This window comes from Pseudomonas sp. ABa2 (genome assembly GCF_056676075.1).
This window is the reverse complement of record NZ_CM155239.1, coordinates 2,613,415-2,724,979: the sequence shown is the minus strand read 5'-3', so window position 1 is coordinate 2,724,979 and position 111,565 is coordinate 2,613,415. Positions and strand designations below refer to the sequence as shown.

General features: G+C 66.3%; 99 protein-coding genes and 6 pseudogenes (2 of these 105 running past the window's edge). 62 read left to right on the top strand and 43 right to left on the bottom strand.

Annotation, left to right across the window (positions count from 1 at the left end):
- Positions 1 to 590, bottom strand: partial view of a patatin-like phospholipase domain-containing protein gene (locus AC1G9C_RS13260; RefSeq protein ID WP_480407793.1) — the 5' portion only. The gene continues 490 nt to the left of window position 1, outside the view; only the first 590 of its 1,080 coding nucleotides appear in the window; it begins with the start codon at positions 588 to 590; its stop codon lies off the left edge, out of view.
- A gap of 150 nt (positions 591 to 740) precedes the next feature.
- Between AC1G9C_RS13260 and AC1G9C_RS13255 the strand changes: the two genes are divergently transcribed.
- From AC1G9C_RS13255 to AC1G9C_RS13240, 4 genes are read left to right on the top strand one after another with little or no spacing between them, the layout of a single operon-like run.
- Positions 741 to 1,049, top strand: a complete 309-nt coding sequence (locus tag AC1G9C_RS13255) for a PepSY domain-containing protein (protein ID WP_021444056.1) — start codon at positions 741 to 743, stop codon at positions 1,047 to 1,049.
- On the top strand, positions 1,049 to 1,363 hold the full coding sequence (locus AC1G9C_RS13250) for a PepSY domain-containing protein (protein ID WP_122110239.1): 315 nt from the start codon (positions 1,049 to 1,051) through the stop codon (positions 1,361 to 1,363). The genes AC1G9C_RS13255 and AC1G9C_RS13250 overlap by 1 nt, the downstream gene beginning before the upstream one ends.
- Entirely contained in the window at positions 1,363 to 2,031 is a 669-nt protein-coding gene (locus AC1G9C_RS13245; RefSeq protein ID WP_021444054.1) for a response regulator transcription factor, read from the top strand. The genes AC1G9C_RS13250 and AC1G9C_RS13245 overlap by 1 nt, the downstream gene beginning before the upstream one ends.
- On the top strand, positions 2,028 to 3,341 hold the full coding sequence (locus AC1G9C_RS13240) for a sensor histidine kinase (protein ID WP_480407792.1): 1,314 nt from the start codon (positions 2,028 to 2,030) through the stop codon (positions 3,339 to 3,341). Before AC1G9C_RS13245 ends, AC1G9C_RS13240 begins: the two co-directional genes overlap by 4 nt.
- 24 nt (positions 3,342 to 3,365) lie before the next feature.
- On the opposite strand, the gene AC1G9C_RS13235 is transcribed toward AC1G9C_RS13240, so the two are convergent.
- From AC1G9C_RS13235 to AC1G9C_RS13225, 3 genes and pseudogenes are all read right to left on the bottom strand, one after another.
- A complete protein-coding gene (locus AC1G9C_RS13235) occupies positions 3,366 to 3,962 on the bottom strand; it encodes an NADPH-dependent FMN reductase (protein WP_480407791.1) in 597 nt (198 codons plus the stop codon).
- Between the two features lie 174 nt (positions 3,963 to 4,136).
- Positions 4,137 to 4,727 (bottom strand): annotated as a pseudogene (locus AC1G9C_RS13230) (methyl-accepting chemotaxis protein); the annotation flags it as partial.
- A 315-nt stretch (positions 4,728 to 5,042) separates the two neighbouring features.
- Positions 5,043 to 6,062 (bottom strand): annotated as a pseudogene (locus AC1G9C_RS13225) (methyl-accepting chemotaxis protein); the annotation flags it as partial.
- A gap of 426 nt (positions 6,063 to 6,488) precedes the next feature.
- On the opposite strand from AC1G9C_RS13225, the gene AC1G9C_RS13220 reads away from it, so the two are divergent.
- Entirely contained in the window at positions 6,489 to 7,808 is a 1,320-nt protein-coding gene (locus tag AC1G9C_RS13220) for a Na+/H+ antiporter family protein (protein ID WP_122110242.1), read from the top strand.
- Between the two features lie 124 nt (positions 7,809 to 7,932).
- Here the strand turns inward: AC1G9C_RS13220 and AC1G9C_RS13215 are convergent, their stop codons facing one another.
- Positions 7,933 to 8,835 carry a LysR substrate-binding domain-containing protein gene (locus tag AC1G9C_RS13215; protein WP_480407790.1) on the bottom strand — a complete coding sequence of 301 codons (903 nt, stop codon included), beginning with the start codon at positions 8,833 to 8,835 and terminating at the stop codon, positions 7,933 to 7,935.
- 117 nt (positions 8,836 to 8,952) lie between these two features.
- On the opposite strand from AC1G9C_RS13215, the gene AC1G9C_RS13210 reads away from it, so the two are divergent.
- Positions 8,953 to 9,561: an FMN-dependent NADH-azoreductase gene (locus AC1G9C_RS13210; protein WP_122110243.1), complete on the top strand. Its 609-nt coding sequence runs from the start codon at positions 8,953 to 8,955 to the stop codon at positions 9,559 to 9,561.
- 64 nt (positions 9,562 to 9,625) lie between these two features.
- Here the strand turns inward: AC1G9C_RS13210 and AC1G9C_RS13205 are convergent, their stop codons facing one another.
- The 5 genes from AC1G9C_RS13205 to acnB all read right to left on the bottom strand — a co-directional run bounded on the left by AC1G9C_RS13205 (position 9,626) and on the right by acnB (position 19,662).
- Positions 9,626 to 11,212 (bottom strand): ABC-F family ATPase, encoded by a 1,587-nt coding sequence (locus AC1G9C_RS13205; RefSeq protein ID WP_021445232.1) that lies wholly within the window; start codon positions 11,210 to 11,212, stop codon positions 9,626 to 9,628.
- 483 nt (positions 11,213 to 11,695) lie between these two features.
- Positions 11,696 to 14,776 carry an error-prone DNA polymerase gene (locus tag AC1G9C_RS13200; protein ID WP_480407789.1) on the bottom strand — a complete coding sequence of 1,027 codons (3,081 nt, stop codon included), beginning with the start codon at positions 14,774 to 14,776 and terminating at the stop codon, positions 11,696 to 11,698.
- On the bottom strand, positions 14,773 to 16,194 hold the full coding sequence (locus tag AC1G9C_RS13195) for a Y-family DNA polymerase (protein ID WP_480407788.1): 1,422 nt from the start codon (positions 16,192 to 16,194) through the stop codon (positions 14,773 to 14,775). Before AC1G9C_RS13195 ends, AC1G9C_RS13200 begins: the two co-directional genes overlap by 4 nt.
- Before the next feature lies 1 nt (position 16,195).
- Positions 16,196 to 16,813: a translesion DNA synthesis-associated protein ImuA gene (gene imuA, locus AC1G9C_RS13190; protein ID WP_480407787.1), complete on the bottom strand. Its 618-nt coding sequence runs from the start codon at positions 16,811 to 16,813 to the stop codon at positions 16,196 to 16,198.
- A gap of 239 nt (positions 16,814 to 17,052) precedes the next feature.
- Positions 17,053 to 19,662, bottom strand: a complete 2,610-nt coding sequence (acnB, locus tag AC1G9C_RS13185) for a bifunctional aconitate hydratase 2/2-methylisocitrate dehydratase (RefSeq protein WP_480407786.1) — start codon at positions 19,660 to 19,662, stop codon at positions 17,053 to 17,055.
- Between the two features lie 441 nt (positions 19,663 to 20,103).
- On the opposite strand from acnB, the gene AC1G9C_RS13180 reads away from it, so the two are divergent.
- The 19 genes from AC1G9C_RS13180 (at position 20,104) to AC1G9C_RS13090 (ending at position 41,289) form a co-directional block, all read left to right on the top strand.
- Positions 20,104 to 21,288 carry an acetyl-CoA C-acyltransferase family protein gene (locus tag AC1G9C_RS13180; RefSeq protein ID WP_122110282.1) on the top strand — a complete coding sequence of 395 codons (1,185 nt, stop codon included), beginning with the start codon at positions 20,104 to 20,106 and terminating at the stop codon, positions 21,286 to 21,288.
- 6 nt (positions 21,289 to 21,294) lie between these two features.
- Positions 21,295 to 21,918: a TetR/AcrR family transcriptional regulator gene (locus AC1G9C_RS13175; protein ID WP_480407785.1), complete on the top strand. Its 624-nt coding sequence runs from the start codon at positions 21,295 to 21,297 to the stop codon at positions 21,916 to 21,918.
- A 62-nt stretch (positions 21,919 to 21,980) separates the two neighbouring features.
- The gene (locus AC1G9C_RS13170; RefSeq protein ID WP_480407784.1) at positions 21,981 to 23,759 is read left to right on the top strand and encodes an acyl-CoA dehydrogenase C-terminal domain-containing protein; all 1,779 of its coding nucleotides are present in this window, start codon (positions 21,981 to 21,983) and stop codon (positions 23,757 to 23,759) included.
- Positions 23,760 to 24,267: 508 nt separating this feature from the next.
- On the top strand, positions 24,268 to 25,917 hold the full coding sequence (locus AC1G9C_RS13165; RefSeq protein ID WP_480407783.1) for a fatty acid--CoA ligase: 1,650 nt from the start codon (positions 24,268 to 24,270) through the stop codon (positions 25,915 to 25,917).
- Positions 25,918 to 26,123: 206 nt separating this feature from the next.
- Positions 26,124 to 26,945: a polyphosphate kinase 2 gene (gene ppk2 / locus AC1G9C_RS13160; protein ID WP_397497186.1), complete on the top strand. Its 822-nt coding sequence runs from the start codon at positions 26,124 to 26,126 to the stop codon at positions 26,943 to 26,945.
- A gap of 140 nt (positions 26,946 to 27,085) precedes the next feature.
- Positions 27,086 to 28,402, top strand: coding sequence for a DUF3300 domain-containing protein (locus tag AC1G9C_RS13155; protein WP_480407782.1), 1,317 nt, complete (start codon positions 27,086 to 27,088; stop codon positions 28,400 to 28,402).
- A gap of 14 nt (positions 28,403 to 28,416) precedes the next feature.
- On the top strand, positions 28,417 to 29,319 hold the full coding sequence (locus AC1G9C_RS13150) for a DUF2950 domain-containing protein (RefSeq protein ID WP_480407781.1): 903 nt from the start codon (positions 28,417 to 28,419) through the stop codon (positions 29,317 to 29,319).
- A gap of 165 nt (positions 29,320 to 29,484) precedes the next feature.
- Positions 29,485 to 30,465: a quinone oxidoreductase family protein gene (locus tag AC1G9C_RS13145; RefSeq protein ID WP_480407780.1), complete on the top strand. Its 981-nt coding sequence runs from the start codon at positions 29,485 to 29,487 to the stop codon at positions 30,463 to 30,465.
- Positions 30,466 to 30,476: 11 nt separating this feature from the next.
- On the top strand, positions 30,477 to 31,325 hold the full coding sequence (locus tag AC1G9C_RS13140) for a TauD/TfdA dioxygenase family protein (RefSeq protein WP_122109918.1): 849 nt from the start codon (positions 30,477 to 30,479) through the stop codon (positions 31,323 to 31,325).
- Between the two features lie 67 nt (positions 31,326 to 31,392).
- A complete protein-coding gene (locus AC1G9C_RS13135; protein ID WP_122109917.1) occupies positions 31,393 to 32,445 on the top strand; it encodes a beta-keto acid cleavage family enzyme in 1,053 nt (350 codons plus the stop codon).
- A gap of 274 nt (positions 32,446 to 32,719) precedes the next feature.
- On the top strand, positions 32,720 to 34,048 hold the full coding sequence (locus AC1G9C_RS13130; RefSeq protein WP_480407779.1) for an MFS transporter: 1,329 nt from the start codon (positions 32,720 to 32,722) through the stop codon (positions 34,046 to 34,048).
- Positions 34,045 to 34,704, top strand: coding sequence for a DsbA family oxidoreductase (locus AC1G9C_RS13125; RefSeq protein ID WP_021443146.1), 660 nt, complete (start codon positions 34,045 to 34,047; stop codon positions 34,702 to 34,704). Before AC1G9C_RS13130 ends, AC1G9C_RS13125 begins: the two co-directional genes overlap by 4 nt.
- Entirely contained in the window at positions 34,701 to 35,027 is a 327-nt protein-coding gene (locus AC1G9C_RS13120; RefSeq protein WP_480407778.1) for a Rieske (2Fe-2S) protein, read from the top strand. Before AC1G9C_RS13125 ends, AC1G9C_RS13120 begins: the two co-directional genes overlap by 4 nt.
- Positions 35,024 to 36,034 carry a YeiH family protein gene (locus AC1G9C_RS13115; RefSeq protein ID WP_021443148.1) on the top strand — a complete coding sequence of 337 codons (1,011 nt, stop codon included), beginning with the start codon at positions 35,024 to 35,026 and terminating at the stop codon, positions 36,032 to 36,034. Before AC1G9C_RS13120 ends, AC1G9C_RS13115 begins: the two co-directional genes overlap by 4 nt.
- A 34-nt stretch (positions 36,035 to 36,068) precedes the next feature.
- Positions 36,069 to 37,925, top strand: a complete 1,857-nt coding sequence (locus tag AC1G9C_RS13110; protein ID WP_480407777.1) for an alpha/beta fold hydrolase — start codon at positions 36,069 to 36,071, stop codon at positions 37,923 to 37,925.
- A gap of 25 nt (positions 37,926 to 37,950) precedes the next feature.
- Complete coding sequence (locus AC1G9C_RS13105; protein ID WP_480407776.1) at positions 37,951 to 38,661, top strand: CoA transferase subunit A; 711 nt, start codon at positions 37,951 to 37,953, stop codon at positions 38,659 to 38,661.
- A 2-nt stretch (positions 38,662 to 38,663) separates the two neighbouring features.
- Complete coding sequence (locus AC1G9C_RS13100) at positions 38,664 to 39,296, top strand: CoA transferase subunit B (protein ID WP_122109910.1); 633 nt, start codon at positions 38,664 to 38,666, stop codon at positions 39,294 to 39,296.
- Between the two features lie 358 nt (positions 39,297 to 39,654).
- A complete protein-coding gene (locus AC1G9C_RS13095; protein ID WP_480407775.1) occupies positions 39,655 to 40,404 on the top strand; it encodes a hypothetical protein in 750 nt (249 codons plus the stop codon).
- A gap of 39 nt (positions 40,405 to 40,443) precedes the next feature.
- The gene (locus AC1G9C_RS13090; protein ID WP_480407774.1) at positions 40,444 to 41,289 is read left to right on the top strand and encodes an SDR family oxidoreductase; all 846 of its coding nucleotides are present in this window, start codon (positions 40,444 to 40,446) and stop codon (positions 41,287 to 41,289) included.
- Positions 41,290 to 41,306: 17 nt separating this feature from the next.
- Here AC1G9C_RS13090 and AC1G9C_RS13085 read toward each other — a convergent pair whose 3' ends face one another.
- Positions 41,307 to 42,329, bottom strand: a complete 1,023-nt coding sequence (locus tag AC1G9C_RS13085) for an AraC family transcriptional regulator (RefSeq protein WP_480407773.1) — start codon at positions 42,327 to 42,329, stop codon at positions 41,307 to 41,309.
- A gap of 285 nt (positions 42,330 to 42,614) precedes the next feature.
- On the opposite strand from AC1G9C_RS13085, the gene AC1G9C_RS13080 reads away from it, so the two are divergent.
- The 7 genes from AC1G9C_RS13080 (at position 42,615) to AC1G9C_RS13050 (ending at position 53,823) form a co-directional block, all read left to right on the top strand.
- Complete coding sequence (locus AC1G9C_RS13080) at positions 42,615 to 44,180, top strand: methyl-accepting chemotaxis protein (protein WP_480407772.1); 1,566 nt, start codon at positions 42,615 to 42,617, stop codon at positions 44,178 to 44,180.
- 284 nt (positions 44,181 to 44,464) lie between these two features.
- Positions 44,465 to 45,031, top strand: a complete 567-nt coding sequence (locus AC1G9C_RS13075) for an RBBP9/YdeN family alpha/beta hydrolase (protein ID WP_480407771.1) — start codon at positions 44,465 to 44,467, stop codon at positions 45,029 to 45,031.
- A 137-nt stretch (positions 45,032 to 45,168) separates the two neighbouring features.
- Complete coding sequence (locus AC1G9C_RS13070) at positions 45,169 to 47,148, top strand: DUF1302 domain-containing protein (protein WP_031303076.1); 1,980 nt, start codon at positions 45,169 to 45,171, stop codon at positions 47,146 to 47,148.
- Positions 47,149 to 47,186: 38 nt separating this feature from the next.
- The gene (locus AC1G9C_RS13065; RefSeq protein ID WP_480407770.1) at positions 47,187 to 48,542 is read left to right on the top strand and encodes a DUF1329 domain-containing protein; all 1,356 of its coding nucleotides are present in this window, start codon (positions 47,187 to 47,189) and stop codon (positions 48,540 to 48,542) included.
- A 133-nt stretch (positions 48,543 to 48,675) separates the two neighbouring features.
- Complete coding sequence (locus tag AC1G9C_RS13060) at positions 48,676 to 49,743, top strand: WD40/YVTN/BNR-like repeat-containing protein (protein ID WP_480407769.1); 1,068 nt, start codon at positions 48,676 to 48,678, stop codon at positions 49,741 to 49,743.
- Between the two features lie 27 nt (positions 49,744 to 49,770).
- Positions 49,771 to 52,251 carry an efflux RND transporter permease subunit gene (locus AC1G9C_RS13055; RefSeq protein WP_480407768.1) on the top strand — a complete coding sequence of 827 codons (2,481 nt, stop codon included), beginning with the start codon at positions 49,771 to 49,773 and terminating at the stop codon, positions 52,249 to 52,251.
- Between the two features lie 594 nt (positions 52,252 to 52,845).
- Complete coding sequence (locus AC1G9C_RS13050; protein ID WP_021444136.1) at positions 52,846 to 53,823, top strand: GntR family transcriptional regulator; 978 nt, start codon at positions 52,846 to 52,848, stop codon at positions 53,821 to 53,823.
- A gap of 7 nt (positions 53,824 to 53,830) precedes the next feature.
- Here AC1G9C_RS13050 and AC1G9C_RS13045 read toward each other — a convergent pair whose 3' ends face one another.
- Positions 53,831 to 55,366 (bottom strand): UxaA family hydrolase, encoded by a 1,536-nt coding sequence (locus tag AC1G9C_RS13045; protein ID WP_480407767.1) that lies wholly within the window; start codon positions 55,364 to 55,366, stop codon positions 53,831 to 53,833.
- Between the two features lie 243 nt (positions 55,367 to 55,609).
- On the opposite strand from AC1G9C_RS13045, the gene AC1G9C_RS13040 reads away from it, so the two are divergent.
- The 6 genes from AC1G9C_RS13040 (at position 55,610) to AC1G9C_RS13015 (ending at position 61,669) form a co-directional block, all read left to right on the top strand.
- On the top strand, positions 55,610 to 56,113 hold the full coding sequence (locus tag AC1G9C_RS13040; protein WP_021444138.1) for a TRAP transporter small permease: 504 nt from the start codon (positions 55,610 to 55,612) through the stop codon (positions 56,111 to 56,113).
- 66 nt (positions 56,114 to 56,179) lie between these two features.
- Positions 56,180 to 57,460 carry a TRAP transporter large permease subunit gene (locus AC1G9C_RS13035; protein WP_480407766.1) on the top strand — a complete coding sequence of 427 codons (1,281 nt, stop codon included), beginning with the start codon at positions 56,180 to 56,182 and terminating at the stop codon, positions 57,458 to 57,460.
- A gap of 104 nt (positions 57,461 to 57,564) precedes the next feature.
- The gene (locus tag AC1G9C_RS13030; protein ID WP_480407765.1) at positions 57,565 to 58,587 is read left to right on the top strand and encodes a TRAP transporter substrate-binding protein; all 1,023 of its coding nucleotides are present in this window, start codon (positions 57,565 to 57,567) and stop codon (positions 58,585 to 58,587) included.
- Between the two features lie 62 nt (positions 58,588 to 58,649).
- On the top strand, positions 58,650 to 59,567 hold the full coding sequence (locus tag AC1G9C_RS13025; RefSeq protein WP_480407764.1) for an NAD(P)-dependent oxidoreductase: 918 nt from the start codon (positions 58,650 to 58,652) through the stop codon (positions 59,565 to 59,567).
- Positions 59,564 to 60,412: a fumarylacetoacetate hydrolase family protein gene (locus AC1G9C_RS13020; RefSeq protein ID WP_021444142.1), complete on the top strand. Its 849-nt coding sequence runs from the start codon at positions 59,564 to 59,566 to the stop codon at positions 60,410 to 60,412. The genes AC1G9C_RS13025 and AC1G9C_RS13020 overlap by 4 nt, the downstream gene beginning before the upstream one ends.
- Positions 60,413 to 60,463: 51 nt before the next feature.
- The gene (locus AC1G9C_RS13015) at positions 60,464 to 61,669 is read left to right on the top strand and encodes an alpha-hydroxy acid oxidase (RefSeq protein WP_031303147.1); all 1,206 of its coding nucleotides are present in this window, start codon (positions 60,464 to 60,466) and stop codon (positions 61,667 to 61,669) included.
- A 355-nt stretch (positions 61,670 to 62,024) separates the two neighbouring features.
- On the opposite strand, the gene AC1G9C_RS13010 is transcribed toward AC1G9C_RS13015, so the two are convergent.
- The 5 genes from AC1G9C_RS13010 to AC1G9C_RS12990 form a co-directional block, all read right to left on the bottom strand.
- Positions 62,025 to 63,071, bottom strand: a complete 1,047-nt coding sequence (locus tag AC1G9C_RS13010; protein WP_021444144.1) for an Ldh family oxidoreductase — start codon at positions 63,069 to 63,071, stop codon at positions 62,025 to 62,027.
- Entirely contained in the window at positions 63,068 to 64,597 is a 1,530-nt protein-coding gene (locus tag AC1G9C_RS13005; protein WP_021444145.1) for a tripartite tricarboxylate transporter permease, read from the bottom strand. The genes AC1G9C_RS13010 and AC1G9C_RS13005 overlap by 4 nt, the downstream gene beginning before the upstream one ends.
- 10 nt (positions 64,598 to 64,607) lie before the next feature.
- Positions 64,608 to 65,063 carry a tripartite tricarboxylate transporter TctB family protein gene (locus tag AC1G9C_RS13000; RefSeq protein ID WP_480407763.1) on the bottom strand — a complete coding sequence of 152 codons (456 nt, stop codon included), beginning with the start codon at positions 65,061 to 65,063 and terminating at the stop codon, positions 64,608 to 64,610.
- Positions 65,064 to 65,130: 67 nt separating this feature from the next.
- The gene (locus tag AC1G9C_RS12995) at positions 65,131 to 66,120 is read right to left on the bottom strand and encodes a tripartite tricarboxylate transporter substrate binding protein (protein WP_021444147.1); all 990 of its coding nucleotides are present in this window, start codon (positions 66,118 to 66,120) and stop codon (positions 65,131 to 65,133) included.
- 156 nt (positions 66,121 to 66,276) lie between these two features.
- Positions 66,277 to 67,215 (bottom strand): LysR family transcriptional regulator, encoded by a 939-nt coding sequence (locus tag AC1G9C_RS12990; protein WP_021444148.1) that lies wholly within the window; start codon positions 67,213 to 67,215, stop codon positions 66,277 to 66,279.
- A gap of 169 nt (positions 67,216 to 67,384) precedes the next feature.
- On the opposite strand from AC1G9C_RS12990, the gene AC1G9C_RS12985 reads away from it, so the two are divergent.
- Complete coding sequence (locus tag AC1G9C_RS12985; protein WP_480407762.1) at positions 67,385 to 68,566, top strand: fumarylacetoacetate hydrolase family protein; 1,182 nt, start codon at positions 67,385 to 67,387, stop codon at positions 68,564 to 68,566.
- Between the two features lie 63 nt (positions 68,567 to 68,629).
- Here the strand turns inward: AC1G9C_RS12985 and AC1G9C_RS12980 are convergent, their stop codons facing one another.
- A complete protein-coding gene (locus AC1G9C_RS12980; RefSeq protein ID WP_021444150.1) occupies positions 68,630 to 69,571 on the bottom strand; it encodes a LysR family transcriptional regulator in 942 nt (313 codons plus the stop codon).
- A gap of 121 nt (positions 69,572 to 69,692) precedes the next feature.
- Here AC1G9C_RS12980 and araD1 point away from each other — a divergent pair, with 121 nt between their 5' ends.
- The 3 genes from araD1 (at position 69,693) to AC1G9C_RS12965 (ending at position 73,827) form a co-directional block, all read left to right on the top strand.
- Positions 69,693 to 70,694, top strand: a complete 1,002-nt coding sequence (araD1, locus tag AC1G9C_RS12975) for an AraD1 family protein (RefSeq protein ID WP_021444151.1) — start codon at positions 69,693 to 69,695, stop codon at positions 70,692 to 70,694.
- A gap of 167 nt (positions 70,695 to 70,861) precedes the next feature.
- Entirely contained in the window at positions 70,862 to 72,445 is a 1,584-nt protein-coding gene (locus AC1G9C_RS12970) for an aldehyde dehydrogenase (NADP(+)) (RefSeq protein WP_480407761.1), read from the top strand.
- A 113-nt stretch (positions 72,446 to 72,558) separates the two neighbouring features.
- Positions 72,559 to 73,827, top strand: coding sequence for an OprD family porin (locus tag AC1G9C_RS12965; protein ID WP_480407760.1), 1,269 nt, complete (start codon positions 72,559 to 72,561; stop codon positions 73,825 to 73,827).
- Between the two features lie 144 nt (positions 73,828 to 73,971).
- Here the strand turns inward: AC1G9C_RS12965 and AC1G9C_RS12960 are convergent, their stop codons facing one another.
- Positions 73,972 to 74,766, bottom strand: coding sequence for a c-type cytochrome (locus tag AC1G9C_RS12960; protein WP_480407759.1), 795 nt, complete (start codon positions 74,764 to 74,766; stop codon positions 73,972 to 73,974).
- A gap of 110 nt (positions 74,767 to 74,876) precedes the next feature.
- On the opposite strand from AC1G9C_RS12960, the gene AC1G9C_RS12955 reads away from it, so the two are divergent.
- From AC1G9C_RS12955 to AC1G9C_RS12945, 3 genes are all read left to right on the top strand, one after another.
- Positions 74,877 to 75,764, top strand: coding sequence for an AEC family transporter (locus AC1G9C_RS12955; protein WP_021441968.1), 888 nt, complete (start codon positions 74,877 to 74,879; stop codon positions 75,762 to 75,764).
- 576 nt (positions 75,765 to 76,340) lie between these two features.
- The gene (locus AC1G9C_RS12950; protein WP_480407758.1) at positions 76,341 to 77,546 is read left to right on the top strand and encodes an acetyl-CoA C-acetyltransferase; all 1,206 of its coding nucleotides are present in this window, start codon (positions 76,341 to 76,343) and stop codon (positions 77,544 to 77,546) included.
- A 14-nt stretch (positions 77,547 to 77,560) separates the two neighbouring features.
- Positions 77,561 to 79,705 (top strand): 3-hydroxyacyl-CoA dehydrogenase NAD-binding domain-containing protein, encoded by a 2,145-nt coding sequence (locus AC1G9C_RS12945; RefSeq protein WP_480407757.1) that lies wholly within the window; start codon positions 77,561 to 77,563, stop codon positions 79,703 to 79,705.
- 54 nt (positions 79,706 to 79,759) lie between these two features.
- Here AC1G9C_RS12945 and AC1G9C_RS12940 read toward each other — a convergent pair whose 3' ends face one another.
- The 3 genes from AC1G9C_RS12940 to AC1G9C_RS12930 all read right to left on the bottom strand — a co-directional run bounded on the left by AC1G9C_RS12940 (position 79,760) and on the right by AC1G9C_RS12930 (position 81,223).
- On the bottom strand, positions 79,760 to 79,987 hold the full coding sequence (locus AC1G9C_RS12940) for a PepSY domain-containing protein (RefSeq protein ID WP_480410410.1): 228 nt from the start codon (positions 79,985 to 79,987) through the stop codon (positions 79,760 to 79,762).
- A 24-nt stretch (positions 79,988 to 80,011) separates the two neighbouring features.
- Complete coding sequence (gene ptrC, locus AC1G9C_RS12935; RefSeq protein ID WP_021441964.1) at positions 80,012 to 80,203, bottom strand: type III secretion system co-regulatory protein PtrC; 192 nt, start codon at positions 80,201 to 80,203, stop codon at positions 80,012 to 80,014.
- Positions 80,204 to 80,563: 360 nt separating this feature from the next.
- Complete coding sequence (locus AC1G9C_RS12930) at positions 80,564 to 81,223, bottom strand: hypothetical protein (RefSeq protein ID WP_480407756.1); 660 nt, start codon at positions 81,221 to 81,223, stop codon at positions 80,564 to 80,566.
- Positions 81,224 to 81,830: 607 nt separating this feature from the next.
- Here AC1G9C_RS12930 and AC1G9C_RS12925 point away from each other — a divergent pair.
- Positions 81,831 to 82,556 carry an amidotransferase gene (locus tag AC1G9C_RS12925; protein WP_021441961.1) on the top strand — a complete coding sequence of 242 codons (726 nt, stop codon included), beginning with the start codon at positions 81,831 to 81,833 and terminating at the stop codon, positions 82,554 to 82,556.
- Between the two features lie 45 nt (positions 82,557 to 82,601).
- Here AC1G9C_RS12925 and AC1G9C_RS12920 read toward each other — a convergent pair whose 3' ends face one another.
- The 3 genes from AC1G9C_RS12920 to AC1G9C_RS12910 form a co-directional block, all read right to left on the bottom strand.
- Complete coding sequence (locus AC1G9C_RS12920) at positions 82,602 to 82,847, bottom strand: hypothetical protein (RefSeq protein WP_021441960.1); 246 nt, start codon at positions 82,845 to 82,847, stop codon at positions 82,602 to 82,604.
- A 17-nt stretch (positions 82,848 to 82,864) separates the two neighbouring features.
- Positions 82,865 to 83,059 carry a hypothetical protein gene (locus AC1G9C_RS12915; protein WP_021441959.1) on the bottom strand — a complete coding sequence of 65 codons (195 nt, stop codon included), beginning with the start codon at positions 83,057 to 83,059 and terminating at the stop codon, positions 82,865 to 82,867.
- 112 nt (positions 83,060 to 83,171) lie between these two features.
- Positions 83,172 to 83,894 carry a 1-acylglycerol-3-phosphate O-acyltransferase gene (locus AC1G9C_RS12910; protein ID WP_457787138.1) on the bottom strand — a complete coding sequence of 241 codons (723 nt, stop codon included), beginning with the start codon at positions 83,892 to 83,894 and terminating at the stop codon, positions 83,172 to 83,174.
- A 254-nt stretch (positions 83,895 to 84,148) separates the two neighbouring features.
- Between AC1G9C_RS12910 and queF the strand changes: the two genes are divergently transcribed.
- Complete coding sequence (gene queF, locus AC1G9C_RS12905) at positions 84,149 to 84,979, top strand: NADPH-dependent 7-cyano-7-deazaguanine reductase QueF (RefSeq protein ID WP_480407755.1); 831 nt, start codon at positions 84,149 to 84,151, stop codon at positions 84,977 to 84,979.
- 170 nt (positions 84,980 to 85,149) lie between these two features.
- Here the strand turns inward: queF and AC1G9C_RS12900 are convergent, their stop codons facing one another.
- The 3 genes from AC1G9C_RS12900 to AC1G9C_RS12890 all read right to left on the bottom strand — a co-directional run bounded on the left by AC1G9C_RS12900 (position 85,150) and on the right by AC1G9C_RS12890 (position 86,739).
- Positions 85,150 to 85,416 carry a DUF4404 family protein gene (locus tag AC1G9C_RS12900; protein WP_021441956.1) on the bottom strand — a complete coding sequence of 89 codons (267 nt, stop codon included), beginning with the start codon at positions 85,414 to 85,416 and terminating at the stop codon, positions 85,150 to 85,152.
- A gap of 117 nt (positions 85,417 to 85,533) precedes the next feature.
- Positions 85,534 to 86,253 carry an HAD superfamily inactivated hydrolase PcrP gene (pcrP, locus tag AC1G9C_RS12895; RefSeq protein ID WP_480407754.1) on the bottom strand — a complete coding sequence of 240 codons (720 nt, stop codon included), beginning with the start codon at positions 86,251 to 86,253 and terminating at the stop codon, positions 85,534 to 85,536.
- Between the two features lie 75 nt (positions 86,254 to 86,328).
- Positions 86,329 to 86,739 (bottom strand): acyl-CoA thioesterase, encoded by a 411-nt coding sequence (locus tag AC1G9C_RS12890; protein WP_021443178.1) that lies wholly within the window; start codon positions 86,737 to 86,739, stop codon positions 86,329 to 86,331.
- A 105-nt stretch (positions 86,740 to 86,844) separates the two neighbouring features.
- Between AC1G9C_RS12890 and AC1G9C_RS12885 the strand changes: the two genes are divergently transcribed.
- Complete coding sequence (locus AC1G9C_RS12885; protein ID WP_021443177.1) at positions 86,845 to 87,549, top strand: MlaA family lipoprotein; 705 nt, start codon at positions 86,845 to 86,847, stop codon at positions 87,547 to 87,549.
- A 55-nt stretch (positions 87,550 to 87,604) separates the two neighbouring features.
- Here the strand turns inward: AC1G9C_RS12885 and AC1G9C_RS12880 are convergent, their stop codons facing one another.
- Positions 87,605 to 87,904: a PilZ domain-containing protein gene (locus AC1G9C_RS12880; protein ID WP_031302907.1), complete on the bottom strand. Its 300-nt coding sequence runs from the start codon at positions 87,902 to 87,904 to the stop codon at positions 87,605 to 87,607.
- 213 nt (positions 87,905 to 88,117) lie between these two features.
- Between AC1G9C_RS12880 and rssB the strand changes: the two genes are divergently transcribed.
- Positions 88,118 to 89,302 carry a two-component system response regulator RssB gene (gene rssB, locus AC1G9C_RS12875; protein ID WP_021443175.1) on the top strand — a complete coding sequence of 395 codons (1,185 nt, stop codon included), beginning with the start codon at positions 88,118 to 88,120 and terminating at the stop codon, positions 89,300 to 89,302.
- 8 nt (positions 89,303 to 89,310) lie between these two features.
- Positions 89,311 to 89,793: an anti-sigma factor antagonist RssC gene (gene rssC, locus AC1G9C_RS12870; protein ID WP_031302906.1), complete on the top strand. Its 483-nt coding sequence runs from the start codon at positions 89,311 to 89,313 to the stop codon at positions 89,791 to 89,793.
- 51 nt (positions 89,794 to 89,844) lie between these two features.
- Here the strand turns inward: rssC and tal are convergent, their stop codons facing one another.
- Positions 89,845 to 90,771: a transaldolase gene (tal, locus tag AC1G9C_RS12865; protein ID WP_457787135.1), complete on the bottom strand. Its 927-nt coding sequence runs from the start codon at positions 90,769 to 90,771 to the stop codon at positions 89,845 to 89,847.
- 114 nt (positions 90,772 to 90,885) lie between these two features.
- On the opposite strand from tal, the gene AC1G9C_RS12860 reads away from it, so the two are divergent.
- A complete protein-coding gene (locus AC1G9C_RS12860; protein WP_480407753.1) occupies positions 90,886 to 91,029 on the top strand; it encodes a hypothetical protein in 144 nt (47 codons plus the stop codon).
- On the opposite strand, the gene dusA is transcribed toward AC1G9C_RS12860, so the two are convergent.
- The gene (dusA, locus tag AC1G9C_RS12855) at positions 90,999 to 92,009 is read right to left on the bottom strand and encodes a tRNA dihydrouridine(20/20a) synthase DusA (RefSeq protein ID WP_480407752.1); all 1,011 of its coding nucleotides are present in this window, start codon (positions 92,007 to 92,009) and stop codon (positions 90,999 to 91,001) included. The genes AC1G9C_RS12860 and dusA overlap by 31 nt on opposite strands.
- A 175-nt stretch (positions 92,010 to 92,184) precedes the next feature.
- Here dusA and AC1G9C_RS12850 point away from each other — a divergent pair.
- Positions 92,185 to 93,034: pseudogene (locus AC1G9C_RS12850) on the top strand (IS3 family transposase).
- On the opposite strand, the gene AC1G9C_RS12845 reads toward AC1G9C_RS12850, so the two are convergent.
- Entirely contained in the window at positions 93,031 to 93,984 is a 954-nt protein-coding gene (locus tag AC1G9C_RS12845) for a GlxA family transcriptional regulator (protein ID WP_480407751.1), read from the bottom strand. The pseudogene AC1G9C_RS12850 and the gene AC1G9C_RS12845 sit on opposite strands and share 4 nt — an antisense overlap.
- Positions 93,985 to 94,156: 172 nt before the next feature.
- Here AC1G9C_RS12845 and AC1G9C_RS12840 point away from each other — a divergent pair, with 172 nt between their 5' ends.
- The 5 genes from AC1G9C_RS12840 (at position 94,157) to AC1G9C_RS12820 (ending at position 99,748) form a co-directional block, all read left to right on the top strand.
- A complete protein-coding gene (locus AC1G9C_RS12840; RefSeq protein WP_480407750.1) occupies positions 94,157 to 94,750 on the top strand; it encodes a TetR/AcrR family transcriptional regulator in 594 nt (197 codons plus the stop codon).
- Positions 94,751 to 94,809: 59 nt separating this feature from the next.
- On the top strand, positions 94,810 to 95,487 hold the full coding sequence (locus AC1G9C_RS12835; RefSeq protein WP_480407749.1) for a type 1 glutamine amidotransferase domain-containing protein: 678 nt from the start codon (positions 94,810 to 94,812) through the stop codon (positions 95,485 to 95,487).
- 208 nt (positions 95,488 to 95,695) lie between these two features.
- Positions 95,696 to 97,150 carry an aldehyde dehydrogenase family protein gene (locus AC1G9C_RS12830; protein ID WP_480407748.1) on the top strand — a complete coding sequence of 485 codons (1,455 nt, stop codon included), beginning with the start codon at positions 95,696 to 95,698 and terminating at the stop codon, positions 97,148 to 97,150.
- 127 nt (positions 97,151 to 97,277) lie between these two features.
- On the top strand, positions 97,278 to 98,402 hold the full coding sequence (locus AC1G9C_RS12825; RefSeq protein ID WP_480407747.1) for an alkene reductase: 1,125 nt from the start codon (positions 97,278 to 97,280) through the stop codon (positions 98,400 to 98,402).
- 83 nt (positions 98,403 to 98,485) lie between these two features.
- Positions 98,486 to 99,748, top strand: a complete 1,263-nt coding sequence (locus tag AC1G9C_RS12820) for an MFS transporter (RefSeq protein WP_480407746.1) — start codon at positions 98,486 to 98,488, stop codon at positions 99,746 to 99,748.
- Positions 99,749 to 99,962: 214 nt separating this feature from the next.
- Here AC1G9C_RS12820 and AC1G9C_RS12815 read toward each other — a convergent pair whose 3' ends face one another.
- Positions 99,963 to 100,169 carry a LysR substrate-binding domain-containing protein gene (locus AC1G9C_RS12815; protein ID WP_480407745.1) on the bottom strand — a complete coding sequence of 69 codons (207 nt, stop codon included), beginning with the start codon at positions 100,167 to 100,169 and terminating at the stop codon, positions 99,963 to 99,965.
- 161 nt (positions 100,170 to 100,330) lie between these two features.
- Here AC1G9C_RS12815 and bufA2 point away from each other — a divergent pair, with 161 nt between their 5' ends.
- The 3 genes from bufA2 to AC1G9C_RS12800 are packed head-to-tail and all read left to right on the top strand — an operon-like array spanning position 100,331 to position 102,269.
- Entirely contained in the window at positions 100,331 to 100,588 is a 258-nt protein-coding gene (gene bufA2, locus AC1G9C_RS12810) for a BufA2 family periplasmic bufferin-type metallophore (protein ID WP_457790820.1), read from the top strand.
- A 56-nt stretch (positions 100,589 to 100,644) separates the two neighbouring features.
- Positions 100,645 to 101,490 carry an MNIO family bufferin maturase gene (bufB, locus tag AC1G9C_RS12805; protein ID WP_480407744.1) on the top strand — a complete coding sequence of 282 codons (846 nt, stop codon included), beginning with the start codon at positions 100,645 to 100,647 and terminating at the stop codon, positions 101,488 to 101,490.
- Positions 101,481 to 102,269, top strand: a complete 789-nt coding sequence (locus AC1G9C_RS12800; RefSeq protein ID WP_480407743.1) for an HvfC/BufC N-terminal domain-containing protein — start codon at positions 101,481 to 101,483, stop codon at positions 102,267 to 102,269. The genes bufB and AC1G9C_RS12800 overlap by 10 nt, the downstream gene beginning before the upstream one ends.
- A gap of 189 nt (positions 102,270 to 102,458) precedes the next feature.
- Here AC1G9C_RS12800 and AC1G9C_RS12795 read toward each other — a convergent pair whose 3' ends face one another.
- The 5 genes and pseudogenes from AC1G9C_RS12795 to AC1G9C_RS12775 form a co-directional block, all read right to left on the bottom strand.
- Positions 102,459 to 103,475 carry an alpha/beta hydrolase gene (locus tag AC1G9C_RS12795; protein WP_480407742.1) on the bottom strand — a complete coding sequence of 339 codons (1,017 nt, stop codon included), beginning with the start codon at positions 103,473 to 103,475 and terminating at the stop codon, positions 102,459 to 102,461.
- A 32-nt stretch (positions 103,476 to 103,507) separates the two neighbouring features.
- A complete protein-coding gene (locus tag AC1G9C_RS12790) occupies positions 103,508 to 103,768 on the bottom strand; it encodes a DUF2790 domain-containing protein (RefSeq protein WP_480407741.1) in 261 nt (86 codons plus the stop codon).
- A gap of 58 nt (positions 103,769 to 103,826) precedes the next feature.
- On the bottom strand, positions 103,827 to 104,252 hold the full coding sequence (locus AC1G9C_RS12785; RefSeq protein ID WP_075747182.1) for an organic hydroperoxide resistance protein: 426 nt from the start codon (positions 104,250 to 104,252) through the stop codon (positions 103,827 to 103,829).
- A gap of 48 nt (positions 104,253 to 104,300) precedes the next feature.
- Complete coding sequence (locus tag AC1G9C_RS12780) at positions 104,301 to 104,426, bottom strand: hypothetical protein (RefSeq protein WP_457787099.1); 126 nt, start codon at positions 104,424 to 104,426, stop codon at positions 104,301 to 104,303.
- Positions 104,427 to 104,880: 454 nt separating this feature from the next.
- Positions 104,881 to 104,979 (bottom strand): annotated as a pseudogene (locus AC1G9C_RS12775) (JAB domain-containing protein); the annotation flags it as partial.
- Position 104,980: 1 nt separating this feature from the next.
- Between AC1G9C_RS12775 and AC1G9C_RS12770 the strand changes: the two are divergent.
- Positions 104,981 to 105,568, top strand: a pseudogene (locus tag AC1G9C_RS12770) (isocitrate lyase/PEP mutase family protein); the annotation flags it as partial.
- A 310-nt stretch (positions 105,569 to 105,878) separates the two neighbouring features.
- Here AC1G9C_RS12770 and AC1G9C_RS12765 read toward each other — a convergent pair.
- On the bottom strand, positions 105,879 to 106,157 hold the full coding sequence (locus tag AC1G9C_RS12765; protein ID WP_031302901.1) for a peptidylprolyl isomerase: 279 nt from the start codon (positions 106,155 to 106,157) through the stop codon (positions 105,879 to 105,881).
- A 149-nt stretch (positions 106,158 to 106,306) separates the two neighbouring features.
- On the opposite strand from AC1G9C_RS12765, the gene AC1G9C_RS12760 reads away from it, so the two are divergent.
- The gene (locus AC1G9C_RS12760; RefSeq protein WP_480407740.1) at positions 106,307 to 107,530 is read left to right on the top strand and encodes a PilT/PilU family type 4a pilus ATPase; all 1,224 of its coding nucleotides are present in this window, start codon (positions 106,307 to 106,309) and stop codon (positions 107,528 to 107,530) included.
- A gap of 1 nt (position 107,531) precedes the next feature.
- Here the strand turns inward: AC1G9C_RS12760 and AC1G9C_RS12755 are convergent.
- The 4 genes and pseudogenes from AC1G9C_RS12755 to AC1G9C_RS12740 form a co-directional block, all read right to left on the bottom strand.
- Positions 107,532 to 108,175: pseudogene (locus AC1G9C_RS12755) on the bottom strand (substrate-binding periplasmic protein).
- Positions 108,176 to 108,377: 202 nt separating this feature from the next.
- A complete protein-coding gene (locus AC1G9C_RS12750; RefSeq protein WP_122109939.1) occupies positions 108,378 to 109,349 on the bottom strand; it encodes a sensor domain-containing diguanylate cyclase in 972 nt (323 codons plus the stop codon).
- Positions 109,336 to 110,166 (bottom strand): alpha/beta fold hydrolase, encoded by an 831-nt coding sequence (locus AC1G9C_RS12745; protein ID WP_122109938.1) that lies wholly within the window; start codon positions 110,164 to 110,166, stop codon positions 109,336 to 109,338. Before AC1G9C_RS12745 ends, AC1G9C_RS12750 begins: the two co-directional genes overlap by 14 nt.
- A 201-nt stretch (positions 110,167 to 110,367) precedes the next feature.
- Positions 110,368 to 111,565, bottom strand: the 3' portion of a protein-coding gene (locus AC1G9C_RS12740; RefSeq protein WP_480407739.1) for an acetoacetate--CoA ligase. The gene runs 758 nt beyond the window's last position; the window shows 1,198 of its 1,956 coding nt (coding positions 759-1,956); its start codon lies off the right edge, out of view; the stop codon is at positions 110,368 to 110,370.

Sequence of the window (111,565 nt, the reverse complement as noted above, 5' to 3'; positions counted from 1 at the left end):
AGTTGCGCCAGTGGCGGCAACTGGCGGGCGTCGTGCAGGATCACCCGGTCGAAGTGACGCGCCAGACGTTGGCGCGCCAGCAGGTTGTTGCCGATCACCGAAGACAGCCCGAGGCTCAGCTTGCCGCGGTGGTCGTGCTGCAGCAGGCCGTGGCTCTTCACCACCACGATATGCAGGCGATGGTACGGGTTGGCGACTATGGCCGCGTCCTGGTCGGCGAGCAGCTCGTGCAGCATCTGGCGGCAACTGTCGGACACCTCGGCCATGCTCACGCCCTTGGCGAAGCGCTGGGCGGTGTAGAGTTCGCCGAGGCGGCGGATGCCGGCGGCGGCGTCCGGCAGGCAGGCGCTGGCGAAACGCCAGGAACCGATGGAGGCGCCGATCAACGCGCGTTCGCGCGGCGCGCGCGGCAGCCAGTCGCCGAACAGGGCCAGATCCAGGCCCTGGATGCCGAGGCCCTTGGGCCCGCCCGCGGCGCCGGGCAGGATGCCGACATCCGCCGGGCTCAGGCCGTGCTGGCGAATCCGCGTCAGGGCTCTGGGGCCTGCCCTGAGGGTCAGGGCAGGGGACTTGATATGGATCGCGCTCATCGCTGCCTCCGTCACGCAAGCAGGCGATTATAGGGCCATGGACGCGCAGGCCAAGTGACTTCAGCGGCTGAATGACGCCGGCAATTCAGCTTGAATTAAGTGCACGGGCCTAGAGTGGCAGGCATCGAATCACTTTCCGGAGGATGCTCCATGAACCTGTTGACCCGCCTGCTGGCCATCGCTGCACTTGCCAGTGCCAGCCTCATTGCCCATGCTCGCGACCTGGGCCCGGACGAAGCGCTGCGCTTGCGCGACGCCGGCACCATCAAATCCTTCGAGCTGCTCAACCAGGCCGCGTTGGCCCAGCACCCGGGCTCGCGCATCGAGGAGACCGAGCTGGAGGACGAATACGGTCGCTACATTTACCAGATCGAACTGCGCGATCCGCAAGGCGTGCAGTGGGATCTGGAACTGGATGCCAGCACCGGCGAAATTCTCAAGAACCATCAGGACGATTGATGAGCTTGCGCAGCACCACGGCATTTTTGTTGCTCCTGGCCGCCAGCCTCGCCGCCGCCCCGGGCGTGGCCCGCGATCTCGATCAGGACGAGGCCCTGCGCCTGCGTCGGGAAGGTGTGATCATGCCCTTCGAGCAGCTGATGCAGCGCCTGGAGCAGCAGTATCCGGGCGCCACCCTGCTGGAGGCGGAGCTGGAAGAGGAAGACGGCGTGCTGGTCTACGAGGTGGAAATCCTCACCACCCAGGGCGTGGTACGCGAGCTGGAGCTGGATGCCCGCGACGGCAACATTCTGAAGGACGAGGAAGACGACTGATGCGCCTGTTGCTGGTGGAAGATCATGTGCCGCTGGCCGACGAGCTGACGGCCAGCCTCAGTCGCCAGGGTTATGCCGTGGATTGGCTGGCCGACGGCCGCGACGCCGCCTACCAGGGCGCCAGCGAGCCCTACGACCTGATCATTCTCGACCTCGGTCTGCCGGGCAAACCGGGTCTGGAGGTGTTGCAGCAGTGGCGTGCCGGCGGCCTGGCCACGCCGGTGCTGGTACTGACTGCGCGCGGCTCCTGGGCCGAGCGCATCGAAGGCCTCAAGGCCGGTGCCGACGACTATCTGACTAAACCTTTTCATCCTGAGGAATTGGCCCTGCGTATCCAGGCGCTGCTGCGTCGTGCCCATGGCCTGGCCAACCAGCCGCAACTGGAGGCCGCCGGCCTGCAACTGGACGAGAGCCGCCAGTGCGTCACGGTCGGCGGCGAGGCCGTCGACTTGACCGCCGCCGAGTTCCGTCTGCTGCGTTACTTCATGCTGCATCCGGGGCAGATCCTGTCCAAGAGCCACCTGGCCGATCACCTGTATGACGGCGAGACCGAGCGCGATTCCAACGTCATCGAGGTGCACGTCAACCGCCTGCGCGGCAAGCTGGGGCGCAACGTGATCGAGACGCGCCGCGGCCAGGGCTACCGTTTCACTGGGGAGCAGGGTTGAGGTCGATCCAGCGCCGGCTCAGCCTCGGCCTGGCCGGCGCCCTGCTGCTGGTGGGCCTGGTGCTGGCTCAGGCCAGCCTCTGGGTGTTCGACCGTGGCTTGCGCGCCTACCTGGAGGAGGATCTGCGCGACGAGGCGCAGGGCCTGCTCGCCGCCCTGGTGCGTGGCCCGGCCGGCTTGCAACTGGACGAGCGGCGCCTCGATCCGTCGTTTCAGCGGCAGTTTTCCGGGCATTACTTTCGTATCGACTTTGCCGACCGCAGCTGGCGTTCGCGCTCGTTATGGGACCGCGAACTGCTCAAGCCGCAAGGCTCGGGCATGCAGGCCGAACTCGGCGACGGTCCGCAGGGCCAGCGCCTGCTGGTCTACCGCGCCGATTACCGGCGTTACGGCGAGGCGCTGTCGATCAGCGTGGCGCAGGACTACGAGCCGGTGCTGCAGAGCTTTCGGCGCATGCAGTGGCTGGGCCTGGGCATGGGCGGCGCGGCGCTGCTGCTGATCCTGATCGCCCAGCGCTACACTGTGCGCCGCGCGCTGCGCCCGCTGGAGCAGGTGCGCCGGCAGATCGCCCAGTTGCAGCAGGGCCAGCGCAGCGAGCTGGACGCCGAGGTGCCGGAGGAGCTGGAGCCGCTGGTGGCGCAGATCAACCACCTGCTGGCCCATACCGAAGACACCCTGAAACGCTCGCGCAACGCCCTGGGCAACCTCGGTCATGCGCTGAAGACGCCGCTGGCGGTGCTGATCAGCCTGGCCGGACGCGACGAACTGGCGGCGTACCCGGCGTTGCGCGCCAGCCTGCGCGAGCAACTGACGCAGATCGAACAACGCCTGAGCCGCGAGCTCGGCCGCGCCCGTCTGGCCGGCGAGGCGCTGCCGGGGGCGCGTTTCGACTGTGTGCAGGAGCTGCCTGGTTTGTTCGCTACCCTGGCGATGATCCACGACCGCGGCCTCGACCTGGATTGGCAGGCGCCCGCGGGGCTGGTGCTGCCGCGTGATCGCGAGGACCTGCTGGAGCTGCTCGGCAACCTGCTGGACAACGCCTGCAAATGGGCCGAACGGCGGGTACGGTTGTCGATCGAAGAGGGCGCCGCGGGCTATCTGCTGTGCGTCGACGACGACGGCCCGGGCATCGACGCCGAGCGGCGCGAGGCGGTGCTCGGCCGTGGCACCCGCCTGGACGAGCAGGTCGCCGGGCACGGCCTGGGCCTGGGCATAGTGCGCGACATAGTCGAGGCCTGGGATGGCCGCATCGAGCTGCAGGACAGCCCGCTGGGCGGGCTGCGGGTGGCGATCAGTCTGCCGCGGCGCTGAGCCCGCCTGCATTCAGTCAGAGCATCACATGCCGTTGGCAAAGACCGGGTTGTCGAAACCGATGGCCTCGCGTACCGGTTGCAGGGCGCGGGCGTAGCGCACCAGGACGTCGAGGGCGTAGTCGATGCGCGCGCGGATGCGCTCATCGGCCTCGTCCGCCGCCTGCGGGCCGTTCAACACCTTCTCCACCTGGCGCACGATCAGGTGCTCCGGCAGGTAGCACAGGCGGCAGTTCTTGTAGCTGGAGGCGCGCAGCTCACTGATCGGGTAGGCGCCGCCGACCCCGGAGGACACACCCACCAGCAGCCCCGGCTTGTGCGCCAGTTCGGCCTTGCTGGCGTAGATGAAGAAGTTCTTGATCGCCGGGCAGGCCATGCCGTTCCACTCCGGGGCGAGGATCACCACCGCGTCGGCGGCGGCCAGTTGTTGCCGGTACAGCTCCCAGGGGCCGCTGTCTTCAGCCGGCCACAACGGCAGCGGGGCCAGGCCCAGGTCGATGACGTTACTGCTCTCCGGCGTGGTCTGCTCCAGTTCGATCAAGCGCTGGCGCAGAAAGCGCGCGACCTTGCCCGACTGGCTGTTGTTGCGGCTGGAGCCGGCGACTAAGGCGATATTGAGCATGCTGTTTCCCCCTTGAGAAGCATGGATGAGGCGATGTACCGCGCGCGGCGCGAATAAATCCGCACCTGCAGGTGCGCACGATTGGCGGCGGCATAGCGCAAAAGAACGCGCAGGCTAGGCCATTGCCTGCCTGCGCAGCAAGGGAGCGGCCGCCAGAATGACGGCCGTTTCGCGTCACACGCGGAACTGGTCCATCAGGCCCTGCTGCTGGTTGGCCAGGCGATTGAGGTTCTGGCTGACCTGCGCCGATTCCGCGGCCTGGCTGCTGATGGCCTCGGTGACGTCGCGGATCGAGGCGACGTTGCGGTTGATCTCCTCGGCCACCGAGCTCTGCTCCTCGGCGGCGCTGGCGATCTGCAGGTTCATGTCGGTGATCAGGCCGACCGCCTGGCCGATGCGCTGCAGCGCCGCCACCGCCTGCTGCACCTGTTCGACGCTGCCCTGGGCCTGGCGATGGCTGCTGTGCATGGTGCTGACCACTTCGCGAGTGCCATTCTGCAGGCCCTCGATCACCTGGCGGATTTCCTCCACCGAGTCCTGGGTGCGCTTGGCCAGGTTGCGCACTTCGTCGGCGACCACGGCGAAACCGCGCCCGGCCTCGCCGGCGCGGGCGGCCTCGATGGCGGCGTTGAGCGCCAGCAGGTTGGTCTGCTCGGCGATGGAGCGGATCACCTCGAGCACCGAGCCGATCTGCTCGCTGCTGCTGGCCAGGCCTTCGACCTCCTGCATGGCCACGTTCATCTCGTTGGCCAGCAGCTCGATGGTGTTGGTGGTCTTGTCGATCACCTGCAGGCCCTCGCGGCTGGCCTGGTCGGCGTTACGCGCGGCCTCGGCGGCCTGGGCGGCGTTGTGCGCGACGTCCTGGGCGGTGGCGCTCATTTCCTGGAAGGCGGTGGCCACCTGATCCACCTCGCGGTATTGCTGCTGCATGCCGGCACTGGTCTGGCTGGCGATGGCGGCGGACTGGTCGGCGGTGCCGCGGGCGTCGAGCACGCTGCTTTTGACGTCGGCGATGATCGGCTGCAGCTTGTCGAGGAAGCGGTTGAACCAGCCGGCCAGCTCGCCCAGTTCGTCCTGCTTGGCATAGTGCAGGCGGCGGGTGAGGTCGCCTTCGCCGCTGGCGATGTCCTTGAGCATGGCGGCCACGCCGAGAATCGGTCGGGTCACGCCGCGGGCGGTCAGCCACATCAGCAGCAGGCCGGCGAGCACCGCCAGCAGGCCGAGCAGCAGCGCCTGCAGGCTGTCGCCGGCGCGGCGCTGGTCGAGCTGCTGGCCGAGCTCGATGGCGCGTGCCAGCAGCACCTGCTCCGGCACCTCCACCAGCACGCTCCAGGGCTTGGCCTCGGGGATCGGCTGGAACGGGCTGAGCACCCGCAACATCTCGCCGTGGTCCAGCTCCGCGGCGCTGCCGGCCTGGATCAGGCTGCGCAGCTCGCCGGCATGCTCGCCGTAGGCCTTGTCCACCGCCTGGCTGAGCAGCGCGCCGTCGCGGCTGTGGCCGGCGAGCAGGGCGGCGGGGCTGAAGATGCTGATGTGGCCCTGGCCATCGTAGAGCTCGCGATTGGCCTCCTGGCTGATCTGCTGCAGGCTGGCCAGGCTGATGTCGACGCCCATCACGCCGATCACCTTGCCGTCCAGCTCCAGCGGGAAGGCGATGCTGGTCATCAGCGTCTGCTGGCCGCCGACCTCGTCGTAGTAAGGCTCCAGCACGCAGGCCTGGCGAGTGTCGCGCGGGCAGGTGTACCAGGCGTTGTAGGGCACGCCGTTGGCGCCGGGCGTGGCGTCGGCGAGCATTTCCTCGGGCATCGACTCGGATTCCAGCGTGCCGGGGGTGGGCTGCGCCCAGTACAGCGAGAAGCGCCCGGCGTCGTTGCTGCCCAGTTCGGCCTGGTCGGCGAAGAGTTCGTCCTTGCCGTCCAGCGCGTTGGGCTCGAACACCAGGTACAGACCGAGCAGCGCGGGGTTGGCCTCCAGGCTGGTGCGCACCTGGCGGGTCAGGTCCTCGCGCAGATCGAAGGCATCGAGAAAGCGCTTTTCCGCCTGTTCGCGGAGGAACAGGATCTGCCGCGAGAAGCCCTTGCCGTACTGGTAGGCGTCCATGAAGTAGCGCTGAATGCGGATCGCCTGCAGCTCGCCGCGCGCCTGCAGGCGCAGCTTGGCGCTTTCCTCCAGCATGCCGTACGAGGCCTCGCGCACCAGGCCGGCGCTGCGGCTGGACTGGTACTGCGAGGCGCCCACCAGCAGGGTGACGATGGCGAGCAGACAGAGGCCGGCGAGCAGGGTGATCTTCCATTGGATCGAAAGACGGCTGAACAGCATGGGGCGTTCCTTTCTTCGATGGACTACGGCTGGTTATCGGTACGCCGGCGGCTTTCTTGATCGGCGCGCGTGCGGGATCGGGATTATGCACGTTTCGCTCGAAATTCTGAACGCCGGCGTTTTTGACAGCCGTGGCCGCATGCGGCAGAGTACGCGGCTTTTTTCGGCCCGGCGCCCGCGCCGGCATTTCTGTAGGTGGAGCGGTTTATGAACGCAGTAATAGCGGCGGTCGGCATCATGCTGATCCTCAGCCTGTGCCGGGTGCACGTGGTGGTGGCGCTGATCATCGGCGCGCTGGCCGGCGGCCTGCTCGGCGGCCTGGGCGTGGAGGGCACGCTGAGCGCCTTCAACCAGGGCCTCGGCGGCGGCGCCACGGTGGCGCTGTCCTATGCGCTGCTCGGCGCCTTCGCCGTGGCCATCGCCAAGTCCGGCCTGGCCCATGCCCTGGCGGACAAGGCGCTGGCGTTGGTCGGCCAGCAGGACGCGGCCGGTGGCGGCCTGCTCAAGTGGTTGCTGATCGCGCTGCTGCTGGCGGTGGCGATTTCCTCGCAGAACATCCTGCCGATCCATATCGCCTTCATCCCGCTGCTGGTGCCGCCGCTGCTCTACGTGCTGAGCAAGCTGCAGCTCGACCGCCGCCTGATCGCCTGCGTGCTGACCTTCGGCCTGATCACCCCCTACATGTTCCTGCCGGTGGGCTTCGGCGGCATCTTCCTCAACGACATCCTGCTGGCCAACGTGGCCAAGTCCGGGGTGGACGTCAGCGGCGTGAACATCACCCAGGCCATGGCCATTCCGGCGCTGGGCATGCTCTTCGGCCTTCTCGTGGCGGTGTTCTTCAGCTACCGCGGCAAGCGCGTCTACGACCTGGCGAAGATCGAGCAGGCCGAGCGCGTCGACGTGCAGTACAACCCGCTGAGCCTGCTGGTGGCCGGCGTGGCCATCGCCGCGGCGTTCGTCGTGCAGCTGTGGCTGGACTCGATGATCATCGGCGCCCTGGCCGGCTTCGTGATCTTCTCGGTGTCCGGCGTGGTGCGCTGGAAGGAGGCCGACGGGCTGTTCACCGAGGGCATGAAGATGATGGCGATGATCGGCTTCATCATGATCGCCGCCGCCGGTTTCGCCGAGGTGATGAAGGCCACCGGCGAGGTCAAGACCCTGGTCGACGGCGCCGCCGCGCTGATCGGCCACGACAAGGCGATCGGCGCGCTGCTGATGCTGCTGGTCGGCCTGCTGGTGACCATGGGCATCGGCTCGTCCTTCTCCACCATTCCGATCATCGCGGCGATCTTCGTGCCGCTGGGCGTGCAGCTGGGCTTCAGCCCGCTGGCCATCGTCTGCATCGTCGGCACCGCCGGCGCCCTCGGCGATGCCGGCTCGCCGGCCTCCGACTCGACCCTCGGCCCGACCGCCGGGCTCAACGTCGACGGTCAGCACAACCATATCTGGGACAGCGTGGTGCCCACCTTCCTGCATTACAACCTGCCGCTGCTGGCGTTCGGTTGGGCCGCCGCCATGCTGCTGTGACGAGTCCGCGCCGGCTCAAGTGTCCGGCGCCACGGGTCGCTTGATTCCTGCACGGGGCTGCCGGTACATCGGTAGCCCCGTTTTCGTTCAGGCCACCACCGCGGGCGTCGGTCGCATATCTGAGTCAGAGCGGAAAGTCCCAGTGTTTGATCGCCTCGCTCAGGTGCTCGATCCAGGCGCGCACCGCGGGCGACAGGCCGCGCCGGTGGCTGTAGGCCAGCTGCACGTGGCCCTGGGGCACGCTCCAGGCCGGCAGTAGCGCCAGCAGACGACCGTCGGCCAGCTCTTCGTGGCAGAAGGTGGTGGGCAGCAGGGTGATGCCCAGGCCGGCCAGGGCTGCCTGCTTGCGAACGGCGAAGTCGTCGATGCCCAGCCTGGCTTCCAGCGCGACTTCGTGGGCCTCCTGCGTGGTGTTGTGGTGAAAGCGCAGATGGATGCGCCGATCGGCGCCGAGGGCGCCGAGCGCCGGCAGGCGTTGCAGGTCTCTGGGGTGCTCGATGCGCGCGCCGCAGAGCAGATCGGGGCGCGCCACCACGTGGGCGCGTGCCGGCACCAGGCGGCGGGTGATCAGCCCCGGCTCCTCGTCGTCGAGGTTGCGTACCCGCAGCGCCACGTCCACGGCTTCATTGAACAGGTCGACGCGGCGGCTGGTCTGCAGGATTTCCAGCTGCACCTTGGGGTAGCGGATGAGGAAGTCGTTGATCAGCCCGGACAGCAGGGCCAGCCCGCTGGGGGTGGAAAAGCGCACTCGGCCGCGCGGTTCGCTGGTCAGGCTGGCTACCGTCTCCTCGGCCTGTTCGGCCTCCAGCAACATGGCCTGGCAGTGGCGCAGGTAACGTTCGCCGATATCGGTCAGCACCAGCTTGCGCGTGGTTCGTTGCAGCAAGCGGGCGCCCAGGCGGTTCTCCAGCTCGGCGATGCGCCGCGACAGACGCGACTTGGGAATGCCCAGGGCGCGGCCGGCCGCGGCGAAGCCACCGGCTTCCACCACCTTGGCGAAGTAGAACAGATCGTTGAGGTCTTGCATGGTCATCGTCCTATGAGTGGGACGAACTATCGCATTTTTTCGGTCTTATCCTGCATTGGTTCCATGAATAGCATCTCTGCCATCTCGTCGCGAACGCGCGCCCATTTGGAGAGCCCTATGAAACTGTTGCACCTCGATTCAAGCATCCTCGGTGAGTCCTCTGCCTCCCGCCAGCTCAGCCGAGCCGTGGTCGAGGCCTGGACGGCGGCGGTGCCTGGTACTCAGGTCAGCTACCGCGATCTGGCCAGCGACGCGCTCAGCCATCTGTCCGCCGCCAGCCTGGTGGCAGCCGGTACCCCGGCCGAGCTGCGTGACGCCGCCCAGCGCCACGAGACCGAACTGGCCGAGCGCACCCTGGAGGAGTTCCTCGCCGCCGACGCCATCGTCATCGGTGCGCCGATGTACAACTTCGCGATTCCGAGCCAGCTCAAGGCCTGGATCGACCGCGTCGCGATCGCCGGCAAGACCTTCAGCTACGGCGAGAACGGCCCGGTCGGGCTGGCGGGCGGCAAGACGGTGGTGATTGCCTCGAGCGCCGGCGGCATCCATGCCGGTCAACCCTCGGGCCAGGCACACGAGGACTACCTGGTGCGGGTGCTGAACTTCCTCGGTATCGATGACATCGAGATCGTCCGTGCCGAAGGCCTGGCCTATGGCGAGGAGCCGCGTGCCGCGGCGCTGAGCGGCGCCGCACAGCGGATCGCCGAACTGTTCGCCACCGCCTGAGCGGCAGGCTGAAACGACAAAGCCCGCTTCGGCGGGCTTTGTCGTTGCTGCGCGGAGCGCTGGATCAGACGATCACGCCCTGGCTGCGCAGGTAGTCGTCGTAGGTGCCGCTGAAGTCGGTCACGCCGTTGTCCGACAGCTCGATGATGCGGGTGGCCAGGGAGCCGACGAACTCGCGGTCGTGGCTGACGAAGATCAGCGTGCCGGGGTAGTTCTCCAGCGCCAGGTTGAGCGCCTCGATCGATTCCATGTCGAGGTGGTTGGTCGGCTCGTCCATCACCAGCACGTTGGGCTTTTGCAGGATCAGCTTGCCGAACAGCATGCGGCCCTGTTCGCCGCCGGAGATGACCTTGACCGATTTGAGGATCTCGTCGTTGGAGAACAGCATGCGCCCCAGGGTGCCGCGGATGGTCTGCTCGCCGGTGGTCCACTGGCCCATCCAGTCGAACAGGCTGACGTCGTCTTCGAAGTCGTGGGCGTGATCCTGGGCGTAGTAGCCGACCTCGGCGCTTTCCGTCCACTTCACCGCGCCGGCATCCGGCGCCATTTCGCCGACCAGGGTGCGCAGCAGGGTGGTCTTGCCGATGCCGTTGGGGCCGATGATGGCGACGCGCTCGCCGGCTTCGACGGTGAAGCTGAAGTTCTTGAACAGCACCTTGTCGTCGAAGGCCTTGGAGACCTTCTCGATGGTCACGGCCTGGCGGTGCAGCTTCTTGTTCTGCTCGAAGCGGATGAACGGGCTGACCCGGCTGGACGGCTTGACCTCGGCCAGCTGGATCTTGTCGATCTGCTTGGCGCGCGAAGTGGCCTGCTTGGCCTTGGAGGCGTTGGCCGAGAAACGGCTGACGAAGGTCTGCAGTTCGGCGATCTGCGCCTTCTTCTTGGCGTTGTCGGCCAAGAGCTGTTCGCGCGACTGGGTCGCGGCGGTCATGTACTCGTCGTAGTTGCCGGGGAACAGGCGCAGCTCGCCGTAATCCAGGTCGGCCATATGGGTGCAGACCGAGTTGAGGAAGTGGCGGTCGTGGGAAATGATGATCATGGTGCTGTTACGCGCCGTGAGGATGTTTTCCAGCCAGCGGATGGTGTTGATATCCAGGTGGTTGGTCGGCTCGTCGAGCAGCAGCACGTCCGGATCGGAGAACAGCGCCTGGGCCAGCAGCACGCGCAGCTTCCAGCCCGGCGCCACTTCGCTCATCGGGCCGAAGTGCTGCTCCAGCGGAATCCCCAGGCCCAGCAGCAGTTCGCCGGCGCGGGATTCGGCGGTGTAGCCGTCCATCTCGGCGAACTCGCCCTCCAGCTCGCCGACCTTCATGCCGTCTTCTTCGCTCATTTCCGCCAGCGAGTAGATACGGTCGCGCTCGGCCTTGACCTTCCACAGCTCCTCGTGGCCCATGATCACCGTGTCGATCACGTTGAATTCTTCGTAGGCGAACTGGTCCTGGCGCAGCTTGCCCAGGCGCACATTGGGTTCGAGCATCACCTGGCCGCCGGACGGCTCCAGATCGCCGCCGAGGATCTTCATGAAGGTCGACTTGCCGCAGCCGTTGGCGCCGATCAGGCCGTAGCGGTTGCCGTTGCCGAACTTGACGGAAACGTTCTCGAACAGCGGCTTGGCGCCGAACTGCATGGTGATATTAGCGGTGGAGATCAATTGCTTGTCCTGCGGGGCTGCGGTGGTTAATCGCCTTTCCCGGTTCCTGCACCCGCGCCCGCCACGTCGCTTGTGGCAGGCAGCTGGGCGAACTCGTTCCTGTTGAAGGCCGAGTTCAGCCGCTGGGTATAGGTCGAGGAACATCCACACGCGGTGCCCCGGGCCGGCTTGCGCTGAAGCCATGGGGGCCGGCCTGTCGTCAGGCATGTGTTGGCGTGGTCTGTCGGGCGTCGTATCGCCGGCGCTTGGGGATGCCCTGGGCAGCCAGCGCGGCGTGAAGCGCGCAATGGTACCACTTGGCGGCATGATCCACAGCCCGCGCTTGCGCCACGGGAAGACGAAAGGGCGTTCGGCGGATGGCGATGCCGAAGCCAGCTTGCTCAGCTTGGCGATGCGCGGCGTCATCCTGTCGGGCGGGCTTTGTCGGCAGTGCGCGTTCTCGGGCGTCAGGTCGGGATTTTCTTTCTTCCGGCTGTCGACACCCTAGTGGAAATCCCGACTCTTCACGTCGAGCCCGGTCAGCAGCGGGCTCAGGTCGACCAGGCGCCCGGCGATGACGTGGCGCACGCCGTCGGCGCTTTCCAGGTGGCCGTCGATGCGCAGCAGCCGCGCCTGCAGCAGCACCCGGCGCTGGCGCTCGGCCAGGTCATGCCAGACCACCACGTTGATCATGCCGAACTCGTCTTCCAGGGTGACGAAGATCACCCCGCTGGCGGTCTGCGGGCGCTGGCGGCCGATCACCAGGCCGGCGACGCTGACCGGGCGGCCGTGCTCGACTGCGCCCAGCTCGCGCGAGCTGCGGCAGCGCCTGGCCCTCAGCCGGTCGCGCAGCAGCGCCAGCGGGTGCGGGCCGAGGGTGGTGCCGAAGGTGGCGTAATCCGTCAGCAGGTCTTCGCCGACCGTGGGTTGCGGCAGCGCCACGGGTTCCTCGCGGCTCGGATGGCCGGCGAACAGCGGCAGCTGCGGCTCCACCCCGGCCACCGCCCAGCGGGCGCGGTAACGGTCGCCGGCCAGGCCGCGCAGGGCGCCGGCATCGGCCAGGCATTCGCGGGCGCGGGCATCCAGCGTGGCGCGTCGGCACAGGTCGTCCACATCCTTGAAGGGCGCCGCCTGCCGCGCCGCCTCGATACGTTTGGCATCCTCCTCGCGAAAGCCGCGCAGCAGGCGCAGCCCCAGGCGGATTGCCGGCTGCTCGCCGCCGCTTGGCTCCAGGCTGCAGTCCCAGGCGCTGTGGCGCACGTCCGCCGGACGCACCTCGATGCCGTGGCGGCGGGCGTCCTGCAGCACCTGGTCGGGGCTGTAGAATCCCATCGGCCAGCTGTTGACCAGGGCGCAGGCGTAGGCGGCCGGCTCGCGGCATTTCAGCCAGCAGCTGGCGTAGGTGAGCAGGGCGAAGCTGGCGGCGTGGGACTCGGGGAAGCCGTAGCTGCCGAAGCCCTCGATCTGGCGGAAGATGCGCGCGGTGAATTCCGCCGTGTAGCCTTTTTCCAGCATGCGCGAGGTCAGCCGCTGGCGATGCGGCTCCAGCCCACCGTGGCGCTTCCAGGCCGCCATCGAGCGGCGCAGCTCGTCGGCCTCGCCGGGACTGTAGTCGGCGGCGACCATGGCCAGCTCCATCACCTGCTCCTGAAACAGCGGCACGCCGAGGGTGCGTTCGAACACCGGTCGTAATTCGTCTGAAGGGTATTCCACCGCCTCCTCGCCGTTGCGCCGGCGCAGGTAGGGATGAACCATGTCGCCCTGGATCGGCCCGGGGCGGACGATGGCGACCTGGATCACCAGGTCGTAGAAGGTCTTTGGGCGCAGGCGCGGCAACATGGCCATCTGCGCGCGCGACTCGATCTGGAACACGCCAACGGTGTCGGCGCGGCTGATCATGGCGTAGGTCGCCGCATCCTCCTGCGGCAGGCTGGCCAGGGTCCAGCGTGTGCCGCGGTAGCGCTCGATCAGGGCGAAGCAGCGGCGCAGCGCGCTGAGCATGCCGAGGGCGAGGATATCGACCTTGAGCAGGCCGACCAGGTCGAGGTCGTCCTTGTCCCACTGAATCACGGTGCGCTCGGCCATGCTGGCGTTCTCCACCGGCACCAGGGTCTGCAGCGGGTGTTCGGAGATGACGAAGCCGCCCGGGTGCTGCGACAGGTGACGGGGAAAGCCGATCAGCTCGCCGGCCAGGGTGAGGATGCGGTGCAGCGACTGGCTGTCCGGGTCGAAGCCGGCCTCGCGCAGGCGCTCGGCGTCCGGCATGCGGTCGCTCCAGCGCCCGCAGCAGTCGGCCAGGGCGCCGACCTGATCGGGCGGCAGGCCGAGCGCCTTGGCCACGTCGCGCAGCGCGCCAGCGCCGTGATAGGTGCTGGCCACCGCGGTCAGCGCCGCGCGCTGGCGGCCATAGCGGCGAAACACGTACTGGATGACTTCCTCGCGGCGTTCGTGCTCGAAGTCGACGTCGATATCCGGCGGCTCGTTGCGCTCGCGCGAGAGAAAGCGTTCGAACAGCAGCCGGCTGCCCGAGTTGTCCGGATTCAGTTCGGTGATGCCGAGGGCGAAGCACACGGTCGAGTTGGCCGCCGAGCCACGGCCCTGGCAGAGGATGTGCTGCTCGCGGGCCCAGCGGACGATGTCGTGCACGGTAAGAAAATAGCTCTCGTATTTCAGCTCAGTGATCAGCTGCAGCTCGTGCTCGACCTGCGTCCGCACCTTGGCGCTGGCGCCATCCGGCCAGCGCCAGCGCAGGCCTTGTTCGACCCGATGACGCAGCCAGGAGGAGGCATTGTGGCCGGCCGGCACCAGCTCGTGCGGGTACTGATATTTCAGCTGGCCGAGTTCGAAGCGGCAGCGCTCGGCCACCCGTAGCGTCTCGTCGAGCAACGCCTGCGGATACAGCTCGGCCAGCTCCTCGCGGCGGCGCAGGTGGCGCTCGCCGTTGGGAAACAGCCAGGCGCCGGCTTCGGCCACCGGCAGGTGCTGGCGGATGGCGCTCATGCAGTCCTGCAGGGCGCGGCGGCCGCGGGCGTGCATATGCACGTCGCCGCAGGCCAGGGCGGGAATCTGCAGGCGCGCGGCCAGGGCCTGCAACTGGCGCAGGCGGGCGGCATCGTCGGCGCCGCGGTGCAGTTCGATGCCCAGCCACAGGCGGTCGGCAAAACGCTGGCGCAACCAGATGCCCTCGTTCTCGCTGGCCTGCGGTGTGGCCAGCCAGATCGCCAGCAGGCCGGCCAGCGGCGCGTCGAAGTCCTCGCGCAGCAGGCGGTAGCGCCCCTTCTCGGCGCGGCGCCGGGCGACGGTGATCAGCCGGCACAGCGCCTGGTAGCCGGCCAGGTCCTCGGCCAGCAGCACCAGCTTGGGACCATCTTCGATGGGCATCTCGCTGCCGACGATCAGCGCCAGGTCGCTCTCCTTGGCCGCCTGCCAGGCGCGCACGATGCCGGCGAGCGTGCATTCGTCGGTGATCGCCAAGGCCCGGTAGCCGAGGCGCGCGGCGCGCTCGAACAGCTCGCGGGCGCTGGAGGCTCCACGTTGAAAGCTGAAATTGGACAGACAGTGCAGCTCGGCGTAGTCGGGTGTCATGCGAACCAGCCGTGCAGCTGCAGCGGTCCTCCGGCGCCGACCGGGCGAAAGGCCCAGGCGCGCTGGCCGCTGCGGGTTTGCACCAGGTAATAGTCGCGGCGCAGGTCGCCGCCGTCCCACCAGCCGGATTCGATGCGCTCGGGGCCGGCGAGGATCAGCAGGCCGGCCTCGGCCAGCGGCTGGGGTTCGCCCAGCAGCCAGGCGGGACGCGGCCCGACGCTGGGCAGCGATGGCGTATGCCGGTCGCTCTCGGCCTGCCAGCTCAGCTCCGGGCGGTGATCGGCGCGGGCGCCGAGGCCCTGCACCGCCTCGTCGCCGAGGCGGGCGCGCAGGCGTTCGCGCAGTTGCTCCCAGGGCAGCGACTGCTGCGGTCGCTCGTCGAACAGCTGGCGGTGCTGCGGGGCGAAGGCGGGCAACTCGCGGGCCTCCAGACGCAGCGCCAGTACCGGCGCCGGCAGTTGCAGCTGCTCCAGGCGGCCGCGGGTCAGCTCCAGCAGCATGGCTGGATCGCGTTCGGCGCTGAGCAGACCCACCACCAGCTGGCTGGCCGGGCGATTGCGGTGCTCTAGATGCAGGGTGAAGCGCTGCACGCCACTGTCGCGCCCGGCCAGGTAGGCGGCCAGATCGGCGGTCAGGCGGCGCAGCGGAAACAGCAGCGCCTGGTGCGACTCGACCTCGAAGTTGAGCTCGATGCGCGCATCGAAGCGATCCGGCGGGCGGTAGAACTCCAGGGCCAGCGCCCGTTCGCCGAGCAGGCTGTCGAGGTGGCGCAGCAGCTCGGCCGGAAAGCGCCGCGCCAGGCCGTCACGTGGCAGGGCGAGCAACTGCTGCAGGCTGCGCAGGCCCATGCGGGCGAGGGCGGAGGCGGTCTCGCGGGACAGGCCGATGCGCTCCACCGGCAGGCGCTCGAGCGCGGCGCGCAGCTCGGCCGCGTCGCTGATCGCCAGGCCGTCGTGGACGTTGGCCAGCATGCGCGCGGCGACCGGGTTGGGCGCCAGGGTGATGCGCTGCTGGAAACCCAGCTCGCCCAGTTCGCGGCGCAGGCGCGCCTCGAAGCGCGGCCAGGGGCCGAACAGCCCGAGGCTGGAGCCCACCTCCAGCAGCAGACAGCGCGGGTAGTGCAGGCTGACCTGGGCGCTGAAACCATAGGCCCAGGCGGCGAGGAACTGCTGCCAGCGCTCGATGGCGGCGAGGTCGTAGTCGGCGCTGGCGAAGCCGCGGGTCAGCGCCTGGGCCGCGCTGAGCAGCTGCCCGGGCTTGAGGCCCAGCGCGCGCGCCGCCGGGTTGACCGCCTGCAGCACGCGCCGCTGTGGCGGGCCGCCGAGCAGCACCAGCGGCTCGGTCGGTTCGGCACGCTGGCGCATGACGCCATCGAGCGCCAGCTGCGGCAGCAGGATGCAGGCCCAGAGCGGGTTCATCTCAGGACCAGGCCGCGGCCGGCAGCGGCTGCGCCGGCGCCAGGCCGCCGCGACACTTGAGTACGCGCAGCTGCGCCGGCCGGGCCTCGATGGCCAGGCGCAGGGCCGCCGGCGAGGGGTTGATCGCCTCGCCCAGCGGGCGGTAGGCGAAGGCCAGGGTCTGCCCGGTCTCGGCCGCCACCTGCAGGCGGCGCAGGGCGCGATCCTCGGCCTGCTGCGGCCAGCACAGCACCGCGCCGCAACTGCCCGAGCGCAGGCATTGCTCGGCCGCCCACAGCGCGTCGCGCCCCTGGGCATGGACGATGCTCAGCTGGCGCAGATCGACCTGCGCCGCCAGCCAGGCCTGGGGGTAGGGCAGATGGGGCGGGGCGACCAGCACTACGCGCTCGCCGGCCTGGGTCAGACGCGCCAGGGTCGGCCACAGCAGGCGCAGTTCGCCGATACCGGGGGCGGCCACCAGCAGCTCGCTCAGCGCCGCCTCGGGCCAGCCGCCGCCGGGCAGCAGGGCGTCCAGCGCGGCATGGCCGGTCGTTTGGCCGCTGGGCGCGCGGGCAACGTCCTGGGCGCGCCAGAGGCGGCGGCTGTCGAAGAGGTGCTCGAGGGCGACCGCGGAAGGCATGGCGTTGAAATCGTCCGAATACTGTTTATATGTACAGTATTCGGTTTGCCCGGCACCCGGTCAAGCCGCCGGCCGTCGGTGGGCCCCTCGGGTACGCCGGCCATGAGCAGTGAAATCCAGGAGAGATCTTGCCGCGCTATATTGCAGGCTCAGTGGTTGGCGGCGCGCCGTATGGCGCGCGATATGCCACCCAATAAACAAGCCCCGCACGGGGCGGGGCTTGTTCTACAGCGCTGGGATCAGGCCGGCACGAGCGGGATCTTGGCGTTGGCCGCCGCTTCGCGGAAGTCGGCGATCTGGTCGAAGCTCAGGTAGCGGTAGATATCGCCAGCCATGCTGTCGATATCCTTGGCGTAGACCATGTACTCCTCGACGGTCGGCAGCTTGCCGAGAATCGAAGCGACCGCGGCCAGTTCGGCAGAGGCCAGGTACACGTTGGCGCCATCACCCAGACGGTTGGGGAAGTTACGGGTGGAGGTCGACACCACGGTGGAGTTGGCGGCGACGCGCGCCTGGTTACCCATGCACAGCGAGCAGCCCGGCATCTCCATGCGTGCACCGGCCTTGCCGTAGATGCCGTAGTAGCCTTCTTCGGTCAGCTGGTGAGCATCCATCTTGGTCGGCGGCGACAGCCACAGACGGGTCGGGATACCGCCCTTGACCTTGTCCAGCAGCTTGCCGGCAGCGCGGAAGTGACCGATGTTGGTCATGCACGAACCGATGAACACTTCGTCGATCTTGTCGCCGGCCACGGTGGACAGCAGACGGGCGTCGTCCGGGTCGTTCGGGGCGCACAGCACCGGCTCGTTGAGTTCGGCCAGGTCGATTTCGATGACTTCGGCGTACTCGGCGTCCTTGTCGGCTTCCATCAGTACCGGGTTGGCCAGCCAGGCTTCCATCGCCTGGGCACGACGCTCCAGGGTGCGGGCATCGCCGTAGCCTTCGCTGATCATCCAGCGCAGCAGGGTGATGTTGGACTGCAGGTATTCGGCGATGGCCGCTTCCGGCAGTTTGATGGTGCAACCGGCAGCCGAACGCTCGGCGGAGGCGTCGGACAGCTCGAAGGCCTGCTCGACGGTCAGGTTGTCCAGGCCTTCGATCTCGAGGATACGGCCGGAGAAGATGTTCTTCTTGCCCTTCTTCTCGACGGTCAGCAGACCTTTCTGGATGGCGTAGTAGGGGATGGCGTGGACCAGGTCACGCAGGGTGATACCCGGCTGCATCTTGCCCTTGAAGCGCACCAGCACGGATTCCGGCATGTCCAGCGGCATGACGCCGGTGGCAGCGGCGAAGGCCACCAGGCCGGAACCGGCCGGGAAGCTGATGCCGATCGGGAAGCGGGTGTGCGAGTCGCCGCCGGTGCCGACGGTGTCCGGCAGCAGCATGCGGTTCAGCCAGCTGTGGATGATGCCGTCGCCTACCTTGAGCGAGACGCCGCCGCGATTGCGCATAAAGTCCGGCAGGCTGTGGTGGGTGGTGACGTCGATCGGTTTCGGATAGGCCGCGGTGTGGCAGAAGGACTGCATCACCAGGTCGGCGGAAAAGCCCAGGCAAGCCAGGTCTTTCAGCTCGTCGCGGGTCATCGGGCCGGTGGTGTCCTGGGAGCCGACGGTGGTCATCTTCGGTTCGCAGTAGGTCCCCGGACGCACGCCTTTACCTTCCGGCAGACCGCAGGCGCGGCCGACCATCTTCTGCGCCAGGGTGAAGCCCTTGCCGCTGTCGGCCGGCGCTTGCGGCTTGTTGAACAGGGTGGAGGGGGCCAGGCCCAGTTCGGCACGCGCCTTCTCGGTCAGGCCACGGCCGACGATCAGCGGGATACGGCCGCCGGCGCGCACTTCGTCGAGCAGCACGGGAGTCTTCAGTTCGAAGCGGGCCAGCACTTCTTCAGTGCCCTGTTTGCAGACCTTGCCGGCATAGGGGTAGAGGTCGATCACATCGCCCATATCGAGGGCGGCCACGTCGAATTCGATTGGCAGGGCGCCGGCGTCTTCCATGGTGTTGTAGAAGATCGGGGCGATCTTGTTGCCAAAGCAGAAGCCGCCGGCGCGCTTGTTCGGAATATGGGGAATGTCGTCGCCGAAGAACCACTGCACCGAGTTGGTGGCGGATTTGCGCGAGGAGCCGGTGCCGACCACGTCGCCGACATAGGCCACCGGGTAACCCTTGGCCTTGACCGCCTCGATCTGCGCCAGCGGGCCGACCGCGCCTTGCTGCTGCGGCACGATGCCGTCGCGAGCCATCTTCAGCATGGCCAGGGCGTGCAGCGGGATGTCGGGGCGCGACCAGGCGTCCGGAGCCGGCGACAGGTCGTCGGTGTTGGTTTCGCCGGGCACCTTGAACACGCTCAGGGTGATCTTCTCGGCCAGCGCCGGGCGGGCGGTGAACCATTCGCCATCGGCCCAGGACTGCAGCACGGCCTTGGCCGCGGCATTGCCGGCCTTGGCGCGCTCGGCGACGTCGTGGAAGGCGTCGAACATCAGCAGGGTGTGCTTGAGTTGCTCGGCGGCAACGGCGCCCAGGGCGGCGTCGTCCAGCAGCTCGACCAGGGTGGCGATGTTGTAGCCGCCCAGCATGGTGCCCAGCAGCTCGACGGCGCGCTGCTTGCCTAGCAGCGGCGAGGCGGCTTCGCCCTTGGCCACGGCAGAGAGGAAGCCGGCCTTGACGTAGGCGGCTTCATCCACGCCGGCGGGGACGCGGTGGCTGATCAGATCGAGCAGGAAGGCGGCTTCGCCGGCCGGTGGGTTCTTCAGCAGTTCGACCAGGGCGGCGGTCTGTTCGGCATTCAGCGCCAGGGGCGGCAGGCCCTGCTCGGCACGTTCGGCGACATGGTGGCGGTAGGTTTCAAGCACGGTGTGATTCCTCGGGACAGAAGGCCGATCTGACAGGGCCTGGACTGGGTAGCCGGGTGCTGGCGGGGCTTGCCCGATCGCAGCGGTGTTATGAGCGTCATTTCTTCGTGGCGAACAGCGCGTCGAGCTTGTGCTCGAAGGCGTGGTAGCCGATGCGGCGCGGTCCGCCACCTTTCCTCGCAGGCGGCGATCGCTTTGCTGGGTGATGACTTAGTGTCGACAATATTTATTAATATGCACGAAAACTACCCATTTAAATGGGTCTGGTCAATTGCGTTGCATGAGAGTGTCGACAGTTTTGCGGGTTTGTCATGAAATGACTGCAGATTGTCATCAAATGAAAAGACGCCTCGCGGCGTTGCCCCTAGATTGGGCGCATGCGGCGGCGTCACCCTCGGGTGGACGCCGCTGCAACCGATACCCCTTGCAACGGAGCCCGCCATGTCTACCCCTGAAGTCTTTATCGTCAGCGCTGCACGAACCGCCATCGGCTCCTTCGGCGGCTCGCTCAAGGATGTCGCGCTGTCGCAACTGGCCACCACGGCCGTCGGCGCGGCCCTGCAGCGCGCCGGTTGCGCACCGGAGCGGGTCGGGCATGTGGTGCTGGGCAATGTGATTGCCAGCGAACCGGGCGATGCCTACCTGGCTCGAGTGGCGGCGCTCAATGCCGGCCTGCCCAAGGAAACCCCGGCCTTCAACGTCAACCGTCTCTGCGGTTCCGGCCTGCAGGCGGTGATTTCGGCGGCACAGAGCCTGCTGCTGGGGGACACCGAGGTGGCCATCGCCGGCGGCGCCGAGTCGATGAGCCGCGGGCCCTACCTGATGTCCGCCGCGCGCTGGGGCGCGCGCCTGGGCGACATGCAGGCGCAGGACTATATGCTCGGCGTGCTGCACGACCCCTTCCAGCGCATCCATATGGGCATCACCGCCGAGAACGTGGCCGAGCGCCATGGCATCAGCCGCGAGGCGCAGGATGAGCTGGCCCTGGAGAGCCAGCGCCGCGCCGCCCGCGCCATCGCCGAAGGGCGCTTCGCCAGCCAGATCGTGCCGGTGGAGCTGAAGAGCCGCAAAGGCGTGCAGCTGTTCGAGGTCGACGAGCATGTGCGCGGCGATGTCTCCCTGGAGCAGCTGGCGGCGATGAAGACCGCCTTCAAGCAGGGCGGCACGGTGACCGCCGGCAACGCTTCGGGCCTCAACGACGGCGCCGCCGCGCTGCTGCTGGCCAGCGGCGCGGCGGTGAAGAGCGACAATCTGCGCCCGCTGGCGCGCCTGGTCAGCTATGCCCACGCCGGCGTCGAGCCCGAGCTGATGGGGCTCGGGCCGATTCCGGCAACGCGCCTAGCGCTGCGGCGCGCCGGCCTGACGGTGGCCGACCTGGATGTGATCGAGTCCAACGAGGCGTTCGCCGCCCAGGCCTGTGCCGTGGCCCGTGAGCTGGACTTCGACCCGGCGCGGGTCAACCCCAATGGCTCGGGCATTTCCCTTGGCCATCCGATCGGTGCGACCGGCGCGATCATCGTCACCAAGGCCATCCACGAGCTGCATCGGGTCGGCGGCCGCTATGCGCTGGCGACCATGTGCATCGGTGGCGGTCAGGGTATCGCCGCGATCTTCGAGCGTGTGTGAGCCGCCATGGCCGGTGCGTGCGCTGAAACCAGGCTCGAGACCCTGCGCGGCAAGGCGCTGACGCTGTTCGCCGAGCGCGGCTTCGCCCAGGTCGGCATGCGCGAGCTGGCCCTGCACCTGGGGATGGCCGCGGGCTCGCTCTATCACCATTTCGAGAGCAAGGAACAGCTGCTGTTCGAGCTCATCGAGGAGCTCTACGAGGAACTGCTGGCCGTGCCGCACCGTGCCGCCAGGGGCGGTGCCCGGGAGCGCCTGGAGCAGCTGCTGCAGCGCCATATCGCCTTGCACGAACGGCGCCCGGCCCAGTTTCAGCTGGCCGAGCAGGAGTTGCGCTGCCTGACGCCGGCCCATCGCCGGCGTATCCAGGTGCTGCGCGAAGCCTACGAAGAGCGCCTGGCGCACCTGCTGCTGGAGGCCGGAGCGGGCGGGGCGCCGGCCCGGCTCAGGTTCGGCGTGCAGGCGCTGGTCACCTGGCTCAACAACCTGCCGCCGGCATGCCCGGACCTGACCGCGCAGCAGCGCCAGGAAGCCGTCGGCGCGCTGCTGCTGGCGGCCCTGAACAACCTGCTCGAGCCGGCGCCGCGCGAGCGCTCACTGCCGCTGGCCTGGCCGGCGCTTGGCGCCGGCTGATCCGGCCGGCACTTCATCCATCACGGCATCGTGCATGCCCGCATCATCCGAGAGATTGCAATATGGCCGATTACCAAGCCCCCCTGCGCGACATGCGCTTCGTGCTCAATGAAGTCTTCGAAGTCTCCAAGCTCTGGGCCGAGCTGCCGGCTCTGGCCGAGGTGGTCGATGTCGAGACCGCCAGCGCCATCCTCGAAGAAGCCGGCAAGGTCACCGCCGGCAGCATCGCCCCGCTGAACCGCAGCGGTGATGAAGAGGGCTGCTCCTGGGACAACGGCGCGGTGAAGACCCCGGCCGGTTTCCCCGAGGCCTACCAGACCTACGCCGAAGGCGGCTGGGTCGGTGTCGGCGGCTCGCCCGAGTTCGGCGGCATGGGCATGCCCAAGGTGATCGGCGCCCAGGTCGAGGAAATGGTCAACTCGGCCAACCTGTCCTTCGGCCTGTACCCGATGCTGACCGCCGGCGCCTGCCTGTCGATCCTCAACCACGCCAGCGAAGAACTGAAGGCGCAGTACCTGCCGAACATGTATGCCGGCGTCTGGGCCGGTTCCATGTGCCTGACCGAGCCGCACGCCGGCACCGACCTCGGCATCATCCGCACCAAGGCCGAACCCCAGGCCGACGGCAGCTACAAGGTCAGCGGCACCAAGATCTTCATCACCGGCGGGGAACACGACCTGACCGAGAACATCATCCACCTGGTGCTGGCCAAGCTGCCGGACGCCCCGGCCGGGCCGAAGGGCATCTCGCTGTTCCTGGTGCCCAAGGTGATGGTGGGTGCCGACGGCTCGCTGGGCGAGAAGAACGCCGTTTCCTGCGGCTCCATCGAACACAAGATGGGCATCAAGGCCTCGGCTACCTGCGTGATGAACTTCGACGGCGCCACCGGCTACCTGGTGGGCGAAGTGAACAAGGGCTTGGCGGCCATGTTCACCATGATGAACTACGAGCGCCTGGGCGTTGGCATCCAGGGCCTGGCCCTGGGCGAGCGCAGCTACCAGAGCGCCGTGGAATACGCCCGCGAGCGCATCCAGAGCCGTGCGCCGACCGGCCCGGTGGCCCAGGACAAAGCTGCTGACCCGATCATCGTGCATCCGGACGTGCGCCGCATGCTGCTGACCATGAAGGCGCTGAACGAGGGCGGTCGCGCCTTCTCCAGCTACGTCGCCATGCAGCTCGACACCGCCAAGTACAGCATCGATCCGGCCACCGCCAAGCGTGCCGAGGAACTGGTGGCGCTGCTGACCCCGGTGGCCAAGGCCTTCCTCACCGACATGGCGCTGGAAACCACGGTGCACGGCCAGCAGATCTTCGGCGGCCACGGCTTCATCCGCGAGTGGGGCCAGGAGCAGCTGGTGCGCGACTGCCGCATCACCCAGATCTACGAAGGCACCAACGGCATCCAGTCGCTGGACCTGATGGGGCGCAAGATAGTCGGCAGCGGCGGCAGCTACTACAAGCACCTGGCCGACGAGATCAAGGCCTTCATCGCTTCGGCCGATGCCAATCTCGACGAGTTCACCAAGCCGCTGGCGGCTGCCGTGCAGAACCTGGATGAGCTGACCGCCTGGGTGCTGGACCGCGCCAAGAACAACCCCAACGAGATCGGCGCCGCCTCGGTGGAGTACCTGCAGGTGTTCGGCTACACCGCCTACGCCTATATGTGGGCCTTGATGGCCCGCGCGTCGCTGGGCAAGGAAGGGCAGGACGAGTTCTACGCCAGCAAGCTGGGCACCGCACGCTTCTACTTTGCCCGCCTGCTGCCGCGCATCCACTCGCTGAGCGCCTCGGTCAAGGCCGGTAGCGAGAGCCTGTACCTGCTGGACGCCGCGCAGTTCTAAGAACCTATCCACGATCTGCTGCGCGTCGGCCCTACTGCGTTAAAAACAGGCTCGGAATGCTCATGTACAAAAGTACACTCCGCTTCCTCGCCTGTTTTTGCCTTGTAGTGCTCTAGCTCGCGAGATCGTGCACAGGTTCTACGCTCGAGCAACTCCCGCAAGCCCCGGCCCCAGTGCCGGGGCTTTTCGTTTGGGCCCCTGGTGCGCGCGGCGCACCCTACGCGGGACGTTGGTAGGGTGGATGGCGCTTCATCCATCCACCAGGGCGTGTTCGCATCGTTGTGGTGGATGAAAAGAGCGTCATCCACCCTACGAACTGCGCATGTCCGCTGGCGGGCAAGGCTGTCAGCAAATGTAAAGCGCATGACGCGGTAGGCGAAGCGGTAGCGGGCGGGGCTCTCTACTGTAGGCCCGAGAGGGGGCGCCGCCGCGTGCGCGAGAGCCCATGAGGCGCACCCCTGCCTGCAGCGATGCAAACTTTCAGAACGGTCACGTTGGGAAAACAAACATGGCGACGACAAAAAGAATTGCCCCGGCAGAGGGCGCCTACGACTACCCCTTGCTGATCAAGCGCCTGCTGCTGTCCGGGGTGCGCTACCAGCCGGACCAGGAGATCGTCTACGCCGACAAGCTGCGCTACAGCTATCGCACCCTTAACGAGCGCATCCAGCGCCTGGCCAACGCCCTGACCGCCGCCGGGGTCAAGGCCGGCGATACCGTGGCCCTGTTGGACTGGGACAGCCACCGCGCGCTGGAATGCTTCTTCGCCGTGCCGATGCTCGGCGCCGTGCTGCATACGGTGAATATCCGCCTGTCGCCGGAGCAGGTCGCCTACACCATGAACCACGCCGAGGACGATATCGTCCTGGTGCATGACGACTTCCTGCCGCTGATGGAGCAGGTCAATGGCGAGCTGAAAACCGTCAGGGGTTACGTGCAGCTGACCGACAGCAGCGCCAAGCCGACCCGGCTGCCGTCGCTGGGCGAATACGAGGCGCTGCTGGCCGGCGCCGCCAGCCACTTCGATTTTCCCGATTTCGACGAGCGCTCGGTGGCCACCCTGTTCTACACCACCGGCACCACCGGCAACCCCAAGGGCGTGTACTTCAGCCACCGCCAGCTGGTGCTGCATACCATGAACGAGCTGGGCACCTTCGCCGGCTGGGACGGCCAGCCGCTGCTGCGCTCGGGTGACGTGTACATGCCGATCACCCCGATGTTCCACGTGCATGCCTGGGGCGTGCCCTACGTGGCCACGGCCATGGGGCTCAAGCAGGTGTATCCGGGCCGCTACGAGCCCAACAGCCTGGTGCGCCTGTTCCGCGAGGAGGGGGTGAGCTTCTCCCACTGCGTGCCGACCATCCTGCAGATGATGCTGGAGTGCGAGGAGGGCAGGCGCACCGATTTTACCGGCTGGAAGATGCTGCTCGGCGGCAGCGCCCTGACCCTCGGCCTGGCCCGCCAGGCCAGCGAGCGGGGCATGCGCGTGCACTGCGGCTACGGCATGTCCGAGACCTGCCCGCTGCTGACCCTGACCCACCTGCGCGCCGAAGACCTGGCCCTGCCGATGGACGAACAGATCCCCGAGCGGATCAAGACCGGCGTGCCGATTCCCCTGGTCGACCTGCGCATCGTCGACGCCAACGGCCAGGACGTGGCCCATGATGGAGTGGCCCTGGGCGAGATCGTGGTGCGCGCGCCCTGGCTGACCCAAGGCTACCTGCACGAGCCGCAGAAGGGCGCCGAGCTGTGGCAGGGCGGCTGGCTGCACACCGGCGACATGGCCTCGATCGACGCCCGCGGCGTGGTGGAGATCAAGGACCGCATCAAGGATGTGATCAAGACCGGCGGCGAATGGATCAGCTCGCTGGACCTGGAGAACCTGATCAGCCAGCACGCGGCGGTGGCCTCGGTGGCCGTGGTCGGCATCCCCGATGCGCAGTGGGGCGAGCGGCCGCTGGCCCTGGTGGTCTGCGCGCCGGGCGCGAGCCTCGACCAGGCGGCAATCGAAGTGCACCTGCAGCAGTTCGTCGATAGCGGGCAGATCAACAAATGGGCGATCCCGCGGCAGATCCGCTTCGTCGCCGATATCCCCAAGACCAGCGTCGGCAAGATCAACAAGAAGCTGATCCGCGAACAGGAACTGGCGGGGGCCTGAGCGGCGCCGGGCGCGCCTGGCTGGCGGCCGTGCAAGCGGCAGCAAGGCTGCTAGCCTGATGCTGGTAGGCAGCGTTCAGGGGCGCAGGGCGGCAGCCGCCATGGCGTCGCGCGCCGCGCAAGCCTGCACACCAGGGTGCCACCCATCACGGGTGGCATCGGTCGTTCAGTGCCGCATCCCCCAACGCACCGACGAGGTCTCGAACCATGGGCAAGAAGAAGGACAAGGACAAGGAGCAAACCTCTGCCACCGAACCGCTGCGTCGCAAGGACTACGAGCAAGAGCTCAAGGCCCTGCACGTGGAGCTGGTCAAGTTGCAGCAGTGGGTGGTCGCCAAGGGCCTGAAGGTCTGCATCGTCTTCGAGGGGCGCGACGGCGCCGGCAAGGGCGGCACCATCAAGGCCATCACCGAGCGGGTCAGCCCAAGGGTGTTTCGCGTGGTGGCCTTGCCGGCTCCGACCGAGCGGGAAAAGAGCCAGATGTATGCCCAGCGCTACCTGCAGCACCTGCCCGCCGCGGGCGAGGTGGTGATCTTCGATCGTAGCTGGTACAACCGCGCCGGCGTCGAGCGGGTGATGGGCTTCTGCAGCGAGGAGCAGGCGCACAAGTTCCTCACCGTGGTGCCGTTGTTCGAGAAGATGATGGTCGAGTCCGGCATCATCCTGATCAAGTACTGGCTGGAGGTGAGTGCCGAGGAGCAGCAGCGACGCCTGAAGGAGCGCATCAACGATGGGCGCAAGATCTGGAAGCTGTCGCCCATGGATCTCAAGTCCTTCAGCCGCTGGGACGACTACACCCGCGCCCGCGACGAGATGTTCGCCGCCTCGGACACCTCCTGGGCCCCCTGGTACATGGCCCGTTCCGAGGACAAGCGGCGGGTGCGGCTGAACATCATCAGCCATCTGCTCAAGCAGGTGCCCTACGAGGACATCACCCGGGAGCAGAAGATCGAACTGCCCAAGCGCGGCAGGATCGGCCGCTACAAGGGGGCGCATTACCCCTTCCGCATGGTCGAGGAGCGTTTCTGAGGCGGCGATGCGGCGGTTGTCCATGCCGCGACGCAACAGGCGCGGCGGATGGACGCCACGCCATGGCAAATGCTCAGCGCCGGCCTATGCTTGCTGAACTCCGTCGCCAGCGCACGCGCCTGCGTGCAAGGGGATGCGCCATGTTGCAGATACTGCCTCTCCTGCTGGCCCTCGGTGGCCTCGCCGGGCCGCCGCTACTGGCGGCCGAGGAGCCGGCGGCGGCGACCGCGGAGCAGGTGTTCGGCACTGAGGAACTCGACCAGATGCTGGCGCCGCTGGCGCTCTATCCCGATGCCCTGCTGGCCCAGGTGCTGATGGCGGCCACCTATCCCGGCGACGTCGCCGATGCGGTGGCCTGGTCCAAGGCCAATCCGCAAGCCAGTGGCGACGATGCCGTGCGCCAGGTCGCCGAGCAGCCCTGGGACCCCAGCGTGCAGTCGCTGGTCGCCTTCCCGGCGGTGCTGGTCACCCTGGGCCAGGACCCGGCCTGGGTGCAGCGCGTCGGCGATGCCTTCCTGGCCCAGCCCGATGCGGTGATGGACTCGGTGCAGCGCCTGCGCCGCCAGGCCCAGGCCGCCGGCAACCTGCAGAGCAACGAGCAGCAGCAGGTCAGCGTGCAGCCCAGCGCGAGCGGCTCGACCGCGCAACCGGTCAGCAGCCAGCAGACCATCATCATCGAGTCGGCCGACCCGCAGGTGGTTTATGTGCCGAGCTACAACCCCAGCGTGGTCTACGGCACCTGGCCCTATCCCAGCTATCCGCCGGCGTACTACCCGCCACCGCCGGGCTACTACTTCGGCAGCGCGCTGGCCACCGGGCTGGCCTTCGCCGCCGGGGTGGCGATCATCGACTCGCTGTGGGGCGACTGCGACTGGGGGCACGGCGATATCGACATCGACGTGAACCGCTACAACAACATCAACCGCAACCGCCAGATCAATGCCGGCGACAACACCTGGCAGCACAACGCGCTCAATCGCGACGGCGTGCCCTACCGCGACCGCGCCAGCCGCGAGCAGTACGGCCAGCGCCTGAGCGGCAGCGAGCAGCGCCAGGAGCTGCGCGGCCGCGACCCGGCGCGCAGTGCAGAGCGCGAGCGCGCCCGGCAGAGCCTGGAACAACGCGGTTTCGACAGCCCGGCCAGCAGTAACCGCCAGGCCCGCGAGCGGGCGCAGACGGCCGACCGCGGCCTGCGCAATCAGCCTGTGCGTCAGAACGATCAGCTGCGCAGCAATGCGCAGACCCGGCAGCAGGCCCGCCAGCAGTATTCCGCGGGCCAGGGCGCCCGCAACAATGCCTTCGCCGGCGCCCGCTCGCCCAGCCAGGCGCGCAGCTACAGCGAACGCGGCCAGCTCAGCCGCGCCGCCGCCAGTCGTCCGCAGGCGGCGCGCGCCGCCGGGCACGCCGTCAGTCGTCCCGCCATTTCCGCGTCTCGCGGCGGCGCCCGGCGGCGCTGACAGGGAGTCCAGCCATGACCAACGCCGTTCTTCGCGTCTTCCTGCTGGTGCTGCTGGCGCTGCCGTTGCAGGGCTTGCAGGCGCAGCAGAGCTTTCCCAGCCCCGATGCTGCGGTGGATGCCCTGATCCTCGCCCTGGGCAACCAGCGCGCCGACGCCGCACGCATGGCGGCCCTGCTCGGCGAGCAGTGGCGCAGCTACATTCCGCTCGAAGGCATCGAGCGCGAGGATGTCGACGCCTTCCTCGCCCTGTACCGGGAGCATCACGAGATTCGTTCGACGGCCCCCGACCTGGCGGTGTTGGTCGTGGGCCAGGAGGCCTGGGAGTTTCCCTTGCCACTGATGCGCGACGCCTCGGGATGGCGCTTCGATACCCAGGCCGGCGGCGAGACCATCCGCGTGCGTCGCATCGGCCGCAACGAGCTGGCCACCCTGCAGGCGGTGCGCGCCTACCACGACGCGCAGATGGACTACGCCGAGGTCGACCGCGACGGCGACGGCGTACTGGAGTACGCACAGCAGTTCGTCAGCCGCGATGGCCAGCACGACGGCCTGTACTGGGTCGAGCAGCCCGGCCTCGAGGAAAGCCCGTTGGGCCCGCTGTTCGGCGACGAACTGCCGGACGGCGACTGGCAGGGCTATCGCTACCGCATCCTCTCCGCCCAGGGGCCTTCGGCGCCGGGCGGTGCCTACGACTACCTGCTGGGCGACAACATGAGCCGCGGCTTTGCCCTGATCGCCTGGCCCAGCGCTTATGGCGACAGCGGCGTGATGAGCTTCATGATCAGTCACGAGGGGCGGGTGTTCGAAAAGGATCTGGGCCCCGACGGCGGCAACCAGGCCCTGGCCATGAGCCGCTTCGATCCCGATAGCAGCTGGCACGAAGTCGACCAGACGGTGCAGGCCGCGCTGCCCTGAGGGGCGGCTGCAAGCCGGGCGAACTAGCGCTTCGTCCCGACTGCCTTGTCATTAAATGAAAAGCGCCTGTCGTCCGATGAGAAGCACCCGCCAGGCCCTCGCCCTAAAGTCCAATCAACGCAAATCGACGCTGTTCGTCAAGATCGATGATTGGAGAAATCAGGCATGGCCAAAGCCGTACGCTTCTACGAAACCGGTGCTCCCGAAGTCCTTCGTTATGAGGACGTCGAAGTCGGCGAACCCGGCCCAGGCGAGGTTCGCCTGCGCCATGTGGCCGTTGGCCTGAACTACGCCGACACCTACTTCCGCAACGGCACCTACCCGATCCCGCTGCCCAACGGCATGGGCGTGGAGGCGGCCGGCGTGGTGCAGGCGGTGGGCGAGGGCGTGAGCAACGTGGCGGTCGGCGATCGCGTCACCTACACCGGCTTCCTCAACACCCTCGGCGCCTACTCCACCGAGCGCCTGATCCCGGCTGCGCCGCTGATCAAGCTGCCCGACACCATCGCCTTCGAGACCGCCGCGGCCATGACCATGCGCGGCCTGACCTCGGCCTACCTGATGCGCCGCATCCATGACTTCAAGGCCGGCGACAGCATCCTGCTGCACGCCGCCGCCGGCGGCGTCGGCCTGATCGTCTCGCAGTGGGCCAAGCTGCTCGGCCTGACCGTGATCGGCACGGTGTCCAGCGAGGCCAAGGCCGAAGTGGCCCGCGCCCACGGCTGCGACCACACCATCAACTACAGCCATGAAGACGTCGCCGGGCGTGTGCGCGAGCTGACCGACGGCGTCGGCGTCAACGTGGTGTTCGACAGCGTCGGCAAGAACACCTTCATGGGCTCGCTGGACTCGCTCAAGCGCCGTGGCCTGCTGGTCTGCGTCGGCACCGCCTCTGGGCCGATCGAAGGCTTCAACCCGCAGCTGCTGGCGATGAAGGGCTCGCTGTACATGACCCGCCCGGCCCTGGCCGACTACATCGCCGACCCGGCGGAGAAGGCGGCGCTGGCCGGCGAGCTGTTCGACCATGTCGGCAGCGGCCGGATCAAGATCGAGATCAACCAGCACTACGCGCTGCAGGACGCGGTGCAGGCGCACCGCGACCTGGAGTCGCGCAAGACCACCGGCTCGTCGATCTTCGTCATCTGAGGAGGCCCGCCATGCAAGTCGAACAACTGACCTACAACATCGGCGCCGAGCTGATCGGCGTGAATCTGGCCGACGCCATCCACGACGACGGGCTGTTCGCCGAGATCCGCCAGCAGTTGCTCAGGCATCGCGTGCTGTTCCTGCGCAAGCAGGAGTTCAGCCGTGCCGAGCACGTGGCCTTCGCCCGCCGTTTCGGCGAGCTGGAAGACCACCCGGTGGCCGGCAGCGACCCGGAGCACCCGGGCCTGGTGCAGATCTACAAGCGCCCGGACCAGCCGATGGACCGCTACGAGAACGCCTGGCACACCGACGCCACCTGGCGCGAGGCGCCGCCGCTGGGTTGCGTGCTGCGCTGCATCGAGTGCCCGCCGGTGGGCGGCGACACCATGTGGGCCAATATGGTGGTGGCCTACGCCAATCTGCCGGACGACGTCAAAGCCAGGCTCGAGGGCCTGCGCGCGCGCCACAGCATCGAGGCCAGCTTCGGCGCGGCGATGCCGATCGACAAGCGCCTGGCGCTCAAGGCGCAGTACCCGGATGCCGAGCACCCGGTGGTGCGCACCCATCCGGAAACCGGCGAGAAGGTGCTGTTCGTCAACGCCTTCACCACCCACTTCAGCAACTACCACACCCCGGATCGGGTGCGTTTCGGCCAGGACGCCAACCCCGGCGCCAGCGACCTGCTGCGCTACCTGATCAGCCAGGCGTACATCCCCGAATACCAGGTGCGCTGGCGCTGGCAGCCCAACAGCGTGGCGATCTGGGACAACCGCAGTACCCAGCACTACGCGGTCATGGACTACCCGCCCTGCCATCGCAAGATGGAGCGAGCCGGGATCATCGGCGACAAGACCTACTAACCCTTTCGCCCGTTCCGTTCCTACCGTTGCGGGGCGGGCTACTTTGACAAGACCAAGCGAGGATCCCATGCAATTCTTCGACGATTCGCTGCACCCGGAAAACATGGAAAAGGTGGTGATCACCGTCGCCCCCTACGGCCCCGAGTGGATGCCGGCGGACTTCCCGGAAGACATCCCGGTGACCATGGACGAGCAGATCCAGAAGGCGGTCGATTGCTATGAGGCCGGCGCCACCGTGCTCCACCTGCACGTGCGCGAGCTGGACGGCAGCGGCTCCAAGCGCCTGTCCAAGTTCAACGAGCTGATCAAGGGGGTGCGCGAGGCCGTGCCGGACATGATCATCCAGGTCGGCGGCTCGATCTCCTTCGCCCCGGAAGGCGAGGGCGAGGCGGCCAAGTGGCTGAGCGACGACACCCGCCACATGCTGGCCGAGCTGACCCCGAAGCCGGACCAGGTCACCGTGGCGATCAACACCACCCAGATGAACATCATGGAGCTGCTCTATCCGGAGTACCTGGAAGGCACCTCCCTGGCCAACCCGGCGTTCCAGGCCGCCTACAGCGAGATGACCGTGCCGGCCGGCCCGGCCTGGGTCGCCGAGCACCTCAAGCGCCTGACCGCCAACGGCATCCAGCCGCACTTCCAGCTGACCGGCATCCACGCCCTGGAAACCCTCGAGCGCATGGTGCGCAAGGGCCTGTACATGGGCCCGCTGAACCTCACCTGGATCGGCATCGGCGGCGGCTTCGACGGCCCCAACCCGTTCAACTTCTTCAACTTCATCCACCGCGCGCCGGACGGCTGCACCCTCACCGCCGAGTCGCTGCTGAAGAACGTCCTGCCGTTCAACGCCATGGCCCTGGCCATGGGCCTGCACCCGCGTTGCGGCATCGAGGACACCATAGTCGACCAGCATGGCAAGCGCTTCACCTCGGTGCAGCAGATCCAGCAGACCGTGCGCGTGGCCCACGAGCTGGGCCGCGAGATCGCCAGCGGCAAGGAAGCGCGCGAGATCTACCGCATCGGCGTGCAGTACGACAGCGTCGAGCAAACCCTGCTGGCCAACGGCATGGCGCCGAACCGCAAGGCGGGCCAGAAGGGCGTGCCGCAACGCGGTTGATCGAGCGAGTCAGTCCCCCTGTTTTGGTCAGGTCCAGGGGGGGAGGGCGATGCCGGCTCGCCGGCAGCACCCGTAGCGAACACGCCAGCCGGCTGGCTGGCGTGTTCGGCTGATCCCGAGGCTTTTGCGATAAAGCTCTTGCCCGGTTGGTAGTCGCGTCCGTCGCCACGTTGGCGGATGCGACGCCGGCCCTCCGCCCCCACAAGAGGCGGGTGAGGAGCTTTTTCCCAGAGGCTTTCACCCTAAAACAATAACGACAGTTCGAGGAGGCAGCATGGCTGCGCATCATATCGGCGACGACATCGAGGATAGCTCCCAGGGGATAGCGCGCCGCTATGCCTGGATCGTCTTCGCCCTGACCTTCGGCCTGCTGATATCCGACTACATGTCGCGGCAGGTGCTCAACGCCGTGTTCCCCAGTCTCAAGGCCGAGTGGGCGCTGAGCGACACCCAGCTGGGCCTGCTCAGCGGCATAGTCGCGCTGATGGTCGGCCTGCTGACCTTCCCGCTGTCGCTGCTCGCCGACCGCTTCGGCCGGATCAAGAGCCTGACCCTGATGGCGGTGGTGTGGAGCCTGGCGACTCTGGGCTGCGCGGTGGCGCAGAACTACGAGCAGATGTTCTGGGCCCGCTTTCTGGTCGGCGTCGGCGAGGCCGCCTATGGCAGCGTCGGCATCGCCGTGGTGGTTTCGGTATTCCCGCGCGAGATGCGCGCCACCCTGTCCGGCGCCTTCATCTCCGGCGGCATGTTCGGCTCGGTGCTGGGCATGGCCCTGGGCGGCGTGATGGCGCAGCACTTCGGCTGGCGCTGGGCGTTCGCCGGCATGGCGTTCTTCGGCCTGGCGCTGGCGCTGCTCTATCCGATCGTGGTGCGCGAGTCGCGCATCGCCCCGCAGCGTGTGGCCAAGGCGGCCGGCGCGGCGGCGCCGAAGGTCGGCCGGCCGCTGCGCACCCTGTATTCCAGCCGTTCGGTACTCTGCGCCTATGTCGCCAGCGGCCTGCAGCTGTTCGTCGGCGGCACCGTGATCGTGTGGATGCCCAGCTACCTCAACCGCTTCTACGGCATGAGCACCGACAAGGCCGGCGCCGTGGCCGCCATCATCGTGCTGTGCAGCGGCGTCGGCATGATTCTCTGCGGCATGCTCAGCGACCGCATGAGCCGCCACGGCCCCGAACGCAAGATCAGCCTGTGCATGGCCTATTGCCTGGGCAGCTGCCTGCTGTTGTCGCTGGCCTTCGCCCTGCCGTTCGGCACCGCCCAGCTGGCGCTGATTGGCCTGGGCATGGTGATCGCCGCCGGCACCTCGGGCCCGGCCGGCGCCATGGTCGCCAACCTCACCCACCACAAGGTGCACGGCACCGCGTTCGCCACCCTGACCCTGGCCAACAACCTGCTCGGCCTGGCCACCGGCCCGCTGCTGACCGGCAAGGTCTCCGATCTGATCGGCCTGGACAATGCCTTCCAGCTGGTGCCGCTGGTGAGCATCGCCGCCGCCGCGGTGTTCCTCCTGGCGGGGCGCAGCTACCTGGCCGATATGGCGCGACTGAAAGGCGAGGGCGTCGAGGAGAAGGCCGTCGAGGCGGCGGTGGAGGCCCAGGCATGAGCGCCGTATTGCAGGTCGAGGTGTTCTTCGACTTCATCTGCCCCTGGTGCCTGATCGGCAAGCGTCAGCTGGAAAGGGCCCTGCTGCAGCTGCAGCACGAGCGGCCCGGTGTGCGGGTGGAGCAGCAGTGGCATGGCGTGCAACTGTTGCCGCATCTGCCGGCCGAGGGCGTGCCCTTTGCCGCCTTCTACCTGGAACGTCTGGGCAGTGCCGAGGCGGTGAGCCTGCGCCAGGCCCAGGTGCAGCGCGCCGCCAGCGTCGCCGGGCTGGATCTCGACCTGAGCCGCATCGCGCAGATGCCCAATACCGCCGACGCCCATCGTCTGCTGGCCTGCGCCGCCGCGCTGGGCCAGCCGGCCCAGCGCGATGCCCTGCTGGAGCGCCTGTTTGCCGCCTATTTCCAGCATGGCGAGAACCTCGGCGATGGCGCCACCCTGCTGGCCATCGCCCAGGCCTGCGGTTTCGACACCGCCCAGCTGGCGCCGGTACTGCGCGGCAACGGCCAGCCGTACTTCGCGCCCGGGGCGAGCGCGGCCCAGGGCGTCCCCCATTTCGTCTTCAACAAGCGCCTGGACGTATCCGGGGCGCAGTCGGCCAACGCCTTGCTGCTGGCCATGCGCCGGGCCCTTGACGAGCCCGAGGAGCGCCGGGCATGAGCCGGCGTATCAGCGTCGCCCTGGCGCAGGTGGCCGCCCCCGGGGCGCGCCTGCTGCTCGAAGGCGAGGGCTACAGCCTGGCGCTGTTCAACGTCGAGGGGCAGTTCTACGCCATCGGCGACAGCTGCCCGCACCAGGGCTCGTCGCTGTGCGGCGGCAAGCTGCAGGGCCGAATGATCCAGTGCGGCGCCCATGGTCTGCGCTTCGACCTGGCCAGCGGCTACCTGCTCAATTCCACCCAGCTGAAAGTGCCCACCTACCCGGTAGAGGTGGAGGGCGAGCAGTTGCACATCCTTGTTTCGCCGCAGGAGTCGGCCCCATGACCGCCATTACTCTGGTCCAGTTCAACGACCGCGTGCGCGAACTGGCGCCGGGCATCAGCGTCAGCCTGGTGGCCGCCGCTGCCGCCACCTTCCTCTCCGAGCACTACGGCGCGCCGGTGATGCTGTTCGCCCTGCTGCTGGGGCTGTCGCTGAACTTCCTCGCCAGCGAGGGCAAGTGCAAGGCCGGCATCGAGTTCACCGCGCGCACCGTGCTGCGCCTGGGCGTGTGCCTGTTGGGCATGCGCATCACCCTGGAGCAGATCGCCGGCCTCGGCTGGAAGCCGCTGGCGCTGGTGGTGGTGCTGGTGGTGCTGACCATCTCGCTGTCGGTGCTGGCGGCCAAGGCGCTGGGTTTCCAGCGCCTGTTCGGCATGCTCACCGGTGGCGCCACCGCCATCTGCGGCGCCTCGGCGGCGCTGGCGCTGGCCGCCGCGCTGCCCAACCACCCGCAGAAGGAACGCGCCACCCTGTTCACCGTGATCGGCGTGTCGGCGCTGTCGACCCTGGCGATGATCCTCTACCCGATGATCGCCAACTGGTTTGCGCTGTCGCCGGAGCTCGCCGGGGTGTTCCTCGGCGCCACCATCCACGACGTGGCCCAGGTGGTCGGCGCCGGCTACAGCATGTCGGCGGAAACCGGCGACACCGCCACCGTGGTCAAGCTGATGCGCGTGGCCATGCTGCTGCCGGTGATAGTGGTGGCCGCCATGATCACCCGCATGCAGGGCGCCGAGACCGGCGGCCAGCGCCCGCCGCTGCTGCCCTGGTTCGCCGTCGGCTTCCTGATCCTGGCCTGCATCAACAGCACCGGCTGGGTGCCGAGCCTGGTGCAGGGCGGTATCAACGAGCTGTCGCGCTGGTGCCTGGTGGTGTCCATCGCCGCCCTCGGCATGAAGACCCAGCTCAAGGAGCTGGCCACCGTCGGGATCAAGCCGATCCTGCTGATGATCGGCGAAACCGCCTTCCTCGCCGCGCTGGTCCTGGTGCTGTTGCACTGGGGCTGGTGATGCGCCTTCCGAGCCTGCCTAGCCGAGACTTGTCATGAAGCAAAACCCCGAATCCCCGACGCCGGAGCAGTCCGCCGTGCCGGACGGCGCAGCCCTGCGCAAGCCGCGCAGCAACCGGAGCAAGGCACCGAGCGCCAGCAAGCCGACCGCCAAGAAGGTGGTGCGCAAGGTCGCCAAGCCGACAGCCAAGTCGATAGTGCTGGAGACGGCCGCCGAACTGGCCGAGGCCGCGGAGAAGCACACCCTGGCGGTGACCCCGCTGATCGGCGTGCGCCCGCGCGATGTGCTCGGCGCCGCCGGCTCGCTGCTCAAGGCGGTGGCGCGCACCCCGTTCAAGGCCGGCATGCACGGCGGCAACTACCTGCGCGAGCTCTACCGCATCGCCAGCGGCGCGTCCGCGCTGGCACCGGCGCCCAAGGACAAGCGCTTCGCCGATCCGGCCTGGCACAGCAACCCCTTCCTGCGCGCCCTGGTGCAGAGCTACCTGGCCGGCGAGCGCGAGCTCAATGGCTTTATCGAATCCTCGGACCTGCAGGGCGCCGACAAGGGTCGCGCACGTTTCGTCGCCTCCCTGCTGGTCGATGCCCTGGCGCCGAGCAACCTGCTGCTGACCAACCCCGCGGCGCTGCGCAGGGTGGTCGACACCGGCGGCGCCAGCCTGCTGCAGGGCGGCCGTCAGCTGGCCCGCGACCTGCTGCACAACCGCGGCCTGCCGTCGCAGGTCGACAGCACGCCGTTCAAGCTGGGCGAGAACCTCGCCACGGCCAAGGGCGAGGTGGTGTTTCGCAACAAGATGTTCGAGCTGCTGCAGTTCGCCCCCACCACGCCGAGCGTGTTCAGTCGCCCGCTGGTGATGTCGCCGCCGCAGATCAACAAGTACTACGCCGTCGACCTGTCGCCGGAAAAAAGCCTGATCAAGTGGATCCAGGACAGCGGCGTGCAGCTGTTTGTCATCAGCTGGCGCAACCCCACGGCCAAGCAGCGCGACTGGGGCCTGTCCGACTACGTGCAGTGCCTGGACCAGGCGGTGGACGTGGCGCGGCAGATCACCGGCAGCCCCGACGTGAACATGTGGGGTTCCTGCTCCGGCGGCATCACCCTGGCCGCCTACCTGGGCTGGCTGGCGGCCCAGGGCGAGGGCGCCAAGGTGGCCAACACCAACTGGGCGGTATGCGTGCTGGACATGCCTGCGGTAATGGACGACACCGGCATCGGCATGATCGCCACCCCGGCGGCCCTGGCCGCGGCCAAGGCCGGTTCGCGGCGCAAGGGTGTGCTCAGCGGCCAGGAAATGGCGCGCATGTTCGCCTGGCTGCGGCCCAACGACCTGATCTGGAACTACTGGGTCAACAACTACCTGCTCGGCAACAAGCCGCCGGCCTTCGACATCCTGGCCTGGAACAGCGACACCACGCGCCTGCCGGCGCAGCTGCACGCCGACTACCTGGACCTGATCGAGCAGAACCCCTTCAGCAACCCGAACCGGCTGCACATCGCCGGCCTGCCGATCGACATGACCCAGGTCCGTGTCGGTGCCTATGTGGTCGGCGGCACCACCGACCACATCACCCCCTGGCAGGGCTGCTACGGCACCGCCCGGTTGTTCGGCGAGGACAGCACCTTCGTCCTGTCCAACGCCGGCCACCTGCAGAGCCTGGTCAACCCGCCAGGCAACCCTAAGGCCTATTTCCATGCCGCTCCGGCGGCCCAGCCTGAGGCCGAGGACTGGCTCGAGGCCGCCGGCGAGCGCCAGCAAGGCAGCTGGTGGCCGCACTGGCGGCAGTGGATCGGCCAGCGCTCCGGCGCCAGCCGCAGCGCGCCGAAAACGCTCGGCTCGAAGAAATACCCGGCGCTGTGCGCCGCGCCCGGCACCTATGTGCTGGAGCGCTAGGTTCAGATCAATCCCGAGGTCATCCATGAACAAGCTCTATCCCGATGCCCATGCCGCGCTGGCCGATATCGTCCACGACGGCATCACCATCGCCTCCGGCGGCTTCGGCCTGTGCGGCATCCCCGAGGCGCTGATCGCGGCGCTGGGCGAGACCGGCAAGACCGGCTTCACCATCATCAGCAACAACTGCGGGGTCGACGACTTCGGCCTCGGCCCGCTGCTCTACAGCCGCCAGATCAAGAAGATGGTTTCCTCCTACGTCGGCGGCAACAAGGAGTTCGAGCGCCAGTACCTGGCCGGCGAGCTGGAGCTGGAATTCACCCCCCAGGGCAGCCTGGCCGAGAAGCTGCGCGCCGGCGGCGCCGGCATCCCGGCCTTCTTCACCCGCACCGGCTACGGCACGCTGATCGCCGAGGGCAAGGAAACCCGCCAGTTCGACGGCGACTGGTACGTGATGGAGCGCTCCCTGACTGCCGACGTGGCGCTGATCAAGGGCGCGGTGGCCGACAGGGCCGGCAACCTGATGTTCAACAAGACCGCGCGCAACTTCAATCCGCTGTGCGCCAAGGCCGGCCGGGTGTGCGTGGCCGAGGTGGAGGAGATAGTCGAGGTCGGCGAACTGGGCCCCGACGAGATCCACCTGCCGGGCATCTTCGTGCAGCGCCTGGTGCTCAACCCCAACCCGGAAAAACGTATCGAAGTGCGCACGCTTTCTAAAACGGCAGGGGGGAACTGATCATGGCCTGGACCCGCGAAGAAATGGCGCAGCGCGCCGCCGCCGAGCTGCAGGACGGCTTTTACGTCAACCTCGGTATCGGCCTGCCGACCCTGGTGGCCAACTACATCCCCGACGGCATGGAGGTCTGGCTGCAGAGCGAGAACGGCCTGCTCGGCATCGGCCCCTTCCCCGGTGAGGAGGAGATCGACGCCGACCTGATCAACGCCGGCAAGCAGACCATCACCACGCTGCCCGGCAGCAGCTTCTTCGACAGCGCCGAGAGCTTCGCCATGATCCGTGGCGGCCACATCAACCTGGCCCTGCTCGGCGCCATGCAGGTGGCCGAGAACGGCGACCTGGCCAACTGGATGATCCCCGGCAAGATGGTCAAGGGCATGGGCGGCGCCATGGACCTGGTGGCCGGCGTCAAGCGCGTGGTGGTGATCATGGAGCACTGCGCCAAGGGCGGCGCGCACAAGATCCTCGAACGCTGCGACCTGCCGCTGACCGGCGTCGGCGTGGTCGACCGGATCATCACCGACCTGGCCGTGCTGGACATCACCGCCGCCGGCCTCGAGCTGGTGGAGATGGCCCCCGGCGTGGACTTCGACCAGCTGCAGGCGGCCACCGGCTGCGCGATCCGGCGCCAGTAACCGCCACGCCCTGTGCTTTCAGGTCAGGGCGTGACCCGCTTCGGCGTGACGCTCCGGAGCGTTTGCGGCGACTGCGCACGCAGCTCGCCGCCTTTTAATCCTGTGTGGCGGCGCTTGCTTGCCGTTTGGCAAGGCGAGTGCGTCCACCATCGCCGGGCTGCGCTGTTCAGCGCACCGGGCACCAAAGAGCTGGTCAATCCGGGGGGCACCGCCCTGGATGCTTCGCGGCGGCTGGAGTAGCAGTCGTCCGCTTTTTTATTCCACCTCCGCGGCGGCTGCGCCTGCCGCCGCGGACGCGCCTGTCGCTGGCAGGTGCAGAACCGCTTAGCCCGATAACAATTAGAACGAGGTTAGGACCATGCGCAGAGTCATCCGGCTTTTCCTGCTGCCCTTGTTGTGTGCCCCGCTGTTGGCCGCCGGCCAGCCCCAACCGTTGAACGAGCTGAGCGCGCGCGGCCAACTGCTCTGCGCCAGCGCCCTGCTGTACTTCAATCCGGCCGAGCGGGCGCCGGATCCGCGCAGCCTGACGGCCGTCTACCACCACCTGCACAGCCTGCAGATCCAGGTTCTGCAGCTGGGCCAGCCGCCCGCACTGGCCGCGCCGCTGGCGGCCATGCAACGCAGCTTCGCCACGCTCGACGCCTTGCCGCGCCGGCAGCGTCAGGCCTATCCGCAGCTGCTGGCCCAGCTGCTTAGCCAGCAGCGCGCGCTGCAACAGGCGGCCGCCGGGGTCGTCGCGCCGGCCTCGGCCGCTGTCGAGGCGCCGACGCCGCTGCAGTTGCTGGGGCAGCAGAGCCTGGATCTGGCCAGCCTGCTGCTCGATTACCAGATACGTCATTACTCCTGGCCGTCGGGCGCGCCTGTGGCCTTCGCCCAGCTCTCGCCGCAGGCGCTCGACCGGGTGCTCGAGGCGCGTTTCGCGCAGCTGCGCCTGCTCCTGCCCGAGCATGCCGAGGCGCTGGCCAAGATCCGCAGCAGCTACCAGTTCGTCCGCCCGTTGCTGCAGGCGTCGGAGACGCGCGGGCAGGGTGGGGCGGAGTTCTACCTCAGCCGCGCCGTGCTCGATCTCGACGAGCTGGCCGCGAGCCTGCGCCAGCCGGCGCCCTGAACCGATATTTCCCACCCACCACTGCAAGGAGTCAACGGCATGCAGCCCTTCGTTCTCATCACCGGCGTTTCCTCCGGCATCGGCCTGGCTTGTGCCCGTCTGTTGCTCGATCAGGGTTACCGGGTCATAGGCACGCTGCGTCGTCAGGACGAGGCCGCCCGGCTGCGCGAGCAGCTGGGCGAGGCCTTCCATCCGCTGCTGCTGGACGTCACTGATCAGGCGGCGCTGCCGGACGCGGTGCGCCAGGTCGAGGCCTGGGTCGGCGGGCAGGGGCTGGCGGCGCTGATCAACAACGCCGGTATCGCCTCGCCCACCGGCCCGCTGCTGTTGCAGCCGCTGGCGGAGATGCGGGCCATGTTCGAGGTCAACCTGTTTGGCCTGATCGGCGTGACCCAGGCCTTCGCGCCCCTGCTCGGCGCCGGGCCCGGTCGCGCCGGCCGTGGTCGGCTGATCAATATCGGCTCGGTGTCCGGGCGCCTGACCACGCCGCTGGCCGGCTGCTACGCGGCGAGCAAGCATGCGCTGGAGGCGGTCAGCGACGCCTTGCGGGTGGAGCTGGGCATCTACGGCATCGAGGTGGTGCTGATCGAGCCGGGGCCGATCCGTACCGCGATCTGGGGCAAGGTCAAGGCCGATCCGCGCTACGCCGGCACGGATTATCAGGCTGCAGTGCAGGCGCTGCTGGAGCGGGTGGAACGCAGCGCGCGACAGGGCGCCGCGGTGGAGCGCGTCAGTCTGGCGGTGTTGCGGGCGATCCGCGCGAGCAGGCCGAAGCCGCGCTATCCCCTGCATCCGATGTGGCACCTGGCCGCCTGGTTGCCGACCCGCTGGCGTGACCGCCTGCTGGCAGGGTACGGCGCGTTGCCGCGGCGCAGCAGCCTTTGAACAGGCTCTGAGGGGCTTCAGCTGCCTTTGCGCGAGCCCACCTGGTGCTGCTCGCGCCAGGTCGCCGGCGGCATGCCGAACTGCGAGATGAACCAGCGGGTGAAGGAGCTGGGCAGCGAGTAGCCGAGCATGTCGGCGATGCGCGCCAGCGAATAGCCGGGGTTCTCCATATAGCGGATCACCAGTTCGCGGCGCACGCTGTTGATCAGCTCGCTGAAGGTGGTGCCGCCGTCCTCCTCCAGGCGCCGCTGCAGGGTGCGCACGTTCATGCCCTGGGCCTGGGCGATCTGTTCGATGGTGGCGCGGCCCATGGGCAGCAACAGGTAGATGGCCTTGCGCACGTCCAGGGTCAGCGAGTGTTCGCTGGAGCCCTGCAGCGAGTCCAGGTAGCGCTGGGCGTGGCGGGCCATGGCGGCATTGGCCAGCGGGTTGGCGGTATCCAGGTTGGTCGAGGGGCAGACGATGCCGTTGAATTCGCTGCCGAACTCCAGGGGGCAGGCGAACATGCGCCGGTGCACGGAGAGATCCGTCGGGGCCTCGTGGCTGAAGTTGACGCTGATCGGGTGCCAGTGCGCGCCGAGCAGGGCGGCGCAGAAGCGGTACATCACGCCGATGGCCAGTTCGATGGCCTGGCGACTGTGGCTGGGGTATTCGCTGACCACTTCCTCACGAATCAGCACCGTCTTGCCGGCTTCCTCGATATAGATCGCCAGCGAGTCGTTCATCAGGTGGCGGTACTGCACGATCACCTGCAGCGCATCGCGCAGGCTGTGCTGGTGGCTGAGCAGCAGGCTGACCTCGCCGAAGTCGGAGAGCTGACGCAGCTCGGCCATGCGCAGGCCGAGGGTTTCGCAGCCGCTTTCGCGGGCGGAATCTTCCATCAGGCGGATGGCCGCCTCGACCGGTATGCGCTGGTCGGGGTCGTTGAGCATGGCCTGCGTCAGGCCCGCCTGGGCCATCAGCACGCGGGTATTGAGGCCGTACTGGCGCGCCACTTCCAGGTAGTTGGTCAACACGGCGGCACGGGCTTGGGCGGTCATGCAGGGGCTCGCTCTCGGGGCGGCTCGGGCTGGCCGCTGGGCTTGGACATGCCTCTAGCTTATAAAACGTTAGTCATGAAATGAAAAGTGCCTGGCAGCCAAAGCGAAGCCGGTGCGGGGGGCGAGCTCCTACTATCCTGGCCGGTCTGCCGGGCATTCGCGCCCGGCACCGCCGCCCCGAGACTGGCGCTTGCGGCACTGCTCCTGTCGCTCTGGCCCGCGCTGGCCGCGGCGCAGTGCAGCTGTCCGCACAGCCGGTGCGGAAAACCACGCGTAGGAGCAACCATGCGAGTCAACATGCCGCTCAGTGGCCGCGAATGTACCTATCCGGCCGACCAACGTCTGATTTCCACCACCGACCTCAGGGGGCTGATCACCTCCTGCAACGACGAGTTCGTCGCCGTCAGTGGCTTCAGCCGCGAGCAACTGATCGGCAGCCCGCACAATCTGGTGCGCCATCCGGAGATGCCGGCGCAGGTCTTCGCGCAGATGTGGGAGTACCTCAAGGCCGGCAAGAGCTGGATGGGCATCGTCAAGAACCGCTGCAGCAACGGCGACCACTACTGGGTCAACGCCTATGTCACGCCGGTCCTCGAGCAGGGCCGGGTGGTGGGCTACGAGTCGGTGCGGGTCAAGCCGGACGCCGACCAGGTGCGCCGCGCCAGCGCGCTGTATGCACGCCTGAACCAGGGCCGCGCGGCGGTCTCGCTGGGCGAGCGCCTCGGCGTGGCGGCGCGCTTCATGCTGCTGCCACTGCTCGGCGCGGGACTGGGGCCCTGGCTGTTCGCCCTCGGCCAGGCCGGCCTGGGCATGGCGCTGGTGATTCTGCTGTCGCTGGCGCAGACCCTGGCCACCCTGCGCTTCGTCAAGCGCGCCCTGCGCCGGGTCGCCCTGGCGGCGCCCAAGGCCTTCGACAATGAGCTGGTGGCGCGCACCTACACCGACGACACCGGCGCGGTGTCGCGGCTGCAGCTGGCGCTGATCAGCGAGGGCGCGCGCATCCGTACCGCGCTCGGCCTGCTCGGCGACCAAGCCACGCGCACCGCCCGCCAGGCTTCGCAGAACGGCCAGCTGGTGCAGCAGGCCGAGCGGGCGTTGCAGGCACAGCGGGTCGAGGCCGACATGGCCGCCACCGCCATGCAGCAGATGGCCGCCTCGATCAACCAGGTCGCCGTGCACGTGCAGCAAACCGCCGTCGAGGCGCGCCAGGTCAATTGGCTGTCGCAAGGCGGCAGCAGCCAGGCCCGGCAGAGTCGCGCGGTGGTCGAGAAGCTGGCGCATACGGTGGACGGCATCAGTGCCTCGGTGGCCGGGCTGGCCGGCGAGGCGCAGTCGATCCAGCAGGCGGCCAACATGATTCGCAGCATCGCTGAACAGACCAATCTGCTGGCCCTCAACGCGGCCATCGAGGCGGCCCGTGCCGGCGAGCAGGGCCGCGGCTTTGCCGTGGTGGCCGACGAGGTGCGGGCTCTGGCGTCGAAGACCCAGGAGTCCACCGAGGCGATCCAGGGCATCATCGCCAGCCTGCAGCAGGTGGCGGCCCAGGCGGTGCAGATCGCCCGCCAGGGCAGCGAGGAAGCGCGGGCCGGGGTGGCCTGGGTGAGCGAAACCGAACAGGCGCTGGACGCCATCACCACCGCCGTCGAGCGCATCCACCAGATGGCCGAGCAGATGGCCGCCGCCGCCGAGCAGCAGAATCTGGTGGCCGAGGACGTTTCCCGGCAGATCGGCAATATCTCCACGGCCGCCGAGCAGAATGCCGAGGTCACTGCGCGCTCCGCGCACCTGGGCGGCGAGCTGGAGGCCACCGCGCACGCCCTGCATGCCCTGGTCGCGCGCTTCGATACCTGAGCGGCCACCGCCGGCATGACCCCGCCCGGCAATCTGAAACCCCTTCGTGAGGCTGGCGCGCGTCCGGCCCAGCTGCGCGGCGCCGTTGCCGGCCCGGAACGGCCGCCGGGGAGGGGCTTTTCGGGAGGCTGTGCGGTGGCGTTCGAAGGGGCATTTCGCCCCTGTCATCAAATGAGAAATGGCTGACGCCAAATGTGAAGCGGGGTAGGTGGGGGCTCTTTACTGTTGTCTGCAACGACCATCCGGCTACCCGTAAAGCCGGAGCCAACTGCAAAGGTGTCGATGTGGAAAAGCTGCAAACCCATGCCACGGTGCTGATCGTTCCCGGTCTGCGCGAACACGTGCCGCAACACTGGCAGACCCTGCTGGCAGCCAAGCTGAGCAAGGTGCGTTCGGTTGCCCCGCTGCAGGCTGACAAGCTCAGCTGTGCGGCCCGGGTCGAGGCCATCCAGCGCGAGCTGGAGCAGATCGAGGGCCCGGTGATCCTGGTCGCCCACAGCGCCGGCGTGCTGATGGTGGCGCACTGGGCGGCCCGCTACAGCCGCCCGATCCAGGGCGCCCTGCTGGCCACCCCGCCGGACCTGCAGGCCAGCTGGCCGCAGGGCTATCCGACGCCGGACAGCCTGCGCGCGCATGGCTGGGATCCGCTGCCGGACGGCCGCCTGCCCTTTCCCAGCATCGTCGCCGCGAGCAGCAACGACTACCTGGCCAGCCTGGAAGCCGCCTGCCACCTGGCCGAGGCCTGGGGCAGCCAACTGGTCAACCTCGGCGCGGTCGGCCACCTCAACCCGGCTTCGGGTTACGGCGAGTGGGAGCGGGCCGAGGCCTTCATTCGCGAACTGGATTGTTGAGGCGCGCGGCTCCCGGAGCCGCGTCGCCCAGCGCTGTCGCCAGCCGCCGGCTGAGCCGCAGCATGAGAACTCGCACCCTTGCTAGACCGGATGTGAGCCGTTGTTAGAGCCACAAACACAACAAGCGGAGACAACGCATGTACAACAATAAGAATCACGCTACTCGGCCCTTGCGGCGCAGCCTGCTGGCCACGGCGATCCTCGCCGCTTCCATGCCGGCCGCCCATGCCGTCGAAGTCGACCTGGGCAGCGAGGACTGGGCCGTACGCTTCGACAACACGGTCAAGTACAACTATGGCGTACGCACCGAGAGCGCCGATAAGCGCATGCTGGCCACGCCGAACAACAACGACGGCGACTACAACTTCCGCAAGGCCGGCACCAACATCACCAACCGCGTCGACCTGCTCACCGAGCTCGACGTGGTCTACCAGAACCGCATGGGTTTTCGGGTCAGCGCCGCCAGCTGGTACGACAAGGCCTACGACAACACCGGCTCCAACTCCAACCCCTTCGTCAACGGCAACGACGCGGCCAGCGGCATGACCACCCAGCACCCGCTGGTCGGCCCCTTTGCCAGCGCCGACGGCCTGGGCAACGGCAATCCGCACCTGAGCCGCTACGCCAAGCGCTACTACAGCGGCCCGTCCGGCGAGATCCTCGACGCCTTCGTGTTCTACAGCACCGAGGTCGGCGAGGAGTCGCTGCTGAGCGTCAAGGCCGGCCAGCACAACGTGTTCTGGGGCGAGACCATTCTCAACCCGGTGCACTCGCTGAGCTACGGCCAGTCCGGCCTGGACCTGGCCAAGCTGGCCGCCTCGCCGGGCACCGAGGCCAAGGAGCTGTTCATGCCGCGCAACCAGCTCTCCACCAGCTTCACCCTGAACTCCGAGTGGACCTTCGGCGCCCAGTATTTCTTCGACTGGGACGCCGCCCGCCTACCCGAGGCCGGCACCTACTACGGCACCTCCGACCTGCTCGGCGAGGGCGCGCAGTCCTTCCTGCTCGGCCACACCGCGACGCCACCGGGCTTCCTCGGTCAGGACGCGCTGACCAACGTGCGCCGCGGCGACGACAACACGCCGAACGACAGCGGCGACTGGGGGCTGATGGCCAAGTGGGCACCGGAGTGGCTCGACGGCACCCTGGGTTTCTACTACCGCCGGACCTCCGACATCCTGCCGCAGGCGGTGCTGGATGCGCGCTCGCTGTCGCTGACCCAGGGCAGCTGCGTGGTGGCGCCGGGCGGCGTGGTCAGCGTACCGGCCACCGGCGTCTGCCGCCTGGTCGATTCCCTGGCCGGCACCAGCTACAACCTGTCCTACGGCGACGACATCGACATCTACGGCCTGAGCCTGTCCAAGGAGTTCGCCGGGGTCAGCGTCGGCAGCGACCTGAACATCCGCAAGAACATGCCGCTGTCCAGCATCCCGGCCATCGTCAGCGCCACCGGCCCGGCCGGGCTGGCCGCCGGCCTGGGGGCGCTGCCGCCGCGCAGCGCCGGTTCCGGCGTGGTCACCGACCTGCCGGGCGAGGGCGACAGCATGGCCGCCACCGGCGACACCCTGCACTGGACCCTCAACGGTCTGCTGGCCATCGCCGAGACGCCGCTGTTCGACGCCGCGACGCTGCTGGGCGAGCTGTACTACAGCAACCTGCTGAGCCTCGATAGCAAGAACGAGGCGCTGTACAAGGGCAAGGACACCTACCGCGGCATCGACAAGCCGACCCGCGACAACTGGGGCCTGGCGGTCAACTTCACGCCGACCTGGTACCAGGTGTTCCCGGGCGTGGATCTGTCCGCGCCGATGTCGATCAACGTCGGTCTCGACGGCGTCTCGCCGGTGGTCGCCGGCGGTGCCGAGGACACCGGCAACTACGCGGTGGGCGTGAGCGCGGCCATCTACAACCAGTACTACGTCGACCTCAAGTACGTCGACTCCTTCGGCGATTCGGCCAAGTGCGAGAACGGCGCGACCGATGGCGCGACCCCCAACGCCCTGGACGGTACCGAGCGTTACACCTGCTACGCCGGCGGCTATGCCTCCTTCTCCGGCGGTGGGGCCACCGGCGAAGACCGGGGTGCGCTCTATCTGACTTTCAAGACCACCTTCTGATCTATGAATTGCCCAGCTTACGAGCAGGAGTACACCCAATGACATTCGTGAAAACCCTACTGGCTGCCTCTCTGGCGCTGGTCGTTGCGCAGGCCCAGGCCGCGGTATCCGCTGACGAGGCCGCCAAGCTCGGCCAGACCCTGACCCTGGTCGGTGCCGAAAAGGCCGGCAATGCCGACGGCTCCATCCCGGCTTTCGAGGGCGGCCTGAACACCGCCCCGGCAGGCTTCAAGAACGGCGACACCGTGCGCCCCGATCCCTTCGCCGGCGAGCAGCCGCTGCTGGTGATCGACGGCAAGAACGCCGATCAGTACAAGGACCAGCTGACCGCCGTGACCTACGAACTGGCCAAGCGCTACCCGAGCTTCCGCGCCGAGGTCTACCCCAGCCACCGTACCGCGACCATGCCCCAGGCGCTGCTGGACAACACGCTGAAGAACGCCACCGGGGCCAAGTCGCTGGAAGGCGGCAACGCCATCGAGAACGTGCTGCCGGGCATTCCCTTCCCGATTCCGCAGTCCGGCGCCGAGGCCATGTGGAACCACCTGCTGCGCTTCCAGGGCGCCGGTTACACCACCAAGTACGACTCCTGGAACGTCGATGCCGCCGGCGTCGCCACCCTGGCCACCACCGGCACCGCGTTCAACGCCTTCCCCATCTACGAAGACACGAACAAGGTGATCGACGCCAGGGACACCTACTTCCAGACCAAGCTGTACTACAGCGGCCCGGCCCGCCGCGCCGGCGAATCGCTGATGCTCAAGGACGCCGCCAATCCGCTGGAGCAACCGCGCCGCGCCTGGCAGTACCTGCCCGGCGTGCGTCGGGTCAAGCTGGCGCCGAACCTGGCCTACGACACGCCGAACCCGGGTACCGCCGGCTCCGGCACCTACGACGACATCTATGTGTTCAACGGCGCGCTGGATCGCTACGACTGGAAGCTGGTCGGCAAGCAGGAAATGTTCGTGCCCTACAACACCTACAAGCTCACCTATATCAAGGACCCCAAGCAGCTGACCACGCCCAATCACCTGGCGCCGGAGTTCGTGCGCTGGGAGAAGCACCGCGTGTGGGTGGTCGAGGGCACGCTGAAGGCCGGCGCCCGCCACATCTATGCCAAGCGCCGCTTCTACCTCGACGAGGACAGCTGGAACGCCCTGGCCTCCGATCAGTACGACGCCGGTGGCCAGCTGTACCGCGGCTCCTTCAGCTTCCTGACCCAGAGCTACGACGTCGCTACGCCGAACACCGCGCCCCATGTCATCTACGACCTGATCGGCGGCAGCTACAACGTCAACGGCGTGGTCGGCCCGTACGGCGGCATCAAGTACATCGAGCCCCTGTCCAAGGCCCAGTGGTCGCCCGAGGCGCTGGCCGGCGCCGGTATCCGCTGAGGGTCGCCGGCCGGGCAGGGCCCGGCCGGCGTTGAGCACCCGCGGTCGGCGACGACTGCGGGCTGGTTTTTTCGGCCCTGCTAGCCGCTGCGGTGCAGCCAGGCGGGGCCTTCTTTCTCACGAGGAACGCGCTATGCGTGCAATCCGACGCTACCTGCAGCTGGCGCTGGGCGCCTGGCTGGCGCTGCAGAGCAGTGCCTGGGCCAGCAACTACGTCGACGTGCTGGACCTGCCGGCCAAGCCCAGTGCGCTGGCCGTGCACAGCCCGCTGCTGGACGTCGCCCGCGCCGGCGACCGACTGGTGACGGTCGGCCAGCGTGGCCACATTCTCTATTCCGACGACGACGGCCAGCACTGGCAGCAGGCCCAGGTGCCGGTCAGCGTCGATCTCAATGCCGTGCATTTCGCCAGCCCGAGCCAGGGCTGGGCGGCGGGTAACGACGGCGTGATCCTGCACAGCGCCGACGGCGGCCTGACCTGGCGCAAGCAGCTCGATGGCCGGCAGATCGGCGCCCTGGTGCACGACCACTACAGCACCCTGGCCGCCGCCGAGCCCGAGAACGAAGAGTGGGCTGCACTGGCGGCCGAAGGCGAGCGTCTGATCGAGCAGGGGGCCGACAAGCCCTTTCTCGACCTCTGGTTCGCCGATGCCCGCAACGGTTTCGCCGTGGGCGTGTTCAACCTGATTCTCGCCACCCGCGACGGCGGCCAGACCTGGCTGCCGCTGCAGGATCGCAGCGACAACCCCATGGGCCTGCATCTGACCGCCCTGGGGTACACCGGCGATGCGCTGTACCTGGTCGGCGAGCAGGGCCTGCTGCGCCGCTGGGACGCCGCCGGCCAGCGTTTCGTCGCCCTGGACAGCCCCTACACGGGCACCTACTTCGGCGTCATCGGCAAGCCCGGCGAGGTGCTGGTCTACGGCCTGCGTGGCCACGTGTTCCGCAGCCGCGACGGCGGCCAGAACTGGCGCGAGCTCGACAGCGGCCTGCAGGTCAGCATCACCGCCGCCGCCCGCGACCGCGCCGGGCGCTACCAGCTGTTCACCCAGGCCGGGCACCGCCTGCAGGCCGAGGAGGGCAGCGCGCTGCGCCTGATCCCGCAGCAGAGCCAGTCGCCAGTGGCCGGCGCCACGCTGTCCGCCGCCGACGATCTGGTCCTGGTGGGCAGTCGCGGCGTGCGCAGCCTGTCCGGCGAATAACCTCCCAATCCGAGCGAGTACCCTGTCATGGGCAATATCAAGCAAGACACCATGCCGGTGATCCGCGATGTTCGCGATTTCGACACGAACACTGGCAACCTGCTGGAGCGCATGGTGTTCAACCATCGCGTGCCGTTCATCCTGCTCATGGCGCTGGTCACCCTGGTGCTGGGCTACATGGCGGTGACCCGCCTGGAGCTGCGGCCCAGCTTCGAGAAGATGATTCCGCAGAGCCAGCCCTACATCCAGAACTTCCTGGAGAACCGCGCCTCGCTGCGCGGCCTGGGCAACTCGGTGCGGGTGGTGGTGGAGAACAGCGAAGGCGACATCTTCGACCCCGAATACCTGGAGACGCTCAAGCAGGTCGGCGACAAGCTGTTCCTCACCCCGGGCGTCGACCGCGCCTGGATGAAATCGCTGTGGAGCCCGGCGGTGCGCTGGACCGAGGTCACCGAGGAAGGCTTCCAGGGCGGTCCGGTGATGCCCGACAACTACGCCGGCAAGCCCGAGGACATCGAGCAGCTGCGGCAGAACATCGTGCGTGCCGGCATAGTCGGCAGCCTGGTGGCCAACGACTTCAAGTCGAGCATGATCGTGGTGCCGCTGCTCGACCGCGACACCGCCACCGGCCAGGGCATCGACTACCACCAGTTCTCCCAGGTGCTCGAGGAGCAGCTGCGCGACCAGATCGAATTCGCCGGCGACAGTGCCGCGCGCGAGGCCGGCGAGGAGGGCAGCGGCAAGTACAAGGTCCGCGTGATCGGCTTCGCCAAGCTGGTGGGCGATCTGATCGACGGCCTGATCCAGGTGATGCTGTTCTTCGCCCTGGCGGTGGTCAGCTCGTTGCTCATCATCCTGCTCTACACCCGCTGCATCCGCAGCACCCTGCTGGTGATCCTGTCCTCGCTGGTGGCGGTGATCTGGCTGCTGGGCATCATCGCCTGGCTGGGCTATGCCATCGACCCCTACACCATCCTGGTGCCCTTCCTGGTGTTCGCCATCGGCGTGTCGCATGCCTCGCAGAAGATGAACGGCATCATGCAGGACATCGCCCGCGGCACCCACAAGCTGGTGGCGGCGCGCTACACCTTCCGCCGCCTGTTCGTCGCCGGGGTCGCCGCGCTGCTCTCCGATGCGGTGGGCTTCGCCGTGCTGATGCTGATCGACATCCCGGTGATCCAGGACCTGGCGATCACCGCCAGCATCGGCGTGGCCGTGCTGATCTTCAGCGCGCTGCTGCTGATGCCGGTGGCGCTGTCCTACGTCGGCGTCGGCGAGAAAGCCGCCGCGCGGGCGCTGCGCATCGATACCCGCGCCTCCCAGCACCGCGGCTTCGGCCGCCTGTGGGACCTGCTCGACCGTTTCACCACCCGCAAGTGGGCCACCGGCGCGGTGCTGGTGGCGGCCCTGCTGGGCATCGGCGGCTTTATGGTCAGCCTGCAGCTGAAGATCGGCGATCTCGACAGCGGTGCCCCGGAGCTGCACCAGGACTCGCGCTACAACCGCGACAACGCCTACATCACCAGCCACTACGCGCTGTCCAGCGACCTGTTCGCGGTGATTATCAAGACCGCGCCGGAAGGCTGCCTGAACTACCAGACCCTGGTCCTGGCCGACCGCCTGGCCTGGGAGCTGCAGCAGCACCCGTCGGTGCAGACCACGGTGTCGCTGGTCAATGCGGTGCGCCAGATCACCGCCGGCAGCTTCGAGGGCAACCCCAAGCTGGCCAGCATCCAGCGCAACCAGGACATGCTCAACTACGCGGCGCAGCAGGCCTCGGTCAATGCCCCGGAGCTATTCAACACCGACTGCTCGCTGATGCCGGTGATCGCCTTCCTCAAGGACCACAAGGCCGAGACCCTGGACGAGGTGGTTGCCATCGCCGACCAGTTCGCCCGCGACAACAGCACGCCCGAGCGCCAGTTCCTGCTCGCCGCGGGCAGCGCCGGCATCGAGGCGGCGACCAACATCGTGGTGCGCGAGGCCAACCGCACCATGCTGCTGTACGTCTACCTGGCGGTGGCGCTGTTCTGCCTGTTCACCTTCCGCAGCTGGCGCGCGACCCTGGTGGCGCTGCTGCCGCTGATGCTCACCTCGATCCTCTGCGAGGCGCTGATGGTGGCCATGGGCATAGGCGTGAAAGTGGCGACCCTGCCGGTGATCGCCCTCGGCGTGGGCATCGGCGTGGACTACGCGCTGTACCTGCTCAGCGTGCAGCTGCATTACCAGCGCCAGGGCATGTCGCTGGCCGATGCCTACCAGAACGCCGTGGCCTTCACCGGCCGGGTGGTGGGGCTGGTCGGTATCACCCTGGCTGCCGGGGTGATTACCTGGGCCTGGTCGCCGATCAAGTTCCAGGCCGACATGGGCATCCTGCTGGCCTTCATGTTCCTGTGGAACATGCTGGGCGCGTTGATTCTGATCCCGGCGCTGTCGCACTTTTTGCTCTCGGGCAAGGGCGTGGCGCAGCCCGTCGCGCAGCCCGAGCCTAGCGCCAGCGGGGCCTAGCGATAAGCGGCGCAGCCTGGTGGCCAGGGCTGCGCCCACGCGGAGTCGCAGGCTAGGCGCGTAGTTGCCCGCGATGCTCGCGGCTGAAGCCGCTCCTGCAGCGGTCGGGGGGCGCATCGACAGTTCGCCTGCACGGAGCTTTTTCGTGGCAGGCGGGGGTGGGCGGCTTGCGCCAATATCTGCAGCCTGGCCCTGGCCGGGGGATCCGCTTACCCCTGCGTCGCTCGCGTCGTTCCTGTCCCGGTACCTGTCGGCGGCTGTCTCAGCGACATGCTGCTTCCTCCTTTTATGCAACCTGCAATGAGAGCGAGGGCAGGGTGGCTGCACGTCGCTGTGGCGGGGGCCGGCTGCCACAGGTTTCTGACATTTCCCAATGGTGCGCAGCTCTTTCGGCGTCGCCGCGGTCGTGCTGTATGGTCGGATGGTATGGCAGCGCTGGCGGGCGGGGTTTACGGTGGCGGGCAGGGCATAATAAAGTACTTTGCATGCAAAGTTATCAGAGGTGTTCTGCACAAGGTTATGAGCGCAGCGGTGCGGCTTGCTAAAGTTGCAGGCCGCGCAGGCTTGAGCCAATAACAGTGAAAACAACAACGAATGAAAAAGCATCTGAATGATCAGCTGTACGAAATCATCGCCTCGAGCATCAAGAAGGGCAGGCTGAAGAAGGGCACGCTGCTGCTCGAGGGGCCCCTGGCCGAACTGTTTGGCGTCAGTCGTTCGCCCGTGCGGCAGGCGTTGCTGAGCCTGCATCAGGGTGGCCTGATCTGTACGTTCGAGGGGCGTGGCTATCTGGTCGGCAAGGAGCCGGGCGCAGTGCTCAAGCGCAAGCTCGACAGCAGCGATTTCAAGCTCAGCGAAGGTAGCACGACGACCCCCAGGAAGACGGAAACCTGGAAGTCGGTCTACGACCGTATCGAGCGCGATCTGCTGCATCAATCGCTGTTCGGCAGCTACCGCATCAACGAGCTGGAGTTGTCGCGCCACTACTCGATCAGTCGCACGGTCTCCAGCCAGGTGCTGACGCGCTTGTCGCTGATGGGGCTGGTGGAGCGGGACGAGCGTTCGCGCTGGCAGCTGACCCAGTGGGACGAGGCGCGGCTGGGCGAACTCTACGAGGTGCGTCGCCGTCTCGAACCCTACGTGCTGATGCGCGCCGCCGAGTTTCTCCGGCAGGAGCAACTGGAGGGCTACATTGATCGCCTGCACCAGGCGATGAGCGCCTATCCGAACATGGACAGCCGGCAGTTCGACGATCTGGAAAGCGACCTGCACATCGAGACCCTGGGACACTGCCCGAACCGGCAGATGCTGCAGATTCTGCGGCGGACCCACTCGCTGCTGCTGTCGGGCAAGCACATCCTGCTGGACAAGAGCTACTTTCCCGATGAGGAGCCGTTCTTCCGCGAGCACCTGAGCATCTTCGAGAATCTCTACGCCGGGCGGGCCGATCTGGCGGCGCAAAGCATGGAGGAGCACCTGGTCATCGCCGAGCGCAAGGTCAAGCAACGCATGGCGTACTTTCGCGAGCACAACCGCATCGCGGCCGTGCCCTACCTGGAGTTGCAGGACTGAAGGGCGGTCAGGTGACCGCGCCAACCTGCCACGGGACGAATTCGTTGTCCCCGTAGTTGTACTGCTCGCTCTTCGACGGCGTACCGGAGGCGACCTCGATCAGGATGTCGAAGATCTTCTCGCCGGCTTCGGCGACGCTGAGTTCGCCGTCGACGATGCCGCCGCAGTTGATGTCCATGTCCTCTTTCAGCCGGCGGTACATGTCGGTGTTGGTCGCCAGTTTGATGCAGGGCGCCGGCTTGAAGCCGGATACCGAGCCGCGTCCGGTGGTGAAGCAGATCATGTTGGCACCGGAGGCGACCTGGCCGGTTACCGACACCGGGTCATAGCCGGGGCTGTCCATGAACACGAAGCCGTGCTCGGTGATCTGTTCGCCCCATTCGTACACGCCGTTGAGCGAGCTGGTGCCGCCTTTCGCCGCGGCGCCGAGGGATTTTTCCAGGATGGTGGTCAGGCCGCCGGCCTTGTTGCCCGGCGACGGGTTGTTGTTCAACTCGGCGCCGTTGATGCGCGTGTAGTGCTCCCACCAGCTCAGGCGGTCGAGCAGCTTCTGCGCCACCTCGTGGCTGGCGGCGCGGGCGATCAGCAGGTGTTCGGCGCCGTAGATTTCCGGGGTTTCGCTGAGGATCGCGGTGCCGCCGTTGCGCACCAGTAGGTCGGCGGCATAGCCGAGCGCCGGGTTGGCGGTGATCCCCGAGTAGCCGTCCGAGCCGCCGCACTGCAGGCCCAGCATGATGTGCTCGACGCTTTCCGGGGTGCGCTCCAGGCGACCGATATTCTTCAGCATCTCGTTCACCTGCTCGATGGCGCGGGCGATGCTGGCGCGTGTGCCGCCGGCATTCTGGATGTTGAACACGCGAAAGTTCGGTCCTTCGCTGATGTTGTAGCGCTTGAGCAGCGAGGAAATCTGGTTGGTCTCGCAGCCCAGACCGATCAGCAGCGCGCCGGCGATATTGGGGTTGCAGGCGTAGCCCCAGATGCTGCGCTCTAGGAATTTGAAGCCTTCCGAATCGGTGTTGATGGCGCAGCCGCTGCCATGGGTCAGCGCCACCACGCCGTCGATGTTGTGTTGTTCGAGCAGCTCCGAGCCGTTGAAGTGCGCGGCCACCGCCCGCGAGACGGTGGCCGAGCAGTTCACCGTGGAGAGGATGGCAATGTAGTTGCGGGTGCCGACACGGCCGTCGGCGCGGCGATAGCCGAGAAAGCGCCGGCGTTGCTCGGGCGGCAGTACCGCAGTGCGCGCGATGCTGGGCGGCAACTCGTTGCTGGCGTGGTTGTTGGGCATGGCGACGTTATGCGTGTGCACGTGAGCGCCGGCAGCGATGTCCTGGCTGGCCACGCCGATGACCTGACCGTACTTGAGGATCGCTTCGCCCTTAGCAAGCGCGCGGCGGGCGATCTTGTGGCCGCTGGGGATGTCGTCGACGGCCGTCAGGGCAAGGCTCTCGACACGACTCCCGCTCGCCAGAGCCCGGCGGGCAACGGCTACTGAATCGATGTCGCTGAGGATGACCACGGGTTGATTTTGCGTGATGAGCTGCATGGCTTTCTTCTCATTGTTGTTTTGCTGAGTGGCCAGGATACTGTCAAAAATGAACATTGCACGCAATGTTTTCGAGTGTTAAGGTCGGCGCCACATAGCCGCTCAGCGGCATACAAAAACAACAATGTGAGGCTACCCGGATGGTTCCTGTTGCCCATCGCCACCGCTCTACCGCGGCCGCTGCCAAGCGCCTGCCGCCCATGCGTCGTCCCGCCAGCCGCTGCGAATCGTCGGAGGCGCGCCATGCATAAGCTCGTCGAAGCGTACTTCACCCTGCTCAAGGTGCTCGCTGTGGTCTGCCTCGTCACCATGGTGGTGCTGGTGTTCGGCAACGTCGTGCTGCGCTACGGCTTCAACGAAAGCATCCTGATTTCCGAAGAGATCTCGCGCTGGGCCTTCGTCTGGCTGACCTTCCTCGGTGCCGTGGTGCTGCTGCGCGAACGCGGCCACATGAGCGTGGATCTGGCGCTGCGAGCACTGCCGGCGTGGGGCGAGCGCGGCTGCCTGATCCTCTCCCAGGTGTTGATGCTGGCCTGCTCCGGGCTGTTCTTCTGGGGTAGCTGGCAGCAGATGCAGATCAACTGGAACGTGCCGTCGCCGGTGGCAGGCTGGTCGATGGGGCTGTTCTACGGCTCGGGGGCGTTCTTCGGCGTATCGGCCTGTGCGATCCACCTCTACGAGATCGCCCGGCTGGCGAGCGGCGGCGAGATAGCGCGGCCGAACAATTCGCCCGAGCTGCATCAGTAACGCACGACGGCATGTCGCCGGCGTCCTGCCGGCAGGCCAACCCATAATAAGAATCGGAGTGATGTGATGGTCATCATCGCGATATTCGTAGTCTCGCTGCTGGGCGCCATGGCCATTGGCGTGCCCATTTCCTATGCGCTGATCCTCTGTGCGCTGGCCATGATGTATCACCTCGACCTGTTCGATGCGCAGATCGTCGCCCAGGGCCTGGTCAATGGCGCCGATAGCTTCCCGCTGATGGCGGTGCCGTTCTTCATGCTTGCTGGCGAGCTGATGAATGCCGGCGGTTTGTCCCGGCGCATCGTCAACATGGCCATTGCCCTGGTCGGCCATATCAAGGGCGGCCTCGGTTACGTCACCATCCTCGCGGCCTGCGTGCTGGCCAGCCTGTCGGGCTCTGCGGCCGCCGATGCCGCGGCACTGGCGGCGCTACTGGTGCCGATGATGGTCAAGGTCGGCCACGACAAGGCCACCGCCGGCGGCCTGGTGGCGGCGTCGGGCATCATCGCGCCGGTGCTGCCGCCGTCGATCGGCCTGATCCTGTTCGGCGTGGCGGCCAACGTCTCGATCACCAAGCTGTTTCTCGCTGGCATCGCGCCGGGCTTGATGATGGGTGCTTCGCTTTGCGTCGCCTGGTACTTGATGTCCCGCCGCGAAACCCTGATCACCCGCCCGCGGGCACCGCGGCGCGAGATTGCCAAGGCCTTCTACGAAGGCATCTGGGCGCTGCTGTTGCCGGTGATAATCCTCGTCGGCCTGCGCGCGGGGATCTTCACCCCCACCGAGGCCGGCGTGGTCGCCGCGGTGTATGCGCTGTTCGTGTCCCTGGTGATCTACCGCGAGCTGACCTGGAAGAGCCTGTACCAGGTGCTGGTGTCCTCGGTCATGACCACCGCGATGGTGATGTTCCTGGTCGCTTCGGCCATGGTCGCCGCCTGGATGATCACCGTGGCCGACCTGCCGAGCTCGGTGGTCGGGGTGCTGGAACCGCTGATGGACAGCCCGCGCCTGCTGATGCTGCTGATCGTGGCGATCATCGTGGTCATCGGCATGGCCATGGACATGTCGCCGATCATCCTGATCCTCGCCCCGGTGATGATGCCGGTGGCGGTGGCCGCCGGTATCGACCCGATCTACTTCGGTGTGATCTTCGTCATGACCTGCGCCATTGGCCTGATCACGCCGCCGGTGGGGCTGGTGCTCAACGTCGTTGCCGGGGTGGCGAAGATCGACTTCATCGCCACCATCCGCGGCGTGCTGCCGTTCCTGCTCGCGGAGCTGCTGGTGATCGGCCTGCTGCTGGCCTTCCCGCAGTTGCTGCTGATACCCGCGCAGTGGCTCTACTGACCGACAACTCCGTTCCCGCCGCCTGCTCGTGGCGGAGGCGAGCCGGGCGCTTCGCCCATTTCTCCTGCCATCCGTGGCTGCAATAAAAACAAGAGGAAGATGCTATGAAATTCATTCCCAAAGCCCTCACCGCACTGCTGTGTTCCTCGGCGCTGCTGCTCTCCACTGCCGGCCATGCCGCGGAGGAGATCAACCGCCACAACTTCAAGGTTGCCTTCGTCCAGGCCAAGGATCACCCGCACGGGCTGGGGGCGAACAAGTTCGCCGAGATCCTCAAGGAGAAGAGCGACGGCAAGATAAAGGTGATGGTGTTCGCCAGCGGCACCCTGGGTGGCGATGCGCAGGTGATTTCCTCGGTGCAGGGCGGCACCGTCGACATGACCCTGGTGACCCCCGGCCTGCTCTCGGGCATCGAGAAGGGCTTCGGTCTGTACGGCCTGCCGTTCCTGTTCAAGAACTCCTCCGAAGTTGACGCGGTACTTGATGGCCCGGCCGGGCAGAACCTGCTGACCAAGCTGGAGCCGCATGGGCTGATCGGCCTGGGCTACTGGGACCACGGTTTCCGCCATGTCACCAACAGCAAGCATCCGGTGCAGACGCTGGAAGACATCAAGGGCCTGAAGCTGCGCCTGCAGCAGATTCCCACCGCCATCGAGTCGTTCAAGGCGCTGGGCGCCAACGTGGTGCCGCTGTCGTTCACCGAGCTGTACACCGCCATGGAAACCCGCACCGTGGATGGCCAGGAAAACCCGCTGGCGGCTATCGAGACCTCGAAGTTCTACGAAGTGCAGAAGTACCTGTCGCTGACCGGCCACTTCTACGACCCGCTGGTGGCGATCTTCAGCAAGCGGACCTGGGACAAGCTCAACGCCACCGAGCGCGAGCTGGTGCGCAGCGCCGCCCTGGAGGCGCAGGCCTACGAGCGCAAGGTTTCCCGCGAGATGGACGTCAGCTCGCGCGAGGCGCTGGCCAAGCTGGGCATGCAGATCAACGAAGTGGCGCCGGAAGAAATCGAGCGCATGCGTGAGCAGGTGCGTCCGGCCGTCGAGAAGCTGATCGCCGACTACGGCCCCGAGCTGATGGCCGAAATGAACGCCGAAATCGCCAAGGTGCGCAGCGTTCGGTAACTCCGCTACCTGGCCGGTACGTTCCCGTGCCGGCCGCCGCCACATATGCAAGGTGGATTTTCATGACAACTATTAATGTCGGGTTCATCGGCCTCGGGTTGATGGGCCATGCCATGGCCAGCAATATCCAGAGCAAGGGCTTCGGTCTCGGCGTCATGGCGCACCGCAATCGCCAGCCGGTCGAGGACCTGGTCGGCAAGGGCGCGCGCGAGTTCGCCAATGCCGCCGAGTTGGCCCGCGCAGTCGAGGTGGTGCTGCTGTGCCTGCCGGGCACGGCCGAGGTCAGTCGCATCCTGGCTGGCGAGCAGGGCGTGCTGGCGGGTCTGCGTCCCGGGCAGATCGTGGTCGACTGCAGCACCGGCGATCCGAATCGCACCGCGGACGTGGCGGCGCTGGTCGTCGCACGGGGCGGTCACTACCTGGACGCGCCGGTCAACCGCACGCCCAAGGATGCCCTGGCCGGGCGCCTGAACGTACTCGCCGGCGGCGATGCCGCCGTGCTGGAACGGGTGCGTCCGCTGCTCGAATGTTTCGCCGAGACCATTCACCACCTCGGCCCGCTGGGTTCCGGGCACAAGGCCAAGGTGATCCACAACTTCATCTCCCAGGGCAATGCCACCATCCTCGCCGAGGCCTTCTGTACCGCGGCGAAGAACGGCATCGACCTCGCCGCCTTCGCGCAAATCTGCAGCATGAGCGGCGGTTACAGTCGCACCTTCGAGCGGATCGTGCCCTATGTCCTGCGCGGCGACGACTCCGGGCAGCAGTTCGCCCTGGCCAACTGCGAAAAGGACATGCGCTATTACACCGAACTGACCAAGACCACACCGAGCACCGGCATGGTTGCCGATGCGGTGTACCAGACGTTCATGCTGGCCAAGGCGCTCGGCCACGGCGACAAGTACGTGCCGCGCCTGTTCGACGTGCTGGGCGAGATCAACGGCGTACGCGTGCGCGTCGCGCAGGAGGAGCCGGCATGAAACTGTTGCGCTACGGTCCTCCGGGCCAGGAGAAGCCCGCGCTGCTGGCCGCCGACGGCAGCCTGCGCGACCTGAGCCAGCAGGTGCTCGACATCAGCCCGCGTACGCTGGAGCGCAAGGCGCTCGACGAGCTGCGCGCGCTGGATCCGGCCAGCCTGCCGCGGGTCGAGGGCGAGGTGCGCATCGGTGCGCCCATCGCCAATATCGGCAAGCTGGTGTGCGTCGGCTTGAACTACGCCGATCACGCCAAGGAATCCAACCTGCCGGTGCCCAGCGAACCGGTGCTGTTCATGAAAGCCACCAGTGCGATCTGCGGGCCGAACGATAGGGTGATCATTCCGCGCGGCTCACAGAAGACCGACTGGGAAGTGGAGTTGGGCATCGTCATTGGCCGCCGGGCGCACTATGTCGAGCGCGAGCAGGCGCTGGAGCATGTGGCCGGCTACTGCATCGTCAACGATGTGTCCGAGCGCGCCTTCCAGCACGAACGCGGCGGTTCCTGGGACAAGGGCAAGGGCTGCGACACCTTCGCGCCGATCGGCCCGTGGCTGGTCACGGCCGACGAGATCGCCGACCTGCGCGACCTGGACCTGCGTTTGAGTGTCAACGGCGAGCTGCGTCAGCAGGGCAACACCCGCACCATGATCTTTGCCGTCGACGAGATCGTCAGTTACATCAGTCAGTTCATGACCCTCAACCCCGGCGACGTGATCTGCACCGGTACCCCGCCGGGCGTCGGCGCCGGCATGCAGCCGCCGCAGTTCCTCAAGCCCGGCGACCGCATGCGCCTGAGCATCAGCGGCCTCGGCGAACAGTGCCAGGACGTGGTGGCCTGGCAGCGTTGAACATTGGGCGGCGCCTGTCGCCCCCGTACCTGAACGAGATGAGGTTTGAACATGCAACGACGCCTGTACCCAGGGCGCGATTTTCGCCGTGCGCTGAATATTGACGAGTTGCGCGAGATGGCGCGCCGCCGGCTGCCGAACTTTTCCTTCGAGTACGTCGAGGGCGGCGCCGATGACGAGGTGACGCTCAGGCGGAACCGCAGCGTATTCGAGGGCATCACCCTGCAGCCGCGTACGCTGGTCGATGTCGGCCAGCGCGACCTTAGCTGTCGTTTCTTCGAGCGCCCCGCGAGCATGCCGTTTCTGATCGGGCCGACCGGCTTCAACGGCCTGCTGACCGATCGTGGCGATTGGCACCTGGCCCAGGCAGCCAGCCGTGCCGGTATTCCCTTCGTGCTGAGCAATGCGTCCACCATCGCCATCGAAGAGATCGCTGCCATCGACGGGGTGCGTGCCTGGATGCAAATTTACCTGTACCGCACCCGCCAGCACGTTGCCGATCTGGTGGCGCGCTGCAAGGCGCTGGAACTGGAGGCCATAGTGGTCACCACCGACAGTGCGATTCTCGGCAATCGTGAATGGGATCGGCGCAACTACCGCCGGCCGCTGAAGCTCGACTTGCGCAATGCCTTGGACGTCGCGGCCCATCCCGGCTGGGTCTGGGATGTGCTGGTACCCCATGGCGTACCGCGCTTCAAGAACCTGGGCAATCTGTTGCAGCCAGGGCAGGACTCGGTGAAAGGCGCGGCCAGCGCCATCGGCCAGGAGTTGGACGCCACCCTGAGCTGGCAGGACATCGCCTGGTTGCGCGACCTGTGGCCCGGCAAGTTGATCGTCAAGGGCCTGATGCACCCGGACGATGCGCCCCAGGCGATCAAGTACGGCGTCGATGGCGTGGTGCTGTCCAACCATGGCGGCCGCCAGCTCGATGGCGCAGTGTCGGCCATGGAGGTGCTGCCGCTCATCGCGCGGCAGCTCAAGGGGCGCGTTAGCGTGTTCCTCGATGGTGGCTTCCGCCGCGGCACGGACATTCTCAAGGCACGTCTGTTGGGCGCCGATGGGGTGTTCCTGGGGCGTGCGGGTCTGTATGGCCTGGCCGCGGGCAAAGGCCCGGGGGCCAGTCACGCGATCGAGATTCTGCGTAGCGAGATGGACCGCTCCCTGGGGCTGCTGGGCTGCAGCAGCCTGGAGGAGCTGACGCCCGATCTGATCCACGACCCCATCTGGCGCGGCTTGGCCGAAGCCATTCGTCGCTAGTTTTCCAACTGCCTCGCATCCACCCACGAATCTTCGGGTGCGAGGCAGCTTTTTATGACCTGCCATCCTTTGGTAGCCACCCTCCGGGGGCGTCGTACACCACGTTGAAGATGGCTCCCGGCTATTTTTTATTCCGCTGACCTTCATGTTTTCGCAGCCCGGCTGCAATCTGGGGCAGCCCATCGCCAGACAAGCCTACGTATTAGGTGTCGATACGCCGAGCCAGCTTGTGTAGGAACGGTCGGGCGAAGAATCGAGTTCGCGGATAAGTCCGCTGCTACAGGGGTCACAAGCCCATAAAAAACGCCGCGACCCTGCAAGGGCATCGCGGCGTTTTTCTAACCGATCGGAGCAATCAGAACGGCCAATCGCTGCCGGCCTCGTTGGCCGCGGTACGCAACGCCGCCAGCACATCCTCCGGCAGCTCCAGCCCCTGCTCGAAGGCCTTCGTCCGGCGCGCGATGCCGGCGTGACCCGGCATGCGCACGGGGCTCTGTGCCACGCGCGGGCGGCTTTCCAGGCAGGCTGCAACGAAGTGATCCATCTCCGCTTTCAGCTCCTCGACGCCGCCGAAGAAGGCCGGGTCGAAGGTCAGCACGGTGACGGCGGCGCCCCATTGCTTGACGCCGTCCTTGCGGCCGAAGCCGCCCAGGCCGGCGGTCAGCGCTTCCACCAGGGTCCCGAGGGCGAAGCCCTTGTGGCCGAACTCCAGGCTGCCCAGGGGCAGGATGGCGCCCGGTGGCGTGGCGAAGAAGGTCGCGGTGTCGCGCGTTGGCTGGCCGTCCTGGTCGATCAGCGCCGCATGTTCCAGCTGGCCGCCGGCCTGGTGGGTCTTGTTGACCAGGCCGTTGGTGATGGTCGACATGCTGACGTCGATAAGCACCGGCTTGTCCCCGGTGGGGATGCCGATGCCGAGCGGGTTCGGCGTGTACACCGGGTCCAGCCCGCCGTGCGGCGCCACCGAGGCGACCGCCGGGTCGGAGGTGAGCACCAGGGGGATTAGGTTTTGCTCGGTGTAGCGTTGCAGGTAGGCGGCCAGGCAGGCGATATGGTGCGAGCGGCGGATGCTGGCTACGCCGATGCCGAAGGTGCGCGCGGCCCGGGCGGTGAAATCCAGCGCCTGTTCCACGCAGTAGGGGCCGAGCAGGTAGTCGGCGTCGTAGAGCACCACCGCCGGGCTCTGGCGCACGACCTGCAGGCTGGCGGCCTGGCCTTTGGCGTGGCCGCTGCGCAGATCGCGCAGATAGCCCTGGGCCAGTTTCACGCCGTGTGTGTGGTGGCCGAGCAGGTCGCCTTCCACCAGCACCCGGCTGACCACGCTGGCCACTTCCGGGCTGACGTCGGCGTGGAGGAACAGTCGCTCGACGAAGCGTTCGAGTTGTTGCGGGGCGATACGGCTCATTCGATGGCTTCCTTGGTCGGGGGGAGGGCGCCGGGGTAGCGTGTGCGCCAGAGCTTGGCGAGCAACGGGAACAGGGCGATCAGCAGCACCAGCAGCGCCAGGCCGATGCTGATCGGCCGTTCGACAAAGGCCAGCAGGTTGCCGTCGGCCTTGATCATCGAGGTCATGAAGTTGGTTTCCAGGATGTTGCCCAGCACCAGGCCGAGAATCGCCGGGGCGATGGGGAAGTCGGCGCTGGCGATCAGGTAGGCGGCAACGCCGCAGGCCAACATGATCCAGACATCGGTGAGGCTGTTGTTGATGGCGAAGGCGCCGACGATGCAGAAGCACAGGATGATCGGCATCAGCACCCGGGTCGGCGTCACGGCGAACACGTGGGCACCGCGGATCGCCAGGTAGCCGATGGGCAGGAGGATCAGGTTGGCGACGAAGAAGGCGGTGAACAGGCCGTAGGCCATGGCGCTGTTGTCCATGAAGATGGTCGGGCCGGGGTTCATGCCCTTCATGTACAGCACGCCGATGACGATGGCGGTGATCGAGTCGCCGGGGATGCCGAACACCAGGGCGGGCACCCAGGCGCCGGCGACCGCCGAGTTGTTCGCCGAGCTGGCGTCGACCAGCCCCTCGACGTGGCCAGTGCCATACACTTCGGGTGTCTTCGAGCGCTTCTTGCTCAGCGCATAGGCGATCCAGGCGGCGATGTCGGCGCCGGCGCCCGGCAGGGAGCCGATGAAGGCGCCCAGGCTGCTGCCGCGAATCACGTTCTTCCAGTAGCGCCTGAGATGGCCGGGAACCTTGCCGAACACGCTGCCGTGCTGCGGGGCGATGCTCTGCGCCGGGCGTTCGCCGTCTGCCCTGGGCAGGCTGTAGAGCTTCATCACCTCGTACATGGCGAAGAAACCGATCATCACCGGGATGAAGTTGATGCCGCCCATCAGATCCGGCACATCGAAGGTGAAGCGCGGGGCGCCGGTGACCAGATCCAGGCCGACGGTCGCCAACAGCAGGCCGACCATCAGCGACAGGAAGCCCTTGGTCGCCGAGCCCTGGGAGATGAACACAGCGCTGCCGAGACCGAGCACGGCCAGCCAGAAGTACTCGAAGGAGCTGAAATTGAGAGCGAATTCGGCCAAGGACGGCGCGATCATCACCAGCACCAGGGTGCCCACCAGGCCGCCGATCACCGAGCAGGTGACGTTCAGCCCTAGGGCCTCGCGGGCGCGCCCCATGCGGCCCAGGGCCGCGGAATCACCGACATAGGCCGCCGAGGCGGGGGTGCCGGGAATGTTCAGGTAGGTGCCGGGGATGTCGCCGGCGAAGATGGCCATGGCCGCGGTGGTGATGATCGCCGCGATGGCGGCGGTCGGTTCCATGGCGAAGGTGATGGGCACCAGCAGGGCCACGGCCATGGTCGCGGAAAGCCCGGGAATGGCGCCGACGAAGACCCCGAACAGGGCCGCGAGCAGGATCACCAGGAGCGTCTGGAAGTTGAAGACGAGCAGGATGCCGTCCAGTAGTGCGTTCATGCGTGGCTCCTTAAAAACCTAGGGGCCCGACGGGCAGGGGAACTTTGAGCAAATGTCCGAAGGAATAACTGATCACCGCGGTGGCCACCACGCTGACCGCGATGGCTGGCAGCACGCGTACGCCACGCTGGATCAGCAGCACCAGCATGATCAGCAGCATCATCGGGGCGGCGCCGAGGGTCTCGCTGAAATAGATGTAGGCCACGACCAGGGCGCAGGGCAGCAGCACGGCGAAACTGGACGGGGCGATGGTCGCGGCGACACGCACGGCGGCGCCGTTGGTGCGCAGTTGGCGCAGGGCGCCGAGGCTCAACAGGGTTCCGCCGCCGGCCATGCCGATGGCAATCAGGGTGGGGAACAGATCGGCACCGTAGCGCATGCCGGGCACCGCGGGGAATTCGCGGGCCAGCAGCCAGACGGCAATGCCTAGAGCGATGAAAATCACGCCGAATACGAGGTCTTTCATGGTGCTGTCTCATCCAGCCGGGCAAAACGGTCAACGCCCCGGAGGGGGCGTCGAGGCGGGCAGGGGGTTATCTCTTCATGCCGATCTTTTCGATGATGCCGCCCATGTAGGCGTTGTTTTCCTCGAGGAAGGCGCTGAAGTCGGCGGCGTTGCGCCACTCCATGCCGAAGCCGAGTTTGCGCATGTAGTCCTGGTACGTCGCGGAGTTGTAGGCTTTCTCCAGCGCCGCTTCGAGCTTGGCGACGATTTCCGGCGGCAGGTTCTTCGGCCCGGCGACGCCGCGCCACTCGCCCAGGGAGTAGTCGCTGCCCAGGGTTTCCTTGAGGGTGGGGATATCCGGGAAGGCCGGATTGCGCTCCGGCGAGAGGATCGCCAGGCCCTTGGCCTTGCCCGCCTCAATCATCGAGCGGGCTTCCGGTACCGAGGTCGGCACCAGCTGGATGCTGCCGGCGGCCAGTTCGACCATGGCCGGTGCGGCGCCCTGGCTCGGCACGAAGGTGATCTTCTGCGGGTCGATGCCCTGTTCCAGCAGCAGGCCGGAGAAGGCCACGTGCCAGATGCCGCCCAGACCGGTGCCGGACGCCTTGATGGTGCCCTTGGGTTCGTTGCGGATGGTGTCGAGTAGTTCGTCGACGCTGTTGTACGGCGCATCCGCTGCCACCTGGACGCCCGGATAGTCGTAGTTGGTCATGGCGATCGGGGTGAAGTCCTTGTAGGTCAGCTTGGTCAGCCCCTGCCAGTGCATCATGTTCAGTTCGCCGGTGATGAAGCCCAGGGTGTAACCGTCGGGCTTGGCGGTGGTCATCACGCTGTGGCCGACCACGCCGTTACCGCCGGCCCGGTTGACCACGTTGATGGTGACGCCCAGTTCCTGTTCCAGCGCTGCGGCGATGCCGCGCGCGGCGGCGTCGCTGCCGCCGCCTGCCGCCCAGGGCACGATCAGCTGGATGGGTTTTTCCGGGTAGGCAGCCATGGCCATGGGCGAGATGAACAGCGCGGAGAGCAGCAGGGATTTCAAGGTACGGCGCGAGGCGCGCACAGCCTGGTAGGAAAGCATGACAGTCACCTGTTGAAATTATTGTCAGTGATCGCCGCGGCGCAGCAAGGCGTCCGCCGGCGATAACCCGTGCCGAAGGGCAGGGCATGGGAGCAAGCTATTGTCTGACAAGTCCGACTGTCTAATGAGGCTTTGTCATCGACTCATAACGAACGGTTATCTGGCTTCATCGAGGGTCTGGCGCAGGGCTGCGCAGAACTGCTCGGCATTGCTCGACAGCGGCTCGTCACGGCGGCGAATCAGACCGTAGCCCAGCGAGGGCGTCTGCAGCGGGGGCTGCAGCAGAACCAGTTGGCCGAGGGCGACTTGCTGTAGGACGATGGCCTCGGGCAGCAGGGCCAGGGCCGGGCTGTGATGCAGCAGGTGCAGGCTCGACTGCACGGAGGCGGTTTCCACCCGATTGACCGGGAAGGCGATGCCGGCATCGGAGAAGGCCTGCTCGATCATCCGGCGCAGCGGCGTGTGCGGCGGATAGACCACCCAGGGCCACTGCTCCAGGTCGCGCGCTGCCGGCGCCGCCTCGCGAGCCAACGGATGGCTCGGGTCGGCGCAGAGCAGGAACGGCTCGCTGGCCAGTTCCTGGTACTCGAAGTGTTCCTGCTGGCGGGGTTCGGTGAAGCGGCCGATGACCAGGTCAAGCTGCTTGTGCAGGAGCATCTGCAGCAACTGGTCGCTGGTGTGTTCGAGCAGTTCTATGGTCAGCAGGGGGCGCTGCCGTTTCAGGCGCAGCAGGGTTTGCGGCACCACCTGCGCGGTGGCGGCGAAGATCGCCCCGATGCGCAGGTGGCCGTAGCCGCCGTGGCGCAGGGCATTGAGCTCCTGGGCGAAGTGCCGGCAGTCGTTCAGCGTGCGCCGGGCGAAGGCGATCACCACCTGGCCGAGTTCGGTGGCCACCAGTTCGCGCGGTTGGCGCTCGAACAGGGGGAAGTCGAGCAACTGCTCGATCTCGCGCAGCATCTTGCTCACCGCCGGTTGGCTAAGGCCCATCTGCTGCGCGGTGGCGTGCATGTTGGCGGTATCGGCGAGGGTCTCGATCAGTTGCAGATGGCGCAGGCGCAGCCAGTTGTGCATGGCGGGAAGCTTGCTCAGGCTCACGGGTACGGGGCTCCCTGGAGAGGTGGGCGATAACCAGCGTGTATCGGGCGCTGAGGATTCGTCATTGGTCGGACGCGCGAACGCTTGGCTATGGTCGCACAGCACCGGCCGTGGCCTCCATTGATGGATGCGCGGCGGCCGCCCTTATCGACCACTGAAGAGTTCCGCCATGGCCCGTCCGCTGATTCTCACCCCCGACAACACGCTGCCCGAGGATGGCCTCGCCGGCACCCTGCTGGCGCGCATCTGGCTGCCTGCGGCCGTCCCCGGGCCGGCGCCCGTGCTGCTGCGCGAGGAGGGCGTGTTCGACCTCAGCGCGCTGTCGCCGACCCTGGCCGGCCTGTGCGAGCTCGACGACCTGCTGGGCCGCTTGCGCTCGCTGCAGGCGCCGCGCATCTGTAGCGTCGAGGAACTATTGGCCAACAGCGGCAGCGTGCGCGACCCACTGTTTCCCAGCCTGCTGGCGCCGGCGGATCTGCAGGTGATCAAGGCTGCGGGCGTGACTTTCGCCGCGAGTATGGTCGAGCGGGTGATCGAGGAGCGCGCCGGCGGCGACCCGCAGCGCGCCGAAGAGATCCGCGAACAGGTCCGCGCGGTGATCGGCGACAACCTGCGCAGCATCGTGCCGGGCTCGGCAAACGCCGCGCGACTGAAGGCCCTGCTGCTGGAGAAAGGCCTCTGGTCGCAGTACCTGGAAGTGGGCATCGGCCCGGATGCCGAGGTATTCACCAAGGCGCCGGTACTGGCGGCCATGGGCAGCGGCATGGACATCGGCATCCACCCGGGCTCGGCGTGGAACAACCCCGAGCCGGAGGTGGTGCTGGTGGTCAACAGCCAGGGGCAGGTGCTCGGCGCCACGCTCGGCAACGACGTCAACCTGCGCGACTTCGAAGGCCGCAGCGCGCTGCTGCTGAGCAAGGCCAAGGATAACAACGGCTCGTGCGCCATTGGCCCGTTCATCCGCCTGTTCGATGAGGGCTTCGGCATCGACGACGTGCGCAACTGCGAGGTGGATCTGCGCGTGGAAGGCGAGGACGGCTTCGTGCTCAACGGCCGCAGCAGCATGAACCAGATCAGCCGCGACCCGCTGGATCTGGTCGGGCAGACGCTGAACGACAACCACCAGTACCCCGATGGTTTCCTGCTGTACCTGGGTACGCTGTTCGCCCCCACCGAGGATCGCGATCAGCCGGGCAACGGCTTCACCCACAAGCTGGGCGATTGGGTCAGCATCAGCAGCCGCCAGCTCGGCGGATTGCACAACCGCGTGCAGCACAGCAGCGCCCTGGCGCCCTGGCGTTTCGGCCTGCTGGCGCTTATCGACAACCTGGCGCGACGCCAGCGCTTGTAGGGTGTGTCGCAGGCGCCGATTAGCCCAGTAGCCCGGATGAAATCCGGGGCATCTGCCGCGCCCTTACTCCTCGGCCAGTGCCTGCTGCTCGCTGCGCAAATGCTCCAGCAACAGCGCGGCCAGCGGCGACAGGTTGCTGCCCCGGCGATGGATGATGGCACAGGGTTCGTTGCGCGCCTGCAGCTCCAGCGGCAGGCGGCGCAGCAGGCCGAAGCCCTCGCTGGAGCAGGCGATGGAGTGCGGCATCACCGCCACCAGCTGCGGATCCTCCTGAAGCAGGCTGAGCATGGTGAAGGTCGAGGAGGTTTCCAGCGGGTAGCGCGGGAATTCCAATCCGGCCTCGCCGAACTCGCGCTCCAGCACCGTGCGCATCGGCGTGCCGGTGGGGTAGACCACCCAGCTGCAGGTGCCCAGCTCGGCCAGGCTCAGCGCCGGGTTGTGCTGTTGCGGGTGCTGCGGGCTGGCCACCAGCGCCAGGCGCTCCGGGTGCAGGCTCAGGCTCTCGTAGGCATCCGGGTTCTGGCTACCGCTGGTGCGGGCGATGGCCAGATCGAGCCGGCCCTCGTCGAGCAGTTTGAGCAGGCGCGGGCTGATGTCCTCGACGACCTGCACCGAAATGTCCGGCTGCACCTGCCGCAGCCCGGTGAGTGCACGCAGCACCAGTGGCACCGAGCCGGCAATGGTGCCAACGGCCAGGTGTCCGCCATGCCCTTGCAGGATGCCCTGCATTTCCTCGTGCAGATGGGCCAGATCGTTATGGATCAACCGGGCGTAGCGGATCACGCAGCGCCCCAGCTCGTTGGCTTGCAGGCCCTGGGCGCTGCGCACGAACAGCGGCAAACCGAAGGTCGTTTCGATCTCGTGCAGGGCCTTGGTGGCGCCGGGCTGGCTGATGGCGATGCGTTCGGCGGCGCGGTGCAGCGTGCCCAGTTCGTCGAGGGCGATCAGCAGGCGCAGCTGGCGGATACGCAGGCGCGAAACGATGTGACTCAGTGGCGGCAGCATATGGGATGACGAAAAGTTATCACCTAATCAGAAGCTTTCATTAGGCAGCACTCCGGGCAGTTTTTAAAGTGCCCGCCAGCAAGCCGCAGTGGCGGCGAACAAGAACAACGGGAGTAATGCGATGCGGCTGATTCAGTTTGAAAGCGAACAGGGCCAACGTCAGGTCGGCGTCGTCGGTGGCGAGCGCATCAGCGTGGTCAAGGGCGTTGCCAGCACCCGCGAGCTGGCGCTGCAGGCGATCCGCAACGGTCATGGCCTGATCGTCGAGATCGAGCGCCTGGGCGTCGAGCCCGGCCCGCTGTACGTCGAGCTGCTCGAGCAGCGCCGCGTGCTGGCGCCGCTGGATCATGCCGACCCGGCGCACTGCCTGGTGTCCGGCACCGGCCTGACCCACCTGGGCAGCGCCTCGACCCGCGACAAGATGCACCAGCAGGTCGAAGCGCAGCAGGCTGAAGGCAAGCTCACCGACACCATGCAGATGTTCCAGTGGGGCATGGCTGGCGGTCGCCCGGCCGCAGGCATCGCCGGCGCGCAGCCGGAGTGGTTCTACAAGGGCGACGGCAGCATCGTGGTGCGCCCGGGCGAGGACTTCCCGGTGCCCGATTTCGCCGAGGACTTCGGCGAGGAGCCGGAACTCACGGGCCTGTATGTGGTTGCCGACGACGGCCAGCCGTATCGCGTTGGCTTCGCCCTGGGCAACGAGTTCTCCGACCACGTGGTCGAGCGCAAGAACTACCTGTACCTGGCTCATTCGAAGCTGCGCTTCTGCGCCTTCGGCCCGGAAATGCTGATCGGCGAGCTGCCGCGTCACCTGTCCGGCATCAGCCGCATCCGTCGTGGCGGACAGGTGCTGTGGGAGAAGGAGTTCCTTTCCGGCGAGGACAACATGTGCCACAGCCTGGAAAACCTCGAATACCACCACTTCAAGTACCACCAGTTCCTGCGTCCGGGCGACGTCCACGTGCACTTCTTCGGAACCGCGACCCTGTCGTTCGCCGATGGCGTCAAGGCGCAACCGGGCGACACCTTCGAGGTCAGCCTGGACGCCCTGGGCGAGCCGCTGCGCAACGGCATCCGCGTGCAGGCGCCCGGCATCGCCGTCGGGGGGGTGCGCGCGCTGTAACGTCGGACCGGTCCGCGTCCTCACGAGGGGCCGGGCCGCTTCTCTCCAGTACTCGTCCGGCAACCGCATAGCCGGTTGCCAACCCTCGGCCCACCAGGCCGGGGGCTTACCCATTGATCCAATACCGGTGGCGTCAGCGCCGCCGCTTCCCCTGGCAGGAGAACGCCATGCTGAATCTGATTGGTCACAACTACATCGGCGGCGAGCGCCGCGCCGCCGGCAGCATCGAGCATAAGAGCTTCGACGCCAGCAGCGGCGAAGCGCTGCCCTATGCCTTCATTCAGGCCACGCCCGACGAGGTGGCTGCCGCTGCCCAGGCCGCAGCTGCAGCCTACCCGCAGTTTCGCAACCTGTCGGCCGTGCGCCGCGCCGAATTCCTCGAAGCCATCGCCGACGAGATCGACGCCCTCGGTGACGACTTCGTCGCCCTGGTGACCCGCGAGACCGCCTTGCCGGCGGCCCGCATCCAGGGCGAGCGCGGCCGCACCAGCGGGCAGATGCGCCTGTTCGCCAAGGTGCTGCGGCGTGGCGACTTCTACGGCGCGCGTATCGACCGCGCCTTGCCGGAGCGCCAGCCGCTGCCGCGCCCGGACCTGCGTCAGTACCAGATCGGCGTCGGCCCGGTCGCGGTGTTCGGTGCCAGCAACTTCCCGCTGGCGTTCTCCACCGCCGGCGGCGATACCGCTTCGGCCCTGGCCGCCGGCTGTCCGGTAGTGTTCAAGGCGCACAGCGGGCACATGGCCACCGCCGAGTGCGTGGCCGATGCGATCATTCGCGCCGCGGACAAGACCGGCATGCCCAAGGGCGTGTTCAACATGATCTTCGGCTCCGGCGTCGGCGAGGCGCTGGTCAAGCACCCGGCGATCCAGGCCGTCGGTTTCACCGGCTCGCTCAAGGGCGGCCGTGCCCTGTGCGACCTGGCCGCCGCTCGCCCGCAGCCGATTCCGGTGTTCGCCGAGATGTCCAGCGTCAACCCGGTGGTCATCCTGCCTGGCGCGTTGCAGGCACGTGGCGCCAGCGTGGCCAAGGAACTGGCCGGCTCCGTGGTACTGGGCTGTGGCCAGTTCTGCACCAAGCCCGGCCTGGTCATCGGCATCCGCAGTGCCGAGTTCAGCGAATTCGTCGCGCAACTGAGCGACGCCATCGCCAGCCAGCCGGCGCAGACCATGCTCAACGCCGGTACCCTGCGCAGCTATGCCAATGGCGTGGCGCAACTGCTGGGCCATGCCAGGGTCAGCCGCCTGGCTGGCAACGAGCAGGCCGGCAACCAGGCGCAGCCGCAGCTGTTCAAGGCCGACGTGAGCATGCTGTTCGAAGGCGATCATCTGCTGCAGGAAGAAGTCTTCGGGCCGACCACCATCGTGGTGGAAGTGGCCGATAGCGTCGAACTGACCCGCGCGCTGCAAAGCATGCACGGGCAACTGACCGCCACCCTGATCGCCGAACGCAACGACCTGCTGGCCCATCGCGGGCTGCTTTCACTGCTGGAAGAGAAGGCCGGTCGCGTGCTGCTCAACGGCTACCCGACCGGCGTCGAGGTGTGCGATTCCATGGTGCATGGTGGGCCCTACCCGGCGACTTCCGATGCCCGTGGTACCTCGGTCGGCACCCTAGCGATCAATCGCTTCCTGCGCCCGGTGTGCTACCAGAACTACCCGGACGAGGTGCTCCCCGAAGCCCTGCAGGACGCCAACCCGCTGGGCATTCAGCGCCTGGTGGACGGCGTTGCCAGTCGCGCGGCACTGAACTAGGCCGTAACGGCCAGCCAAACGATGCTGCGCCAGCCATGGTGCGGCGTTGTCAGTGGCGGCGCCTGCGCGCCGCCGATTCCCCACCTGTCGAAGATAAGAATAAAGAGATGACAATGCTCATGCGCCATACCCCCCTGTTCGTTGCCTGCAGCCTGGCCGCCGGAATCGCCGCGCTACCCGGCGTCACCCACGCCGCCGGTTTCGTCGAAGACACCAAGGTCACCCTCGGCCTGCGCAACTACTACTTCAACCGCAACTTCCTCAACCACACCGGCCCGCAGGTGCAAGGCGACGACCAGGGCCAGGCCGCCGAGTGGACGCAGAGCTTCATCCTCGACGCCCGATCCGGCTTCACCCAGGGCACCGTCGGCTTCGGCCTCGACCTGCTCGGCCTGTACTCGGTCAAGCTCGACGGCGGCAAGGGCACCATCGGCAGCCAGCTGCTGCCGGTCCACGGCACCGGCAACGAGCGCCACGCCCCGGACGACTTCGGCCGCACCGCGGTGGCCGCCAAGGCGAAGCTGTCCAAAACCGAGCTGAAGGTCGGCGAGTGGTTCGCCGTGCTGCCGATCCTCCGCGCCGACGACGGCCGCTCCCTGCCGCAGACCTTCCAGGGCGCCCAGCTGACCTCCAACGAGATCGACGGCCTGACCCTCTACGGTGGCCAGTTCTGGAAGAACAGCCAGCGCAACGACGCCAGCCGCGAAGAGATGACTTTTGGCGGTGTCGAGGGCGACGACTTCAACTTCGCCGGCGGCGAACACCGCTTCAACGCCAACAACACCCTGCTCGGCGTCTGGCACGCGCGCCTGGAAGACGTCTACCAGCAGAGCTACGTGCAGCTGACCCACAGCCAGCCGGTGGGCGACTGGGTGCTGGGCGCCAACCTCGGCTACTTCGACGGCAAGGACGAAGGCGCGGCCAAGGCCGGCAAGCTGGACAACAAGGTCTACCAGGGCGCGTTCACCGCCAGGACCGGCAACAACAGCTTCATGCTCGCCTACCAGCATCTGGACGGCGACAGCAAGTTCCTGCGCATCGACGGCACCAGCGGCGGCACCCTGGTCAACGACGGCTTCACCAACAGCTACGACAACCCCGAAGAGCGTTCCTGGCAGATCCGCCACGACTACAACTTCGCCGGCCTCGGCATCCCCGGCCTGACCCTGATGAACCGCTACGTCAGCGGCTCCAACATCCACACCGGCGGCCGTACCGATGCCGAGGAGTGGGGGCGCGAGTCCGAGCTGGCCTACACCATCCAGGAAGGCAGCCTGAAGAACCTCAGCGTGCGCTGGCGCAACTCCGACGTGCGTCGCGACGTCGGCATGGACCTGCAGGAGAACCGTCTGATCATCAACTACCCGCTGTCGATCCTGTAACGCCCGACGCGCCAGCGCGTCCGCTTGTCTCCATGTGTGTACGGCACTTTGCGCCCGTCCTTGCGACGGGCTTTTTCCTAATGGGCAGAGGGCTTTCAGCTCTATGCGCCGGCCAGCGACTGAATGCGGCCCGCTGGCGAGGGTTCAGGGCCTGTGCTTGGCCATGTGCTGCAGATAGCCAAGCAACTCGTTCAGCTCCCGCTCGCTCAGCACCGCTTCGCTGAACCCCGGCATCCTTCCCTGCGGCCATTTGCGCAGGCTCTGCGGGTCGCGGATGTACAGGCGCAGGAACGCCTCGCCGAGGTATTCGGTGGGGTTGTGCGGGATATTCAGGTCGGGGCCGAAGGCGGAGTCGCCGGCGCCGTTGAGGCGGTGGCAGGCCAGGCAGTGTTTCTGGAACTGGGCGAAGCCGGCCTGCACCTCGGCGCTGGCCTCGGCGGCCGGTAGCAGGGCGGGGAAGCGTTGCGCCACCGGCGCCAGTTGGCGGATGCGCGATACCTGGAACGGCCATTGCTCCGGGCCGATCTGGCTGGCGGCCGGGTCGGTCCAGACCAGGTAGAAGGGGCCGGCGCTGGGTTTGCCTTGGCCCAGCGGAGGCCAGGGCTGGGCCGGGTCTTCCACCGCCAGCCAGGCTTTGGCGCCCTGGCTGGCGAGCAGGCTGGCGGCCGGCAACTCGGCGGCGAAACCGTCCAGGGCCACGGCCTGCAGGTGGTCGCCCGGCGCGATGCCATCGAGCAGTGCGCTCAGCGGCACGGCGCGGTAGCGCATGGCGCGTTTGTAGCTGACGTCCTCGGCGATCTCCACGCTCTGCGCCTGCGGGTGGGCGAGCAGTTCGGCGGTTTGCCAGGTGCGCTCGCCGCTGCCGAGCTGGATATGCAGTTCGGCAGCCTGGGCGGTGCCGAGCAGAAAGAGGGCGAGCAGGGGCGCGAGTGCGTTCAAACCTGGGGCTCCGTCATGGGTTGAGGCGTCGTGTCGATGCCACCCTAGCACAATTGCCCGCGCCGCCTCGGCGGTCTAGCATGCGTCCTTTTGATTGGCGGGAGAGCCCCATGCTGGCCGAGTTGTTCGCTGTTCTGGCCCCGGTGCTGATCGCCGCTGGCATCGGTTATGGCTGGGCGCGCAAGGGGCATGCCTACCCGACCGATTTCGTCGCGCGCATGGTGCTCAATATCGGCACGCCCTGTCTGGTGCTGTCGACCCTCAGCCGCGCCGAGCTGGACAGCGCCGCCTTCGCCGAGATGGCCCAGGCCTGCGTGCTGGTGACTCTGGGCATGGGCCTGATCGGCCTGCTGCTGAGCCGCCTGTTCGCCATCGACTGGAAGGTGCTGGTGCCGGCCTACCTGTTCCCCAACTCCGGCAACATGGGCCTGCCGATGGCGCTGTTCGCCTTCGGCGAGCCTGGCCTGGCGCTGGCGGTGGCGTTCTTCCTGGTGCTCTCGGTGGGGCATTTCAGCCTGGGCATGCTGCTGTCCGGCGCCGAGCGCTCGCTCAAGGGCCTGCTGGTCAACCCGATCATGATCAGCCTGGCGCTGGTGCTGCCGGTTTTGCTGCTCGACCTGCAATTGCCGCGCTGGCTGGCCAATACCGTCGACCTGCTCGGCGGCATGACCATCCCGCTGATGCTGATCACCCTCGGCGTGTCGCTGGCCAGCATCCGCGTGCAGCATATCGGCAGCGGCCTGCTGCTGGGGCTGCTGCGCATCCTCTGCGGCGCCGCGCTGGCCTGGGCCATCGGCTGGCTGCTGGCGCTGCCGCCGCTGGTGCATGCGGTGTTGGTGCTGCAGTCGTCGATGCCGGTGGCGGTGTTCAACTACCTGTTCGCCGTGCGCGCCGGACGCTCGCCCGAGCAGGTAGCCAGCCTGGTGCTGTGCTCGACCCTGCTGGCGTTCGCGCTGATTCCTCTGCTGTTGGCGTGGTGGATGCCCGCACTGCGCTGAGCGCGCCACGGCGACAGCGCGCGTGCGGGGTGGTTGACGAGTTCAGCTGACCAGACGGGTCAGGTTGGGAAGGATCAGGACGACCGCCGTGGCGAAGAGAATTACGCCGGCTTGGCGGTATTTCGGCTGTTTGAACATGGCCGCATGCCTTTTGTTGTTATTGGTGTGGCGTCGGATGCCCGCGATAGCGCACTGCGGGCTGCAGCGTCACGCCTTAGCGTGGTCTGACTCACCGCCCCGGCATGACCCGGCGGCGGTTCCCTGCGCCCGTTTCGCGACGGGTGCAGGAGTAACTCTAGGGCTGGCGTCACAGATCCTTTAGATGACTTGGTTGCTAGCAGCGGGCTGCTAGGAATTTCGGGCTATGCATGGCCTCTGGCCATCCACCAGCGAGCCCGGAGGCAGACGCCTTGCTTGGGCTTCGCCGGCGTGCGCGGACTAAACGACCGTTCGTCTGAGCTCAGCGGTCAATGGGCCTGAGCGCTTCGGTCATTGAGCGCTTGGCGCCTGGCGCTATGGTAGGGAGGCTCAATAAGAACAGGCGCTGCCGAGCGCCGCACGACCCTCGAGGACGCCATGACCGAAGCATATATTTTCGACGCGGTGCGCACGCCCCGCGGCAAGGGCAAGAAGGACGGCGCGCTGTACAGCGTCAAGCCCGTCAACCTGATCGTCGGCCTGCTGGGCGCCCTGCAAGCGCGCAACGAGCTGGACACCAGCCAGGTCGACGACATCGTCCTTGGCTGCGTGACCCCGGTGGGCGACCAGGGTGCCGATATCGCCAAGACCGCGGCGATGGTCGCCGACTGGGACGTCAGCGTCGCCGGCGTGCAGCTCAACCGCTTCTGCGCCTCGGGCCTGGAGGCGGTGAACCTGGGCGCGATGAAGGTGCGCTCGGGCTTCGAGGACCTGGTGGTGGTCGGCGGCGTGGAGTCCATGTCGCGCATTCCCATGGGCTCGGACGGCGGTGCCTGGGTGATGGACCCGGAAACCAATATCCACACCAATTTCGTGCCGCAGGGCATCGGCGCCGACCTGATCGCGACCCTGGAAGGCTTCAGTCGCGCCGATGTCGACGCCTTCGCCCTGCGCTCGCAGCACAAGGCCGCGCGCGCCAGTGCCGATGGCTCGTTCGCCAAGTCGCTGATCCCGGTCACCGACCAGAACGGCATCGTGCTGCTCGACCACGACGAATTTATCCGCGGCGATTCCACCCTCGAAGGCCTGGGCAAGCTCAAGCCGAGCTTCGAGATGATGGGCCAGATGGGCTTCGACGCCACCGCGTTGCGCGTCTACAGCCATGTCGAGCGCATCGAGCACGTGCACACGCCGGGCAACAGCTCCGGCATCGTCGATGGCGCGGCGCTGATGCTGATCGGCTCCGCGGCCAAGGGCAAGGAGCTGGGCCTCAAGCCCCGTGCGCGCATCGTTGCCACCGCGGTGACCAGCACCGACCCGACCATCATGCTCACCGGCCCGGCCCCGGCCACGCGCAAGGCCCTGGCCAAGGCCGGGCTGGCCATCGACGACATCGACCTGTTCGAGGTCAACGAAGCCTTCGCCTCGGTGGTGATGAAGTTCATGAAGGACATGGGCGTGCCGGAGAGCAAGGTCAACGTCAACGGCGGCTCCATCGCCATGGGCCATCCCCTGGGCGCCACCGGCTGCGCCATTCTCGGCACCCTGCTGGACGAGCTGGAGGCGCGCAACCTGCGCTACGGCCTGGCCACCCTCTGCGTGGGTGGCGGCATGGGCATCGCAACGATCATCGAGAAGGTCTGAGGCGGAGAAGAAAAATGACAGACGCCATCCGTTACGAGAAAGGCCAGGACAACATCGTCGTCCTGACCATGGACATGCCCGGCCAGAGCGCCAACACCATGAACGCGGTGTACCGCGAGGCCATGGGCCGCACCGTCGAGCGCCTGGAGGCCGAGAAGGACGCCATCGCCGGGGTCATCATCACCTCGGCCAAGAAGACCTTCTTCGCCGGCGGCGATCTCAATGAACTGGTCAAGGTCACCAAGGCCGAGGCCAACGCCTTCTACCAGATGGTGCTGGGCCTCAAGGGCCAGCTGCGCCGCCTGGAAACCCTCGGCAAGCCGGTGGTGGCCGCCATCAACGGCGCGGCCCTGGGCGGCGGCTGGGAAATCTGCCTGGCCTGCCATCACCGCATCGCCCTGGCCGACGGTGGCGTGCAGCTCGGCCTGCCGGAAGTGACCCTGGGCCTCTTGCCCGGTGGCGGCGGCGTGGTGCGCATGGTGCGCCTGCTGGGTATCGAGAAGGCGCTGCCGTACCTGGCCGAAGGCAAGAAGGTGCGTCCGGAGCAGGCCCTCAAGGCCGGCCTGATCCATGACCTGGCCGCGACCCCGGACGAGATGCTGGCCAAGGCCCGCGCCTGGATCGCCGCCAACCCCAAGGCGGCGCAACCCTGGGATACCCCCGGCTACAAGATCCCCGGCGGCACGCCTTCCAGCCCCAACGTGGCGCAGATGCTGGCCATCGCCCCGTCGGTGCTGCGGGACAAGACCAAGGGCTGCTTCCCGGCGCCGGAGAAGATCATGTGCGCCGCCGTCGAGGGCGCCCAGGTGGACTTCGACACCGCGCAGTTGATCGAGGCCCGCTACTTCACCGAGCTGACCACCGGTCAGGTGGCGAAGAACATGATCGGCACCTTCTGGTTCCAGTTCAACGAGATCAACGCCGGCAGCTCGCGCCCGCAGGGCATCGCGCAGTACGTGACGAAGAAGGTCGGTGTGCTCGGCGCCGGCATGATGGGCGCGGGCATCGCCTATGTGTCGGCGGCCGCCGGCATCGAGGTGGTGCTCAAAGACGTGTCCGTCGAGGCGGCCGAGAAGGGCAAGGCCTACTCGGCCAAGCTGCTCGACAAGAAGGTCAGCCGTGGCCATATGACTGCCGAGAAGCGCGACGCCTTCCTCGCCCGCATCAAGCCGACCGCCAGCGAGGCCGACTTCGCCGGCTGCGACCTGATCATCGAGGCGGTGTTCGAGGACCGCGAGCTCAAGGCCAAGGTGACTGCCGCCGCAGAAGCCGCCGCGCTCCCCGATACGGTGATCGCCTCCAACACCTCGACCCTGCCGATCACCGGCCTGGCGACTGCAGTTCAGCGTCCGGACAAATTTATCGGCCTGCACTTCTTCAGCCCGGTCGACAAGATGCCGCTGGTGGAGATCATCAAGGGCGCCAGGACCAGCGACGAGACCCTGGCCCGTGGCTTCGACTACGTGCTGCAGATCAAGAAGACCCCGATCGTGGTCGAGGACAGCCGCGGCTTCTTCACCTCGCGGGTGTTCGGCACCTTCACCAACGAGGGCATCGCCATGCTCGGCGAGGGCGTGAGCGCGGCGATGATCGAGGCCGAGGCACGCAAGGCCGGCATGCCGGTGGGTCCGCTGGCGATCAGCGACGAAGTGTCGATGAGCCTGATGGACCATATCCGCCAGCAGACCGTGGCCGACCTGGCCACCGAGGGCAAGAGCATTCCCGAGCACCCGGCGTTTGCCGTGATCGACCTGATGCTCAAGGAGTACAAGCGCCCGGGCAAGGCCGCCGGTGGTGGCTTCTACGACTACCCTGAGGGTGGCAAGAAGCACCTGTGGCCGCAGCTCAAGGCACGCTTCGAGAAACCGGATGCGCAGATCTCTCAGGAGGACGTGCGCGACCGCATCCTGTTCATCCAGGCCATCGAGACCGTACGCTGCGTGGAGGAGGGCGTGCTGAAGTCCGTCGCGGACGCCAATGTCGGCTCGATCTTCGGCATCGGCTTCGCCGCCTGGACCGGCGGGGCGCTGCAGTTCATCAACCAGTACGGGGTGAAGGACTTCGTCGCCCGCGCCCAGTACCTGGCCGAGCAGTACGGCGAGCGCTTCCTGCCGCCGGCGCTGTTGCTGGAGAAGGCCGCCAGGGGCGAGAGCTTCTGAGGCTGAGCAGGCCCGATAAAAAACGGCCCGCAAGGGCCGTTTTCATTGGCTGGATCAGTTCTCCAGCTGGTCGCGGGTGACCTGGCCGCTCTTGCCGTCGATGCGGAACTCGTAGAGCTGGCCATCCTGCTTCAGGCCTTCGCCTTCCCAGTAGCCCTCGTCGTCGGCCTTGATCTTGTGCAGCTCGGTGTAGCCGGCCGCGCGGGCCTTGCTCAGGGCATCTTCGATGCTGATCCAGTCGCTGCCGGGACGATCCGCCAGGGCGTTGCCGGCCAGCAGCAGACCGCCAGCAGCAGACCGCCAGCATCAGGCGGCCTGGCGCCAACTCCGGACCGCTTCGTGGATCGCCAGTATTTCGCTGTGGCGGGTCGGCATGCGCAGGGTCAGCATGCTGCCGTCTTCCAGTTGCAGGGCGGCTTCGCTTTCGAACTGCAGGCGGTGCCCGTCGAATTGGGCATAGGTGACGCCGTAGGCGTCCAGGCTGAGCTGGCTGTGCATGATGACGGCCTCACTTGACGCTGGATTTGTCCGCCGGAGCGGGGCGTGGGGCGCTGCTGCCGTGGTAGGCGGTGGCGGCGAACAGACTGGCGAGGGCGGCGTAACGGCTCATGGCATTGTCCTTCTGGGCGAGTGGGCAGGGGCCCGATGCCGCGATCATCCGACAGGCGCGCGGACGACAGAAGTCGAAGGCATTTATGGTGACTATCGAGCGCGCTGATAAGAGCCGCAGACGAAGAAGGTGGGGATTATAAGTTGCGCGGGAAAGTTATACGAAGGCGGGGGCTATATATAAAAGTAAAGTTGCCGCGAGTGGCAACTTTATAAGTGAAGGCGAACATCCCTGTTCGCCCATTTCGGTCAGCGGGTGGCCAGGGCGTAGTTGCTCTGCATCCAGTTCTGATGATGCTCATCGCTGCGGCTCATCGACCACTTGGTCAGGGCCAGCATGGCCAGGGCGCCGCCGACGATCATCAGCGGGTAGGCGGCCATCAGCTCGACCAGCGAGTATTTCCAGGCCAGCGGGCGGCCAACGCCGAGCAGGGCTGCGTAGAACCAGGACACACCGGACAGCGCGCCGGAGAAGATCGCCAGGTTGCGCATGCTCACCGGCAGCTTGAGCAGCGAGCCGGTCTTCTGCAGGGCCGGCAGCACCAGGCTGTGCAGCACCACGCCGTTAATGGTCAGCAGCACGACAATGCTGATCTTGGCCTGCAGCTTGGGGTTGAGGAAGTACTGCATGCCGGCGCTGGAGGCATCCAGGGCGATGATGGCGAGGCCGCTGATCCAGAGCAGGAGGAGCGAGAGGCCCACCACGTTCTTCAGATGTTCCAGGTGTTCGCTGCACTGCTTGGCGCCTTCACCCTTGAGCAGTTGCTTGACCATGGCGATGTCGCTGGTGAGCACCAGGCCGACTGCCACGCAGCAGGCGATCAGGTGAACGTAGACTATCCCTAGACGCATCAGCTCCATGGTTTCCTTTTGCTGTAGTGCCGAAATCAGAAAGGTGTAAAGATCCATGGGGTACCTCGTGTTCTGCAATTAATAAGTAAAAGATGTACGTGCACCTGAACTTGCTAAGTTGGCGCCGACTCGAATTTATTCGATTAATAAATGTTGCTTGTCACGGTTCTGCTAATTATGAGTTGCAGAAGTTCTCCTTTGTCTGGGCAATAACCAACCACCGACGCAATCTCTTGCGGTCAAGGAATCTTCCAGATTCAGGGGGGAGTGTGGAGCTCGGGGGTGGGCCGCATGCCCAAGCCGGGGGAGGGGCCCACGACTGTAGGAGCAATGGTAAGGGCCATAGTTCAATTTTTGAGCAGCCGTTCGTCGACTTTGGCCCCCGGCTCTGTGATCGGCTGAGCATTTTTTGACCAGAAAGCCCATTCTGGTTGCGTCCGCCGCTTTCCCGGCGCCGTTGAGTCGGCGCGACGGGCGGTATCGTTCCCGGCTGGGCCTTGAACGGTTCGTCAAATTTTCTTGACGATGGGCGCGGCGATTCCGGTCGTCGCGGGCGGCGGCGATAACCTATCCCTTGAGCGGTAACGCTATTTCCTTGGGCAGGTTCATATGTTAAGAAAAACGCACGAATCACCCTCCCTCGGCGTTCACCTCAGGAAACCTCATGTCACTGCGTATTTGCATCCTGGAAACTGACATCCTCCGCCCCGAACTGGTCGACCAGTATCAGGGCTATGGCCGCATGTTCGAGCAGTTGTTCGCCCAGCAGCCGGTTGCGGCGGAGTTCAGTGTCTATAACGTGGTGGAAGGGCATTACCCGCCGGACAGCGAGCAGTTCGACGCCTACCTGGTGACCGGCAGCAAGGCCGACTCCTTCGGCGCCGAACCCTGGATTCAGACCCTCAAGACCTACCTGCTGGAGCGCTATCAGCGCGGCGACAAGCTGCTCGGCATCTGCTTCGGTCATCAGTTGCTGGCGCTGCTGCTCGGCGGTAAGGCCGAGCGTGCGGAGCAGGGCTGGGGCGTCGGCGTGCACAGCTACCGTCTGGAGAACCAGCCGGCCTGGATGAGCCCGGCGCTGGACGAGCTGCAACTGCTGATCAGCCACCAGGACCAGGTCACCCGCCTACCGGAGAAGGCCACGCTGCTGGCCACCAGCGACTTCTGCCCAATCGGCGCCTACCACATCGAGGATCAGGTGCTGTGTTTCCAGGGCCACCCCGAGTTCGTCCACGACTACTCCAAGGCGCTGCTCGACCTGCGTCAGCAGCATCTCGGCGAGCAGGTCTACCAGCAGGGAGTGGAGAGCCTGAAGCATCACCAGCAGGGCAGTACGGTGGCCGAGTGGATGATGCGCTTCGTCGCCCAGGGCAAGCAGGCCAAGGCCTGAGTCCTCGCCCCAGCAACCTGAAAAAGCCCGGCATGCCGGGCTTTTTCATGCTTGTAGCGGATGTTGCAGGACGAAGTGCGGCGACAGCCTTCTGCTCCTCGCTGGCGGCGGGGTCCCGGGCTGCAGCTTGAGGCTCTCGGCCAGGTCGAGTTGGTGCGCCAGCTTGTGGCTGCATTCGATGTTACGCGCGATGGCGCCGGCCGAACCTTTGCCGATGCCGAGCAGGGCGAACAGGGTGGTCAGCAGTGCCAGGCTGGCGAGCAGTAGCAGGCGGCCGCGTTGCCTTCTCATGGTGACGGGCTCCGGCTTCAGCTGCGCGACAGGGCGCCGAGCAGCGGCGGCAAGCGGCTGGCCAGGCTGTGCAGCGGCCCCGGTTGGTCGATGCTGGGGGCGTTCTGCTGCAGGCTGGCGTAGCTCAGCGCCAGCACAATGGAGGTGATGATCAGGTACAGGCCGATGGCGGCGAGGGCGCCGTTGCGGGCGGCTTGAGCGAGGTTGGACATTTCTGTGCTCCACGTCGATGGGATCGCGTGGGCACAGAGTCGCTCAAGTCATTTCGAACGAATAATGGATGATCTTAAGAGTAACTATCGATCAGGCTGATGCTTTATCGCGTCAGGCCTGCGCCAGCTCGCGATCCATGGCGGCGATGCAGTCGCTCATCGCCTGCTCGCAGCGTTCGATCAGGGCGGGCATGTCGTCCAGGCTGAGGCCGGCAGTGGGGATCGCCGGCAGCGAACGGATCAGGATGCGGCCGCTGTCCCAGCGGTTCAGGCGCATGGCCTTGGCATAGTTGCTGACGCACACCGGGATGATCGGCACGCCGGCGGCGATGGCCATCTGGAATGCGCCTTTCTTGAACGGCAGCAGGCCGCGCCCCAGGTTGCGCGTGCCTTCGGGGAACACCCAGATCGAGGTGTCGCGCTGACGCAGGGTTTCGGTGGTGGTCAGCATGGCGCGCTTGGCGGCGGCCGGGTTGCTGCGGTCGATCAGCACGTTGCCGGCCAGCCAGTACAGTTGGCCGAAGAAGGGCAGCCACTTCAGGCTCTGTTTGCCGATGCTCACGGTGCGCCGCGGCACCACGCGGCCGAGCACGTAGAGGTCGTAGTTGGACTGGTGGTTGGCGATGATCACGCAGGCGCGCCGATGCTCCAGCAGCGGGCGCACCTCGGTTTTAAGCTTAAGGCGCAGCAGGCACAGGGCCGGCAGGGAATAGAGGCGGGCACAGAGGCGGCTGTTGTCCGGGTTGAACGGTCGGCACAGGCCGATCAGCAGGCCGACCAGCCCGGCGAGGATGAAATGCACGCCCATCAGCAGCATGCGCAGAACGAAGAGCATTATTGGTACGACCGTCAGGGAAAAAGGCCGCGCAGTGTACGGGCGTTCACTCTGTCGGGCAATTGCGCCGAACGGCCGGCTGGCGAGCGGCAACGTCCGGGAATGTCAGGGGGGCGCGGCCCTGGGGCCGGCTCGGGGCGATCTCCAGCGCGCTCGTGCGGGGCCGGCAGCCCTGGCGGCCATCGCCCGGCAACGACAAGCCGGCGGCAAAGCGATTAAACTCCCCGGGTTTTTGCCGACCCGGATCCCCCGCCATGCAGCACCCCGCCGAACACTCCCCGCTGGGCAAGTCCAGCCAGTACATCGCCGAGTACAGCCCTGCGCTGCTGTTTCCCATCCCGCGCGCGGCGAAATGGGCCGAGCTGGGCCTGGATGGCGAGCACTTGCCTTACCGTGGCGTGGACTACTGGAACTGCTACGAGCTGTCCTGGTTGCTGCCCTCGGGCAAGCCGGTGGTGGCCATCGGCGAGTTCGCCATCCCGGCCGACTCGTCGCACATCATCGAGTCGAAATCCTTCAAGCTCTACCTCAACTCGCTGAACCAGACGTCCTACGCGACCTGGGACGAGGTGCAGGCGACCCTGGTGCGCGACCTCTCGGCGGTGGCCGGCAAGCCGGTGGCGGTGCGCCTGCGCAGCCTGGCCGAGGTGGCCGGCGAGGGCGTGGCGGTCTTGCCCGGCGTCTGTATCGACGAGCTGGACATCAGCGTCAGCCGCTACGACCAGCCGCAACCCGAACTGCTGCGTTGCGACCCGGAGCGCGTGGTGGAGGAGAGCCTGCACAGCCACCTGCTGAAGTCCAACTGCCCGGTCACAGGCCAACCGGACTGGGGCAGCCTGGTGGTGCAGTATCGCGGCGCGGCGCTGGATCACGCCAGCCTGCTGGCCTATCTGGTGAGCTTTCGCCAGCATGCCGATTTCCATGAGCAGTGCGTCGAGCGTATCTTCCTCGACCTGCAGCGCCTGCTGCAGCCGCAGGCGCTGACGGTCTACGCGCGCTACGTGCGCCGCGGCGGGCTGGATATCAATCCCTACCGCAGTACCGAGGCGCTCGCCGCGGACAATGCCCGCCTGGTGCGCCAGTAGTCGATGGCAGGAACGGCTGCAGCGCATGCTGCGGCCCGGGTGTCCGGTAAAACCCAGTGATGAAAAATGCCGCTGCCCCGGCAGCGGGCGAGCGGCATTCGGCGTCGTGGATGCAATCCGGGTTGCGGTCTGTGCGATGCTCCTGGCGTGCAGCGAGCCCGCCGGCCGGTTCAGATGCCCATATTGGCCAGGCTCTGCATGATGTTGCGCAGGGTGCCGGCGAGGGTCGGGTGGCTGGCTTCGAAGCGCTCCACCGCGAGGTTGACGCCGTCCACCAGGGTGGCGTCGGGGGCGGCCGCCGCCTGGCGCGCCAGTTGCAGTTCGATCTCCTGGGTCAGGACGTAGAGCGATGCCCGTTCTTCCTCGCTGAGCGGCGGATCCTGGGCCAGTTGATCGCGCAGGGTTTCCAGTTGCTGCTGCAGGTCGCGTGCTGGCATGGGGTTCTCCCTTGTCTGAAGACATAGGCATTGACCTCGAACTGCGGTCCAAGGTTTCTACCTGTGTTCAAGGGTACTCCAAGCCTGCCGGCTTTGCCTGATCTCAATCAAACCGCCTCAGGGCTTTTCCCCCTTGCTGCGCCGCATGCCGATATCGGCCAGGCTCGGGTCGATTTCGCCGAGGTGGTCGATCACCGAGTGGCTGCCCAGGCGATACAGCTGCAGCGTGGCCTGCGCCCGCAGGCGTTCGCGCTCGCTGCCGCTCAGGGCTTGCCAGTCGGCCGGCGCCAGGCCGCACAGCGGGCCGCAGGCGGCCAGGCCGATGGTCCAGCAGCCGGCATTGAGCCCGGCGCGCAGCAGCAGCGGGTTGCCGCTGACCAGGATGCAGCCGTCCAGGCGTTCGACCTGCAACTGGCTGAGTGCCTGCCAGCAGGCGTCCGGCGCCGGCCAGGGCCGGGCGCTGCGCCCGGCGCCGGCCGCCAGCGGCGCAGGCAGGGCCTCGGCCAGGCGCGCACTGGCGTCCGCGGGCAGGCTGTCCAGCCAGGCCCAGGGCGTGCCCTGAGCCTGCAGCCGTTGCAGCAACGGCGCGGCACCGGGAGTGAGTTCGGCGTGCTCGTCGGCGACGGTCGCCAGCATCTGCTGCAGCGCCTGCCGTTCCTGGGCCTGCGGCGGACGACCGAGCAGTTCGGCCAGGGCCTGCTCGGGGCAGTGAGCGCCAGCGGGTAGTTCGGTATCGGGATGCAGACGCTGCAGGGCGACCGGCAGGGTGCGGGCGCCGAAGTCGACCAGGCAGCCGGAAAGCTCGAATAGAAGGGCGGTGGGGGCGGTGTGAGGCATAGGGTCATCCCTGCGATGGTCTAGGCCACTCTAGTGCGCGCAGATGACCACAGGATGACCGGGCGATGACGCCGCTCAGCCTCCGCCGAGCAGGGCGCGCAGGTGCTCGGGCAGGGGCACCGAGCGTTCGCTGGCATGCTCGATCCAGACCAGCTTGCAGTAGCCCTCGCCATAGCAGCGCTGCGGATCTTCCAGGGTCGACAGGCGGTGTTCGAGCACCAGGCTGCTGCGGCCCAGGGCGCCGGCATACAGCTGCACCACCACGGTGGCGGGGTGAACCACGGGTTTCAGGTAGGTGTGCTGGGTCTGCAGCACCACCGGGCCCTGCGGGGCGTCGTTCATCGCCACGCCGACGCGTTCGAACCAGGCGATCCGCGCTTCTTCCAGGTACTGCATATAGAGGATGTTGTTGACGTGCCCGTAGCTGTCCATGTCGCCCCAGCGCACGGGGATATGGGCGGTGTGCAGAAGCATTTTCTCGATCATCGGGGTTGTCCGCTATGCTGCCATCAGGGGGCTCAGGCTATATACTGCGCGGCCTCGGTGGCCGCTGGCGGGTCGCCACACTACTTTTCTCAAGGAGAGACTGCAATGCATGTGAACGGTGCTCGCTGGATCGTGCGCCTCGGCGGCCTGATGGCGCTCGTCGGCCTGAGTCTGCTGCCTGCGATGGCGCAGGCCGCCTCGGAGGACGACCCCTGGGAAGGCTTCAACCGCGCCATGTTCCGCTTCAACGACACCCTCGACACCTACGCGCTGAAGCCTGTGGCGCAGGGGTATCAGGCAGTCACCCCGCAGTTTCTGGAAGACGGCGTGCACAACGTCTTCGGCAACCTGGGCGATGTCGGCAACCTGGCCAACAACCTGCTGCAGGGCAAGATGCACGACGCCGGAGTGGATACCGGGCGCCTGATCTTCAACACCACCTTCGGCCTGCTCGGCTTCTTCGACGTGGCCACGCCGATGGGCCTGCAGAAGAACGACGAGGACTTCGGCCAGACCCTCGGCGCCTGGGGCCTGGGCAGCGGCCCCTACCTGGTGATTCCGTTCCTCGGCCCGAGCAGCGTGCGCGACGCCACCGGCAAGCTGCCGGACAGCTTCCTCGAACCCTATCCCTACATGGGCCATGTGCCGACGCGCAACGTCACCCGCGCCGTGGATGTGGTCGACACCCGCGCCAGCCTGCTGTCGGCGGAGAAGCTGATCAGCGGCGACAAGTACATCTTCATCCGCAACGCCTACCTGCAGAACCGCGAGTTCAAGGTGCAGGACGGCCAGGTCGAAGACGACTTCTGAGTTTGGCGGGCATGAAAAAGGCGGCCCTTGGCCGCCTTTTTCGTAAGTGCAGATGTCAGCTCATCGACAGGATGGCCAGGCCCAGCGACTGGCGACCGTCGCCCAGATCGGCGATGCGCACCACCTCGGCCTGGGCGTCGAGGCCGGCCAGCTCGCTGTGCTCGGAGGGGATGTGGACCTTGACCCGGTCGCCCATGCTCAGCGCGACTTCGGCCTCGAGTTGCATGCCGGTACTGGACAGATCCAGACACAGCGCGGAAATCTCCCGCCCGCCATGGTGCAGGGTTACTGGCGCTTCCAGTCGCATGCGGATGTAGTCACGTTTCTCGCTGTACGCTCGATCGCTCTGACTCATGGACGCTGTCCTCTTGTTATAAGGTTCTCCTGCGGCTCTTATAACCCTCGCCGATTTGCCCTGTAAAGTCGCCGAACGACGACTGGCGCCGGCTTGAATCGGTCGACGGATGGGAGTACCGTCTGCCCCTTGAATTCGCCCTGACGCCACCTACGCGGCGCCGCGCCACGGGCCGTCACCCAATTGCCCCGGCGCAGTTTGCCTGGATACCCCATGCACAAAACCAGTGCCACTCTGCTGATCATCGATGACGACGAAGTCGTGCGTGCCAGCCTCGCGGCCTACCTCGAGGACAGCGGCTTCAAGGTGCTGCAGGCCAGCAACGGCCTGCAGGGGCTGGAAGTGTTCCAGCAGGCCAAGCCCGACCTGATGATCTGCGACCTGCGCATGCCGCAGGTCGATGGCCTCGAACTGATCCGCCGGATCAACGCCCTCGGCGTCGAGGTGCCGGTGATCGTGGTGTCCGGCGCCGGCGTCATGAACGATGCGGTGGAGGCCTTGCGCCTGGGCGCCGCCGACTACCTGATCAAGCCCCTGGAAGACCTGGCGGTGCTCGAGCACTCGGTGCGCCGCGCCCTCGATCGCTCGCGCCTGCGTTTGGAGAACCAGCGCTACCGCGAGAAGCTGGAAACCGCCAACCGCGAGCTGCAGGCCAGCCTGCACCTGTTGCAGGAAGACCAGAACGCCGGGCGCCAGGTGCAGATGAACATGCTGCCGGTGACGCCCTGGCAGGTCGACAGCCTGACCTTCGCCCACCAGATCATCCCTTCGCTGTACCTGTCCGGCGACTTCGTCGACTACTTCCGCGTCGACGAGCGACGCATCGCCTTCTATCTGGCCGACGTGTCCGGCCACGGCGCGTCCTCGGCCTTCGTCACCGTGCTGCTCAAGTTCATGACCACCCGGCTGCTCTACGAGTCGCGCCGCGGCGGCCTGCTGCCGGAGTTCAAGCCCTCGGAAGTGCTCGGCCACATCAACCGCGGGCTGATCAACTGCAAGCTGGGCAAGCACGTGACCATGCTCGGCGGGGTGATCGACGAGCAGAGCGGACAACTGACCTACAGCATCGGCGGCCACCTGCCGTTGCCGGTGCTGTTCGAGAAAGGCGAGGCCCGTTACCTGGAAGGCCGCGGGCTGCCGGTGGGGCTGTTCGAGGAGGCCGAATACGCCGATCACGTCATGCCGCTGCCCGAGTCGTTCAGCCTGACGCTGTTGTCGGACGGCATTCTCGACCTGTTGCCGGGCGAGACGCTGAAGGACAAGGAATTGGCGCTGCCACAACTGGTTAGCCAGGCTGGCGGCAGTCTAGACGGTTTGCGTCAAGTTCTCGGTCTGGCCAATCTGGGCGAGATGCCGGATGATATCGCCTTGCTGGTGTTAAGCAGGAACCTTGCATGAATCCTGGGATAAGCCCCGGTCGTATCCAATTCGCCGAGCAGGACGGGACCTTCGTCCTCAAATTCGTCGGCGAAGTGCGTCTGACGCTCTGTTCGGCGCTGGATGCCACGATTGAAAAGATCTTCACCGCGCTGAATTTCTCGGCCATCGTCATCGACCTGACCGAAACCCGCAGCATCGACAGCACCACCCTCGGCCTGCTGGCCAAGCTGTCGATTCTGTCGCGGCAGAAGGTCGGTCTGTTGCCCACCGTGGTCACCACCCACGACGACATCACCCGCCTGCTGCAGTCGATGGGCTTCGATCAGGTGTTCAATATCGTCGACCGGCCGGTGCCGTGCCCGGAGGCGCTGGATGATCTGCCGTCGCAGGATCAGTCCGAGGAGGTGGTCAAGGCCAAGGTGCTGGAGGCCCACCGCATCCTCATGGGGCTCAACGACTCCAACCGAGAGGCCTTCCACGATCTGGTCAGCGCCCTCGAACGGCACTGACAGGCGAACAATGCAAAGGGGCGCCCGCATGCGGGCGCCCCTTTTTGCGTTTCAGGCCCTGGCGGCGAGCAGCGCTTCGAGCTTTTCCTGATCGCGGGCGAACAGGCGGATGCCTTCGGCGAGTTTCTCGGTGGCCATGGCGTCTTCGTTGAGCGCCCAGCGGAAGGCGCTTTCATCCAGGCTGCGGCGGGTTTCGCCGGCGGCGCCGGGGGCTAGTCGGCGGCTCAGTTGGCCCTGGTCGTCGGCCAGTTGCTGCAGCAGCTCCGGGCTGATGGTCAGGCGGTCGCAGCCGGCCAGCTGTTCGATCTGGCCCAGATTGCGGAAGCTCGCCCCCATCACCACGGTTTGGTAGCCGTTAGCCTTGTAGTAGTCGTAGATGCGCGCCACCGACTGCACGCCGGGGTCCTCGGCGCCGACGAAGTCGCGGCCCTCGGCCTTCTTGTACCAGTCGTAGATGCGCCCGACGAAGGGCGAGATGAGGAACACCCCGGCATCGGCGCAGGCCTGGGCCTGGGCGAAGGCGAACAACAGGGTCAGGTTGGTCTGCACGCCGGCTTTTTCCAGCTGTTCGGCGGCGCGGATGCCTTCCCAGGTCGAGGCGATCTTGATCAGCACCCGCTCGCGGCCGATGCCGGCCTGCTCGTAGAGGCCGATCAGGCGTTCGGCGCGGCGCAGGGTGGCGTTGGTGTCGAAGGACAGGCGGGCGTCCACCTCGGTGGAGATACGCCCGGGAATGACCTTGAGGATCTCCTGGCCGACGGCCACGGCGAAGTGGTCGCAGGCCAGGCCGAGGTCGCCCCGGCCGGCTGTCACCGCGCGTCCCAGCAGCTCGGCGTAACGCGGCAGCGCGGCGGCCTTGAGCAGCAGCGAGGGGTTGGTGGTGGCATCCACCGGTTGCAGGCGGGCGATGGCGTCGAGGTCGCCGGTGTCGGCAACCACGGTGGTGAACTGCTTGAGTTGTTCCAGCTTGGAGGTCATGACGGAGCCTTGTCGTTGCGGATGTCACGACCTTACCCGAGGTGCCTGGGCGGCTCAACGGGCAGCGAGGGCTGTCACGCTGACAATGTTTGCGCGTGCGGGCTGCGCTGCTGCATGTCGCAGCTGAAGGTGGCCGAGGCGCTGTCCGGCGCCGATGACGAGCGGGGTATCCCCAGCCGCGCGCTGCACCGCCAGCTGAGCAGAGCCGGCGAACCGCTGCCGCTGGCTCAGTGCCCGCGCAGCAGCTCGGCGGCCTGATCGAGCAGCGCCAGCGGGTCCTTGACCTTGTGGATGTCCACCGACAGCAACTGGCGGAAGCGCCGTGCGCCGGGGAAACCCTGGGCCAGGCCGAGCACATGGCGGGTGATGTGATGCAGGGTGCCGCCTTCGCGCAGGTGCTGCTCGACATAGGGGCGCAGCGCGAGCAGGGCGTCCATGCGGGTGATGCCGCTGTCCGCGGCGCCGAATAGGCGGCTGTCCACCTGCGCCAGCAGGAAGGGATTGTGGTAGGCCTCGCGGCCGAGCATTACGCCGTCGAAGGTCTGCAGGTGCGCCTCGCATTCTTCCAGGGTCTTGATGCCACCGTTGAGGATGATCTCCAGGTCGGGGAAATCCTGCTTGAGCTGGGCGGCGACTTCGTAGCGCAGCGGCGGCACCTCGCGGTTCTCCTTCGGCGACAGGCCTTCGAGAATGGCGATGCGCGCGTGCACGGTGAAGCTGCGACAGCCGGCATCACGCACCTGGCCGACGAAATCGCACAGCTCGGCATAGCTGTCGCGGCCGTTGATGCCGATGCGGTGCTTGACCGTCACGGGGATGCTCACAGCGTCCTGCATGGCCTTGACGCAGTCGGCCACCAGCGCCGGGTGGCCCATCAGGCAGGCGCCGATCATATTGTTCTGCACCCGGTCGCTGGGGCAGCCGACGTTCAGGTTGACCTCGTCGTAACCATGCTGCTCGGCCATCTTGGCGCAGGCGGCGAGGTCCTGCGGGTTGCTGCCGCCCAGCTGCAACGCCAGCGGATGCTCGCACTCGCTGTAACGCAGGAAGCGCTCGCGATCGCCATGGATCAGCGCGCCGCTGGTGACCATCTCGGTATACAGCAGGGCGTGACGCGACAGCTGGCGCAGAAAGAAGCGGCAATGGCGATCGGTCCAGTCCATCATCGGCGCGACGCTGAAGCGACGGGACAGCACAGGGCGCGTTTTTTCTGGCTTTGAGGCTGATTCTAGAGGCATTTCGCGTGTCGCGTTCTCGATGAATTTTCAGGGGGGGCAGGGCTTTTTCTAAAGCAGGCGGTAAAATTTACCATCTGGAAAACTTCTTGTACCACCAGCTAGGAGGGGCAGACTGAATCGCCCCTAGTTTCGTAGACACCTCCAAGCCTCATACTGAGGCCCATCAGGAGGTGCCATGAGCAGCCAGCGTTACCTCGAAAAATTCAAGATCGAAGCGGTCAAGCAAGTCACCGAGCTCGGTTTGCGCGTTGCCGATGTGGCGGAGCGTCTAGGCGTGTCCGCGCGCAGCCTGTACGCCTGGGTAAAGCGTTACAGCAACCCCAGGCACAGCGGCAGCAGGTAGATGATCAGCAGGCCGAGCTGCGTCGCTTGCGCGCGGAACTCAAGCAGGTGACCGAAGAGCGAGACATTCAAAAAAAGGCCGCCGCGTACTTTGCCAAGGAGTCCGGCTGAAGTACGCCGTCATCAGCAAGCTGTCGGTGGAGTACCTGGTACGGCGTCTCTGCCAGACCCTCGTCAGCGAGCCGAACAAGGTCTGGGTCACCGATATCACCTACATCCGCACCTATGAGGGCTGGTTGTACTTGGCGGTGGTGCTGGATCTGTTTTCGCGCCAGGTGATCGGCTGGTCGATGAAGCCACGGATGTGCAGCGACCTGGCCATCGATGCCTTGCTGGTAGCGGTCTGGCGGCGCAAGCCCAGGCAGGAGGTGATGATCCACTCCGACCGGGGCAGCCAGTTCAGCCGCTCGGACTGGCAGAGCTTCCTCAAGGCCAGCAACCTGATCGGCAGCATGAGTCGACGCGGTAACTGCCACGACAACTCGGTCGCGGAAAGCTTTTTCCAGTTGCTGAAGCGGGAACGCATCCGACGGAAAACCTACGGCACCCGCGAAGAAGCCCGCAGTGATGTGTTCGATTACATCGTGATGTTTTATAACCCCAAACGCCGGCACAGCAGCGCTATGCAGCTATTGCCAGTGGAGTTTGAAAAGCGCTATTTCCAGAGCTTGGAGAGTGTCTAGGAAAACCGGGGCGATTCAGTTCCGTATAGATCATCCCTCATCAGCTTCGGCGGCTTGCCATAGGCACGTAGAAATGCCTGACGCATGCGCTCACGATCGCCGAAACCAGTCTCGCGGGCGATCACTTCTACGGGGTGACGGCTCGTCTCCATCATTACGCGCGCGGCCTCTAATCGCAGGCTTTCGACTGCTTTCGCCGGCGTTTTTCCGGTTTCCTCACGGAACACCCGGCTGAACTGGCGAGGGCTTAGTCGTGCGACATCTGCCAGAGCCTCGACCGAAAGATCGCTGCGCAGGTTTTCGCGCGCATAGGCCATTGCCAGTTGCACGCGGTCGGATTTCGGGTCTATCTCCAGCAGCGCCGAGAGCTGTGATTGCTCGGCGCCTCTGCGCTGGGCGATTACCAGTTTGCGGGCTACGCGGCGGGCCAGGTCAGGGCCCAGGTCGTTCTCGACCATGGCCAGGGCAAGATCCACTCCGGCACTCATGCCTGCACCCGTCCATATCTGCCCGTCGACCACGAACAGCCGGTCATCATCGATTTTGACGTTGGGGTGACGCTTCTTGAACTCGGGCACGTGCAACCAATGAGTCGTGACCCGTTTGCCTTCCAATAGGCCAGCTTCGGCGAGCACGAAGATACCTGTGCACAGTGATGCAATACGCCGCGATTGCGAGCTGGCGCTGGATAGACAGGTCAGCAGCTCGGGACTGGGTTCACCCAACTCCAGGTAGCCGCTGACGATGATGGTGTCATAGCCAGCCAGGCCGAGCGCCTCGGTATTGACCGAGAAGCCCTGTGACGACAGCACGGCTCCACCTTTCTCGGACACCAGAGTGAACCGGTAGACCGGCTCGCCATGCAGAAGGTTGGCGCACTCGAAAACGGAACCGACCGACAGGCTCAGCGCCTGGAATTGCGGGTAAACCACCAACGCCACGGTATGCATCGATCATTTCCTTTCCGCAGGCATGCGTCGATTGTCGGAGGGCTAGGTGGTTTGCGCAATCGGCTCGCGATGCATGTCCGAAATCCTTGCGGATATGACATTGCTGCTGTCGGTAGCGATTCCTAACATGCCCCCAACGAACTAGACGACTGGTCTACTGAGACAGGCAGCCATGACAACCACTGACAGCAACCATACCCGGCAGCGCATTTTCGACGCCGCTCAATCGATCATCGCCCGCAAAGGTTTTTCTGCTGTCGGGCTGAATGAGGTGCTGAATGCCGCGGGCGTGCCGAAGGGTTCCTTCTACCACTACTTCGCTTCGAAGGACGCGTTCGGCACGGCGCTGCTGGAGCACTACTTCGAGACCTATTTCGCTGACATGGATCGTATTTTTCAGGCCCCAGCAACCAGCGCCCAGGACGCGCTGATGCGTTACTGGCAACTGTGGATCTCCAACCAGACCAGTCAGGTCGAGTGCGGTAAATGCCTGGCCGTCAAGTTGGGCGCTGAAGTCGCCGATCTTTCCGAACCGATGCGATTGGCACTTCATCGCGGTACCGCGCAGATCGTCGAGCGGCTGGAGGCTGCGATCAGCAGAGGCGTGGAGGAGGGCACCGTCAGAATCGCTACCACGCCTGCCCAGTTGGCGCTGAGGCTCTATGCGATGTGGTTGGGGGCCAGTGTGATGACCAAGATCACCCGTACGCCCCATGAGTTCGAAGAGGCCCTGCTGCAGACACGAAGTCTTCTCGATAACCAGTGAACCCATGACCGGCAAGGGTCGGTCGAAACCAATGCAATGCTCACTATGAGGCAATGATCATGAAAGTTCTGATGGTACTGACATCCCATGACAAGCTGGGTGACACCGGCCAGAAAACCGGCTTCTGGCTGGAAGAGTTCGCCGCGCCTTACTACGTCTTCAAGGACGCCAGTGCCGACATCGTGCTGGCATCGCCAGCCGGTGGCCAGCCGCCTCTGGATCCCAAGAGTGATCTGCCGGACTTCCAGACCGAGGCGACCCACCGTTTCGCTGCCGATCCGGCCGCGCAGCAAGCCCTGGCCAGCACGGTGAAGCTTGCTGAGGTGAAGGCTGAGGATTTCGACACGGTGTTCTATCCAGGCGGTCATGGCCCTCTGTGGGATCTGGCGGAGTCGGACACATCCATCGCCCTGATCGAAAGCTTCGAGCGCGCCGGTAAGCCAATCGGTTTCGTCTGCCATGCTCCGGGCGTGCTGCGCCACGTTAAGGCTGCGGATGGCGAGCCGCTGATCAAGGGTCGCCGGGTGACCGGTTTCACCAACAGCGAAGAGGCCGCTGTAGGACTGACTGACGTGGTGCCTTTCCTCATCGAGGACGAGTTCCAGGCACTTGGCGCACGTTATGAGAAAGCCGGCGACTGGCAGCCGTTCACCGTCGTCGACGGGCGCCTGGTCACTGGTCAGAACCCCGCCAGCTCAGAGTCCGCTGCCAACGCCTTGCTCAAACTGCTGGCCTGATTCGCGCAATCTGCAGGGCTCAGACGAACCCGTGCAAGTAATGAGCGGGCGCATTTTGCGCCCGCTCTGAGCACCCTCGCGCACGCTACCGCATAACAACACCGCAGCAGCAGTCGCTTTTTGGGTGACGGGATTTCTGCTGCCTGAAGAAAGCTGTCTTGATTATTTAAGTCAATAGATTTTCATTTGGATTCAAGGAGATAAGCTAATGTCTACTGTCATGAAAGATTCCCGCTCCAGCAGCGTCTTCGATGGCCCGTACTACCTGTCCATCGCTGGTAAGCTGGTCAGCACCGATGCGCATTTCGATGTGTTCAATCCGGCGACTGGCGAGGTATTCGCCAAGGCTCCGTCGGGTTCGCCTGAGCAACTGGAGGCGGCGATCGCTGCTGCCAAGGATGCGTTCAAGACCTGGTCGGTCCTGAGCTACGACCAGCGCCAGCGCTATCTGGATGCCTATGCCGATGCGCTTTTGGAACACCGCGATGAACTGGCTCGCTTGCTGACGTTGGAACAAGGCAAGCCGCTGAAAACCATGGCCGAGCCGGAAGTTGACCAGGCGATCTCGTGGATTCGCCAGATCGCTGCGCGGCGTATTCCGGTGGAGATCGTCGAGGAGAACGACAACCACATCGTGGAGCTGCATCACACGCCGCTGGGTGTGGTCGGTGCGATCACGCCGTGGAATTTCCCGGTGTTGCTGGCGCTGTGGAAAGTGGCGCCCGCGCTGATCACCGGCAACACCATGGTCATCAAACCGTCGCCATTCACACCCCTCACCACCTTGCGCTTTGGGCAGATTGCTCAGTCCGTGCTGCCTGCTGGTGTGCTTTCAGTGGTTTCAGGTGGCAACGAGCTGGGCCCGCAAATGACCGCTCACCCGGACATCGCCAAGATCAGCTTCACCGGCTCCACCGAGACCGGCAAGCATGTCATCCGTTCGGCTGCAGGCACCGTCAAGCGGCTGACCATGGAGATGGGCGGTAACGACGCGGCAATCGTCATGCCTGATGCCGACTGGCAAGCGATCATCCCGCAACTGTACTGGGGCGCCGTCGGTAACTCGGGGCAGTGGTGTGTGGGTATCAAGCGCCTTTACGTGCATAGCAGTTATCGCAATGAGTTCGTGGCAGCGTTCGTTGAGTATGCGCGGCAGCAGGTCATGGGTGACGGTCTCGACCCGAACGTGACCGTCGGCCCCGTGCAGAACAAGATGCAGTACGACAAGGTTCGTAGCTTCTTGGATGACATCAAGGCCAATGGTTACAAAGTGGTATTGGGCGGTGAGGTAGACGAGAGCCGTCCTGGCTATTTCATCCCGGTAACTGTGGTCGACAACCCGCCAGAGAGCTCGATGATCGTGCAGCAGGAGCAGTTCGGACCGATCGTGCCGATCATCGCTTACGACGACGTCGACGATGTCGTAGCCCGCGCGAACGACAGTCCATTCGGCCTGGGTGGCTCGGTCTGGGGGCGTGATACCCAGGCAGCGGTGGCTGTGGCCAATCGCCTGGAAACCGGGATGGTCTGGGTCAACGAGATCCACACGCAAGGCATCGATATTCCCTTCGGTGGCCACAAGCAATCGGGTATCGGCACTGAGCACGGCCATGAGGGCCGCCTGCTGTTCACCAACCCGAAAACCGTGTTGATCAAGAAGTAACGCCTGAGCGGCCTCTCCAGCAGAGGGGCCGCACTCCCACTCATCAAGCCCATTGGGCGCCAGGTGCGTCCATTCGCGTCCGTGCGCCTGTCGATTCGTGCCGGCGCCTGCACAGAGGATAGAAATCATGAAACACACTGCTCTGTTTACCCCCATCGACATGGGGCGTATCACTCTCAAGAACCGCATCGTGCTGCCGCCGTTGACTCGTCAGCGCAGCGCCCAGCCAGGCGATATCGCGACTGATCTGATGGCCACTTATTACCGCCAGCGTGCCGGTGCCGGTTTCATGGTCAGTGAGGGCACCCAGATCGAACCGCGTGGCCAGGGCTATGCCTGGACGCCCGGTATCTACAACCAGGCTCAGATCGATGGCTGGCGCAAGGTGACCGAAGCGGTGCATGCCGAAGGTGGCGTGATCTTCGCCCAGCTCTGGCACGTCGGTCGCGTTTCCCATAACGCGCTTCAGCCTGACGGGCAGGCGCCCGTGGCGCCATCCGCCATTCAGGCGCAGAAGGTCAAGGCGTTCATTCAGACCGGCCCTGGTGTCGGCGAGCTGGTTCAGCCGTCGCTTCCACGCGCACTGGAGCTGGCTGAAATCCGCGATCTGGTCGGGCAGTACGCCCAGGCTGCACGCAATGCCATCGACGCCGGTTTCGATGGCGTGGAAATTCACGCAGCCAACGGTTATCTGGTCAACCAGTTCATCTCCGCACATTCCAACCAGCGCAATGATGCTTACGGTGGCTCGCTGGAGAACCGCCTGCGCTTTTTGCGCGAGATCGTAGACGCCGTGGCCGCTGCCGTGGGCGCGGATCGCCTTGGTGTGCGCTTCACCCCGTTGTTCACCGGCACCGATCAGGACCGGGTGTACATCGGTCTGGTCGAAGAGGACCCGCACACCACCTATATCGAAGCCATCAAGGTGCTGGAGGCAGCAGGTGTGGCCTATGTGTCGATCGCCGAGGCGGACTGGGACAACGCACCAGATTTGCCCGAGAGCTTCCGCCGCGACGTACGCACGAACTTCAGCGGGAAGATTCTCTACGCCGGTCGTTATACCGCCGAGCGTGGTGAGCGGCTGATCGAGGCTGGGCTGGCCGACCTGATCGCATTCGGTCGTCCCTTCATCGCCAACCCCGATCTGCCTGCACGCATCGCCAACGGCTGGCCGCTCAACCCGCTGGATCCTGCCACTGTCTATGGTGGCACGGAGAAGGGCCTGACGGACTACCCGACCTACTCGGACTGACGTTCACATCTGGCGGCGTGGCCTCGACGCGAATGTACGAGGACACGCCTGCGTAACTGCTCGCTGCGTAGGAAGCCTTCGTCATGTCTGTCAAATCCGTACCGATCAAACGCGATGTTACGCCTGGTCTGGCGTATCCGGCCTTGGCTGGCGGCGGGGTCCGTGCTCCGTCAGTCGCAGCGGTGGTCGTGTGTATCCTGCTCGTCGCGCTCACGCTGCGCCCGGGCATCGTTTCCATGGGGCCATTGCTGACCTCCATAATCAATGAGCTGGGATTGACTCATACCCAGGCCTCGCTGCTGACCGCGATTCCAACCTTGCTGATGGGGTTGCTGGCATTGCCCGCACCCTGGCTGGCGCATCGATTTGGGCGGGACCGGATCATCCTGCTGGCGCTGATCGTGCTGGGCACCGCGATTATCTTGCGTGCGCTGGCGGGCTCCATTGGGCAGTTGTTTGCCAGTACTGCGGCAGTCGGGGCGGGTATCGCGGTCGCCGGAACACTGTTTTCCAGTTACGTGAAGGCGCGCTCGCCGAATCGTATCGCGTTGTTCATGGGTATTTATGCAACGGCCATCGGCCTGGGCAGCACTGTCGCTGCGGTGGCGACCGGCCCGCTCGGTCAGCTCATCGGCGATTGGCGGTGGGCGGGCGGTTTCTGGGCGCTGCCGGCACTGTTGGCGATCATCGCCTGGGGAGTGATCGAACGCCGCAGCCTTGCCGAGCCTGTCGCAGTCTCGTCGAAGCCGGCGCCAAGGATGCCCCTGCGCAATCCCACGGCCTGGCTGATCGCACTGTTCTTCGCCTGCAACAACCTGGTGTTCTACGCCCTGATTGCCTGGTTGGCACCGATGTATATCGAGCGTGGTGAGAGCGCCAGCTCGGCTGGCTTGGTCCTGGCCAGTTATACCCTGGGGTTCATGCTGGCCAACCCGGTGTTTGGCTTGCTCAGCCGCAGCGATGATCGACGTCTGTTGCTTGCCGCGAGTTCCAGCATCGCCTTGCTGGGCAGCCTGGCGATGGCCGTTGCGCCTGATGCCATGCCGCTGGTGACTGCTGCAATTGCGGCTTTTGGCACCGGAGGTGCCTTTACCTTGGGTATGACCTTACCGCTGGACAATGCTTCGACACCTGAGGAGGCTGGCGCCTGGACTGCTTTTGTGATGTTGCAGAGTTATCTGGTCGGCGCTGCCGGTCCGTTGCTCGTGGGATATCTGCGTGACAGTGCGGGTCACTTCCAGTCGGCCTTGTGGCTATTGGTGGCAATAGGTGGGCTTATGTTGATGGTGACCCCGTTCTTGCAGCCTTACCGTAATCGCAGGCTGAAGGGGTGTTGTTGTGGTTGAGGTTTCTGATTGCAGCCATCTCTTGTCATTCCGTGCAGCACAAGCCGAGGCGCTGTAACGAAAGGCGACAGTTTTGACTTGGCAATATTCGCTATCTAGCGTGGATACCGTCGCCAGTAAACATGCTCACACAGAGAACCACGACGCTGCGCACTTTAGGGTCCATGTAGCGGCTGGATGCAAATACGGCATGTACGGGCGCTGGTGTCTCCGCCTACTCGGGTAACACGGGCGACCAGGCACCATCCGCCACGTAAGGCTCAGCCATGAAACGAGGCAGTTGAGCGATTCCGAGCCCTTCGAGTGTCAGATTTTTCGCGGCGATCATGCTGTTGACCGCGCAGCGAGGAGGCACTGCGATCCTCTCTGTCTGGGGGCTGTTGAAGAGAGACCAATTGGCTCGGCCGCGAGTGGTTTTCATGATCAGATCATGGCGTTTCAAATCACTGACGGTGGACGGAGCGATTCAGAGCTGTGATTTTTCGACTTCGCTGTAACGCCAGCTCGTCTCGTCGATCTAGTTGAATGCCGGCACGCAAAACACCTTTGCCCGGCTAACCCAGATCACCCGAGGATACGCACATGACGATGAAATCCACCGCAGCTACTGGTGCTGCTATCGCTTTCGCTGCTGCGGCCATGTTTGCAGGCATGTCCGGCACTGTTGTGGCGGCTGAAGAGGCCAAGGTGCATTGCTACGGCGTCACATCCTGCAAAGGCCAGAACGACTGCAAGACCGCCGAAAATAGCTGTAAAGGCCAGGGCGCTTGTAAGGGCCACGGCTTCAAGGTCATGACCAAGGCCGAGTGCGATGCGGCAGGCGGTACTGTCGGCGAGTAGGTGAGCTGGGGCGACCGCTGTGCGGTGGCCCCGCATCACCAGGCAAGGAGTCAGCGATGAATGCTCAACGCGGCAATCTGGGTTTTGGCTTGGGCCTGCGCAGTACCTATTACCAAGCCATTCTTGAGCAACAGCCGGCCATCGACTGGTTCGAGATCGTCTCGGAAAACTACCTGGTAGCGGGTGGCAAGGCTCTCTACTTTCTCGATGCCATCGGCGAGCAGTACCCGCTGGTGATGCACGGCGTGTCGCTGTCGATTGGCGGCCCGCATGAACTCGACCGCGACTACCTGCGCCAGCTCAAGCACCTTGCCGCGCGGGTGCGGCCGGCGTGGATCTCCGATCACCTGTGTTGGAGCCGGGGCAATGCCCACCAGCTGCATGACCTGCTGCCGCTGCCCTACACCGAGGAGAGCCTGCAGCATGTAGCGGCACGGGTGCGCCAGGTGCAGGACGTGATCGAGCGGCCGCTGGTGCTGGAAAACGTCTCTAGTTACCTGCGCTGCGCCGATGACCAGTTCAGCGAGTGGCAGTTTCTCAGCGCCCTGTGCGAGCTCAGCGGCTGTGAGCTGCTGCTGGACGTCAACAATGTCTATGTCAGCGCACGCAACCACGGGTTCGACGCCTGGACCTTTATCAGCAGCCTGCCCAAGCAGCGCATCCGTCAGCTGCACCTGGCGGGCCACAGCGATTACGGCAGCTACCTGATCGACACCCACGATCAGCCGGTCAGCGACCCGGTGTGGCAGCTCTATAAACGCACCCTGCAGCAACTGGGGCCGGTGTCCACGCTGTTGGAGCGGGATGATCATTATCCCGACCTGGATGTGCTGCTCGACGAGCTGAACACCGCGCGTCGGCTTGCCGCTCAAGCGCTGCAAGGAACGCCGCGATGCGCCTGAGTGACTGGCAGGCGCAGGTACAGGCCTACCTGCTGAACCCCGACTCCCAGCCCAACCCAGAATTGCGGACTAGCCTGCTGGGAAGCGCCGCGCTGAGTGCCGAACAGGGGCTGGCGATATACCACAACGCCTACCGAGCGCGCCTGCTGGAGGCCTTGCGCGGTGATTATCCGGCGGTGCATGGCTGGCTTGGCGACGAGGAGTTCGATGCCCTGGCCCTGGCCTATCTCAATGCGCACCCCTCGCAGCATTTCAGTCTGCGTTGGCTCGGTGCGAAGCTGGCGGCGTTTATCGATGGATACCTGATCCCCGCGCAGGCCACTCCGCTCAGCGAGTTGGCGCGTCTGGAATGGGCCTTTACCCTGGCGTTCGATGCGCCGGAAGGCCAGCCCCTTAGCCTGGCGCAGATGGCCGAACTGCCCGCCGAAGACTGGCCGTCGCTGCAGGTCCGTCTGCTGCCCAGTGTGCAGTGGCTGGCGTGCCGACATAACAGCCTGGCGATCTGGCGCGCGAGCAAGGAGCAGAGTGACTTCCCCGGCAGCCAGTCACTGGCTGAGGTGGAAACCTGTGTGGTCTGGCGCGATCAGCTCATCACCCGCTACCGCAGCCTGGCGACAGATGAAGCCACTGCGCTGCGGGGTATGACCGAGCAGGGGTGGACCTTTGCCGAACTCTGCGCCCAGCTCAGTGAGCTGGGCGAACAAGCACCGCTGCAAGCTGTAACCTGGCTGCGCCAGTGGCTAAGTGACGGGCTGCTGCAAGAGCACACGATGGACTGACGGGGCATGCCACAGCGTGGATAGCTTGGTGAAGTTATTTACCGAGCTTCTAGCAACTAAGTTTCTGATTGAAGCGTAAGATTTTCCCCACTTGCTCATATCAGCTAAGACCGAGGTGATTCAGGCACACTCTAAGTAAGTGAAAACCCCGCGACCGGCAACGGTGGCGGGGTTAGTTTTTTCAGCCGCTTACTCGAGGCTGTTCTTTAGCGCCTGGGCGGCCTGATCCATGGCGCTGCGCACCGCCGGCACCCCGGCCAGCACGTTGAGCAGGCCATAGTCGTGGATCATGCCGTTGTAGCGCACGGCGGTCACCGCCACGCCGGCGGCGTTGAGGCGGCGGGCGTAGGCTTCGCCTTCGTCGCGCAGCACGTCCATCTCGGCGGTCTGCACCAGCGCCGGCGGCAGGCCTTTGAGCTGCTCCAGGCTGGCCCGCAGCGGCGAGGCATGGATCTCGTTGCGCTGCTTCGGGTCGGTGGTGTAGTTGTCCCAGAACCATTCCATCATGCCGCGGGTCAGGAAGTGGCCTTCGGCGAACTGGTTGTAGGAGGCGTTGTTGAAGCTGGCGTCGGTCACCGGCCACAGCAGCAGCTGGAAGCGCAGTTTCGGTGTGCCGGCTTCCTTGGCCTTGAGCGCGACCACCGCCGCCATGTTGCCGCCGACGCTGTTGCCGGCCACGGCCAGGCGGGAACCGTCGACGCCGATCTGGCTGCCATTGTCGGCGACCCACTGGGTGGCGGCGTAGGCCTGGTTGATCGCGCTCGGGTACTTGGCTTCCGGCGATGGGGTGTAGTCGACATAGACCGCCGCAGCGCCGGAGCCTACCACCAGGTCGCGGATCAGGCGCTCATGGGTCGGGTAGTCGCCCAGCACCCAGCCGCCGCCGTGGAAGAACATGAAGCCCGGCAGCACGCCGCGAGCACCTTCGGGCCGCACTACCTTGAGGGTGATCGACTGGCCGTTGGCCTGGATCACCTTGGTGTCCACCACGATGCCGGACAGGTCCACCTTGGCACTGGCCTGGGCGCCCACCAGCACGGCGCGGGCATCCTTCGGCGAGAGGGTTTCCAGCGGCTGGCCGCCGCCGGCAGCCAGGGCCTCGAGGAAGCTCTGGGTGTTGTGTTCCACACCGGGGCTGCCGGCGGCGAAGCTACTGCTAACGGCCAGGGCAAGCAGCCCGGCGGTCAGGGTACGCGAGATGTTCATGGTCAAACTCCTGTCGATAGGGGCTGCAAGGATCAGTTCTGGTTGCTGCAAATGCTGGACAGCTGTTCGTAGGCGAGTACTTCCACCTCACCGGCGCTGTTGCGGTAAGTCATCTTCGCGGTGACCACCTCGCACTGCGGGCTGGCCGGTACGTCGATGGCAATTACCTCGGCGATATCCAACTGGGTGCCGTAGCGGTAGGGCGAGGCGGTGGAGTTCTGGGCAAAGGCCCCGAGGGAGGCACTGAGCGAAACAGCGGCCAGAGTGGCGGCGAACAGGTTGCGAGTCTTCATGCTGTGGTCTCCTCTTGGGCCCGCTGACGGCCAGGCCGTCAGCGTTCGCCCCAGTGTGTCAGACGATGGTCAAGGTGACGTCGATGTTGCCGCGGGTGGCGTTGGAGTAGGGGCAGACGATGTGCGCGCGGTCCACCAGGGTTTGCGCCGCTTCGCGGTCCAGGCCCGGCAGGCTGATGCGCAGCTCCACCTCGATGCCGAAGCCGGTGGGGATCGGGCCGATGCCCACGGTGCCTTCGATAAAGGTGTCGGCCGGGATGCTCAGCTTGTCGCGGGCGGCGACGAACTTCAGGGCGCCGAGGAAGCAGGCCGAATAGCCGGCGGCGAACAGTTGTTCCGGGTTGGTGCCGTTGCCGCCGGCGCCGCCGAGTTCCTTCGGCGTGGTCAGGGCGATGTCCAGTACGCCGTCGGAGGAGACGGCGCGGCCTTCACGGCCGCCGAAGGCTTCAGCGGTAGCACGGTAGAGAACGTTTTCGATGGTCATGGCGGTATTTCTCTTGAGATGCGATTGGGGTGCGTAGGTATTCGTCGATCAGCCTTCGTGGCTGATCAGCCATTCGGGGTACAGGCCCTTGCCGTTCTGGCTGGGTTGGCCGTTGTCGGCCAGAACCGGGGCGGAAAGAATCAGCGTGGCGGTCAGTGCGATCAGGGTTTTCATCGGTTTCTCCAGGGCTTCGGTGGGTAGCGGGTGGAGACGACTGCGAAGTCTCCGTGGAATGTTTCGCGCTAATGTTTTGTGCGCAAGTCATTTCCATGGAGCGAACTGTAGTGCGCATGTATTTTGCGCACAAGATAATTTTCTGAATTTTTCGCTATAGCCCTAGAAGTTCAGGGCATAAGCAGGGGCTAAGGGGGCACAACCTGTTCAACGAGCGCTACATCACTAACAACCAGGGCGACAGTCTGCTCGATGTCGGTGCGCCGCTGACCCTCGGCATGGCCACTCTCTACGACCTCTAGGGCTCGCAGGTACTGGGGAACGAAGAGCGGCGGCAAGGGGGCCATCGCTAGCAATCAATACAGGCTCGTTGTCTTGTTCTGCCTCGGGGCGGGGGTAGTCCGTTTCGACGATTCCGGTGCAGCAAGAAAGGGGGGGGCGATGCCCCCGCGGTTCAGAGCAACCCACGCTCGGCGAAAGATACCGTGCGTTGGTCTGCCACGATGATGTGATCCAGCGAGCGGACATCGACCAGCGCCAAGGCTTCTTTCAACGGCAACGCGCTCAACGCGATGCGCACGGTGATCGAGCTGGAGCGTGCCGGCGTCGCCGCATTGACCCTCGAAGACACCTTGTTGCCGGCCCAGTTCGGCCGCAAATCCTACGACCTGATCAGCGTCGAGGAGGGCGTCGGCAAGCTGCGTGCCGCCCAGGAGGTGCGCGACGACAGCGCCCTGGCGATCATCGGTCGCACCCACGCCGGCGTGCAGCCGCTGACCGAGGTGGTCCTGCGCACCCGCGCCTATCAGGATGCCGGCGCCGACGCCATCTGCCTGGTCGGGGTGAGGGACTTCGCCCACCTCGAGGCTATCGCCGAGGGTCTGCGCGTGCCGCTGATGCTGGTCACCTACGGTAACCCGGATTTGCGCGATGACGACCGTCTGGCCGAGTTGGGCGTGCGCATCGTGGTGGACGGTCACGCCGCCTACTTCGCGGCGATCAAGGCCACCTACGACAGCCTGCGCGAGCAACGTGGCATCGCCGTCGACAATGGCCTCAGCGCCTCGCAATTGGTGAGCAAGTACACCAGCCCCGACGATTACATCGCCTGGGCACGGGAGTACATGAACGTCAAGGAATAGCCGCTCAGGGGCGATGGTTGCTAGTCCCCCATCGGGGCCGCAAGGAATCGCCTGCTCGTCCCGTTCGGTGAGTTCTTCGTGGAAGACTTCGGTGCCCTGACGCCGGTAGGCGGCCACGCGCATGGCCTGTCTGGGTGGCCCTTGGCGTTCGCCAGGATGCGGCGGATGCCTTTCATCAGCGCCGCCTCGCCGGCGGCCCAGGCAAAACTCGCCGGCCGGCAACTACAGCGCCGCGACGGCGGTCAGCAGCGCGTCGCCATCCTCGAACCAGTGCAGTTGCAGCTGCGCGGCGCAGGCCAGCTCGCAGCTGTCAGTCGCGATAGAACACCTGGATCAGGTGATAGCCGAACTGGGTCTTCACCGGGCCATGCACCTCGCGCAGCGGCTTCTTGAAGATCACCTGGTCCACCGCCCGCACCATCTGCCCGGGACGCACTTCGCCGAGGTCGCCGCCTTTCTTGCCGGATGGGCAGGTGGAGTACTTGCGCGCCAGCACGTCGAAGGCTTCGCCGGCGGCGATGCGTTTCTTCAGCGCCGCCGCTTCCGCTTCGGTCTTGACCAGGATGTGGCGGGCCATTGCCTTTGCCATATGACGGGCTCCTCAAATTTGCCGGGCTGCTATTGTGCCAGCATCCATAGCGCCAGCAGAATGGCGCCAGATTTTGGGTCATGCATTGCCCGCGACGCCGGCGAATGATGGCCTATGGTATTTCAATCGCGCCTCACGGAAACGTCGCCATGGATCTCCACGCAATGCTGAAAATCCTGTCCAGCCAGGACGGTTCCGACCTCTACCTGTCCACCGGGGCGCCGCCCTGCGCCAAGTTCAACGGCGTGCTCAAGGCGCTCAGCCAGGAGCCGATGAAGTCCGGCGACGTGGCGGCCATCGCCGAGTCGATCATGGACAGTGCCCAGCGCGAGGAATTCGAGCGCGAGCTGGAGATGAACCTGGCGATCTCCCTGGCCGGCGTCGGGCGTTTTCGCATCAACATCTTCAAGCAGCGCAACGAAGTCTCGATAGTGGCGCGCAATATCAAGCTGGACATTCCGCGCTTCGAGGACCTCAAGCTGCCCGAGGTGCTGCTCAGCACGGTGATGGAGAAGCGCGGCCTGGTGCTGTTCGTCGGCGGCACCGGCTCGGGCAAGTCGACCTCGCTGGCGGCGCTGATCGACTACCGCAACCGCAACAGCGGCGGCCATATCATCACCATCGAGGACCCGGTGGAGTACGTGCACCGGCACAAGAAGTCGATCATCAACCAGCGCGAGGTGGGGGTGGACACCCGCAGTTTCCACGCCGCGCTGAAGAACACCCTGCGCCAGGCACCGGACGTGATCCTGATCGGCGAGATCCGCGACCGCGAGACCATGGAACATGCCCTGGCCTTCGCCGATACCGGTCACCTGGCCATCTCCACCCTGCATGCGAACAACGCCAACCAGGCGTTGGACCGCATCATCAACTTCTTCCCCGAGGATCGCCGCCCGCAGCTGCTCAACGACCTGGGCAACAACCTCAAGGCCTTCGTCTCCCAGCGCCTGGTCAAGACCGTGGACGGCAAGCGCCGTGCGGCGGTGGAGGTGATGCTGGGCACGCCGACGGTGCGCGACCTGATCAAGCGCAACGAGTTCTCCGAGCTCAAGGAGATCATGGAGAAGTCGAAGAACCTCGGCATGCAGACCTTCGATCAGGCGCTGATCGATCTGGTCCACCAGGGCGCCATCGACGAGGAGGAGGCGGTGAAGAACGCCGACTCGGCGAACAACGTGCGCCTGAAGCTCAAGCTCTACCGCGACAACCCGGCCAATGCGGCGCCTCCGACCGCCGCGGCAGCCCGACCGGCAGCGGCGCCGGTCAGCGCGCCCAAGGTGGCCGATGCCGGTGACTGGGGCCTGGAGCTCAAGCTGGAAGACATCGAGGAGGACCTGCCGCCGGAAGATCCGGGGCGGCAGGGGATCTGACTCAACGCGGCTCGGGCCGATAGGCCTCGATCAGGCGCTGGCTGATGCCCTCGTCGTGCAGGCTCTGCACGGCGGCGCGCAGGTTTTCCACGAGCTGCGCGTCGCAGTCCCTGGAACAGGCCAGGTAGAGGTCGGTGCTGGCCAGCGCCGGGCTCATCTGCAGCTCGCGCTTGGAGTGCAGATATACAGCGCCTCCGGCACGCCGGTGAACCAGGCGTCGATACGCCCGCGCTCGAGCAGGTGAACGGGGTTTTCGCCCAGGTTGTGGGTGACGATCTGCTGGTCGGCGAAGCCCTGCGTTCTGAGGATTTCCACCTGCGCCGTGCCCAGACCGACACCGATGCGCCGGTAGCGCTGGCGTGCCTCGGCGAAGCTCTGCACCGGCTCGTCGAGGCTGAAGAAGGCGCGTTCCAGCGGCATGATCGGCGCGATCCAGGTATACAGCGCTTCGCGCTGCGGGGTGCGCGACAGGGGAATGATCAGCTGGTTGCGGCCGCCTGCGACCGTGCGCTGGGCGCGAGCCCAGGGCTCGACCTTGAGCTCGGCGAGGTAGCCCGCGCGAGCCAGGGCGGCCAGGGTGATATCGCCGACCATGCCGTAGCCGGCCTCGAATGCGACCAGGGTCAGCGGTGGCGCTTCCGGCATGTGCAGCTCGACGACTTCCTCGGCCTGACCGGTGGCGGCCAGGGCGAGCAGGGCGCAGCAGCAGAGTTGACGTAGCGACACGGCAGGATCTCCGGTGGGAGAGTCGTACTTGAGTATACGCAGCACGGTCATGGGCTACCTGTGACGCCGCGGCTCTTGCTCATGCGGCGGCAGGCGGCCAGGATCGACCCCGTGCGCCGGCTCAGCGGTGGTCATGGCGAACGCTGCGATTGCGTCCCTGGGCCTTGGCCGCGTACAGCGCCGTGTCGGCCTCTTCGAGGAGTTGTTCGAGGTAGCGCTCGGGGTCTTGCCCCTGCGGTACGAGGTTGGCGATACCGATGCTCACGGTAAGGCGCTGGTCGGCGATCTGCAGCAGGGAAACCTGCTCGTGCACGCGCCGGGCGATGACTGCGGCCTCGTCTCCATCGGCGAACGGCAGCCACAGCGCGAACTCCTCGCCGCCGTAGCGCACGACGCTGTCCTGGCTGCGCACGCTCTTGAGCAGTTGCTGGGCCAGCTCGATGAGCACCCGATCGCCCTCGGCATGGCCGAAGCGGTCGTTGATCTGCTTGAAGTAGTCGATATCGATCAGCAGCAGGCTGGCGTGCGCCTGCGCGCTGACCGTTGCCGTCCACTGTTCTACGTGCAGCGACAGCGCCCGGCGGTTGCCCAGCGCAGTCAGTGGGTCGGTGTGGCTCAGCTGCGCGAACTGTTCCGCCTCGCTCTTGATCTCCACGGCGTATTCGGCGAGCTGGGCGTAGGCGCTCTGCAGGGCGAGGTTGGCCTTGGCTAGCTGCGCCGCGTTTTCCTGCGCCTGCTCGCGGGCCTTGAGCAGTTCGGCCTCGAAGCGCTGACGATCCTTGGCGACGAAGAACAGCCAGATCACCTCGCGTTCGCCATCCACCTCGCTCATCCGGGCATTGGCCATCACCGGGATGTGCTGTTGATCCGTCGCCAGTAGCTGCAGGTGCAGTTCGTTGAATTCGCCGTTTCTGAGCAGCAGTGGCCAGGCATGGGTGTGCAGGAAGATGCGGCTCGCCGGTGGGAAGTAATGATCCATGCTGTCGACCAGCAGGACGCCGGCCAGGTGCTTGAAGTCGTGGTTGGAGTGCTTGATCTGGCCGTTGCAGTCGGTCACCAGCACTGGACAGGGCAGGCGTTCAAGGTAGAACAAGGTGATGGCTTCCTTGCAGGTAGCGGAGCATGGCGACGGCGACCAGCTCCGGGTGGCTCATGTGGGCGCAGTGGCCGCTGATGTCGAGGATCTCGAGGGTACTCGCGTTGAGGTGAGTGTGCAGGTAGTCGGCTACCGCTGGCGGTACCAGCGCATCGCGACGGTGATGCAGGATCAGGCTGGGCACCGGGCAGTGCGGCAGCGCGGCGCGTATGTCGGAGCTGAAGGTGGCCTCGGCGAACAGGCGCGCCATCAGCGGGTCGGTCGAGCAAAAGCTGTCGGACAGCTGCGCGGTCACCGGCTGGCCCGCCTCCGCGCCGGACACCAGCGGCGCGAAGTGCTGCGTCCAGCCCAGATAGTTGTGCGCCATCAGCTCCAGCAGACTGTCCAGGTCGCTGCGCCGAAAGCCGCCTTCGTAGGCCGGCGGGTCGCTGAGGAAACAGGGCGAGGGACCGAGCAGCACGAGTCGGGAGAACAACGATGGCCGTTCGATGGCGGCGAGTATGCCGATGCTACAGCTGACCGAGTGGCCGACGAAGGTGATGTCACCGCTCAGTTGCAGAGCGTCGCAAACCTCCAGTAGGTCCTGGACGTAGCCCTCGAGCAGTCGATAGCGGCCGGCATCGAACGCGCTGGCGTCGGAGCGGCCGCTACCCACGTAGTCGAACAATACCTGCCGGTAGTGCGGTGCAAATGCTGGTGTGAGCTTGCTCCACATCTCCTGGCTGCAGCCGAAGCCGTGGCCGTAGACCAGCACCGGGGCGTCGGCATGCGCCGGCAGCAGCTGCTGAACATGGTTGCGCTGGATGATACTCACGCGGTCACCTCGACAAGCGAAAGCACCTCGCTGAGCGAGGTTGCGAACTCGCGAGGGCGTAAAAATGACGCCAGTATAGGTACTTTCGATTAGCAGAAGGCGATTTGCTATCAGTCTTCCGCGGCGCGGGGACTGCAAGGGTGTGAGCCCAATGGCGGCATCGTTCGGCTCGTCGCCTGGCGTGGATAGGGCGTGTTGCGGCTATTGCCGCAGCTGCGGCAGGTCGCGGAACAGCTCCAGCGCCTGCGGGTTGGCCAGGGCATCGGTGTTCTTCACCGGGCGGCCATGCACCACGTTGCGCACCGCCAGCTCGACCAGCTTGCCGCTGATGGTGCGCGGGATATCGGCCACCGCGACGATCTTCGCCGGCACGTGGCGCGTGGTGGTGTTGGCCTGGATCACCTGGCGGATCTCGCTTTCCAGCGCCTCGTCCAGCACCACGCCCTCGCGCAGGCGGACGAACAGCACCACGCGCACATCGCCAGCCCAGTCCTGGCTGATGGCGATGGATTCCAGCACCTGCGGCACCTTTTCCACCTGGCGGTAGATCTCCGCGGTGCCGATGCGCACGCCGCCCGGATTCAGCACCGCATCGGAGCGGCCGTGGATCACCAGGCCGCCGTGCGCGGTTTCCTCGGCGTAGTCGCCATGGGCCCAGACGCCGGGGAAGGTGGCGAAATAGGCAGCGCGGAATTTCTCGCCGCCTTCGTCGTTCCAGAAACCCAGCGGCATCGACGGAAAGTGCCGGGCGCAGACCAGTTCGCCTTTCTCGCCGGTCACCGGCTGGCCACTGTCGTTCCACACCTGCACGTCCATGCCCAGGCCCTTGCACTGCAGCTCGCCGCGCCACACCGGCAGCACCGGATTGCCTAGGGCGAAGCAGGAGACGATGTCGGTGCCGCCGGAAATGGACGACAGGCACAGGTCGGTTTTGAAATCGCGATAGACGAAGTCGAAGCTCTCGTGGGCCAGCGGCGAGCCGGTGGAGAGAAGCGCCTTCAGGCGTTGCAGCCTGTGCGTTTCGCGTGGCTTGGCGCCGGCCTTCTCCAGCGCGGCGAGGTACTTGGCACTGGTGCCGAAGATGCTGATGCCCTCGGCATCGATCAGCTCGATCAGGCGTTCGGGCCCCGGATGGAAGGGCGAGCCGTCGAACAGCACCAGGGTGGCGCCCAGGGCCAGGCCGGAGACCAGCCAGTTCCACATCATCCAGCCGCAGGTGGTGTAGTAGAACAGGCAGTCGTTGGCCGTCAGGTCGGTGTGCAGGCCGAGTTCCTTGACGTGCTGCAGCAGGGTGCCGCCCACGCCGTGGACGATGCACTTGGGCACGCCGGTGGTGCCGCTGGAGTAGAGGATGTACAGCGGCTGGTCGAAGGGCACGGCGGTGAATTCGGGTTCGCCG

Bases quoted from the DNA above. Each gene is read 5' to 3' on its own strand.
- AC1G9C_RS13255 (WP_021444056.1), top strand. From the start codon at position 741: ATGAACCTGTTGACCCGCCTGCTGGCCATCGCTGCACTTGCCAGTGCC.
- AC1G9C_RS13250 (WP_122110239.1), top strand. From the start codon at position 1,049: ATGAGCTTGCGCAGCACCACGGCATTTTTGTTGCTCCTGGCCGCCAGC.
- AC1G9C_RS13245 (WP_021444054.1), top strand. From the start codon at position 1,363: ATGCGCCTGTTGCTGGTGGAAGATCATGTGCCGCTGGCCGACGAGCTG.
- AC1G9C_RS13235 (WP_480407791.1), bottom strand. From the start codon at position 3,962: ATGCTCAATATCGCCTTAGTCGCCGGCTCCAGCCGCAACAACAGCCAG.
- AC1G9C_RS13220 (WP_122110242.1), top strand. From the start codon at position 6,489: ATGAACGCAGTAATAGCGGCGGTCGGCATCATGCTGATCCTCAGCCTG.
- AC1G9C_RS13215 (WP_480407790.1), bottom strand. From the start codon at position 8,835: ATGCAAGACCTCAACGATCTGTTCTACTTCGCCAAGGTGGTGGAAGCC.
- AC1G9C_RS13210 (WP_122110243.1), top strand. From the start codon at position 8,953: ATGAAACTGTTGCACCTCGATTCAAGCATCCTCGGTGAGTCCTCTGCC.
- AC1G9C_RS13200 (WP_480407789.1), bottom strand. From the start codon at position 14,776: ATGACACCCGACTACGCCGAGCTGCACTGTCTGTCCAATTTCAGCTTT.
- AC1G9C_RS13195 (WP_480407788.1), bottom strand. From the start codon at position 16,194: ATGAACCCGCTCTGGGCCTGCATCCTGCTGCCGCAGCTGGCGCTCGAT.
- imuA (WP_480407787.1), bottom strand. From the start codon at position 16,813: ATGCCTTCCGCGGTCGCCCTCGAGCACCTCTTCGACAGCCGCCGCCTC.
- AC1G9C_RS13180 (WP_122110282.1), top strand. From the start codon at position 20,104: ATGTCTACCCCTGAAGTCTTTATCGTCAGCGCTGCACGAACCGCCATC.
- AC1G9C_RS13175 (WP_480407785.1), top strand. From the start codon at position 21,295: ATGGCCGGTGCGTGCGCTGAAACCAGGCTCGAGACCCTGCGCGGCAAG.
- AC1G9C_RS13170 (WP_480407784.1), top strand. From the start codon at position 21,981: ATGGCCGATTACCAAGCCCCCCTGCGCGACATGCGCTTCGTGCTCAAT.
- AC1G9C_RS13165 (WP_480407783.1), top strand. From the start codon at position 24,268: ATGGCGACGACAAAAAGAATTGCCCCGGCAGAGGGCGCCTACGACTAC.
- ppk2 (WP_397497186.1), top strand. From the start codon at position 26,124: ATGGGCAAGAAGAAGGACAAGGACAAGGAGCAAACCTCTGCCACCGAA.
- AC1G9C_RS13155 (WP_480407782.1), top strand. From the start codon at position 27,086: ATGTTGCAGATACTGCCTCTCCTGCTGGCCCTCGGTGGCCTCGCCGGG.
- AC1G9C_RS13150 (WP_480407781.1), top strand. From the start codon at position 28,417: ATGACCAACGCCGTTCTTCGCGTCTTCCTGCTGGTGCTGCTGGCGCTG.
- AC1G9C_RS13145 (WP_480407780.1), top strand. From the start codon at position 29,485: ATGGCCAAAGCCGTACGCTTCTACGAAACCGGTGCTCCCGAAGTCCTT.
- AC1G9C_RS13140 (WP_122109918.1), top strand. From the start codon at position 30,477: ATGCAAGTCGAACAACTGACCTACAACATCGGCGCCGAGCTGATCGGC.
- AC1G9C_RS13135 (WP_122109917.1), top strand. From the start codon at position 31,393: ATGCAATTCTTCGACGATTCGCTGCACCCGGAAAACATGGAAAAGGTG.
- AC1G9C_RS13130 (WP_480407779.1), top strand. From the start codon at position 32,720: ATGGCTGCGCATCATATCGGCGACGACATCGAGGATAGCTCCCAGGGG.
- AC1G9C_RS13125 (WP_021443146.1), top strand. From the start codon at position 34,045: ATGAGCGCCGTATTGCAGGTCGAGGTGTTCTTCGACTTCATCTGCCCC.
- AC1G9C_RS13120 (WP_480407778.1), top strand. From the start codon at position 34,701: ATGAGCCGGCGTATCAGCGTCGCCCTGGCGCAGGTGGCCGCCCCCGGG.
- AC1G9C_RS13115 (WP_021443148.1), top strand. From the start codon at position 35,024: ATGACCGCCATTACTCTGGTCCAGTTCAACGACCGCGTGCGCGAACTG.
- AC1G9C_RS13110 (WP_480407777.1), top strand. From the start codon at position 36,069: ATGAAGCAAAACCCCGAATCCCCGACGCCGGAGCAGTCCGCCGTGCCG.
- AC1G9C_RS13105 (WP_480407776.1), top strand. From the start codon at position 37,951: ATGAACAAGCTCTATCCCGATGCCCATGCCGCGCTGGCCGATATCGTC.
- AC1G9C_RS13100 (WP_122109910.1), top strand. From the start codon at position 38,664: ATGGCCTGGACCCGCGAAGAAATGGCGCAGCGCGCCGCCGCCGAGCTG.
- AC1G9C_RS13095 (WP_480407775.1), top strand. From the start codon at position 39,655: ATGCGCAGAGTCATCCGGCTTTTCCTGCTGCCCTTGTTGTGTGCCCCG.
- AC1G9C_RS13090 (WP_480407774.1), top strand. From the start codon at position 40,444: ATGCAGCCCTTCGTTCTCATCACCGGCGTTTCCTCCGGCATCGGCCTG.
- AC1G9C_RS13085 (WP_480407773.1), bottom strand. From the start codon at position 42,329: ATGACCGCCCAAGCCCGTGCCGCCGTGTTGACCAACTACCTGGAAGTG.
- AC1G9C_RS13080 (WP_480407772.1), top strand. From the start codon at position 42,615: ATGCGAGTCAACATGCCGCTCAGTGGCCGCGAATGTACCTATCCGGCC.
- AC1G9C_RS13070 (WP_031303076.1), top strand. From the start codon at position 45,169: ATGTACAACAATAAGAATCACGCTACTCGGCCCTTGCGGCGCAGCCTG.
- AC1G9C_RS13065 (WP_480407770.1), top strand. From the start codon at position 47,187: ATGACATTCGTGAAAACCCTACTGGCTGCCTCTCTGGCGCTGGTCGTT.
- AC1G9C_RS13060 (WP_480407769.1), top strand. From the start codon at position 48,676: ATGCGTGCAATCCGACGCTACCTGCAGCTGGCGCTGGGCGCCTGGCTG.
- AC1G9C_RS13055 (WP_480407768.1), top strand. From the start codon at position 49,771: ATGGGCAATATCAAGCAAGACACCATGCCGGTGATCCGCGATGTTCGC.
- AC1G9C_RS13050 (WP_021444136.1), top strand. From the start codon at position 52,846: ATGAAAAAGCATCTGAATGATCAGCTGTACGAAATCATCGCCTCGAGC.
- AC1G9C_RS13045 (WP_480407767.1), bottom strand. From the start codon at position 55,366: ATGCAGCTCATCACGCAAAATCAACCCGTGGTCATCCTCAGCGACATC.
- AC1G9C_RS13040 (WP_021444138.1), top strand. From the start codon at position 55,610: ATGCATAAGCTCGTCGAAGCGTACTTCACCCTGCTCAAGGTGCTCGCT.
- AC1G9C_RS13035 (WP_480407766.1), top strand. From the start codon at position 56,180: ATGGTCATCATCGCGATATTCGTAGTCTCGCTGCTGGGCGCCATGGCC.
- AC1G9C_RS13030 (WP_480407765.1), top strand. From the start codon at position 57,565: ATGAAATTCATTCCCAAAGCCCTCACCGCACTGCTGTGTTCCTCGGCG.
- AC1G9C_RS13025 (WP_480407764.1), top strand. From the start codon at position 58,650: ATGACAACTATTAATGTCGGGTTCATCGGCCTCGGGTTGATGGGCCAT.
- AC1G9C_RS13020 (WP_021444142.1), top strand. From the start codon at position 59,564: ATGAAACTGTTGCGCTACGGTCCTCCGGGCCAGGAGAAGCCCGCGCTG.
- AC1G9C_RS13015 (WP_031303147.1), top strand. From the start codon at position 60,464: ATGCAACGACGCCTGTACCCAGGGCGCGATTTTCGCCGTGCGCTGAAT.
- AC1G9C_RS13010 (WP_021444144.1), bottom strand. From the start codon at position 63,071: ATGAGCCGTATCGCCCCGCAACAACTCGAACGCTTCGTCGAGCGACTG.
- AC1G9C_RS13005 (WP_021444145.1), bottom strand. From the start codon at position 64,597: ATGAACGCACTACTGGACGGCATCCTGCTCGTCTTCAACTTCCAGACG.
- AC1G9C_RS13000 (WP_480407763.1), bottom strand. From the start codon at position 65,063: ATGAAAGACCTCGTATTCGGCGTGATTTTCATCGCTCTAGGCATTGCC.
- AC1G9C_RS12995 (WP_021444147.1), bottom strand. From the start codon at position 66,120: ATGCTTTCCTACCAGGCTGTGCGCGCCTCGCGCCGTACCTTGAAATCC.
- AC1G9C_RS12985 (WP_480407762.1), top strand. From the start codon at position 67,385: ATGGCCCGTCCGCTGATTCTCACCCCCGACAACACGCTGCCCGAGGAT.
- AC1G9C_RS12980 (WP_021444150.1), bottom strand. From the start codon at position 69,571: ATGCTGCCGCCACTGAGTCACATCGTTTCGCGCCTGCGTATCCGCCAG.
- araD1 (WP_021444151.1), top strand. From the start codon at position 69,693: ATGCGGCTGATTCAGTTTGAAAGCGAACAGGGCCAACGTCAGGTCGGC.
- AC1G9C_RS12970 (WP_480407761.1), top strand. From the start codon at position 70,862: ATGCTGAATCTGATTGGTCACAACTACATCGGCGGCGAGCGCCGCGCC.
- AC1G9C_RS12965 (WP_480407760.1), top strand. From the start codon at position 72,559: ATGCTCATGCGCCATACCCCCCTGTTCGTTGCCTGCAGCCTGGCCGCC.
- AC1G9C_RS12955 (WP_021441968.1), top strand. From the start codon at position 74,877: ATGCTGGCCGAGTTGTTCGCTGTTCTGGCCCCGGTGCTGATCGCCGCT.
- AC1G9C_RS12950 (WP_480407758.1), top strand. From the start codon at position 76,341: ATGACCGAAGCATATATTTTCGACGCGGTGCGCACGCCCCGCGGCAAG.
- AC1G9C_RS12945 (WP_480407757.1), top strand. From the start codon at position 77,561: ATGACAGACGCCATCCGTTACGAGAAAGGCCAGGACAACATCGTCGTC.
- ptrC (WP_021441964.1), bottom strand. From the start codon at position 80,203: ATGCACAGCCAGCTCAGCCTGGACGCCTACGGCGTCACCTATGCCCAA.
- AC1G9C_RS12930 (WP_480407756.1), bottom strand. From the start codon at position 81,223: ATGGATCTTTACACCTTTCTGATTTCGGCACTACAGCAAAAGGAAACC.
- AC1G9C_RS12925 (WP_021441961.1), top strand. From the start codon at position 81,831: ATGTCACTGCGTATTTGCATCCTGGAAACTGACATCCTCCGCCCCGAA.
- AC1G9C_RS12920 (WP_021441960.1), bottom strand. From the start codon at position 82,847: ATGAGAAGGCAACGCGGCCGCCTGCTACTGCTCGCCAGCCTGGCACTG.
- AC1G9C_RS12915 (WP_021441959.1), bottom strand. From the start codon at position 83,059: ATGTCCAACCTCGCTCAAGCCGCCCGCAACGGCGCCCTCGCCGCCATC.
- AC1G9C_RS12910 (WP_457787138.1), bottom strand. From the start codon at position 83,894: ATGCTCTTCGTTCTGCGCATGCTGCTGATGGGCGTGCATTTCATCCTC.
- queF (WP_480407755.1), top strand. From the start codon at position 84,149: ATGCAGCACCCCGCCGAACACTCCCCGCTGGGCAAGTCCAGCCAGTAC.
- AC1G9C_RS12900 (WP_021441956.1), bottom strand. From the start codon at position 85,416: ATGCCAGCACGCGACCTGCAGCAGCAACTGGAAACCCTGCGCGATCAA.
- pcrP (WP_480407754.1), bottom strand. From the start codon at position 86,253: ATGCCTCACACCGCCCCCACCGCCCTTCTATTCGAGCTTTCCGGCTGC.
- AC1G9C_RS12890 (WP_021443178.1), bottom strand. From the start codon at position 86,739: ATGATCGAGAAAATGCTTCTGCACACCGCCCATATCCCCGTGCGCTGG.
- AC1G9C_RS12885 (WP_021443177.1), top strand. From the start codon at position 86,845: ATGCATGTGAACGGTGCTCGCTGGATCGTGCGCCTCGGCGGCCTGATG.
- AC1G9C_RS12880 (WP_031302907.1), bottom strand. From the start codon at position 87,904: ATGAGTCAGAGCGATCGAGCGTACAGCGAGAAACGTGACTACATCCGC.
- rssB (WP_021443175.1), top strand. From the start codon at position 88,118: ATGCACAAAACCAGTGCCACTCTGCTGATCATCGATGACGACGAAGTC.
- tal (WP_457787135.1), bottom strand. From the start codon at position 90,771: ATGACCTCCAAGCTGGAACAACTCAAGCAGTTCACCACCGTGGTTGCC.
- AC1G9C_RS12860 (WP_480407753.1), top strand. From the start codon at position 90,886: ATGTCGCAGCTGAAGGTGGCCGAGGCGCTGTCCGGCGCCGATGACGAG.
- dusA (WP_480407752.1), bottom strand. From the start codon at position 92,009: ATGCCTCTAGAATCAGCCTCAAAGCCAGAAAAAACGCGCCCTGTGCTG.
- AC1G9C_RS12845 (WP_480407751.1), bottom strand. From the start codon at position 93,984: ATGCATACCGTGGCGTTGGTGGTTTACCCGCAATTCCAGGCGCTGAGC.
- AC1G9C_RS12840 (WP_480407750.1), top strand. From the start codon at position 94,157: ATGACAACCACTGACAGCAACCATACCCGGCAGCGCATTTTCGACGCC.
- AC1G9C_RS12835 (WP_480407749.1), top strand. From the start codon at position 94,810: ATGAAAGTTCTGATGGTACTGACATCCCATGACAAGCTGGGTGACACC.
- AC1G9C_RS12830 (WP_480407748.1), top strand. From the start codon at position 95,696: ATGTCTACTGTCATGAAAGATTCCCGCTCCAGCAGCGTCTTCGATGGC.
- AC1G9C_RS12825 (WP_480407747.1), top strand. From the start codon at position 97,278: ATGAAACACACTGCTCTGTTTACCCCCATCGACATGGGGCGTATCACT.
- AC1G9C_RS12820 (WP_480407746.1), top strand. From the start codon at position 98,486: ATGTCTGTCAAATCCGTACCGATCAAACGCGATGTTACGCCTGGTCTG.
- AC1G9C_RS12815 (WP_480407745.1), bottom strand. From the start codon at position 100,169: ATGAAAACCACTCGCGGCCGAGCCAATTGGTCTCTCTTCAACAGCCCC.
- bufA2 (WP_457790820.1), top strand. From the start codon at position 100,331: ATGACGATGAAATCCACCGCAGCTACTGGTGCTGCTATCGCTTTCGCT.
- bufB (WP_480407744.1), top strand. From the start codon at position 100,645: ATGAATGCTCAACGCGGCAATCTGGGTTTTGGCTTGGGCCTGCGCAGT.
- AC1G9C_RS12800 (WP_480407743.1), top strand. From the start codon at position 101,481: ATGCGCCTGAGTGACTGGCAGGCGCAGGTACAGGCCTACCTGCTGAAC.
- AC1G9C_RS12795 (WP_480407742.1), bottom strand. From the start codon at position 103,475: ATGAACATCTCGCGTACCCTGACCGCCGGGCTGCTTGCCCTGGCCGTT.
- AC1G9C_RS12790 (WP_480407741.1), bottom strand. From the start codon at position 103,768: ATGAAGACTCGCAACCTGTTCGCCGCCACTCTGGCCGCTGTTTCGCTC.
- AC1G9C_RS12785 (WP_075747182.1), bottom strand. From the start codon at position 104,252: ATGACCATCGAAAACGTTCTCTACCGTGCTACCGCTGAAGCCTTCGGC.
- AC1G9C_RS12780 (WP_457787099.1), bottom strand. From the start codon at position 104,426: ATGAAAACCCTGATCGCACTGACCGCCACGCTGATTCTTTCCGCCCCG.
- AC1G9C_RS12765 (WP_031302901.1), bottom strand. From the start codon at position 106,157: ATGGCAAAGGCAATGGCCCGCCACATCCTGGTCAAGACCGAAGCGGAA.
- AC1G9C_RS12760 (WP_480407740.1), top strand. From the start codon at position 106,307: ATGGATCTCCACGCAATGCTGAAAATCCTGTCCAGCCAGGACGGTTCC.